Below are 113,024 nucleotides of genomic sequence, written 5' to 3' on the forward strand. Positions count from 1 at the left end.
CTGCTGGATGGCAACCGCACGCTGGACGAACTCGCGATCGTTCTCCGGAATGTGTTGACCGATGTGGGATATGAACAGACACCGGAAACCGTCCAGGCAATGACACACCGGATGGTATGGCTGTTTGCGCGCCAGGGCTTGCTGACGGAACCACCCGGGTCGCCCGGGCCGCAATAATTCAACGAGGCGCCTGCCAGCAGTTGTTGCCGACCTGGACGGTCATGGAGAGTTGTTCGCTGTTGGCGTACAGGACGTATTTGAGTCCCAGATAATCCGAGCCTTTGCGCCAGAACATCGCCAGCAGGTTCTTCTCTCCGCTGGCGACGACGCTGGTGTAGGGAATGACCTTGAGCGGGTTGCCGTACAGGTTGGAATAGTTTGATGCGATGGTGACGAAGTTGCGGAAATCCGGTTCGACTTCCTGGTCGAATTCCACCAGCCTGTCGTTGCAGAACGTGAACAGAAAACGGCGGCCGCCCGGATTATTGGGTAGGTCGTAGGCAAACAGCCCGTCGTTTCCGACCGGCACGGTCTTGTCGAAATTCCAGGTTTTCAGGGCCTGCTCGACCTCGCTGCGGCTCATGCCGTTTTTGAATTCGCCGACCTCCCAGGCCTGGACGGGCAGGGCGAGCAGCAATCCGGCAAACAGGCAGAACGTTTTCGTTTTGATGGTCATGGTATGCAAGGAGGCAGGCAGGGGCATAGCATACCGCAGCGCCGCGAAGTCACTTGCCGCTGACGGCGCCAAAGACCTTTTTCAGCAGGTCGCTGCCGGCCTGCATCGGGTTGGCGCGAATGGCCGCTTCTTTTTCCCCGATCAGGGTATAGAGCCGGTCGAGCGCCTGCTGCGTGACGTACTGCTCGACATTGGCCTGTTTCTTGTCGAGCAGATTGAATTGCGCCACCATGCCGGCATACTGGTTGTACTGCTGGGCCAGGCCGACTTTGTCGGTGTTCGCCTTGACGATGGGCTCGAAGCGTTCGGCGAGCTTGGCCTCCGTTTTCCTGCGGAAGAAATCAGTGGCCGAGGTCTGGCCGCCCGTGAGGATGCCCTTGGCGTCTTCCAATGTCATTTCCTTCACTGCCCCGACCAGCAGGGTCTTGGCTTCCGGTACGGCGGCTTCCGCTGCGCGGTTCATCGACAGCACCAGGTCGTCCGCCTGCTTGCCCATGCCGAACATGCGCATGGCTTTTTCGGCTTTCTGCAGACTGGGCGGCAGTGGGATTTTCAGGGCGGCGTTGCCGAAGAAGCCGTCTTTCTGGCCGAGCTGGGCGACGGCGGCGTCGGCGCCGCGGGTCAGCGCTTCCTTCAATCCGGCGTTGATGTCGGCATTGGAGAGCGCGTCGACGCTGCTGGTTGTGGCGGTCTCGCTGGCAGGTTGGCGGGTTATGCCCTTTAGAATTCCGCTCCAGTCGAAGGCATAGGCAGGCAGGCTCAGCGCAAGGCCGGCTGCCAGCATGATCCAGCGCTTTGAAATCAGTGCAGCCATGATGCGTCTCCTGGGGCGTGTCGGGTTACAGCACTTCTGCGGCATAGTCGGCCAGACGCGAACGCTCACCCCGCTGCAAGGTGACATGGCCGTTATGCGGCCAGCCCTTGAAATGGTCCACCACGTAGGTGAGGCCGGAACTGCCTTCGGTGAGGTAGGGTGTGTCGATCTGGGAGATATTGCCCAGGCACACCACCTTGGTGCCGGGGCCGGCGCGGGTGATCAGCGTCTTCATCTGCTTGGGCGTGAGGTTTTGCGCTTCGTCGATGATGAGGAACTTGTTAAGAAAGGTGCGGCCGCGCATGAAGTTCAGCGACTTGACCTTGATGCGCGAACGGATCAGGTCCTGCGTGGCAGCGCGTCCCCATTCGCCGGCATCGTCGTCGCTCTTGTTCAGTACGTCGAGGTTGTCTTCCAATGCGCCCATCCACGGCGTCATTTTCTCTTCCTCGGTCCCGGGCAGGAAACCGATGTCCTCGCCGACCGGGACGGTCACGCGAGTCATGATGATTTCGGTGTAGATCTTCTTGTCGAGCACCTGGGCCAGGCCGGCGGCCAGCGTGAGCAAGGTCTTGCCGGTGCCAGCCTGGCCGAGCAGGGTGACGAAGTCGATCTCGGGATCCATCAGTACGTTGAGTGCAAAGTTCTGCTCGCGGTTGCGCGAGGTAATACCCCAGACGTTGTTCTTGTGGTGGCTGAAGTCGCGCACCGTGACCATCTCGGCCTGCTTGCCCTCGACCTTCAGTACCTTCGCATAGAGCGGGTTGGGGCCTTCCTGGAAGACGAATTCGTTCGGCAGCAGGCTGGTGACCAGCGGTCCCTTGATGCGGTAGTAGGTTTGGCCGTTGGCTTGCCACGATTCCATGCCTTTGCCGTGCGTGTCCCAGAAGTTGGCGGGCAGCTCGCGCAGGCCGGCGTAGAGCAGGTCGGTGTCTTCCAGCACCTTGTCGTTGAAGTAATCCTCGGCAGGCAGACCCAGCGCACGCGCCTTGATGCGCATGTTGATGTCTTTCGACACCAGGATGACCTGCCGCTTGGGATAGTGGCGCGACAGGAATAGCACGACGCCGAGGATCTGGTTGTCGACCTTGCTGGTCGGCAGGCTCAGCGGGATGTCGCCGGTGATCGCCTGGGTCTGCAGGAACAGCCGGCCGGTGGCGGCGTTATGGCTATGCGGCGCGAGCGGCACGCCTTCCTCGATGCTGTCGAGCTTGCTGACGATCTCGTCGAGAAAACGGCTGGCCTGGCGGGCGTTGCGCGATACCTCGTTCATGCCCTTTTTGTGCTGGTCGAGTTCCTCCAAGGTTGCGATCGGCACATAGACGTCGTGTTCTTCGAAGCGATACAGGCTGGTGGGGTCGTGCATCAGCACGTTGGTATCCAATACGAACAACTTGGTCAGAGTGGCGGCTTTTCTCGGCATGTCGATTTCGTTGCTAAGTGAGGACAGGAATGCATTCATCCTACCTCAAGCCGGAGCCTGCTTGTCCAGTCAAAAATTAAACGCAGGCTCTGCCGGTCCGCGCGAATGGGATGCCGTAATTCTCAGTAGAATGTTCGGCTCTCCAGCTCGGAACCTCGAGAGGAACATGATGCGCGAACTTATCTGTGCAACGACGCCCATGCGATCCGGATGGACATCGGGCCGACCTGCCATCGCGCTTCTGCTGGTCTGGTTGTGGTCGCAGCCGCTTTGCGCCGAGGTCACAGCGCACATTTTGTTGCAGGATTCGCCCCTTGCGGGGTTCCAGTACCATGCAGGGAGGGCGCTGTGGTCGCAGATGCGGGTGGGCGATGCGCTAGCCCTGGTACGCGAACCGGACAATTCCCACGATGCCGGGGCGGTGCGGGTGGAATGGCAGGGCCACAAGATCGGCTATGTGCCGCGTCGCGAGAATTCCGATGTGGCGCGTCTGCTCGACCGGGGACAGGTACTGGAGGCACGCATTGTTCGTTTGTCCGATGTGCGCGACCCGTGGTCGCGGGTGCGCTTCGAAATCCTGATACCCGTTCAACCCGCTGCCGGGCAGGACTCGCCATGAAACGTCTGATTGTCTGCTGCAACCGGTAAAATCGCACGGATGAAATTGCTTGTCCTCGATACCTCCACCGAATGGTGTTCGGCTGCGCTGTGGCTGGACGGCCATGTCCAGGCGCGCCGGATACTGGCCGAACAGCGGCACAGCAGCTTGCTGCTGCCAATGGTGGACGACCTTCTGCGCGAATCGGCGATAGCCCTGCGCCAACTTGACGGCATCGCCTATGGCGCCGGCCCCGGCTCGTTTACGGGCCTCAGGATCGCCTGTGCGGTGACGCAGGGGCTGGCATTGGGCGCCGACCTGCCGGTGGTGGGCGTCTCCACGCTGGAATCGATCGCCGAACAGGCGGGCGCGGAGCAGGTGTTGACCGTACTTGACGCGCGCATGGCCGAGGTCTACTGGGCGGCCTACCGGAGAGATGGCGTCGACTGGCACACGGTGAGCGAGCCGCAGCTGGCGCTGCCCGAATCGGTGGCGGTGCCGGAAGGGGGCGACTGGGTCGGCGCCAGCAATGGCTTCGTCGCATTGGGCAACGTGTTGCGTCCGCGTCTGGCCGCGCGTCTGGCGCGCATCGACGACACGCTGATGCCCGATGCCGCCGCGATGGCGCCGCTCGCCGCCCGTGCATTCGAACGTGGCGAGCGGCAGGATGCGGCGCTGGCCGCGCCGATCTATCTGCGTGACAAAGTGGCGCTGACAGTGGACGAGCGTCGCGCGAGGTGCTCTGCATGAGTGCTGTCTTCGAAATTGCCCACCACCTGCGGCCGATGACCGAGGCCGACCTGCCACGCATCCACAGGATCGAACTCGCAAGCTACGAGTACCCGTGGAGCCCGGGCAATTTCGCCGACTCGCTGAGCGCCGGCTACAGCATGTGGGTGCGCGAGGCCGAGGGTGAAATCATCGGCTACTACGCATTGATGGTCGCAGCGGGCGAGGCGCATCTGCTCAACCTTACCATCGCCCCGATCTGGCGCCGGCATGGTCTCGGCCGCGACCTGCTCGAGCACTGTCTGGCGCGGGCCTGCGACCACAAGGCCGCAAGTCTGTTTCTCGAGGTGCGAACCTCCAATGCCGCCGCCATCGCGCTATACCATGGCAGCGGTTTCGTCGATCTGGCGGTGCGCCGGGGCTACTACCCGGCCCGCAACGGCCGCGAGGATGCACTCATCATGAAGAAGGATCTGGCATGCTGAGCCGTGACGACGTGTTCAGCGAACTGGGTATCGGCCCCGCCTGGCGGTTGCGTGAAACGCTTCCTGCTTCCCGCGCACCACTTGTTGCGCCTCAGTCGCCGTCCTACACCTGGGACCAGCTGGCCGACGCTGTCGCGCATTGCACCGCCTGCAAGCTCTCCGCCACGCGCACACAGGGCGTATTGGGCGTCGGCGACCGCAACGCGGACTGGCTCATCATCGGCGAAGCGCCCGGGGCGGATGAAGACCGGATAGGCGAGCCGTTCGTCGGCCAGGCGGGCAAGCTGCTCGACGCCATGCTGGCTTCGATCGGCCTTCGGCGCGGCGACAACGTCTACATCGCCAACGTGCTGAAATCGCGCCCGCCCGGCAACCGCAATCCCGAGCCGGACGAAGTGGCCGCGTGCCGGCCCTACCTGCTGGCGCAGATCGAACTCATCCGGCCGAAGCTCATCCTCGCGCTGGGGCGTTTTGCCGCGCAAAGCCTGCTCGACACCGACGAGGCGATCAGCCGCCTGCGCGGCCGCGTGCACCAGTTCCAGAATGTGCCGCTGGTGGTGACCTATCATCCGGCCTACCTGCTGCGCAACCTGCCCGACAAGGCGCGCGCCTGGGAAGATCTGTGCCTGGCCCGACGCACGATGCAGGCCCTCGTCACAGCTTAACCGCTCACCGCTCACGACTTACTACTCACCCACAATGAAACTTCTGCATTCCGCGCTGCGTTTTCGCGTCAATTATTTTTCCGACCTTGGCCGCCATCAGGTGGTGATATGGATGCCCGGCGACACGCCGCCCGTCGATGCCCAGGTCGATGTCGGGCCGAAGATCGAGCACGAGGTGCCGAACGAGGTGTTCCGCAGCGACATCGCGCCGCTGAAACTGGGGCGTTTCTACCCATCGCAGCTGCTGCATGCCGACGACGCGCCCGCCCCGATGTTCCGGGTGACGAAGCTGAGCGAATCCAGCTTCGTCGCCAACTTCAGCCATCCGCTGCAAGGCCGCATCTTCAGCATCGACAGCGGCAAGAGCGACGTCTCGACCGAGCCGGTCGGCAAGGTGGAGCAACTGCTCGAATGGAGCGGCATGGAAACGCAGGTGCAGACACCGACCGATTTCGAGGGGCCGGATGCATTCAGCCGCGAGGACGAATTCCCCGATACCGAGTTTTACGCACTCGCCCGCAAGGTCACCCACGTCGACGCCGTCTGCGCGCGCCGCATCCAGGCGCTGTACCGCACCGTACTGCCAGAGAACGGGCGGGTGCTCGACCTGATGGCAGGCTGGCGCTCGCATCTGCCGGACACCGTGCAGTCGGCAGCCGGCCTGGGCCTCAATGCCGAGGAGCTCGACGACAACCCACAGCTCGCCGAGCGTATCGTGAAGGACATCAACGCCGATCCCGTACTGCCTTTCCCCGACGCCAGTTTTGACGCCGTGGTGTGCACGGTGTCGTTCGAATACCTGACGCAACCGCATAAGATCGTTGCCGAAGCCAGACGGGTCTTGAAGCCGGGCGGCATGTTCGTGGTGACGTTGTCGCACCGCTATTTTCCACCCAAGGTGATCCGGTTGTGGACGCAGCTGCATCCGATGGAGCGCATGGCCTGGGTCGGCACGCTGATCAAGCAGGCCGGCTTCAAGAAGGTGGAAACCTATGTCGAGCGCGGACTCAGGCGTCCCAAGGACGACCGCTATGCCGACAAGCTGACGGAATCCGACCCTTTGTTTGCCACGTGGGGCGTGGCGTAGACTGCATCATTGAAACAATCCTTCAACCTGGGAGACGACGATGTTCAAATGGCTCAATGCGTTCAAATGGATGCTTGCAGGATGCATGGCGCTGGCCTTGTCCGGCTGCGGCTACAACACGCTGCAAAGTTCCGATGAAGAGATCAAGGCCACCTGGGCCGAGGTGCTGAACCAATACCAGCGCCGCGCCGATCTGGTGCCGAACCTGGTCAATGTGGTGAAAGGTTATGCGGCGCACGAGAAGGATGTGTTCATCAGCGTCACCGAGGCCCGCGCCCGCGTGGGATCGATCCAGGCAACCCCCGATCTGATCAACGACGAAGCCGCGTTCCAGAAGTTCATCGCTGCACAGGGCGAACTCACCGGCGCGCTCTCGCGCCTGCTGCTCGTTGCCGAGAACTATCCCCAGCTCAAGGCAGATGGCCTGTTCCGTGATCTGCAGGCACAGCTCGAAGGCACCGAGAACCGCATCACGGTCGCGCGCAATCGCTACATCGCCGCCGTGAAGACCTATAACGTCACGGTGCGCTCCTTCCCGTCCAATTTGACGGCGATGATGTTCGGCTACAAAACCAAGCCGACCTTCACGGTGGAAAACGAAAAGGCCATCGCCATACCGCCCAAGGTCGATTTTGGTACGTCCGCTCCGGCCCCCTCGGCTACACCTGCGCCCGCTGCGCCTGCGCCCGCTGCGCCTGCGCCCGCTGCGCCTGCGGGTGCTTACTGATCCCCGGATGACCCGGCTGCTCCGGACGCATGCGATCTTTCACGGGCTTCAGTCCGTAGAAAGTCGGAGTTCCCTTGTGAGGCGCCTCGCGTTCGGTCTTCTGCTTGCGCTTGTCGCGCTGACCACGTGGGCGCAGGTGGCAGTGCCCGAGCTGTCGCGCCGCGTGACGGACCTGACTGCCACGCTCAGCGCCGGACAAGTCGCCGCGCTTGAAAACAAGCTGGCCGCCTTCGAAGCCCAGAAGGGCAGCCAGATCGCGGTGCTGATCGTGCCCACGACGCAGCCGGAAGATATTGCCCAGTTTGGCATCCGCGTGGCCGATCAATGGAAGGTTGGCCGCAAGAAAGTTGACGACGGGGTGATCCTGATTGTTGCCAAGGACGACCGCACATTGCGACTGGAAGTCGGCTATGGGCTCGAAGGTGCGATCCCCGACGCGATTGCCAAGCGCGTGATTGCCGAAACCATCACCCCCTATTTCAAGGCGGGCGATTTCAATGGTGGCATCGATGCTGGCGTGCAGCAGGTGATGCAACTGATCGAAGGCGAACCCTTGCCGCCGCCCAGCGCATCCGGCCAAAGCGAGGGAGACGGCGTATTCGTCATGCTGATCGTCGGCGGTATGGTCGCGGGCTGGTTGCTCGCCACCTTGATGAGCCGCCCGGCAGCGGGTGGCATCGCCGCACTGGGCAGTGGCGTGGCCGGTGCCTTCCTGCTGGGATTGACCCCCTTGCTGCTGTTCATCGTCGTGTTCGTGTTTGCCGGCGTGGCCACGGGATTCCGCCACGGTGGCGGCTGGTCGAGCGGCGGTGGTGGATGGGGCGGCGGCGGGTTCGGCGGCGGCTCGTGGGGCGGCGGAGGTGGTGGGTTTGGCGGAGGAGGCGCATCAGGCTCATGGTGAATGTCAAACGCTGGCTCAAGCATCTGTTCATGCCGCCTTGGGCATGGCGACGCGCATTCCCGCGCACCACGCTCGATGCGATCGAGTCGGCGATCCGGGAATCGGAAACGCGCCATGGCGGTGAAATCCGTTTCGCCATCGAGAACAGTCTGCCGGCTTTCTGGGTCTGGCGCGGCATGACGGGACGCAAGCGCGCGCTCGAGGCGTTTTCCTTCCTGCGCGTGTGGGATACCGAACACAACAGCGGCGTGCTGGTGTATCTGCTGCTGGCTGACCGCGACATCGAAATCATTGCGGACCGCGGCATAGCCGCGCGAGTGGATCCGGCAGCCTGGGGCGTGGTGGCCGAGGCCATGGAAGCGGATTTCAGACGGGGCGAATTCGAGCATGGCGTGCTGGAAGGCGTCCGGCAGATCAGCACGCTGCTGGCTGCGCATTTCCCGCCCGGGAAGCGTAATCCGGACGAACTGCCGGACCGGCCCGTGATTGTGCCCAGTGGATACAAGTGAGGAGACGAGATGCAGGCGCGATGAGCGTGGTGAAATCGCAGGCTCCGGAGCGTACCGGCCAGGCCTGATCCGGCCGTCAGTGGACGACGTCGTGGCGATGGCGTAGCCAGACCGTCGCCATCACTGCGCTGATGAACAGGCCGAATACCAGGACGATGGTGTGGATGTGCCAGTCGGCACGCACCATCAGGGCGTAGGCGCCGGTCAGTAGCAGAATGCTGATGTTCTCGTTGAAATTCTGCTGGGCGATGGAATGGCCTGCCCCCATCAACAGATGTCCGCGGTGTTGCAGCAGGGCATTCATCGGCACCACGAAATAGCCTGCCAGCACGCCCGCCAGGGTGAGCAGGAACACGGCGGGGATCAGGCTTTCCACCCAGATCAGGGCGATCGGCACGAAGCCGAGGAGGATGCCGGCCGGGAGCACGCTGATGGCACGCTGCAGGCGGACGAATTTTCCTGCCAGGATCGAGCCGATGGCAATACCGAACGCTGACGCGGCGGTGAGCTGGGTGGCCTGGTCGAGGCCGTATTTCAGATTGAGCGCGGCCCAGGCGATGATGAGCAGACGCAGCGTGGCGCCGACGCCCCAGAACAGGGTGGTGACGGCGAGCGACACCTGGCCGAGGGGGTCGCGCCACAGGAGAAGAAAGCTGTGTCCGAAGTCATGCAGGATATACAACGGCGAACGATTGGGCAGTTTGTGGTCGATCGGCAGACGCGGGATGAACAGATTGATGAACGCGGCGCCGAGGTAGAGCCCGGTGATGACGACGATGGCAAATTTGGGCGCGATGACGGCTGCAGAGAGCCCGGCGGTCGCCAGGATGCGCTCGGCAAAATGCGGGTTGATGAGCGCGCCGCCAATGATGGCGCCGAGCACGATGGCGGCGACCGTGGTGCCTTCCATCCAGCTGTTGGCGACAATGAGTTTCTCGCTAGGCAACAACTCGGTGAGGATGCCGTACTTGGCAGGCGAATACATGGCGGCACCGATGCCGACAATGGCATAGGCCAGCAAGGGATGCAGCCCGGCCAGCATGGTCAGGCAGCCCGCGAATTTGAGCGTGTTGGCGATGAGCATGACGCGCCCCTTGGGGAGCGCATCCGCGAACGGGCCCACCAACGGGGCCAGCACGATATAGGCAATGACGAAAACTGTCTGCAGCAGCGGCGAATACCATTCGGGCGCCGAGGAGAAAACCAGCAGGCCGATCGCAGAGAACAGCAGGGCATTGTCGGCCAAAGCGGACAGGAACTGCGCAAGCAGGATGGTGTAAAACGCGCGATTCAACTGGGGCGGCCTGGACTACGATCGGCGCAATGCCCTGCCGGCCCGGAGGGGAGGGGCGCAGGAAAGTTCAACTGTTACAACAGCTTGATTATGGGATGGTTTCAACACGGACGGGTTTGTGGTTGAATAAAAATCTTTTCTGACCCAAGGACGGGATTTAATGGCCGACCGCAGACTACAAGTATTCTACACCGTCGCCAAGCAGCTCAGCTTTACCAAGGCCGCCGATATTCTGTACATGACGCAGCCCGCGGTGACCTTCCAGGTCAAGCAGTTGGAAGAACATTTCAACACCCGCTTGTTCGAGCGCAGCCATGGAAAGATTTCGCTGACCCCGGCGGGCGATCTGGTACTGGGCTATGCCGAGCGCATTTTGGCTTTGACCGGCGAGATGGAAGCGCGCGTGGGCGAGTTGACCGGACAGGTGACGGGCCCCCTGATGATCGGTGCATCCACCACCATTGCCGAATACCAGCTGCCACGCATTCTGGGCGAATTCAAGGAACGTTTCCCGCAGGTCCAGGCGCGTCTCACAGTGGCCAATTCGGAAACGGTGGCGGCGAAAGTGGCCGATCATTCGCTCGACGTCGGACTGATCGAGGCGCCTTCTCACAATCCCAACCTGACCACGCTGGCCTGCTGCGAAGACGAACTGGTGATGATTTGTTCGCCGAATCATGCGCTGGCTTCGCGTTCGAGCGTGAACGCGCACGACATCTCCGCGCAGCCTTACGTGTCCCGCGAACACGGTTCGGGCACGCGGGAAGTGGTGGATGACTTCTTCAAAGACAATGGCGTCAATCCGGACGATCTGCATATTGAAATGGAATTGGGCAGCCGCGAGGCGATCAAGGGGGCAGTTGAGGCCAATCTCGGCGTGGCCATCATGTCGGCATCCACCGTCACCAAGGAGATCCAGCTCGGCACGCTCGCTGCGATTCCCTTGAAGCCCAGGCTGACGCGCGAACTTTCCATGGTGTATGCACCGGAAAAATTCCGCAGCAAGCTGCTCGACGCCTTCATCAGCTTCGTCGAAAACAAGTTTCAGCAGTGCAATGTCGATGTCGTTCCGATGAAACGGCCGGTCAAGGGGCGCAACCGCTGATGCGCGACAGCAAGCGTCTCGTGTCGCTATTCCGCTTGCTGTCGGAATCGCGGCAGCAGGCCTTGCTGGATTACGCGGAGTTCCTGGCTGACAAGGAAGGTGCCGAAACCGCCAGCGCACCCCCAGCAGAGCCGCTTCCGATTCCGCGGCCCGAGCAGGAAAATGTGGTCAAGGCAATCCAGCGCCTGATGCAGACTTACCCGATGCTGGAACGCAATCAGATATTTCATGAAGCCTCAGCGCAGATGACGCGTCATCTGGTGCACGGCGTAGCAGCCGTCGAGGCGATTGATGAACTGGAACGGATTTTTGCGCGCCAGTATCAACAGCATCTCGACGCCTTGAAGAAGGACCCGCAGCCGTCCTGACGTTGCGCAGGCTTTAGCCGGGCAGCAGGCTTCCGCATTGCCAGCAACTCAGGAAATTGCCGGGATTGCGCTCGCCGCAGTGCGGGCAAATCTTTTCCGCACCGGGCTTCACGTTCAGAAAATCCGCCAATACCTCGCGCGCCTGGCATTCCCGGGTGTCGTCCTCGACCCACACTTCGGGTTGGGCCTGGAGGAAGGGAACCTCGCCCAGCGCGCCCGCGGCGTTGGCATTGAAGATGTGGCTGGCGATGCCGAGGCTGGACAGGGCGTCGACGACCAGTTGGGCATCGAGCAGGGTGGGGGCGATGTGGACCCGTTTCATCGACGGGCGAATACAGGTGTTACGCCTTGCGGCGGATGCGCACGATCAGATCGATGCCTTCGGTCACCATGCCGGGTGGCAGCGGCGGCAGGCCGGAAATCTGTATATGCTCGGCGTCGATGTCGGACAGCTTGCCGCTGTCGACCTCATAGAGATGATGGTGCGGGTCGGTGTTGGGGTCGAAGAACACCTTGCTGGGATCGACGATGACTTCGCGCACCAGGCCTTTTTCCAGGAACAGCTTGAGCGTGTTGTAGACCGTGGCCTTGGAGGTTTCGGAGTGGCGGGTGTTGACGATCGCCATCACCTGATCGGCCGAGAGGTGCTCCTGACGCGAAAACAGCGCGTGCGCAATCTCGATCCGCTGGTGGGTCGGATTGATGTCGTGGCTGCGCAAAAGGCCGGCCATATTGTCGCGCGTGTAATGCATGCGCCTTATGATAAACACCAATCTGGACTTTGTCTAATTCCCGGAATGGGTATGACCAGCATCTGGAAAGGCCCGCCCGCGCGCGGCGCGGCGCCAAAACCGGTACAATCCCAACCAGTCTTCCACCCTTATTTTGTGAAGCAGGAATCCTGTGGTTACCCTCACCCGCCTCGACAGCACCGAGCCTGATTTCCAGGCACGCCTTGCCCGTCTGTTGCAATTCGACGATGCGGCCGACGCCGCCATCGAGCAGACGGTTGCCGCCATACTGCACGACGTGAAAACGCGGGGCGATGCGGCCGTGCTCGAATATACCGAACGCTTCGACCGCCTGCCGGCGGCCTCGGTCGTCAGCCTGGAGCTGAATGCTGCGCAATTGCGGACCGCACTCGAAGCCCTGCCGGCCGACACGTGCCAGGCGTTGGAGGCCGCAGCGGATCGCGTACGCCGCTATCACGAGAAGCAGCTCCAGGGTTCGTGGACTTATACCGAGGATGACGGCACCGTACTGGGGCAGAAAGTGACGCCGCTCGATCGCGTCGGACTGTATGTGCCGGGCGGCAAAGCCGCCTATCCGTCGTCAGTGCTGATGAACGCGATTCCGGCCAAGGTGGCAGGCGTCGGCGAACTCATCATGGTGGTACCGACCCCGGGCGGTGAGCACAACCAGCTGGTACTGGCCGCTGCCGCGATCGCAGGGGTTGATCGTGTGTTCACCATCGGTGGCGCGCAGGCCGTGGCGGCGCTGGCCTACGGCACCCAAACCGTGCCGCAGGTCGACAAGATCGTCGGCCCGGGCAACGCCTACGTGGCAGCGGCCAAGCGCCGCGTGTTCGGTACGGTGGGCATCGACATGATCGCCGGCCCGTCCGAAATCCTCGTCATTGCTGACGGCAACACGCCGCCGGAATGGGTGGCGATGGACTTATTTTCCCAAGCCGAACACGACGAGATGGCGCAGTCGATCCTGCTGTCGCCGGATGCGGCCTACCTCGATGCGGTGGCGGCGGCAATCAACCAATTGATTGGAGAAATGCCGCGTAGCGAAGTGATCCGCACTTCGCTCACCAATCGCGGGGCGCTGATCAAGACGCGCGACCTCGACGACGCGGTGGCGATTTCGAATACGATCGCGCCAGAACACTTGGAACTGTCGGTGGCGGATCCCGATGCGCTGCTGCCCACGCTGCGCCACGCCGGCGCGATCTTCATGGGAAAAAATACCTGCGAGGCGCTGGGCGATTACTGCGCCGGACCGAACCACGTACTGCCAACCTCGCGCACCGCGCGCTTCTCGTCCCCGCTGGGCGTGTACGATTTCCAGAAGCGCAGCAGCCTGATCCATGTGTCGCAGGCCGGCGCGCAGACACTCGGGCGGATCGCCGCCACGCTTGCCTATGGCGAAGGCCTGCAGGCGCACGCGCGCTCGGCCGAGTATCGTCTGGTCCATAAATGAGCCCGCTGCTTCCATGAGTCGTTATTGGAGCGCCGTGGTGCACGGCCTGACGCCCTATGTGCCGGGCGAGCAGCCGAAGCTGGCCAATCTGGTCAAGCTCAACACCAACGAGAATCCCTACGGCCCCAGCCCGAAGGTGCTCGACGCCGTGCGCGCGGAAGCGGCCGACACGCTGCGTCTCTATCCCGACCCTGGCTCGGACCGGCTTCGAGCCGGCATCGCGGCGTATCATGGCGTGGCGGCCGACCAGGTGTTCGTCGGCAACGGTTCCGACGAGGTGCTGGCGCATGCGTTCATGGCGCTGCTGAAGCACGGCCAGCCGATCCTGTTTCCCGACATCAGCTATAGCTTCTACCCCGTGTATTGCGGGCTGTACGAGATCGCCTACCGGCAGATTCCGCTGACGGACACATTCGAGATCAGGATCGACGATTATCTCGCGCCCAACGGCGGAGTGATTTTCCCCAATCCCAATGCTCCGACCGGACGTTTGCTGCCGCTGAGCGAGATCGAGCGTCTGCTGGCAGGCAATCCGGACTCGGTGGTGGTGATCGACGAAGCCTACATCGATTTCGGCGGCGAGTCGGCAGTGAGACTGGTGGCCCGTTATCCGCAGTTGCTGGTCGTCCGCACACTGTCCAAATCGCATGCCCTGGCCGGCCTGCGTGTCGGCTATGCCATCGGCCAGACACATCTGATCGAGGCGCTCAACCGGGTGAAAGACAGCTTCAACTCCTATCCGCTCGATCGCTTCGCCCAGGCAGGGGCTTTGGCTTCGATGGAAGACCATGCCTATTTCGAGTCCATTTGCGCCAAAGTGGTGGCGACGCGCACCCGGCTGGTGGCCGGTATGGAAGCCCTGGGTTTCCAGGTGCTGCCCTCGGCCGCCAACTTCATCTTCGCTCGCCATCCTGCCCAGGACGGCGCTGCATTGGCTGCCGCACTGCGCGAGCGCAGCATCATCGTGCGGCATTTCCGGAATCCGACCCGTATTGCGCCGTTTTTACGCATCACGATCGGCACCGATTCGCAATGCGACGCACTGCTTGTCGCGTTGAAAGCCATTGTGAACTGCTAGAATTCTTCTACAGCCTTATTTTCCGACGCCATGCGCACCGCACAAGTCACTCGCAATACCCTCGAAACCCAGATCGCGGTCAGTCTCAATCTCGACGGTACGGGCGTATCCAACCTCGATACCGGCGTGCCGTTTCTCGATCACATGCTCGACCAGATCGCGCGTCATGGCCTGATCGACCTGGATGTCCAGGCCAAGGGTGATCTGCATATCGATGCCCACCACACGGTGGAAGATACGGGCATCACCCTGGGACAAGCCTTCGCCCAGGCGCTCGGCGACAAGAAAGGCATCCGCCGCTATGGCCATGCCTACGTGCCGCTGGATGAAGCACTCTCGCGTGTGGTGATCGACCTGTCCGGTCGGCCAGGGCTGGAATACCACGTCGACTACACGCGTGCGCGCATCGGCGAATTCGACGTCGACCTGTTCCTCGAGTTCTTCCGCGGCTTCATCAACCACGCGGGTGTCACGCTGCACATCGACAACCTGCGCGGGATCAACGCACACCATCAGGCCGAGACGATCTTCAAGGCCTTCGGCCGTGCGCTGCGGATGGCGATGGAAGCCGACGCACGCATGGGCGACATACTGCCCTCGACAAAAGGCGCACTATGATCGCAACGCGAATCCTGGAGGTTGGGCAGTGAGCGTCGATATCGCCGTCATCGACTATGGCATGGGCAACCTGCGTTCGGTCTCCAAGGCCATCGAGCACGTCGCGCCGTCGGCCAGCGTGGCGGTGACGTCCGATCCGGCGGTGATCGCGGCAGCCGGACGCGTGGTGTTTCCCGGACAGGGCGCGGCGCCCGACTGCATGCGCGAAATCGATGCGCGCGGCCTGCGTCAGGTGATCATCGACGCCGCCCGCGGCAAGCCCTTCCTGGGGATATGCATGGGCATGCAGGTGCTGTTCGAGCACAGCGAGGAAGGCGATACCGCCTGCCTTGGCATCCTGCCCGGCACGGTGCAGCGATTCCCGCACGAGGCGATGCATGACGATGCCGGTAACAAGCTCAAGGTCCCACACATGGGCTGGAACAATGTCCATCAGGCGATGCCGCATCCCTTGTGGACGGGGATCGAGGAGGGCGCGCGTTTCTATTTCGTCCACAGCTATTTTGTGCAGCCGACCGCGCCCGATGTGATCGCGGGGTTTTCGCACTACCCGTTTCCGTTTACCTGCGCGGTGGCGTCGGAGAACATCTTTGCAGTCCAGTTTCATCCGGAAAAGAGTCAGAATGATGGCTTGACGCTACTGGGCAATTTTGTAACCTGGAATCCGGGCGAGCGCGATACCGCCTGCGATATGTCCGGCGCAGCCTGCGCCTAATTTTCTCCCGTACGACCCTGCTGATCAGCCATGTTAATTATTCCTGCGATCGACCTTAAAGACGGCCACTGCGTGCGCCTGGAACAAGGCGAAATGGACAAGGCCACTGTGTTTTCCGAAGACCCGGCCGCCACGGCACGCCACTGGAAGGAGCAGGGCGCGCGGCGCCTGCATCTGGTCGACCTGAACGGCGCATTTGCCGGCAAGCCGGTCAACGATGCGGCGATTCGTTCGATCGTCGCTGCGGTGGGGGATGAAATGCCGGTGCAACTCGGCGGCGGCATTCGTGACCTCGCCACCATCGAGCGCTATCTCGACGATGGTGTGCGCTACGTTATCATCGGTACGGCCGCGGTGAAAAATCCCGGCTTCCTGCACGAGGCCTGCGATGCTTTCCCCGGGCACGTGATGGTCGGGCTGGATGCCAAGGATGGCAAGATCGCCGTCGAAGGCTGGTCCAAGATCACCGGCCACGATGTGATCGATCTGGCCAAGCGTTTCGAGGGCTACGGCGTCGAGGCCGTCATCTATACCGACATTGGGCGCGACGGCATGCTCACTGGGGTGAACGTGGACGCCACCCAGCGGCTGGCGCAGGCGCTGTCGATTCCGGTCATCGCCAGCGGCGGCGTGACCAACCTCGACGACGTCCGGGCACTCTCCGCCGTGGCCAAGGACGGCATCATCGGCGCGATCACCGGACGTGCAATCTATCAGGGTACGCTCGACTTCGCCGAGGCGCAGAAGCTTGCCGATGAACTGGCTGGCGGCGTGTTCGGAGTCTGACCTGAGGACTGACCATGCTGGCAAAGCGCATCATTCCCTGTCTCGACGTCACCAACGGCCGCGTAGTCAAGGGCGTCAATTTCGTCGAGTTGAAGGATGCCGGCGACCCGGTCGAAATCGCCCGCCGTTATAACGAGGCGGGCGCCGACGAACTGACCTTTCTCGACATCACTGCATCGTCCGACAACCGGGACCTGATCCTGCACATCATCGAGGCGGTCGCTTCGGAAGTGTTTATTCCGCTGACGGTGGGCGGCGGAGTGCGCGCAGTCGGGGACGTGCAGCGTCTGCTCAACGCTGGTGCCGACAAGGTCAGCATCAATACTTCCGCGGTCACCAACCCACAACTGGTGAAGGATGCGGCCGACCGTTACGGCAGCCAGTGCATTGTGGTGGCGATCGACGCCAAGCGCGCCGGCGATCACTGGGAAATCTTCACCCACGGCGGTCGCACGGCCACCGGGCTGGACGCGGTCGAGTGGGCAAAGAAAATGGAAAGCCTGGGTGCGGGCGAACTGCTGCTTACCTCGATGGATCGCGACGGAACAAAAAGCGGCTTCGACTTGGAACTCACGCGCGCGATTTCCGAGGCGGTCGACATCCCCATCATCGCGAGCGGCGGCGTCGGCACGCTGCAGCATCTGGTCGATGGTGTGAAGGAAGGCCGGGCCGATGCGGTGCTGGCGGCCAGCATCTTCCACTTCGGCGAATATGGAGTGGATGAGGCGAAGCGCTACATGAAACAGCACGGTATCGAGGTGCGCCTGTGAACGACTGGCTCGATGCCGTCAAATGGGATGCGCAAGGGCTCGTTCCGGCGATCGCGCAGGACACCGCCAGCGGGGAAATCCTCATGGTGGCGTGGATGAACCGCGAGGCCCTGGAAGAAACGGCACGCACGCTGCGCGGAGTGTACTGGTCGCGTTCGCGCAACAAACTGTGGCGCAAGGGCGAAGAATCCGGCCATGTGCAGAACGTCAGTGAAATCCGCCTTGATTGCGATAACGATGTGGTGTTGCTCAAAATTGAACAGCTGGGCGGCATTGCCTGTCATACCGGGCGCCGCTCGTGCTTTTTCCAGAAGCTGGACAATGGCCACTGGGTGACGACTGCCCCGGTGCTGAAGAATCCCGACGAGATCTACCGCAAATGAGCGATATCCTCGACCGCCTGGCCGATACGCTGGAAGCGCGCAAGCAGGCGTCGCCCGACAGCTCCTACGTTGCCAAGCTCTACGCCAAGGGCACGGATGCCATCCTGAAAAAAATCGGCGAAGAAGCGACTGAGACCGTGATGGCGGCGAAGGACGGCCAGGCCGAAAAGATCATCTACGAAGTCGCCGATTTGTGGTTTCATACCCTGGTGTTGCTGGCGTACAAGGGATTGAAGCCGGCGGATGTGCTGAACGAACTGGCGCGTCGCGAAGGCTTGTCAGGACTGACCGAAAAAGCGAATCGACATGAGTGACTGCATTTTCTGCAAAATCGCGGCCGGACAATTGCCGAGCGGAAAGGTCTATGAAGACGACGATGTGCTGGCTTTTCACGACATCCATCCGTTCGCGCGGGTGCATTTCCTGATCATTCCGAAGGCGCACATCGCGGCCCTGTCCGATTGCTTGCCCGAGCATCAGGCGCTCCTGGGCAAGATGTTGTTGCTGGCGCCGCGTCTGGCCAAGGAACAGGGGCTAGACACGGGCTTCAAGACCTTGATCAACACCGGACGCGGCGGTGGCCAGGAAGTGTTCCATATCCATGTTCACGTATTTGGCGGGGGCGATCCCGCCAGGAAAAGTTAAATTTAAAGGAGACATTCCATGGGCAGCTTTAGCATTTGGCACTGGTTGATCGTTCTGGTAATCGTGCTACTGATTTTCGGTACCAAAAAACTGCGCAACATCGGCAGCGATCTGGGCGGTGCGGTCAAGGGGTTCAAGGACGGCATGAAGGAAGATGCACCCAAATTGAGCGACAAGGATGAGACCGGGCATACCATCGATGCCGAAGTGAAGGACAAGCACCATTCCTAAGTGTGTGGCCTGGAAGGATCGGGCAATCCACCGCATCGATACCTTTCCTGCCCCGGAATCCTGACCCACAACACTTTCTATGTTCGATATCGGATTCTCTGAGCTTGTCGTCATCGGTGTGGTTGCGCTGATCGTCATCGGCCCCGAGCGGTTGCCCAAGGTCGCGCGTACGGCAGGGCATCTGTACGGCCGCTTGCAGCGTTATGTGTCGTCGGTCAAGTCGGATATCGGCCGCGAGATCCAGTTGGACGAGCTTCGCCGGGCCGGCCAGAGTTTCAAGGACTCGGTCGAGTCGGCGGCATCGGGTGTCGAACAGCAGGCCACCGTGGTCGACGATTTCCTGCGCAAGGAAGCGAACAACGTCACACAGGCTGTGACGGAGAGCGTGGCCAGTGTGGGATCGGTTCCCGTTGCGGAGCCCGCGATACCACAACAACGCGAAACCGAACATGCGCTGCAGCAGAGCCTGCCGCTGGATGAGCCAGACCAGAATACCGGACGTGCGGTGCCGGCTTCTACAGGGACGGCATCCAGCGAAAGCCCGGGTAAATCTGCATGAGCGATACCGAAGACACCTTTATCTCGCATCTCATCGAAATGCGGGACCGCCTGCTGCGCGCGGTGCTAGCAGTCGTGATCATCTTCGTCTGTCTCTTCCCGTGGGCACAAGATATCTACGCGCTGCTCGCCCGCCCGCTTCTGGCGGCCTTGCCCAAAGGCGGGCAGATGATCGCCACCGAAATCACCACGCCGTTTTTTGTACCGATGAAGGTCACCATGATGGCCGCCTTCCTGCTGGCCTTGCCGTGGGTGTTCTACCAGGCCTGGGCGTTCGTGGCGCCCGGGCTGTACCAGCACGAAAAACGCCTTGGGGTGCCGTTGGTCATCGCCAGCGTCATCCTGTTCGTGACGGGGATGGCGTTCGCCTATTTTCTGGTGTTTCCGCTCGTGTTCCATTTCATCGTCAGCGTCACGCCTACTGGCGTGGCAGTGATGACCGACATTGGCAAGTATCTCGATTTCGTGCTGACCATGTTCATGGCATTCGGCATTACGTTCGAGGTTCCCATTGCAGTGGTGCTGCTGGTCAAGATGGGCATGGTCTCGGTCGCCAAGCTGCGCGAAATCCGGCCATATGTCATTGTCGGTGCGTTTGTCATCGGGGCGATCTTCACCCCGCCTGATGTCATTTCGCAATTCATGCTGGCGACACCCCTGTGGGTGCTTTATGAACTGGGAATCATCGTCGCTGCCATGCTCACCAAGCCAAAACCCGAATCCGAGCCGGATTATTCCCCTATGTCCGATTCCGATATGGATGACGAATTCGATCGCATCGAGGCGGGGCAGGTCGATCCGGGAACTCACAAGCCAGACTGACGCACCACAAAAGGGCGCAACATTCCAAAATGCACTATTAGTGTGCATATATATTGCGCTATCAGTGCACATATCCTTTTAAATCAAATGCTTGGTAGATAGGAACGCTGCTTGCTTGGATCAGCCGGCATTCAATCGGGAGCCGATGCATGGAAGCGTTGAAAACAGGCAGTGACGTATTGTTCGTATTGCTGGGCGGCATCATGGTACTGGCCATGCATGCTGGGTTTGCCTTTCTGGAACTGGGCACCGTGCGCAAGAAGAATCAGGTCAATGCGCTGGTCAAGATCCTCACCGACTTCTCGGTTTCCACGATTGCCTATTTCTTCATCGGCTACAGCATCGCCTACGGCATCAACTTCTTTTCCAGTGCGGAGGTGCTATCCGCCAAAAATGGCTACGACCTGGTCAAATTCTTTTTCCTGCTGACTTTTGCGGCAGCCATCCCCGCCATCGTATCGGGAGGCATAGCCGAACGCGCACGCTTCAGCCCCCAACTGGCGGCTACCTTCGCTCTGGTCGGGCTGGTCTACCCGTTTTATGAGGGCATTGTCTGGAATGGCAACTACGGCATCCAGGATTGGCTGATGGCGAGCGTCGGCGCCAAGTTCCATGATTTTGCCGGTTCGGTGGTGGTGCATGCCGTGGGGGGCTGGATCGCCTTGCCTGCCGTGTTGCTGCTGGGTGCGCGACGCGGGCGCTATACCAAGGATGGAATGGTCTCTGCGCATCCGCCGTCCAATATTCCGTTCCTGGCGCTCGGTGCATGGATTCTGACCGTAGGCTGGTTCGGTTTCAATGTGATGTCGGCACAGCTGATTGAGGCCGTGTCGGGCCTGGTGGCAGTGAACTCGCTGATGGCGATGGTGGGCGGCACGCTGACCGCCCTGGTGCTCGGCCGCAACGACCCGGGTTTTATCCATAACGGTCCGCTGGCTGGCCTGGTGGCCGTGTGTGCGGGCTCGGACCTGATGCATCCGCTTGGTGCCTTGGCCACTGGCGCGATCGCAGGTGCGTTGTTCGTGTGGATGTTCATGGTGACCCAGAACAAGTGGAAGATCGATGACGTGCTCGGCGTATGGCCTTTGCACGGATTGTGCGGCGCATGGGGTGGGATCGCGGCCGGCATTTTCGGTGCCAAGGCACTGGGCGGGCTGGGCGGCGTCAGCCTGGTAGCGCAGTTGATCGGCACGCTGGGCGGCGTGACCGTCGCCGCGTTTGGCAGCCTGGTGGTGTATGGCCTGCTGAAACGGTTCGTGGGCTTGAGGCTGGATCCGGAGGCCGAGTTCAATGGCGCCGACCTCAGCATCCATAAAGTGTCGGCCACAGCGGAACGCGAGACCAACTGGTAAACGGCCTAGTTCTTCTGCTGTCGTTTCAGATAACGGTCGCGTTCTGCGCGTAGCTGTTCGAGCTGACGATTGACCTGGACCACGTCAGGATGTTGGTTGGTGTACTTCAGCAGGAGCACGGTGCGTTTGATGCGCAGTTCAACCAGTTTCTTGTCGAGACCTGTGAGATAGGCATCGGATTTAGGGGGAGGCGTATTCGCCGCCTCATCGGATGCGGGTGGCGGCTGGGCTGCCGCGGTGTCGTCGACTGCGGGTGGGACCGCCTGCTGTAAGGGAAGTTGGGGCGCGTGCGGGGGCGTTGCCAGGAAGTGTTCGATTACGATGATCCCGAGCCCGATCAGCAGGAATACGCCGATAGGTACGCCAAATGCAAGTACCCGCAACAGACGCGACACCCGGTTGGTAGACGGTACCGGTATGGGCAAGGTCGCCGGAGTCGATGCCAATGTTAATGCCAATGCGTGGAAGGCGCTGACCAATGTGCGGGCATCCGGCCGGGCTTCCGGCTTTTTGTTCAACATATGGGCCAGCAAACTGGCTAGGCCGACCGATATTCTGGGACGCAGGGTGGTGGCAGGTTCCGGCGCTTCGTTGATGACCCGGTAGACGATCGTGGGCAGGCTGTCGCCATCGAAGGCATAGCGGCCCGTCAGCATCTCGTACAGGACAGCGCCCAGCGAAAAAATATCGGAACGCCCGTCTACTTCCCGTCCCATCGCCTGTTCCGGCGACATGTAGCGTGGCGAGCCAAGCATTTGTCCAGCTTGGGTGTGGTCGCTGTTGACGAGATGGGCAATGCCGAAATCGGTCAATTTGATCTGCCCGCGTTTTCCGGTTACGACGACATTGGCGGGCTTGATGTCGCGATGGATGACACCGTGCTCGTGTGCGAATGCCATGGCTTCGGCCATCTGCATGGCTGTGTCGAGCGCCAGATCAAGCGGCATCGGCCCCTTGTCCATGAGATCGCGCAGCGTCCTGCCGGGCAGGTATTCCATGGCGATATAGGCAAGCCCGTCGGCTTCGCCGACGTCGTAGATGGTCACGATATTGGGGTGGGACAGGCGGCCGGCACTCTGCGCTTCGCGCAAAAAACGCGATTCCGCGTCGGCGCCTTCCTGCTGCAACTGTGCAATAGGCACTGTCTTGATGGCCACAGTTCGCTCGATCAATGGATCGCGTGCCCGGTAGACCGTGCCCATCGCGCCCTGTCCGATTTCGTCGAGGATTTCGTAACGGCCGATTTTCATCACGACAGGAATGTCAGATCTGGCATTCCACAATCTGACCGCGGACCAGGCGACTATCCTCACCCATCAGGTACAGATACCAGGGCATCAGGTCGTCGACGCTGGGAAGGGTTTCGGGAGCAAGCCCGGGGTGGGTGCGTGCGCGCAAGGTCGTCGCCACCTGGCCGGGTATCAGGGTGTTGATGCGCAGGTTTTCGTCCGAGCTGAGCTCGTCGGACCAGATGCGGGTAAGCGTTTCCAGGCCCGATTTCGCGATGGCATAGCCGCCCCAGTAGGCGCGGGGATGGTGGCCGTGGGTTTCGCCGGTGAATATGACCGAGGCATCCGGCGCCTGGTGGAGCAGTGGCAGGCAGGCGCGGGTGAGCGCAAAGGGCGCGATCAGGTTGACCCGCATCAGGGTCTGCCACTGTTCCAGTGTTTGCAGGTGTAGCGGAGAGAGATTGTAGAACTGATGGGCGCTGTGGAGCAGGCCGTCGAGTCGCTGCAGATGGTGCGTGATGGTGCCGGCCAGGGTTTCCAGGCTGCGGTCGTCTGCAATCGCAAGATCATACGGAAACATGGCGGGCTCGGGTCCGCCGGCGGCGACGATTTCGTCGTATACGGCTTCGAGTTTGCTTTCATCGCGTGCGAGCAGCGCGACGGTGGCGCCATGGCGCGCAAACGTCAGGCTGGCGGCGCGGCCAAGGCCGGAACTTGCACCGGTAACGAGGATGACGCGGTCTGCAAGAAGATCGGGGCGAGGGAGATAGTCTTTCATAGCTGTTCGAGTAATGCGCGGGCCGATTGTACTCCGCTCTGTGTTGCGCTTTCGAGCGTGGCAGGATACGGCCCGGCAGTGTAATCGCCCGCCAGAAAAATGCGCGGGTGCAGGGTATGGACAGGCGGGCGTGCCAATTCCGGCACGCAACTATAGGTTGCCTGTTTTTCGATGATGCGTTTGCGCCAGCGCGTAGGTCCGGGCTGGACGATCCGGCGCAACTGCGCTTCCGCCTGATCCAGCCAGTCAGTGGGCAGATTCGTGGCAGCGCTAGCCACGAACGCCAGCAAACCGGCCTGACCGTGGCTCTGGCCACGATCGAACACAAACTGTGCCGGTCCGTCGATCAGGGCGAACAGCGGCTTGGACAGTCGAAAATCCGGATCGTATTGCATATAGGCTGTGGCAATGGGTTGATATTCGTACCCTGCCACGGCTTGGCCGAGCGGTCCAAGTACCGGCACTTGCTTCGCCAAGGCAGGGAGATGTTGCGGTGCGACGGCCAGGACAACGTGGCTGAAGACGGACATGTCATCCTGCGTGCCTAGGGCGATGGAGTTCGGTGTGGCGTCGAGCGTGGTCACGCGATAGCCCAGACGGATGTCGCCACCAAGCTCGACCACGCGTGCGGCGGCCGGTGCGGGCAGCAGTGCTGTCAAATCGCGGCGCGGCAGTATCAGGTCGCTATGGTGGGTGCGCCCGCCGAATGCGGCGCGGACCACCCTGCGGAAAGCCCTGGCGTCGGCCAGTTCGGGCGGGGTGTTGAGCGCTGACACGCACAAGGGGTGCCACAGCGCATTGCGTAATTTTTCCGGCTGCGTGCGGGTGAGTTGGCTGACAGTCAGTTGGCCTGGCGTTGCCGTGTCGCGCAGCATGAGGTGCGCCCAGTGCGCGGCGGCCAGTTTCTCGCGCCAATTCAACCCGCGGGCGCCGAGCAGTCCCGCCAGCAGGTGCAGCGGGGCGGGCAGGCGCGGGCAGGCAAGGCTGAATGCCGGCGGCTGTTCGAGGGTGAGCGGCAGACGCCACAGCGGTGTGACAGGATGCAGGCGTTCGATCAGCTGTAGCGTTTGTTCGTATGCGCCGAGTAGGATGTGCTGACCGTTGTCGAGTGGCTGGCCTTCGAGTTCGACTGCGCGTGCGCGGCCGCCCAGGGTCCGGCTGGCCTCGAACAGCGTGACGGCCACGCCGGCTTCGGCCAGTGTCAGGGCTGCAGAGCAGCCGGCCCAGCCGCCGCCCACGACCGCGACACGGGCTCGATCCAAGTCAGTTGTCACGGAAACAGCCAGGTTTTGCTGGCAAGCCACAGTTTGCGCAACGGCGTGAGCGAAACGCGCGCGCGCAAGACAGGGAATCCGGATTGCCGGATTTCGTTAAGCAGGGTGCGGTAGATTGCCGCCATGACCAGTCCGGGACGCTGCGCCCGCCGTGCGCCGGGAGGCAGCGCAGCGAACGCACGGCCGTAGTAGGCCAGGGCGCGTTCGTACTGGAACTGCATCAGGGCTTGAAATTCGGGCGTGTTGCGTCCGCTCATCAGATCGGCTTCGTGCACGCCGAAACGTACCAGTTCGTCCTGCGGCAGATAGATGCGTCCGCGCCGGGCGTCTTCGCCGACATCGCGGATGATGTTGGTGAGCTGGAACGCCAGCCCCAACTCGTGGGCGTAGCGGCGGATGTCGCGATCATGTTCGCCGCGCGTGCCGTCGAAGATCGATGCTGCGATTTCGCCGACCACACCGGCAACGCGATAACAGTAGAGGTTGAGCGACTTGAAATCGGGGTAGCGCGTGTGGTCGAGATCCATCGCCATGCCGTCCACGATTTCCAGCAGCAGGGCCGGCGGGATGGCGCGGCCCTGCGAGGTGTCGAAGAGCGCGCGGGTTGCCGGATGCTCCGGCTCGCCGCTGGCGAAATGGCCGATCTCGGCGCGCCACCAGTGAAGCTTGGCCTCGGCTACCTGGCGTTCGTGGCACTCATCCACCACATCGTCGAGTTCGCGGCACAGCGCATAGAACGCAGTGATCGCACGTCTTACCTCGGGTGGCAGAAAGACGAAACTGTAGTAGAAACTGGAGCCGCTCGCGGCGGCACGTTCCTGGCAATACTGGTGAACGTCCATGTTCAAAACAGTCCGCGGCCGAGCATGATGAGCCAGTCCTTTTTGGTCAGCACCGGGCGATGGTGGAACACGCAGCCGGGATCGGCGTGCAGTTTGCGCAGGATGGCTTCGCCGCCGCGGATGGTTACCCGCAGTTCCAGCCCGATGCGGCCCTTGAGTTGCCGGCCGAGCGGCGCGCCGGCCTGCAGCAATTTACGCGTACGCTCGATCTGCTTGTGCAGCATCATATGCCACAGCCCGTGCGTGTCGCCCTGTGCGATCTGTGCTTCGCTGACGTGGTGTGCGGCCAGTTCGTCCTGCGGCAGGTAGATACGATCCTTCGAGTAATCCACAGCGATATCCTGCAGAAAGTTGATCAGTTGCAGGCTGCTGCAGATGGCATCGGAATAGGCCAGGTGGCGCGGGTCGTGATCGCCATACAGATGCAGCATTAGGCGGCCCACCGGGTTGGCCGAACGGCGGCAGTAGTCCATGACTTCGCCGAAGTCGGCATAGCGCTTCTTTTCCACGTCCTGGGCGAAGGCGGACAGTAGTTCGCGAAAGGGAGCAAGCGGAATCGCATGGGTTCGGATCGCTACAGCAAGCGGACCGAATACCGGGTCGGTCGGCGTCTCGCCGCGTTCGATGCGATTCAGTTCGGCATGGTAGGCCGCGAGCTGATGCAGCCGTGCGGCTGGCGCGGCGTCACCTTCGTCGGCGATGTCGTCTGCGCTGCGGGCAAACCGATAGATGGCTTCCACCGGCCGACGCAGCCGTTTGGGCAGCAACCAGGAGGCAACAGGGAAGTTTTCGTAGTGATCGACCGGCACCGGCAATAAAAAACGGAATGGGAATAATGACTTAGGCAGGATGCCGGGCGGGCTTGGGTGACAGCATCGCTTTGATTATATTACACTTATCGGTTGATAGTTTTGCGGCCGAGCCGCGAGAGTGGCGGAATTGGTAGACGCACTGGATTTAGGTTCCAGCGCCGCAAGGCGTGGGGGTTCGAGTCCCCCCTTTCGCACCACAAGCTTTTTGCCCTTCACCCAACCTCAATTCAGCCAGGAAGTATTTTGATGCAAGCAAATCTTGAAGTTCTCGAAGGACTGGTCCGTCGCCTGGACATCAGCGTGCCTATGGGGCAGTTGGAAACTGAGGTACAAAATCGCCTCAAGCGTCTGGCGCGCAGCGTCAAGATGGACGGTTTCCGCCCGGGCAAAGCGCCGCTGAGCGCCGTGGCGCGTCAGCATGGCTCTGGCGTGCGTCAGGAAGTGCTGGGCGAGACCTTGCAGACGCGTTTCGGCGAGGCGGTACAGGCCCATCAGCTGAAAATTGCGGGTTATCCACATTTTGAACCGAAGACAGGGCAGACTGACGCAGCGGAAATGACCTTCAGTGCCAGTTTTGAGGTCTATCCTGAAGTGAAGATTGGTGATTTGAGCACTGGCAAGATGAGCAAGCCCGTGGTGAATCTGGCAGATGCCGATGTCGTCAAGACATTGGAGGTCCTGCAAAAACAGCGCCGTACGTTTGAGTCGGCGGATCGGGCTGCCGCGGAAGGCGATCTGGTCAAGTTCGATTATCAAGGTACGGTCGATGGCGCGTCATTCGAAGGTGGCAAGGGCGATGATTTTGCCGCAGTGATCGGCGAAGGCCGTTTGCTGAAGGATTTCGAACAGAGTCTGACCGGCCTCAAGGCGGGTGACAGCAAGGGCTTCGACGTGACCTTCCCGGCCGAGTATGCTGCCAAGGAGCTTGCGGGCAAGGTGGCGCATTTCGAGGTGCAGGTCAAGGACGTGCAGGCGCCGGCGTTGCCGGCGATTGATGCGGAATTCGCCAAGGCGCTGGGGGTCGAAGACGGTGACGTGGAGAAACTCAAGGCCGAAGTGAAGTCCAATCTGGAGCGTGAAGCGAAGCGCCGCGTACAGACCAAACTGAAAGAGCAGGCGATGGAGTTGCTGTTGCAGAAAAGTACGCTGGATCTGCCGCAGAGTCTGGTGGCGATGGAAACCGAGCGCCTGATGAAAATGACCGAGGCGGATATGCAGTCGCGCGGGGTTCAGACCATGAAGCTCTCTGCCGATATGTTTACTGGACAGGCGGAACGTCGCGTGCGTCTGGGCCTGATCCTGGCCGAGATCGTGCAGGCGCACAAGCTGGTGGCCCAGCCCGAGCAGATTCGCAACCTGATCCAGGAACAGGCCCAGAGCTACGAGGAACCGGAGCAGGTCGTGCAGTGGTATTACCAGAGCCCGGAACGGATGCAGGAGATCGAGTCCCTGGCACTGGAAGAGAATGTGGTAGCATGGGTCGCAGGTCAGGCCCAAGTGGAAGACGTGACAACCTCTTTTGAAGAATTGATGGGACGTGCCTGATGCGTATTGACTTTGAACGTGGTATTTCCAATTCGCAGCCCTTCGAACCGCAGGGTTTGGGGCTGGTGCCCATGGTCGTCGAGCAAAGCGGCCGTGGCGAACGTGCTTACGACATCTACTCGCGTCTGCTCAAGGAACGGGTGATTTTCCTGGTAGGCCCGGTGAATGACGCGACGGCCAACCTGGTGGTCGCGCAGATGCTGTTCCTGGAGTCGGAAAACCCCGACAAGGACGTCTATTTCTACATCAACTCGCCCGGCGGTTCGGTCTCGGCCGGATTGGCGATCTACGACACGATGCAGTTCATCAAGCCGGACGTGTCCACCCTGTGCATCGGTCAGGCTGCCAGCATGGGCGCCTTCCTGCTGACCGCCGGCGCCAAGGGCAAGCGTTACTGCTTGCCGAACTCTCGCGTGATGATTCATCAGCCGCTGGGCGGCTTCCAGGGACAGGCATCGGACATCGAAATCCACGCCAAGGAAATCCTCTATCTGAAGGCGCGCCTTAACGACATGCTCGCCAAACATACCGGCCGGAGCATTGAGGAAATCGATCGCGACACCGACCGCGACAACTTCATGAGCGCGGAAGATTCGGTGAAGTACGGGCTGGTCGACAAGGTGTTGACCAGCCGCATTGAGGCATCAGGCAATTAAGCAAGGAACTGGCATGGCGGACAAAGGCTCGGGCGACAAACTTCTCTACTGCTCCTTCTGCGGCAAAAGCCAGCATGAAGTACGCAAGCTGATTGCTGGGCCGTCGGTATTCATCTGCGATGAATGCGTCGAGCTGTGCAACGACATCATCCGCGAGGAAATCCAGCAGGCGGACAACCAAAAGGGCGGTGCGGGTTCCGATCTGCCTACGCCGCACGAGATCAGCGGCATCCTGGATCAGTATGTGATTGGCCAGAGCCAGGCGAAAAAAGCGCTGGCGGTGGCGGTTTATAATCACTACAAGCGCTTGCGCAGCAATTCGAGCACGGGCGAGGTGGAACTGGCCAAGAGCAACATCCTGCTGATCGGGCCGACCGGCTCAGGCAAAACTCTGCTCGCCCAAACACTGGCACGCCTGCTGAACGTGCCGTTCGTGATTGCCGATGCCACCACGCTGACCGAAGCCGGCTATGTAGGCGAGGATGTCGAAAACATCATCCAGAAGCTCTTGCAAAAGTGCGATTACGATGTCGACAAGGCCAAACAGGGCATTGTTTACATTGACGAAATCGACAAGATTTCGCGCAAGGCCGACAACCCTTCGATCACTCGCGACGTGTCGGGGGAAGGCGTGCAGCAGGCCTTGCTGAAGCTCATCGAAGGCACGACCGCGTCGGTTCCGCCGCAGGGCGGGCGCAAGCACCCGAACCAGGAGTTTGTGCAGGTCGATACGAGCAATATCCTGTTCATCTGCGGCGGCGCATTCAGCGGCCTGGAGAAAGTTATCCGCGGCCGCACCGAAAAAGGTGGCATCGGCTTCGGTGCGCAGGTCAAGAATGTCGATGAGACCAAGCGCGATGTCGAATTGCTGCATCAGGTCGAGCCAGAAGATCTCATCAAATATGGCCTGATCCCCGAATTTGTCGGACGTTTGCCGGTCGTCGCCACTCTGGACGAGCTGGATGAAGCTGCCTTGGTCCAGATTCTGACCGAGCCGAAGAATGCGTTGACCAAGCAATTCATCAAACTCTTCAAGATGGAAGGCGTCGAGCTGGAGTTCCGTGAGGATGCGCTGAATGCCATTGCCAAGCGGGCCCTGGCACGCCGAACCGGCGCGCGCGGCCTCCGCTCGATCATTGAGCATGCCCTGCTCGACACGATGTATGACCTGCCTTCTCTCAAGGGCGTCAGCAAGGTGGTGGTGGACAACGGGCTGGTCAGTGGCGACGGCAAGCCCTTATTGATCTATTCCGAGCAGGACGAGCAGCCGCTGGCTGCCGGAGCCTGAACCGAGATGGCTGATAGGGAACCTGTCAGCCATCTTGAATTCCAAACTATGCCCCCCAATTGTGGATGAGCGTGGTTGAGTGCCGCGCATCCTTTCCTTCACTCTTACCAGGAAATCATGATGAGCGACAACATATCCAAGGAACAGATCGACCTGCCGCTGTTGCCGCTTAGGGATGTGGTGGTATTCCCCCACATGGTCATCCCGCTGTTTGTCGGCCGTCCCAAGTCAATCAAGGCGCTGGAAACCTCGATGGAGTCCGGCAAGAGCATCCTGCTGGTCGCGCAAAAGACCGCCGCGCAGGATGACCCCACGCCCGAAGACCTCTACGACACCGGCAGTGTGGCCACCGTCCTGCAGATGCTGAAACTGCCCGATGGCACGGTCAAGGTGCTGGTCGAGGGCAATCAGCGCGCCCGGGTGCTGGAAGTGACCGACGTTGGCACCCATCTGGCTGCGCGTGCCGAAATCCTGCCTGCCGAAGGCGAGGAGCTGGTGGAAGTGGAGGCCATGCGTCGCGCGCTGCTGACGCAGTTCGACCAGTACGTCAAACTGAACAAGAAGATTCCGCCTGAAATCCTGACATCGCTGTCGGGCATCGACGAGGGCGGCCGTCTGGCCGATACCATCGTTGCGCACCTGCCGCTGAAACTGGAACAAAAGCAGGAAGTGCTGGAGATGATCGGCGTCAATAAACGCCTTGAGCATCTGCTTGGCCTGCTGGAAGGCGAGCTCGACATCCTCCAGGTGGAAAAGCGCATCCGCGGCCGTGTCAAACGGCAGATGGAGAAGAGCCAACGCGAGTACTACCTGAACGAGCAGGTCAAAGCCATCCAGAAGGAACTCGGCGACATCGAGGAAGGCGCCGAACTGGAAGAGTTGGAAAAGCGCATCAAGACGGCCAGTATGTCCAAAGAGGCCGAAGCCAAGGCCATGGGTGAGTTGAAGAAGCTGAAGATGATGTCGCCGATGTCGGCCGAAGCTACCGTCATTCGCAGCTATATCGAAGCGATGGTTGGCCTGCCCTGGAAGAAGAAGGCCAAAATCAGTAAAGATCTGGCGAAGGCCGAGAAAATCCTCGATCAGGATCATTACGGCCTCGACAAAGTCAAGGAACGCATTCTGGAATACCTCGCTGTGCAGCAGCGCGTGGACAAGGTGAAAGCACCGATCCTGTGCCTGGTGGGGCCGCCTGGCGTCGGCAAGACCTCGCTCGGCCAATCGATTGCGCGTGCGACCAACCGCAAGTTCGTACGTATGGCGCTGGGCGGCGTGCGCGACGAATCCGAGATTCGCGGCCATCGTCGCACCTACATCGGTTCGATGCCGGGCAAGATTCTGCAAAGCCTGACCAAGATCGGGGTGAAGAACCCGCTGTTCCTGCTCGACGAAGTCGACAAGATGGGACAGGACTTCCGCGGCGATCCGTCGTCGGCGCTGCTGGAAGTGCTCGATCCCGAGCAGAACCACACCTTCCAGGACCACTACATCGAAGTCGAGTACGACCTGTCGGATGTGATGTTCGTCGCAACGGCCAACTCGCTCAATCTGCCTGCGCCCTTGCTCGACCGCATGGAAGTGATCCGCCTGTCGGGGTATACCGAGGACGAGAAGATCAACATTGCCGAGCGCTACCTGGTGCCCAAGCAGTTGAAGGTCAACGGCATCAAGGAGGGCGAATTCGCCATTGCCGAATCGGCCATTCGCGACATCGTGCGTTACTACACGCGTGAAGCCGGCGTGCGGAGCCTGGAGCGTGAAATCTCCAAGGTCTGCCGCAAGGCCGTCAAGGCCCTGCTGCTGAAGAAGCAGAGCAGCAAGATCTCGGTCACTTCGCGTAATCTAGAGAAATACCTCGGCGTTCGGCGTTTCAGTTTCGGTATTGCGGAGATGAACAACCAGGTGGGACAGGTGACTGGGCTGGCCTGGACCGAGGTGGGAGGCGAATTGCTTACCATCGAAGCGGTTTCGCTGCCTGGCCGCGGCAAGATGACCACGACCGGCAAGCTTGGCGAAGTGATGCAGGAATCGATTCAGGCTGCGCTGTCCGTGGTGCGTTCGCGTGCCCGCAAACTGGGGATACAGGAAGACTTCTACCAGAAGCGCGACATCCACATCCACCTGCCGGAAGGTGCGACACCAAAGGACGGCCCGTCCGCCGGTATCGCAATCTGCACCTCGATGGTATCGATCCTCACCGGCATCCCTGTGCGGGCCGATGTCGCCATGACCGGAGAGATCACGCTGCGGGGCGAAGTGCTGCCGATCGGTGGCCTGAAGGAGAAGCTGCTGGCGGCGCATCGCGGCGGCATCAAGACGGTGCTGATCCCGCAGGAAAACGTCAAGGATCTGACCGAGATTCCGGACAATATCAAGAACAAGCTCGACATTCACCCGGTCAAGTGGATAGACCAGGTTCTTGAATTGGCACTGGAACATGTGCCCGAGCCCTTGCAGGATGAGCCTGAAGCCGACGCGCCGGCAATTGCCGTGCCGGAAGAAGACGGTACCGCCGCTGCGGCGCTCAAACACTAGGTATTTTCTGACCGCCCGTCCGAATCCCGCGCCAGTCGCGGGATTTTTTTGGTGATCGCCCGGGAAACCGCTTGACACAAGGTTTTGCGGGTTGCTATAAAAGCGGCCACAGGGTTTTCCTGTGCCACTTGAGTGAAGGGGATAACACGTGAACAAATCCGAATTGATTGACGCCATCGCTGACTCGGCTGACATTTCCAAAGCAGCTGCGGGTCGTGCGCTGGACGCAACGGTCGAGGCAGTCAAGAAAGCGCTGAAGAAGGGCGACATGGTGACGCTGGTGGGTTTTGGCAGCTTCTATGTGGGTAAGCGTGCCGCACGTACTGGCCGTAATCCGCGTACCGGCGTAAGCATCAAGATCAAAGCCGCGAAAGTGCCGAAGTTCCGCGCCGGCAAGGGCCTGAAAGACGCCATCAATTAATAATAAAGTCCGCGAGTGCTTGGCAGGGTCGAAAAAAATGTTGTAGAATTTTGGTCTTTGTCGGGTGCTTAGCTCAGCTGGTAGAGCGTCGCCCTTACAAGGCGAATGTCGGGGGTTCGAACCCCTCAGCACCCACCAGCCGGGTAAGAGAAAATAAGCGGTCGAGTACTAGGCAGTACAGTTTTTTAGCAGCACAAGGGAGTGGTAGTTCAGTTGGTTAGAATACCGGCCTGTCACGCCGGGGGTCGCGGGTTCGAGTCCCGTCCACTCCGCCAACATCAAAAAGGCGAACGCGAGTTCGCCTTTTTTCATTTGCATCATTTGCATTCCATATCTTGGGTTTTCTCGTGCCCCATTTCATGGCGACCATATTTAATCGCAACAGGGCGAGACGCGAAGCGTAAAGTGCGCGAAAATCCGCGCTGACGTTTTTTTCGGAGTAAAAGACCGTGCTCGAAGCAATCCGCAAGCATGCACAGGGTTGGCTGGCCAAAGCCATACTGGCCTTGATTGCAATCACCTTCGCCCTGTTCGGCGTGGACTCCTACATGAGAGGCGACAAAAGCGGCGGCATGGTCGCCGAGGTTGGCGATGTGGGAATTTCGCGTGAAGAGCTGACACGGGAAATCCAGGCGCAAACCGATCGCATGCGCGAGGCGCTTGGTGCTGCGTTCGACCCTGCTGTCCCGGAGCGCGCCGATTTCCGCAAACAGGTGCTCGACAGCCTGATCGAACGCAAGGCCTTGTTGCTGGATGCGCAAAAAAACAAATTTCTGGCGCCCGATGCGTACCTTGCCTCCGTGCTCGCACAGATTCCGGCGTTCCAGCAGGACGGCAAATTCTCCCAGCAGCGTTATGAAGCGGTCTTGCGCCAGAATGGCCGTACGCCAGCAGCCTTTGAAAACGAGTTACGCCAGGGATTCATGCTGGATGTCGTGGCCAGTCCGGTGACGCTCGCGGCCTTTCCGTCGAATACGTCGCTGACGCAGATTGCGCGCCTGGTCTCGCAACAGCGTGAAATTGCCTGGGCCGATCTGCCGGCCTCCACCGTGGCTTCAGACGTCAAGGTCACACAAGCCGACGTGGAACGTGATTACGCGGCCCACAAAGCCGAATTTACCGAGCCTGAACAGATCCGCGCCGAATATCTGGTGCTGGATAAGGCCAGCGTGGCGGGGGGTATCGCAGTGAGCGACAAGGAAGTGGCCGACTACTATGCGGCCAATGCGGCGAAGTTTGGGCGGCCTGAACAACGCAGTGCAAGCCATATCCTGATTGCGGTGAATAAGAATGCCGACGCCGCAACGCGGGCCAAGGCCAAGGCCAAGGCGACCGAGCTGGTTCAGATCCTGCAGAAATCGCCGGAACGCTTTGCCGAACTGGCACGCACCGAGTCGCAGGATCCGGGCTCGGCCGCACAGGATGGCAGCCTGGGGAGCTTTGCTCGCGGCATGATGGTCAAGCCTTTCGAGGATGCCGTATTCAGCATGAAGCCCCACGAAATCCGAGGGCCGGTCGAAAGCGATTTCGGTTATCACATCATCCGGCTGGATGGCATCCAGCCTGCCAAGCTGGCGCCACTGAACGAGGTACGTGCCGAGGTCGTCGATGAACTGCGCAAGCAGCAGGCGCAAAAGGCCTTTGCAGACCTGGCTGACAACTTCGGCAACCTGGTCTATGAAAACGCACAGTCCCTGCAACCTGCCGCTACAGCAGCCAAGCTCAGCATCAAGCAGAGCGACTGGATGAGCGCCAAGACGGCGCCGCCGCCATTCAACAATGCCACGTTGTCGGCCGCCCTGTTCAGTGCCGAGTCGATCAAGTCGAAGCAGAACACCGAAGCCATCGAGGTGCAGCCCGGCATGCTGGTGGCGGCGCGAGTGGTCGATCATCGAGCGGCCCGACTGCGTCCGCTGACAGAGGTATCCGCGGCGATCGAGACCAGGCTGCGTGCCGAGCAGAGCGCCAAGCTGTTGGCCCAGAAGGGCGAAGCGACCATCAAGACGCTGGAAAAAGGCGATGAAACGGGTTTGAACTGGTCGTCGTTCAAGGTAGTGGGGCGTCAGCCGTTTGCAGAACTGGATGCGGCTGGCATCCAAGCGGTATTCCGGGCGAATGCCGACAAGCTGCCGGCCTACACGGGTTTCGCACGACCTGACGGTTCGTATCGGATCGTGCGGATCAGCCGCGTGGTGGAGGCGGACACGCCGGATCCTGCGTTGCTGGCCTCGGTCGCCTCCGGCGTGACGCAGGCGCAGCAGCGCGCAGACATGAAGGCGATGCTGGCATTGATCACTGCAGGCCAGAAAGTAAAAATCCAGCCGAATGCGATCGAAGGTAGATGACGTGGCTGCATGACAATAAAAAACGCGCCTTCTGGGCGCGTTTTTTATTGGTGCGGCGGTCGGGGTTACTCTGCGCCTGCGGTCGAATTGAACCCGGCGTCGACATAGGTGATTTCGCCCGTAATCCCCGACGCCAGATCGGAGAGCAGGAAGGCTGCGGCATTGCCGACCTCTTCTATCGTCACGTTGCGGCGGAGCGGCGCATTCTGGGCGACGAGGTCGAGCTTCTCGCCGAAGTTGGCGATACCGCTGGCGGCCAGCGTCTTGATCGGGCCGGCCGATACTGCGTTGACGCGGATACCCTTGGGCCCAAGGCTTTGCGCCATGTAGTACACGTTGGATTCCAGACTGGCCTTGGCCAAGCCCATGACGTTGTAGTTGGGGACCGACCGGATCGCACCCAGATAGGACAGGGTCAGCAGCGCTGCCTTGCGGCCTTTCAGCATTGGCAGGGCCGCCTTGGCCAATGCGGCAAAGCTGTAGGAACTGATGTCGTGGGCGATGCGGAAGTTTTCCCGGGTGACAGCGGAAAGAAAGTCGCCGGCAAGGGCCTCCTTTGGCGCAAACGCGATCGAATGAACCAGACCGTCGAAGCCGTCCCAGTGTTTGCCGAGCTCGGCAAACAGCGCATCGATCTGCTCGTCGCTGCCGACGTCACACGGAAACACCAGGCTGGAGCCGAATTCCTTGGCAAACTCGGTCACGCGATCCTTGATGCGTTCGCCTTGATAGGTGAAGGCCAGTTCGGCGCCTTCGCGCTTGCATGCCGAGGCGATACCGTAGGCGATGGAACGGTTGGATATCACGCCGGTGATCAGCAAGCGTTTTCCTACAAGAAATCCCATGATGGTCTCGAAGAGTTGAGTTGCTCCGGATTATAACGGCTGACGTTAGCGGCGCGCTTGGGTACACTGGTGCCATGGTGCGTATTGGGGCAATTTTATTAAGGATGGGCTTGCTGGGGATGGGCGTGGGCCTGCTGGCAGGCTGCTCCGACAGCTGGAACAATCCCTACCCCGGCGCCGATGCGCACGCCAATGTGTTGTATAGCGCGTTTTCCGAACGCCCCAAGCATCTCGATCCGGCCCGCTCTTACAGCTCGAACGAAGCCGAATTCACCGGGCAGATTTACGAACCGCCCCTGCAGTACCATTTCCTCAAGCGCCCGTATACGCTGATCCCGCTGACGGCCGAAGCCGTACCCACACCGCACTATCTTGACGCAGCCGGCAAGCCGCTTGCCGACGATGCACCTGCCGACGCCATTGCTGAAAGCGTGTATGAAATCCGGATCCGTCCCGGCATCCGCTATCAGCCGCATCCGGCGTTTGCGCGCGATGCAGCAGGCCACTATCGTTACCATGCATTGGATGCGGCTGCCGTGGCGAGCAAAAGGCAGATCGGCGATTTCACGCATACGGGCACCCGCGAACTCGTCGCAGCCGACTATGTCTACCAGATCAAGCGGCTGGCGAATCCCCGCTTGAGTTCACCGATTTTTGGGCTGATGTCTGAGCACATCGTTGGCCTGAAGGCGCTCGGCGACACGCTGGAGAAGGTATCCATGGCCCATCCCGACGCAGAACTGGACCTGAACGACTTTCCGCTGGCGGGCGCGGAAGTGGTGGATCGATATACGTATCGAATTCACATCAAGGGGAAATATCCGCAGTTCATCTATTGGCTGGCGATGCCGTTTTTCGCGCCCGTCCCGTGGGAGGCCGACGCCTTCTATGCGCAGCCGGGTATGGCGGACAACAACCTGACCCTGGACTGGCAGCCGGTCGGGACCGGCCCCTACTACCTGTCCGAGAACGATCCCAACCGCCGCATGGTGCTGACGAAGAATCCCTACTACCACGGCGAAACCTATCCCGAGGACGGCGACGTAGCGGATCGCCAGGCGGGTCTACTGGCGGACGCCGGCAAGCCGCTGCCGTTCGTGGACAAGGCTGTGTTCAGTCTGGAAAAGGAAACCATCCCCTACTGGAGCAAGTTTCTGCAGGGCTATTACGACAGTTCCGGCATCAGCTCGGACAGCTTCGACCAGGCCGTGCAGTTCTCGGCGGGTGGCGATCCGCGGCTGACCGACAGCATGCGCGAGAAGGGCATCCATCTCGTTACTGCGGTGGCGGCTTCGATCTGGTACGTGGGGTTTAACATGCTCGATCCGGTGGTGGGCGGTCAGGGTGAGGATCGCCGCAAGCTGAGGCAGGCAATTTCCATCGCGTTCGACTACGACGAATTCATTTCCATTTTCCTGAACGGCCGCGGTATTCCGGCACAGGGACCGATCCCGCCCGGGCTGTTCGGATACGTCGATGGCGTGGCAGGGCTGAATCCGTATGTCTACGAGACGCATGACGGCAAGATCGTGAGACATTCCATCGAGATGGCGAAAAAGCTGCTGGCCGAAGCAGGTTATCCCAATGGCCGCAACGTCAAAACCGGCGAGCCGCTGGTGCTCTATTTCGACACCATGGCAAGCGGCCCCGATACCAAGTCGCGGCTCGACTGGATGAAGAAGCAACTCGACAAGCTCAATGTGCAGCTGGTCGTCCGCGGCACCGATTACAACCGCTTCCAGGACAAGATGCGCAAGGGCAACGCGCAGTTGTTCGAATGGGGCTGGAATGCCGATTATCCCGATCCGGAAAACTTCTTCTTCCTGCTGTATGGGCCGAACAAGAAAGTGGCCACCGGGGGCGAGAACGCAGCCAACTACGACAATCCTGAATTCAACCGCCTGTTCGAACGCATGAAGGATATGGACAACGGCCCCGAGCGCCAGCAGGTGATCACCGCCATGCTCGAGATCGTGCGCCGCGATGCCCCCTGGATTTTTGCCTACTATCCCAAATCCTTTGGCTTGCGCCATGACTGGGTCCATAACGTCAAGCCCAACCTGATGGCCAACAATACGCTCAAGTACCGGCGTATCGACCCGGATCTGCGTGCCGCCCGACGCGCAGAATGGAATCGTCCCGCGCTGTGGCCGATCATGCTGCTGGTTGGCGGCGTGGTTGCACTCATCGCGCCGGCAGTGGTCGCCTGGCGCCGGCGCGAGAGGACGACCGCCTGATGTTTGCCTACATCCTGCGCCGCCTGCTGTATGCCATTCCGATCTTGATCGGCGTCAACCTGCTGACCTTCGCACTGTTCTTCGTCGTCAATACGCCGGACGACATGGCGCGACTGCAGCTCGGCGCCAAACACGTGACGCCCGAGGCGATCGAGCGCTGGAAGGTCGAACACGGCTACGACAAACCGCTGCTGCTGAACACCCGGGTGACCGGGAGTGCGCAGCTTACCGACACGCTCTTTTTCAAACGTTCAGCCGCGATGTTCGCATTCGAATTCGGCAAGGGCGACGACGGCCGCGACATCGGCAACGAGATCCGTACCCGCATGGGGCCGAGTCTGGCGATCGCGCTGCCCGTGTTTGTCGTCGGCCTGCTGGTCAACATTACCTTCGCTTTGCTGATGGTGTTCTTCCGTGCAACGTATCTCGATGTGTGGGGGGTGGTGCTGTGCGTCGTACTGATGTCGATCTCAGGGCTGTTCTATATCATCGCCGGCCAGTATTTCATCGCCAAGTTGTGGAACCTGTTGCCGATCTCGGGCTATACGGGTGGCATCCATGGTCTCAAGTTCATCCTCCTGCCCGTGTTGGTGAGCGTGGTAGCGGGAATCGGTAGTGGATCGCGCTGGTACCGAACGATTTTTCTTGAGGAGATCGGCAAGGATTATGTGCGTACTGCACGTGCCAAAGGCTTGTCCGAGATTCGGGTATTGTTTCGTCACGTGTTGAAGAACGGCATGATCCCGATCCTGACCGGCGCGGTGGTGGTGTTGCCGCTCTTGTTCATGGGCAGCCTCATCACCGAATCCTTCTTCGGCATTCCGGGACTCGGCAGCTACACGATCGACGCGATCCAGGCGCAGGATTTCTCGGTGGTGCGCGCGATGGTGTTCCTGGGCTCCTTTCTCTATATCGTCGGCCTGATCCTTACCGACATTTCCTATTCGTGGGTGGATCCTCGGGTGCGGCTGCAATGAGCCTGGGCACATTCCATTTCGTCCCTGTCCTGTTGTGGACCGATGCGCTCATTTTCATGCTGCTGACCGTAGCGCTGGCAACAGTGTGGTGGATCCGCCGTCACGCGCACCTGCGCGCGCCGTGGGCAGCCGTGGCGAGACGCCCCATGGCGATGGGCGCGGCGCTGGTGCTGGCCGTGTTCGTGATCATCGGCCTGCTCGACTCGCTGCATTACCGCGAACGACTGGACGCCAGCCCGCCCGACAGACCGCAATATTCGGTCGAAGTGTTGTCGGTGTTCGACGCATTGGCCGGCAGATTGCGTACGCAGCAGGAAAAAACCTATTCCGCGCCGCTGGCGATGCACTTGTATGCCAAGGAGTTCACGGAGCGGGACGGCGCCACCGTTCGGGATTATCCGCGCCTGGAATATGGCGGTGCGCATCTGAAGCAGGCTGACGAGTACGTACCGGACATCGTCCGGCGCGTACTCGTCGGCCTGTTGCAGGGCCTGGCGAGCAGCCTGCTGCTGTTCGGCCTGCTTGCAGCATGGCAGGCACGCCATAGGCAGATGAGGGTCGGGAGCTGGTTGTCTGCCTGGGAAACGGGCCACCTCGGCTGGCCTGGGCGGACAGTCGTGATCGTGTTGGCGCTGATGCTGATGCTGGGGGCGGTGATCGCCCGCCTGGCCGCAGGCTATCACGTCTTCGGTACCGACAAGGTCGGACAGGATGTGCTCTACATTAGCCTCAAGAGCATCCGCACCGGCCTGGTCATCGGTACGCTCACGACACTGGTCACCCTGCCGCTTGCGATCGTGCTAGGGATTGCGGCAGGGTATTTCCGGGGCTGGGTGGACGACGTCATCCAGTATGTCTACACCGTGCTGAATTCAATTCCAGGCGTGCTGCTGATCGCAGCAGCGGTACTCATCGTACAGGTCGCCATCGAGGCCCATCCCGATCTGTTCGACACCTCGGCGGCACGTGCCGATGTTCGCCTGCTGGCCCTGTGCATCATCATGGGCGTGACCAGCTGGACCAGCCTGGCGCGCCTGCTGCGCGGCGAATCGCTCAAGCTCAGGACGCTCGATTATGTCGAGGCGGCACGGGCGTTCGGCGTTTCGCACGCACGCATCATCAGCCGCCACATTTTCCCCAACGTATTCCACCTCGTGCTGATTGCGATCGTACTGGACTTCTCGGGCCTGGTGCTGGCCGAGGCCGTGCTCTCCTATGTCGGGGTCGGTGTCGATCCCGCCATGTATAGCTGGGGCAACATGATCAATGGCGCGCGTCTCGAGCTGGCGCGCGAGCCTGTCGTCTGGTGGCAGTTGGGCGCGGCCTTCGCCTTCATGTTCACCTTGGTCCTGGCTGCCAACCTGTTTGCCGACGGCGTGCGCGATGCATTCGACCCGCGCCTGGAGGAACGGCAGTGAGCCCGCTACTGCGCGTCGACAGGCTGGTCACCGGTATCGGTGCCGCGCGCGTGGTCGATGGCGTGTCGTTCGACGTCGCGGCGGGCGAAACCTACGCTTTGCTGGGCGAGTCGGGCTGCGGCAAATCGATGACCGCCCTGTCACTGATGCGGCTGTTGCCGGATGGCGGGCGCATCCTGTCGGGTCACGTGCAACTGGGCGAAACCGATGTACTGGCACTGCCTGAACGCGACATGCGGCGTGTGCGCGGCGGGCAGATGGCGATGGTGTTTCAGGAGCCGATGCTGGCGCTGAATCCCGTCATCAAGGTGGGCGATCAGATCGGCGAGGCATTGTCCTTGCATCAGGGCCTCAACGGACAGGCTGCGCGCGACGCTGCGCGCGCACTGCTCGATTCGGTGGGCGTGCCGGATGCGGCGCGGCGGCTCGATAGCTATCCGTTCGAACTTTCGGGCGGGTTGCGCCAGCGAATGATGATCGCTATGGCCCTGGCGGGCGAGCCCAGCCTGCTCATCGCCGACGAGCCGACGACGGCACTGGACGTGACCATCCAGGCCCAGGTGCTCGACGTGTTGCGCAACTTGCGTGCGAAACGCCGGATGGGCATGCTGCTGATCACGCACGATCTCGGCGTGGTGGCCGAGAACGCCGACCGCGTGGGGGTGATGTATGCCGGCGAATTGCTGGAGGAGGGCGCACGCGACGCCTTCTTCGCGGCACCGCAACATCCCTACAGCCGCATGCTGTTCGAGGCCTTGCCGCGAACGGGCGATGCCGGGCGGTTGACCACGATTGCCGGCCAGGTGCCCCGACTCGACACGCAGTTGCGCGGATGCCGCTTCGCACCGCGCTGTCCGTTTGCCATCGCGCGCTGCCACGCGGAGTCGCCCGGCTGGCAGGAACTGGATGGGCAGCGGGTGCGCTGCCATCTGGCGGGCAGCTTGCCGGCGGGCAGCGTACGCGAACGCGTCACTCATCCCGTGGCGGCACATACCCCGCAACCGCTTCTGCAGGTGGAAGGGCTGAAAGTGCATTTCCCGATCCGGCGCGGCTTGATCCAGCGTACGGTGGGGCATGTGCGTGCCGTCGACGACGTGGACCTGACGATCCAGGCCGGCCGCACGCTGGCACTGGTTGGCGAATCGGGCTGCGGCAAGACGACGGTGGGGAAGGCATTGCTGCGGCTGATCGAGCCGACGGCGGGCACCATCATGCTGGGTGGCAAGGCGGTCCCCGCGAAGAATATGCCTACCCTGCGACGGCAGGCACAGATGGTATTTCAGGATCCGTTCAGTTCGCTCAATCCGCGCATGCGGGTGGCGGACATCCTGCTCGAAGGCATGGATGCGCTGGGTGTGGGCGCGCGCGGCGAACGACGCGGTGCCGTGGCTCGATTGTTGGATCAGGTCGGCTTGCCGGACGATGCGGGCGGCCGCTATCCCCATGCATTCTCAGGCGGACAGCGGCAGCGCATTGCGATCGCACGGGCGCTTGCCGTGTCGCCGCGGCTGGTGATCTGCGACGAACCAACCAGTGCGCTCGACGTGTCGGTGCAGGCGCAAATCCTGAATCTGCTGAAAGACCTGCAGGCCGATCTCGGTCTGGCCTATCTTTTCATCACGCACAATCTCGCCGTGGTGGAGTATCTGGCGCACGATGTGGCGGTGATGTACCTCGGGCGTATCGTCGAGCAAGGCCAGGCCGGTGCGGTATTGCGCACACCGCGCCATCCCTACACGCAGGCGCTGGTCAGTGCGGTGCCGCGCATCGAGCCGCCTGCCGGGCAGACGGTTATCCGCCTGGCGGGCGACCAGCCTTCGCCGCTCAATCCGCCGGTCGGCTGCCATTTTCATCCGCGTTGTCCGCACGCCAGCGCAGTGTGCCGGCAAACCTATCCGGAGCGAACCGATCTGGGCGGCGGACATTGGGTGCGGTGCCATTGGGTGGCAGCGCAGGGTTAAGGTTTCAGGAAACGGAGCATCAATTGAGCAGCGGCAAACACAGTCGAAATTTCTGGCTTGGCAACGGCGTCCTGGCCGTGGCGATGCTGACCCTGATGTTCATGGGGCCGCTCTCCAATGTGCTGGGCATCTGGGCCGCGGTGTTGTGGATGGTGCTGGCTGCGATTGGAGTGGCGCTGCTGATGTCGGGCAAGTCCGACGAACCGCCCGCATCGGACTGAGACGGTGGTTCTCAGGGCGCCCTGACGATTACTGTCTGACCCGCGCGGACCGTGCTGTGTTTCCTGAAAGCAGGATTCCACAGTCTGAAATCCGCCAGGCTGATGTCGAAATGTCGGGCGATGGCGCTCAGGGTGTCGCCAGGCTGTACGATATAACGGCTCGGTATGGCAGGTTTCGCGATGCGGGTGGCGGGGTAGGCGACGGGTTGGATGGACGCCGTCATCTGGCCCGGCGCGGGCGGCAGGCGCAGAGTCTGGCCAGCCGTGAGACGGCCATCGAGGCCGGGGTTGGCGTCGCCGAGTTCGGCGACCGTCAGACCGTAACGTCGGGCAATGCTGAACAGGGTGTCGCCGCGCTTCACTACGAACTGGGTCGGATTGGATGCGACAGGCAAGGGGCTGTCGGCGCTTGCGGTTGCCGTGCCCCGCTTCCTGACCGGCACCAGAATGACCTGCTCGCGCACCAGCTTGCCGCGTTTCAGATGGAACTGGTTGTGCTCTTCGAGGCTGGCAAGACTGATGCCGAAGCGTCCGGCAATGGTTTCGGGACGTTCGCCTTTTTGCGCAGGGTAGGGCTGCCAGGAATCCCAGTTTCCGGTTTCCAGATTGCGCTGGAAGGTGTCGGTCTTGGCGACCGGTACCAGCAGGTTGACCGGTCCGTCCGAGCGGATGAGCTTGCGTGGAAAGGCTGCGTTCAATGCGATGAATTCGTCGCTGCTCATGCCCGCCAGTCGCGCGGCGGAACGGATGTCCATGCTGGCGGAAGGAACGGTGACCTGCTTGAAATAGGGTTGGTTGGGGAGGGTGTCGATGGCGATGCCATAGCGCGCGGGATTGCTGATCAGGTTCCTGATGGCAAGAAGCTTGGGAACGTAGTTCCGGGTCTCGCTGGGCAGTGGCAGGCTGGCGTAATTGGTCGGCAGGCCTTGCTGGACATTCTTCTCGATGGCGCGGGCGACGCAACCTTCCCCGCAGTTGTACGCAGCGAGCGCCAGTTCCCAGTCGCCGAAATCAAGATAGAGCTTGCCCAGATAGTCTAGCGCGGCCTCGGTGGCGGCGGTGAAATCGCGGCGACCGTCGTACCAAGTATTCTGTCTGAGTCCATAGAGCCGGCCGGTGGAGGGGATGAACTGCCAGATGCCGGAAGCCGCGGAGGGCGATTCCGCCGTGGGGTTGAACGCGCTTTCAACCATCGGCAGCAAAGCGATTTCCATCGGCATCGCGCGGCGGTCAACTTCCTGGACGATATGGAAGAGGTAGCGGCGCGAGCGGTCGATCATGCGGCGCACATACTCCGGTCGTGCTGCGTACCAAGCTTCATGAAGGGCGACGAGCGGGTTTTTTGATGTATCGTCGTCGATCTTGAACCCGCTGCGGATACGTTGCCAGACGTCGTCTGCAGTGGCGGTTTCGGGCGTGGATTCGCTGGCGGACGTATCGCTGTCCGTGTTGGCCTCCCATTCCAGCGTCTGGATTCCGCCAGCGCTATCTGCCGCATGCACCGACGAAACGGAGAGCACCGCAAGGGTGGCCAGGTTGAGCAGATTTAATTTGATTCCGGGCAAAGACGGTCTCCCGTACTCAATAACCCCGCCATCCTAAGAGGCAGAAGGAGGTTGGTCAACCATCCCATGCATCCTTGGCGGCCCGGATCGCGCCAAATACCTCGGCGGGCGTAGGGCACGGACGATCCAGATAACGGCCAGCAAAGGCTGCCATGTCGGGATCGTGGAAGCGCAGGAAGGGATTGGTGGCTTTTTCCAGCCCCAGAGTCGAAGGCAGGGTGGGGCGATTCTCTGCGCGCAGGGCACGGTCGGATCGTTCGCGTTCGAGCAGCGCCGGATTGGCGCCATCGATGGTCTTGGCAAAGTCAATATTGCTCAGGGTGTATTCGTGTGCGCAGCAGACCCGGGTAGTATCAGGCAGCGCTAGAATGGCGTCTAGGCTGGCAGCCATGATCGCGGGGCTGCCTTCGAACAGCTTCCCGCATCCACATCCGAACACGGTATCGCCGCAAAACAGGCTGCCGTGGCCGACATAGCTGATGTGGTCGAGGGTGTGGCCCGGGGTGGCCAGCACGTCGAAATGTAAAAGCGGTTTGGCGATATCGACCGAATCGCCGCCGCGCAGGACGTGGGTCACCGCTGGAATGCGCGGATTGTCCGGCGCATAGATGGGGCAGTCGTAGCGTTGACGCAGCAGGACGTTGCCGCCAGTATGGTCGCGATGATGATGGGTGATCAAAATGGCGGTCAGAGTGAGGTGGTGGGCATCGAGGTAGGCGATCAACGGAACGGGATCGCCCGGATCCACCGCGACGGCATGATGGCCGTCGTGCCAGACCCAGATGTAATTGTCCTCGAATGCAGGCAGGGGAATGAGGGTCAACATGATGGGGCAGCCAGACAGGAGAAACGGCTATGTTATCCAAGCTGAATGCGGGATGGTTTGAAACGCCGCTCGGACAGCATCTGCTATTTCGGGAACAACGTTATTTCGACCAGGCAGTGTCGGATGTGTTCGGCTTCAACGCGGTGCAGGTGGGGTTGCCGGAGATCGATTTCCTGCGCAACAGCCGGATACCGCTGCGCGTGACCTGCGCGGTGGAGACGCCTGCCCAGGTGCAGGCCGATCCCATGTTTTTGCCGTTCGAGAGTCAGTCGCTCGACCTTTTGCTGTTGCCGCACGTGCTGGAATTCAGTTCCAACCCGCACCAGGTGCTGCGCGAGGCCGAACGGGTGCTGCGTCCGGAAGGCCGGCTGGTGCTGGCCGGATTCAACCCGCGCAGCCTGTGGGGGCTGGCACGCAAGCTGCAGGGCGGCGAACGTGGTTATCCGTGGAATGGCAGCTTCCTGAACATTTCGCGGGTGAAGGACTGGATGGTGCTGCTGGGACTCGAGGTGGCGGCGGGCAGCATGTGCTGCTACCGTCCGCCGGTCAACCGCGAGAACTGGCTGCGCCGTCTGCGTTTCATGGAGCCGGCCGGCGACCGCTGGTGGGCGATGGGGGGCGGCGTGTATTTCCTGCAGGCTGTGAAGCGGGTGCAGGGCATGAACATCATCCTGCCGCAGTGGACCACGCCGGTGGCGCAACGCCTGTTGTCGCCGGCAGCCAAAGTGATCAATCTCAAACAGTATCGGGTCCGTCGTGAACGCTGACACCATTTATATTTACAGTGATGGCGCCTGCAAGGGTAATCCTGGAGCCGGGGGCTGGGGCGCCCTGCTGGTGGCAGGGGGGCACCGCAAGGAAATCAGCGGCGGCGAGCCGAACACCACCAACAACCGCATGGAAATGACCGCGGTGATCCGCGCGCTGGAATCGCTGAAGCGCCCGTCCACGGTCGAGGTCCACACCGATTCCCAATACGTGCAGAAAGGCATCAGCGAATGGATGCCCGGCTGGAAGCGGCGCAACTGGCGCACCGCCGACGGCAAGCCGGTGAAGAACCAGGACCTGTGGCTGCAACTGGACGCATTGAGCCAGCTGCATCGCATCGAATGGAAATGGGTGCGCGGCCATGCGGGCCATCCCGAGAACGAACGCGCCGATGCGCTGGCCAATCTGGGCGTGCTGCAGGCACAACAACACTGAATACCGAAACCATGCGGCAAATCATTCTCGATACTGAAACCACCGGCCTCGACCCCAACCAGGGCCATCGCATCATCGAAGTAGCGGCCGTTGAAATGGTCAATCGCCGGCTCACCGGCAACCATCTGCACCGCTATGTGAACCCGGATCGCGACATCGACGCCGGCGCCATGCAGGTGCACGGCATCACGCCGGAATTCCTGCAGGACAAACCGCGCTTCGCCGATGTCGCGCAGGAGTTCGTCGATTTCATCCAGGGCGCTGAACTGATCATCCACAACGCGCCTTTCGACGTCGGCTTCCTCAACATGGAACTGCGCCTGCTGGAGATGCCGCTGCTGACCACCTGGTGCGACGGCGTGACCGACACGCTGGCGATGGCCAAGGCCCTGCATCCCGGTCAGCGCAACAATCTGGACGCCTTGTGCAAACGCTATGGCGTCGACAATACCGCGCGTACGCTGCACGGCGCCTTGCTCGACTGCGAGCTGCTGGCAGCGGTTTATCTGGCACTGACGCGCGGCCAGGAAAGCCTGTCGATCGGACTGGAAGTGCGCGGCGAACGGGCTGCCCAGGCTGCCGCACGGGTACGCCCCAAGCCCATCCTGTTGCAGGCGAGCAGCGAAGAGCTGGCCGCACACGCACGCCTGCTCGAAGCCATCGCCGGGGAAAGCAAAGGGGCATGCCTGTGGGCTGAAGGGCAGGAGGGGATTTGACGTTTCCCGGGCGGGCGACCAGGTGGCGTGCGCTCCAGCGCGTCGTGCGGCTGGGACTGGTCTGCGCGTGTCTGACCGTCGTGTCGGCCCAGGCTGTTGCAGCCCGGGTGGCGGTAGTACTGAGCGACGATACGACGCCTTACCAGGAGGTGTATCAGGTCATTCGCGCCTATCTGGACGACACCCCTCATGAGGCTGTCCGGGTATATGCCGATGGACTGACACCGGCTGCGCTGAACGACGCGCGCTTTGTCGTGGCTGTCGGCGTGGGCGCGGCGGAGGCGCTGGCCGCGCTGCCCGAGCGCGCCCCCGTGCTGGCGATTCTGGTTCCGCGGGCGTGGTATCTCAAGACGGGGCGTGCGCGACTGGCAAGCAGCCGTCGCGCCCTGTCGGCCATTTACCTCGATCAGCCCTTCGAGCGCCAGGCGCTCCTGATCCGACTGGCTTTGCCGGACGTGCGGCGTGTGGGCGTGCTGCTGAGCGCCGAGCAGAGCAGTGTGGTGAACGAACTGGACAGTGCTTTGCGCGCGCAGGGGCTCAGTCTGGTCTATGCCACGCTGACGCCGGATGAGCGCCTGATCACCCCGCTGGAAGCAGTCTTGACGGAAGCGGATTTGCTGCTGGCGCTGCCAGACCCGCTGGTGTTCAACCGCAACACGGCACAAAGCCTTTTCCTGACATCCTACCGCTACCGCGATCCGGTACTGGGCTATTCGCGTTCGCTGACGCGGGCAGGCGCGCTCCTGTCTCTGCATTCCAGCCCGGCGCAAATCGGCCGTCAGGCCGCCGAATGGATCAGCAGCGCCATGCAGGGAGGAACGGTTCGTCTGCCGCCGCCTGCCTATCCCAGTTATTTCAGCGTTTCGATCAATGATCAGGTGGCGCGTTCGCTCGGATTCATCCTGCCGCCCGAAGCCGATCTGGAAAAGCGTTTGGAGGGGAGAAACTGATGGCGCGGTCACTGGGAATACGAGGGCGTGTCATCGGGCTGGCCATTGTGCCGGTGGCCATCATCGGCGTCCTGCTGATGTTCCAGCTCATCACGGGAAAAATCGACGATCTCGACCAGTCCTTGCGTACCCGTGCCCTCGCCATTGCGCGCCAGCTGGCGCCGGCGGCCGAGTATGGCGTTGCCTCGGGCAATATCGAAGTGTTGCAGACGCTGCTCGAAAAGGCGGCGATCGAGCCGGACGTGCGCGGTGTGGCGGTGTTTTCGGAAAACGGCCGGTGGCTGGCTCAGTTCGGTCTGGGGATGTGGGCGAATCCGCTGGAAAAACACATGCCGGCCGACCATATCTACCAGATCGAATACAAGGACCGGCTGGTCTACTACGCGCCGATCACGCGTACCGAGGTGGCCGTCGACGATTTCAATCCGGACGGGCACACCGCAACGAAGCCGGGCCCCCAGACCCGACTGCTGGGCTGGGTGGGGCTGGACGTGTCGCGCAGCGCCACCATCCGAAGCCAGCGCGAGTCCATTCTGCGCAGCCTGGCGATCCTGCTGGTCGGCCTGGGCGTCAGCCTGTATCTTGCCTGGCGCATCGGGCGCCAGATTACCCGACCGATCCTGTCCTTGACCCACACAGTCAGCCGTATCGGCGAGGGGCATCTGGATGAACGTGTCGACACGAGCGGACAGGTCGAACTGGGGGTGTTGCAGCGCGGCGTCAATCATATGGCCGCCCACCTGCAGGCGATGCAGGACCAGATGCAGGAGAAGATCGATCGAGCCACGGCGCGCCTGATTTACCAGGCCAGCCACGATGCGCTGACCGGTCTGATCAACCGCCGCGAGTTCGAGCAGCGTCTCGAGCGCACGCTGTTGTCGGCCTTGCAGCAAGGCCGTGAACATGCGCTGTGCTACATGGATCTCGACCAGTTCAAGGTGATCAACGATTCCTGCGGCCATGCAGCGGGCGACGAACTGCTGCGTCAGCTGGCGCTATTGCTGAAAGGCAATCTGCGCGAACGCGATACGCTGGCCCGCCTGGGCGGCGACGAATTTGCGCTGCTGCTGGAAAACTGCAGTATTCCGGACGCACTGGAAGTGGCGGACACCTTCCGTGCCGAGGTGCAGCGTTTCCGCTTCAAATGGGGGGATCGCATTTTCTCGGTCGGCATGAGCGTGGGCATGGTGGCGATCAATGCCGACAGCGGTACTGCGGCAAGTCTGATGTCGGCGGCCGATGCGGCGTGCTATGTGGCCAAGGATCGCGGACGCAACCAGATTCACCTGTACGAGAGCCGTGACTCCGACCTGGTGCGCCACCGTGGAGAAATGCAATGGGTGACGCGTATCCAGCGGGCATTGGAAGAGCATCGCCTGCGTCTGTCGTGGCAGGAGATTCGCCGTGCCGACGGCGTCGTGGAACCCGTTCGCCATGTTGAATTGCTGCTGCGGATGATCGACGAGGATGGCAGCGAAATCCTGCCGATGGCGTTCATTCCGGCAGCGGAGCGCTATTCCATCATGCCGGCCATCGACAGTTGGGTGATCGAGGAGACGCTGCGACTGTGCCAGCGCTATCTGGAGAGCAAACGCGAGCGGAATTGCCTGTTTGCGGTCAACCTGTCGGGAGCGTCGTTGAAGGATCCGGCATTCCGCCGCATGCTGCTGGCAAGTCTTGACGAAAACCCGGCTTTCGGCCCGCATCTGTGCTTCGAAATCACCGAAACGGCCGCCATCGGCAACCTTGCCGTCGTCAACGAGTTTATCGAGGCCATGCGTGCGTTCGGCTGCAGCTTTGCGCTGGACGATTTCGGCAGCGGTCTGTCGTCCTTCACCTACCTGAAGAACCTGAACGTGGATTACCTCAAGATCGATGGCGCATTCGTGCGCGATATCGTCCACAACGCCATCGATCGCTCCATGGTCGAGGCGATTCACCGCATCGGTCACCAGATGAACCTGAGAACCGTGGCTGAATACGTCGAATCGGACCAGATCCTGGCCTTATTGCGGCAGATGGGCGTGGATTACGTGCAAGGCAACGGTATTCACCAGCCTGAGCCGCTGGAAAATCTGTGCGACCAGGCCTGAAGCGTGGCGGTCAGTTCAGTCGGTGACCCCGAAGCCGGCGTCGACGATGGCCTGCACCATGGCGGCGCGCGCTACGCGGGCGGGATCGTACGTCACCCGCGCCTGGCCTGGCGTCAATGTGACATCCGCGGTTTGCACACCCGGCAGGGCCGCCAATACCTTGGTGACGCTGTTGACGCAACCGCCGCAGGTCATGCCGGTCACGGATAAAACGATTTCGTTCATGCTGTACCCCGAAGGAAGTTTCAGGGCTCGATTTTATTCCAGCTGAAAAACAAAAGCCCGCGGATTGCGTCCGCGGGCTTGCGATTGGGGTGGAAATTACTTCTTGCGCGGGCGTTTGCGCAGGGTTTCCTTGGTATGGTCGATCAGGCGGTCGGCCACCACTTCGGCGTCGACCGCAAAGGTCCCGTTGGCCAGCGCGGCCTTGACCGATTCAACCTTGCCTGCATCGGTGACGTCGACCGATGCCAGCTGGGATTCGAGCGAGCGGATGCGGGTACTGGATTCGGTCAATGTCAGCGAATCGCTGCCGCCAGAGGCGGAGGCAGCGGCTTTGCCGGTACTTTTACCCTTGGCAGAAGACACTTTGCTGGCGGCGGGCGGGGTGATGCGCTTGTCGATTTTCACGGGGATTCCTGGTCGCGGGGGTCGATCTTATGACTGCTTGGGCACTCAATGGTTTATCGGCAGGCCGCAAATTTTCTTTAGCCCTTGCTTCCGTTTCCGCCCAGCAGCGGGATCAGGCCGTCCAGTCCCACCTGATTCAACGCGTAAGCGGCCTGTGCACGTACCACCGGTTTGGCGCGGTAGGCGATGCTGACCCCGGCTTCGGCCATCATTTTCAGATCGTTGGCGCCATCACCCATGGCAATGACCTGTCCGCGATCCAGGTTCAGTTCGGCGCGCACGCGGTTGAGCCAATCGGCCTTGCCCTGGGCGTCGACGATGTCGCCGAGGACGCGGCCGGTCAGCTTGCCGTCCGCCACCTCCAGCGTGTTGGCGGCGGTGTAGTCCAGCCCCAGCCTGGATTGCAGCCGTTCGGTAAAAAAAGTGAATCCCCCCGACACCAGCAGGGTCCGGATTCCGGCGTTGTGTATTGTCGCCAGCAGGGTTTCCGCGCCCGGCGACAACTGCAGCCGCTCGTCGTAGACGCGCTGCAGGGCAGACTGGTCCAGTCCGGCCAGCAACGACACGCGACGGCGCAGACTTTCGGCAAAGTCGATCTCGCCGCGCATGGCCGCTTCGGTGATGGCTGAGACCTGAGGTTTCAGGCCCTGCATGTCGGCAATCTCGTCAATGCACTCGATGGTGATCAGGGTCGAATCCATGTCCATCACCAGGAGGCCGAAGTCGCCGATGTGCCGTCCGTCCGGCACCCAGCCGCAATCGAGCGAGTTCGCCTCGCAGAACGCGGCGACTTCGGTACGCGGCCTGTCGTCGGCGGCCACCAGCCGGAACGCGGCGAGCGAAATGGCCTCGATGGCCGTGGCGTCGGTCAGTTTGGCGAGCTGTTTGAGGCTGGGGGTGGGGACGTCGCGTCCCTGAACGATCAGATTCATGCCGTGTGCTATTTCAATAGATTGAACAGGGTGATGACGTTGGCGGCGCGCGCTTCAGCGGGCGAATTGGCGGCCCAGCGCAGGCGATTCTCGCCCGCCAGCTTGATGTCGCGCCGGCTCTGGATGAGCTGGATAATGCGGGCCGGGTCGATCGGCGGCTGCGGCACGAACTGCAACAGGATGCTGTCCGCGTTGGCGTCCACCTTCATGATGCCGAGCGGCTTGGCGGCCAGCCGCAGGCGATGGGTGTCGAGCAGCGCGCGGGCGGGGTCGGGCAGCTTGCCGAAGCGGTCGACCAGTTCTTCCTGCAACTGGGTGAGCTCCTCCACGTCGTGCACGCTGGCCAGCCGTTTGTATAGCACCAGCCGCTCGTGAACGTCGGGGCAATAGTCCACTGGCAGCAGCGCGGGCATGTGCAGGTTGATTTCCGACACCACGCCGAGTGGCTGGTTCATGTCGGGCTCCTGGCCCGCTTTCAGGCTGGCCACTGCGCCGGCCAGCATATCGTTGTAGAGCGAGAAACCGACCTCAAGGATTTCGCCGCTCTGCTTCTCGCCCAGCACCTCGCCGGCACCGCGGATTTCCAGATCCTGCATGGCCAGGTGGAAGCCGGAGCCGAGTTCTTCCATCAATTGAATGGCCTCGAGGCGTTTCTTCGCCTGCGGTGTCAGGGTGCGGTCCTCCTCCACCAGCAGATAGGCGAAGGCCTGGTGATGGGAGCGGCCGACACGGCCCCTAAGTTGATGCAATTGGGCGAGTCCGAATTTGTCGGCGCGGTTGATGAGGATGGTGTTGGCAGTGGGAATGTCGATGCCGGTTTCGATGATGGTGGTGCACAGCAGAATGTCGTAGCGTTGCTGGTAGAAATCGCGGATCACCTGTTCCAGTTCGCGCTCGCCCATCTGCCCGTGGCCGACACGGATGCGCGCTTCCGGCAGCAGCTTTTCCAGCCGCTCGCGCATGGCTTCGATGGTGCTGACCTCGTTGTGCAGGAAATACACTTGGCCGCCGCGCTTCAGTTCGCGCAGCACCGCCTCGCGGATCAGGCCGGCGGAAAACGAATGCACGAAGGTCTTGATCGCCAGCCGCTTCTGCGGCGCGGTGGCGATCACCGAGAAGTCGCGGATGCCTTCGAGCGACATTGCCAGCGTGCGCGGGATCGGCGTCGCGGTCAAAGTCAATACATCCACCTCGGCGCGCAGCGCCTTCAGCTGTTCCTTCTGCCGCACGCCGAAGCGGTGCTCCTCGTCCATGATGACCAGCCCCAGACGGGCGAACTTGACGTCTTTCTGGATCAACCGGTGGGTGCCAATGACGATGTCGAGTTTACCGTCGGCGAGCGCCTGCAGCGCTTCGGCCTGCTCCTTGGGGCTGCGGAAGCGCGATAGCTCGGCAAGCTTCACGGGCCAGGCGGAAAACCGGTCGGAGAAATTGTTGAAGTGCTGCTCGGCGAGCAGGGTAGTCGGGACCAGCACTGCCACCTGGTAGCCACCCATCACCGCCATGAAAGCGGCGCGCAACGCGACCTCGGTCTTGCCGAAGCCGACATCGCCGCATACCAGCCGGTCCATCGGCTTGCCGGCCTGCATGTCGGCCATGACTGCAGCGATTGCCGCGGCCTGGTCGGGCGTCTCTTCGTAGCCGAAACCTTCGACAAAAGCCTCGTAGTCGTGCGGCGAAAACTTGAACGCGTGGCCTTCGCGGGCGGCGCGCAGCGCATAGAGGTTCAGTAACTCGGCGGCGGTGTCGCGCGCAGCCTGCATGGCACGGCGGCGCGCTTTTTCCCACTGGTCGGTTCCCAGCTTGTGCAGCGGCGCCGCGCCCTCCCCGGCACCGCTGTAGCGCGAAATCAGGTGCAGGTTGGCGACCGGCACATAGAGTTTGTCGCCCTTGGCGTATTCGAGCTGCAGGAACTCGGTGTCGCCGTCGCCGAGGTCCATGTTGATGAGGCCGAGGTACTGGCCGACGCCATATTGGGCATGCACCACCGGGTCGCCGGGCTTGAGCTCCGAGAGGTCGCGCAGCAGGTTGTCGATCTGCGTCGCGCGGGCCTCGCGCGCGCGACGGGTTTTCGGCGGGATGGCGTAGAGCTCGGTTTCGGTGATGACGGCGAGCGAGCCGTCCGCCGTGACGAAGCCCTCGGCCAGTGGGCCGTAGGTCAGCAGGATGCGGCCGGCCGGTTGCTGGCAGTCAGCCCAACCCGCGCACAGCGTGGCGTCGAGCCCGTGCTCGGCAAGGTATTCGTGCAGGGTCTCGCGACGTCCGGCCGAAGGCGCGACGATCAGGGCTGTACCCTTGAATCCATCGATGAATCCCTGCAGCTTGGCAACCGGGTGCACTTCGCGGCGATCGACCGAAATGGGCGGAACCGGGTGGGCCAGTCCCTCACCGGCCTGTTCCACATCGAGCCGCGTGTAGCCCTTGGCCAGGCTGAAAAAGGCGTCGGTCGGCAGGAACAGTTCGGTGGGCGGCAGCAGCGGGCGGTCCTTGTCACCCGACAGCAGGCGATGGCGGCTTTGCGCGTCGGTCCAGAATGCCTGGCCGGCGGGGTCGAGCGCGCCATGGCTGACGAAGCGGGTGTGCCTGGGCAGATAGTCGAACAGCGTTGCCGTTTCGTCGAAAAACAGCGGCAGGTAGTACTCGATGCCGGCGGGGGCCAGGCCGTTGCTGACATCCTTGTAGAGCTTGGATTTGGACGGGTCGCCCTCGAAACGTTCGCGGAAATTCTGGCGGAAGCGGGTGATGCCGGCTTCGTCGAGCGGAAACTCGCGCGCGGGCAGCAGGCGCACTTCGTTGACCGGATAGATGCTGCGCTGGGTGTCGACGTCGAACGCGCGCAGCGTCTCGATCTCGTTGTCGAACAGATCAATGCGGTAGGGCAGGGCGCTGCCCATGGGAAAGAGGTCGATCAGACCGCCGCGGATCGAGAATTCGCCTGGCGCGAACACCTGGTTGACGTGGGTGTAGCCGCCCAGCGCCATCTGCGCACGGAAGGCCGGCTCGTCGAGGATGTCTTTCTGCTTCAGGAAGAAGGTGTGGGCGGCGAGAAAGGCCGGCGGCGCCAGCCGGTACAGCGCGGTCGAGAGCGCGACCACGGCGACGTCGAATTCACCGCGCGAAATCTGGTACAGCGTCGCCAGCCGCTCGGAGATCAGGTCCGGGTGCGGCGAGAAGGTGTCGTAGGGCAGGGTTTCCCAGTCGGGAAAGGCGCATACCCGCAGCTCGGGGTCGAACCAGCGCAACTCTTCGGCCAGGCGGTTGGTATCCCACGCGCTGGCGCACACCACCGCCAGCGGCGCGGCATGGCGCACCTGCTCGGCCAGATACAACGCATCGGCTGCGCCAGCCAAGCCGGACTGGGTGCGAGACGAAAGTGCGGAGAGGGAAAACAGAAACGCCATGGAAAAAGTTTAGAATTATCCCGGAAATGGCAAGAGGATGCGCGCAAAGGAATGCGCGATGACTGCTGTGACCCCATAGGGAGAAGAGTGGAGGACCGGTGCCTTCACAAAACATCGTGCATGATTTTGGCATCGGTGTTCGACAGATAAGTGAATGTCCGTGTCATTACAACGACGGAATTTCGTGCTTGCGGCTGGCTATTCGGCCTAACTCGGCACAATCGGAAAATAAGACTACTGGTGGCCGGCATACCTCTCGGCAGATTGCCGGCTTTGCTTCGATACCAACGCAGCCAGGGGACTAGCGTATGAAATGTTTCGATTCCATGGCAAAGGGATTGTGCCAGTTGGTGGCGGCAGGCTTGATGATTTTTGCGTTGCCAGCAGCGGCGAGATTGATGGACGCCATACCTAGTTTGGATGCAAGTGTCGAAAGCGCGCTTCCAGCACCCGCACCCACCGGTGAGATTGAACAATGGTTGCAGCGTGCATCCATGGGCGATTCGTTTGCGCAATGGGTTGTAGCGCAGCGGCTTTTGGATGATGAGCCCAACAACAGGCAGGAAGCCTTGTCGATGCTCAAGCACTCTGCAGACGGTGGGTATTCGCAAGCCGAGTTGGATTGGGGGCGAATACTGCTTTATGGTTGGTTCGAGACGACCATTGATGTGTCGCAAGGGGTGAACTGGATCGAACGTGCCGAGCGAAGTGGCAAGGCGGAAGCTGCATATGTCTTGGCTGAGGCGTACTGGAACGGTTGGGCCGGTACCGCCGATCGAGCAAAAAGTGTTTATTGGCTGAAACGTGCGGCAGAGAAAGGCTGGGCACAGGCGCGCGAAGTGCTCGGACTCATGTTGCGTGATGGTATTGAAGTACATCAGGATGCACGCGAAGCGGCGCATTGGTTGCAACTTGCAGCGGTCCAAGGCCGGCCCGATGCGAAATTTGCGTTGGCTACAATGTTTAGCGAAGGTCAGGGAGTGGAGCATGACGATGGGCATGCGCTCCAGTTGTATCGTGAACTCGCGAAGGCCGGCTATCTGCCGGCCGAGCAAAGGCTCGCTTCGATGGTTGCCGAAGGGCGAGGTGCAGCAACCGATACCGCCCCTCTCCGAGCATTTCTTGAAAAAGCCGCACAAGCAGGGTATGCCGATGCCGCTTACGAGTTGGGCAATGGCCTGCTTGATGGACGCTTTGGCAATCCCGAACGTACAGCCGGGTTGCGTTGGCTGGAACGTGCCGCGGAACTCGATCATCCCCTCGCACAATATCAATTGGCCTGGCAGGGACTTGCCGCAGAGAAACGTGTGCAGTGGCTGGAACGGGCGGCGCGTCTGGGCTATACACCGGCGGAATTCGCTCTGGGCATGGCCTATGCCTATGGAGACGGTGTGGCGGCGGATGACAAGACTGCAGTGGATTGGTATCGGCTGGCCGCAGAAAAGGGCTATGTGGAGGCGCAATCAAGCCTGGCCTGGCGCTATTTCCAGGGGGTGACGCTGCCGCAGGATGAAACATTGGGGATAGTCTGGTCCCGCAAGGCGGCGGAACAGGGTGATGAGCTTTCGATGAAGAATCTGGCCGCTCGATTGTTGGTGCATCCGGATGGTGCCAGCCGAGACGAGACACTGACTTGGATGAAGCGGCTCGCCGAAGCGGGACACTCGCAATATCAATATTATTTGGGCAACGTATACAGCGGCCAGTTTCCTCAGTTCGGGACACGCCTTCTGAACTATGGCGAAGCGCTGAGTTGGTGGAGAAAAGCCGCTGCACAGGGCAATGGCGCCGCTGAGGTGAGCCTGGGAAATGCCTATATGCAAGGCTGGGGTGTGCCGGTGGATGTCTGGCAAGCGATTCCCTGGTATGAACGCGCCGCCGAACGCGGCGACGCCGCAGGCGATCTCAACCTTGCCCGTATTTACGAAACGGGGCGAGGCATGCTCCATGACCCTGAAAAAGCGCGCCAGTATCGTGAGCGTGCCACCCGGAGTGGTAACGCGTTGGCAAAACAGTTGGCGGCGCAACAGGAGAATCCCGCGTACCGATGGATGAGCGCACAAGGGCAATACGAATGGCCGAGGGTGCGCGCGGAGGCCAAGAATGGCAATCTGGAAGCGCAAAAACTTCTCGGGACCGCTTATTTGCAAGGCAATCTGGGTTTGCCGCAAAGCCTGCCCAACGCATACCACTGGTTTGTCAGAGCCGCAGAGCAGGGGGACGCTGACTCGATGAACAATGTGGGCTATACGCTTTACCGGGGCTATCTGGGCAAGTCCGATTTGGCCGGCGCGAAAAGCTGGTTTGAAAAGGCGGCCCGCGGCGGCAACAGCAATGCGATGCTCTCCCTGGCGCGGATGCATGAGGAGGGTGAAGTCGGGAAGCGCGATGCCAAAAAAGCGCTGGGCTGGCTGATGAAGGCGGCCGCAGCGAACAACCGCCAGGCGATCGAACGGTTGGTAAACGTGTATCGCAACGGTGAATTGGATCAGAAGGCCGATCCCAAGCGTGTCGCTTATTGGGAGGCGCGCGCGCTGTCTGCAACTCCGAAGGATAAACCATGAAACAGGTGTGCATTGCAGCCAGTTGGGCTGTTTTTCTGGCACCACTATCCGTGTTGGCCGACGTTGCACCGGTACATGCCGCCGCGCAGAAGGAGATGCTGCAATTTCGTCAAGCAGCCGAACAGGGCGCAAGTTTTTTACTTTATGACATTGGCTGGAATTATGAGTTGGGACGGGGTGTCAAGGCTGACCAGCAGGAAGCGCTGCGTTGGTATCAACGTGGTGCTGAGTTGGGTGAATCGCGTTCCCAATACAGGCTGGGGCGGTATTACCAGAATGGTGGCGATGTCCTGCCACGCGACCTTAAACAGGCATATGACTGGTACCTGCGCGCAGCGGAGCAGGGCCATCCTGGCGCGCAGTACGCCCTGTCCTTGATGCTGGCAGGCGGACAGGGCGTGCCTCAGGGCGATGCCGCCGCTTATCACTGGATCGAACGTGCCGCGGCAAGCGGTAGTCCCGAAGCACTGTATCGGCAGGGCTTCCACTTGCTTACGGGGCGTGGCGTGGCGAGAAATGCTGAGCATGCGCGGCAGGTTTGCAGGCAGGCAGCGGAAAAAGGCCTTGATAGTGCGCAGTTTGATCTTGCCCAGTTTTATTTGCGTGGTGACGGTGTGCCGCGTGACGTGTCGATCGCAATACCATGGCTGGAGCGCGCCGCCAACCAGGCGCATGTCGGGGCCGCGCTGGCGCTGGGGCTGATTTATTTGCAGGGGCAGGGTGTGGCACGGGATGATAAACAGGCTGCAGTCTGGATCGGTCGTGCTGCGCAACTATCGAATGCGGATGCGCAGTACTGGTTGGCCCGCATGTTTTACTCGGGGACTGGCGTCGAAAAGGATGAGACCAAGGCCGCCCGATGGATGACGCGGGCTGCCGAGCAAGGCCAGTTTGATGCCATGCTGGAACTGGCTTTGCGCCATGCGAGTGGAATCGGCATGCCCAAAAATGCGGCGCGTTCGCTTGAACTGTACGAGCGGGTGGCCGAGCGTGGGCATCTTGATACGCAAAAGCTGCTGGCCTACCGCTACCAAACCGGAGAGGGGGTGCCGCAGGATTCTGCGCGAGCGGCCTACTGGCTTGAAAAAGCAGCCCTGCAAGGCGATGCCTGGGCGAATTACCAGCTCGGCCTCGTCTACCTTGAAGGTGACGGCGCGCCGCGAAACACCTTGCTGGCAATGCAATATCTTCATGCCGCGGCTGAACAGGGTGTGGCGCTCGCGCAATGGCTTTATGGCAGTACGCTTGCCGACAATGCGGACTCCCTGGAGGAAACGCGTGATGCAGTTGCTTGGTTAAAGCGTTCTCTTGCGCAAGGTCTAAGCTATGCACAGGAAACAGTAGGGTCGGTTTGCGCCCGCACCCCCTTGGCGTGTCAGACACCATAGGCCAATCCCCGCTTGTGAAGCCTGCGGGCTCAGTTTGCAAAGGTCATGAAGGCTACTGCTACTGAAAAAACGGGCGTGTTGCTGTGGCAGAACCTCATGCAGCGGGATGATGCCGAGGGTGGCGGGTATAATGCGCCCCTTTCATTGTTTTTGTGAAACTGCTATGAGCCTCGATCGCGTCAGCTCCGGCCGCAACCTGCCGGACGATTTCAACGTCATCATCGAAATCCCCGCCCACGGCGAACCCATCAAATACGAAGTCGACAAGGAATCCGGCGCCATGTTCGTCGACCGCTTCATGTCGACCGCCATGCATTACCCCTGCAACTACGGCTACATCCCGCACACCCTGTCGGAAGACGGCGACCCGGTCGACGTGCTGGTGGTTACCCCGATCCCGCTGATCACCGGCGTGGTCGTGCGCTGCCGTCCCATCGGCATGCTGAAGATGACCGACGAGGCCGGCGTCGACGCCAAGCTGCTGGCGGTGCCGGTCGACAAGCTATGCGGCCTGTACAAGGGCGTCAACAAGCCCGAAGACCTGCAGCCGCTGCTGCTGAAGCAGATTTCCCACTTCTTCGAGCACTACAAGGACCTCGAAGACGGAAAATGGGTCAAGGTCGAGGGCTGGGTCGGCATCGACGACGCCCGCGCCGAGATCCTCGTCGGCGTGGAGCGCTATCGCAATGCCGCGGACAAACCCGCTTTCTGATGAAGGTCTGCATCCTCTCCGACTCGCATGACAACCGGCGTCTGCTGGGTGCGGCGGTCGAGCACGCCAAGGCGCACGGGGCGAAAGCGGTGCTGCACTGCGGCGACGTGGTCGCGCCGACCACGCTGCGCGTGCTGCAGAAATACGAACTGCCGGTGCACGTCATCCACGGCAACAACACCGGCGACCTCTACAACATGACGCGGCTCGCCGCCGAACCCAACAGCGTGGTGCGCTACCACGGCCAGGACGCCGCCTTCACCCTGGCCGACCGCAACCTGTTCCTGGTGCACTACCCGCACTACGCCCAAGCGCTCGCCTGTACCGGCGACTACGACCTGGTGTGCTGCGGGCACGACCACAAATCGAGCATCTCGCAGGTCGCCACCGTCAAGGGCGGGCATACCTGGCTGATCAATCCGGGCACCGTCGGCGGCGTCGGCGCGCCACCCACCTACATCATGGCCGACCTGGCCACCATGCAGTTCGAGATCGTCACGATCGAAGCCGCGCCGGCTTCAGTGCTGCCGCCCGTCACGCCGCATGTCTAGACAGCCCGCCTGAGGCCTTGCTGCCAGATTGCTGATGGGAGTCGGCTCTGGCTGCAAGTCTGATCAGGTTGCCCAGAGTTCGTCCAGATTCGTGATGCCCCACTTGGCCGCGTCTTCACGGCTGACAATCTTTTCCGTGGTGGATGGTCGGGACAGGTCGATCAACTCCGGCACGATGTGGGTTTGCGACTTGCTCGAGAAGAATGCCTTGACGCGCGGCGCCAGCAGCGACTTTTCCGATTGCTCGACCACGACCGCCAGACGGCCTGACGTGAGCCTGACCAGCGAGCCGACCGGATAGATGCCGATGCTCTTGATGAAAGCCTGAAAGACGTGTTCGTCGAAGTGTCCCTTGCTCCACTCGGTCATTTTCCGGATGGATTCAGCCGGATCCCAGCCCGCCTTGTAGGGGCGATTGGAGGTGATGGCGTCATAGACGTCGCACACGGCGCCCATCTTGGCGAAGAGGCTGATTTCGTCGCTTGCGAGCCGGTCGGGGTAGCCGCTGCCGTCGATTTTCTCGTGGTGGTGCAGGCACACATCGAGCACGATGTCGCTGGCGGTTTTGCCTTCGACCAGCAGGCGGTGTCCTTCGACCGGGTGGTTCTTGATGATGCGGAATTCGTCGTCGGTCAGCTTGCCTGGCTTGTTGAGTACTTCCATCGGCATCAGGGCCTTGCCCAGATCGTGCATCAGGCCGGCCATGCCGGCTTCACGCACGCTCGTTTCATTCAGATCCAGTTGACGCGCCAGCGATACCATCAGCGCGCACACCGCAACGGAGTGCATATAGGTGTAGTCGTCTGCGGTCTTGAGTCGCGCCAGGCTGATCAGAGCGCCCGGATTGCGTATCACGGACGAGGAAATTTCTTCGACCAGTTCGCCGGCATCCTCGGCACTGATGGCCTTACCCATGCGAACTTCCCGGAACATGGAGACAACCGCCTTCCTGGCTTTGGCGCAGATCATGGCCGCACGCTGGAGCTCCTCGCTCATCGAGGCCGGTTTGAGCGTCTCGATTCCGGGTGCAATCTCGGCGTTCATCAGCACTTGGGTAGCCGATGGTTCGGGATCTTCCTTGGTTTTGGGTATATCGAGGCCCTTGGCGACATCGATCCAGACCTCGGTGATGCCGCTATCGCAGATGCGACGGATGTCCTCGGTATCCGTCAGGGTGAACTTGCTACGCCAGAATGGATGTTCCATCCATGAGCCGCACAGCCCATGCAGATGCATGCCCAGTTGCAGGTCTCGAGCCTTGATTTTCTTGAGCACGGCGGTTGTTCGATCAATCTATTCAAAGGCCATTCTAGGTCAAAACGACGTTTTGTACCGGGCATGACTCCTGTGCATCTCCGTTTCGGCATGATTCGTCGGCGTTCGATCTTGTCGAGCCTGATTCGTGGCATTGCCATTGCCTGGCACTAGCGATGACGCGCCGAGTCCGATTGGCAATAGTCGGGCAGAGGGAGTTTTTGTGCTTCTGGTCTTTCAATCGGCCAATACCGGCCACCGGACACAGTAGGGCAGTCCCGGGCAAGGCCAGCCCGGATCACGGCAGCAGCAATATCCTGTCCGGCCACATAACAAATCCCGACTTCGTGCATTTGAAATTGAGTGCCATCAAGCGTGCAGTGCACCGGCTCGCCTTCCGCATAGTGTTCCAGGAAAGCTGTCGCCTCATTTCCACCGGACTGTTGGTTGTCTGGGGCCGCGATGCCCAGTAAGCGCACCTTGATCGTTCCATGATCGGTGACGACATGAATCGTACCGCCGTCGACGACATGGGCCATGCCAGATATTTCGGATTGTGCAAAGACCGGAAGTGAGACCAGAAGACAGAGCAGGCCAATTTTTTTCATCGTGAACTCCCTAGTATTCCGGGGATCATAATTCTACTGCCTCAGCACATGCGAAACAGGGCGCCGCATTGGAGCGGCTTTTCTGGTTTGAACGGCGAAAACAAGACTACTGTATCTTTATTTGATATATATTAAGCACGATCTGATTCAGGCGTAAGCCCAAGTCAGCATGAAGGCGATCCGGTCTCCATGTCGTCACACAGTGTGCCGGAGAGCTGTTTATTAACCGCCAGCAAAAGGAAGCCAGCAATGAAAGAAGAACTGAAGCCTTCACGTCGTCAATTCCTGAAGATCAGCGGCGCAGCACTCGCCATGATTCCAGTGGTCGCTGTATCGGGAAAGGCAATGGCCGCAACCAATGCCGCCATGCGCACTTCGATGAAATATCAGGACAAGCCAAACGGAGACAAGCACTGCGCAACCTGCATGCATTTCGTTCCGGGTAAAACACCGAAGGCGCTTGGCGGCTGCAAGATTTTCCCCGGAGACACCGAAATCTCTCCGCAGGGCTATTGCGTGGCTTGGGCTGCCGCCAAGTAGTTATCAGTAATCAATGAATGATTCGCGCATCTGAGCGAAAGCAGGCATGGATGTGCACGTGTGGCGATGACTCGTTCTATGGCTGGTCAGCTTTACGCCGAAAACACGATCTGCTGTTGAAATGAAAAAGGCCGATTCCATTTGGAATCGGCCTTTTTGTATGGTGGTGCGCCCGAAGAGATTCGAACTCCTGACCCCTTGGTTCGTAGGGGCTACTTGTAACTAACTGTTTTTATTTAAAAACAGCAACTTGCAGCGCTTGCCATTTATTTTGTGTATACACCACCAAGTCTTATCCAGTCTCATTCACTGTGAGCGAGGCACGACCAGAACCCCTCAGTCTGGCGTAGCCAGTCTGTGAGCGTATTTGCACAAGAGCAGCGCTGTTGTGCGGCTCTATTTGACGGGCTTCTAACCAATGTGTTCGTTGCATCACTGTGGACCTGCTGCGATGGCCAAATTGAATCAGTGGCTCATATGCGCCGTAACAATGGCGCGATTGACAAACTCAGAAACTCTCGAATAAAGTTCGGCCAACATCACGGCCCGCGCTACGCACGCGAGCCGACCCTGCGGAAGAACAAACAAAACAATTTAATGTAGTACGCGAAGGGGAGGGGGAGCCATGTCGAATGGGATGCGTTCGTGCGTGCAAGGCGTACGAGAGGTCAACCAATTATTAATCCTTCTGGCAAAGATTAAATGTTGTTTGAATCTGCTTGCAGTACGATTTAGACCATCAGTTTGGTATGCCTTTTTCATTGCTTGCGTTCTGTCGATTCCAGCGGTGCATGCTGATTATGTTTATATCCACTTTCCGCCAGGAGATCCCCACGTATTCTATGGGCCAGATGTTGTTTCGGCCGCAACTCAATGGGCCAACTATCAGAACACGCTAAATGCTCAAATAATCACATCTACGTTAGTGATAAATGGGAGTAAGTCGGAAGGTGGTGGCTCCTTCGGATTCTGGACAACTTATGGTGGATTTAATTCGGGTGATTATTATTGGGCTGCTGGGAGTTATTGCCCCGCGGGGCAGATACTGATCTCGTCAGGTAATTGTATTCCCGTGCCAATTTTAAAGAACTCGGGTATTCAAAACACTGATCAGTGTTCTGGCAGCCAGTCGTTCCCTAAGACCTTGATCGGCAACCCGGTAAGATTGACGACAGGCAATAAGTATCAGGAAGACTTGGACTACGCTTGGGAGGGCGCTTCCTCATTGCGATTCATACGTCGCTTTAACAGTATTCCTGGGCCGTTTCCGCTCTATTGGAGTTATAACTATGAGCAGCGCATAGAACCTATCTCCGCCACCAATCCCACCTCAATAAACGTGATTCGTCCCGATGGCAGGGTTTACACCTTCACTTTTGCGAACAACGTATGGACTTCCGACGCAGACGTCAATGATCGTCTGACGGAGCAGACGGATAGCTCTGGGAATTCCCTCGGCTGGCGCTACACTCTCGCTGCCGACGACTCTGTCGAAACCTACGATGCCATCGGCAAGCTTCTATCCATCACCGACCGTTTCGGTCGCACCCAGACCTTAGCTTATGATTCATTGGGTCGGCTCGCTAGAGTTACCGACGTTGCAGGGCGTCAACTCGATTTCACCTACGATGCTATAAATCGGATCCATGCCGTCACCGACCCTGCCGGTGGAGTCATTGCTTATGGCTACGACGCGTCCGGCAATCTTGCGTCCGTCACCTATCCTGACGGCAAGACCAAGACCTACCTGTACGAGAACACCACGTTCCCGCATGCCCTGACCGGCATCACCGACGAGAACGGCGTTCGCTACGCCACCTACCGCTACGACAGCCAGGGCCGCGCCGACGACGAAGACCATGGCGGTGCCGTTGACCACTACAACCTCGCCTACACCACCGACACCTCCGGCAACCCCGTCTCCACCACCGTCACCGACCCTTTGGGCACATCGCGTACGTACAACTTCCAGACCATCCTAGGCGTCGTCAAGTCCACCGGCGTCTCCCAGCCCGGCGGCTCCGGCTGCGGCGCCGCGTCCAGCTCCATCACCTACGACCCCAACGGCAACATCGCCAGCCGTGCCGACTTCAACGGCCACCAGACCTGCTACGCCTACGACCTCACCCGCAACCTCGAAACCGCCCGCGTCGAAGGCCTGGCCTCCAACTCAAGCTGCCCGAGCGATCCTGCCACCTACACCCCGGCTGCCAACAGCGCCGAACGCAAGATCCTCACCGAATGGAGCACCAGCTTCCGCCTGCCGACCAAGCTCACCGAAGCCGGCCGCGAAACCAGCACCGCCTACGATGGCCACGGCAACGTCACGAGTCTCAGCATCAAGGACACCACCCTCAACAAGACCCGCACCTGGACCACCACCTATACCTACCACGCCAGCGTCCCCGGCGTCCTCGTCCAGAAAGTCGAAGACGGCCCCCGCACCGACGTGGCGGATATCACCACCACCGACTACTATGCCCCCGACGAGACCTGTGTCGGCGACCCAATGGGCTGTCGCGGCCAGGTCAAGCAAGTCACCAATGCGCTCGGCCACATCACCACGGTTAACGAATACGACGCCAACGGCCACGTCCTCAAGACCACCGACCCCAACGGCCTCGTCACCACCTTCACCTACAGCCCGCGCGGCTGGCTTCTCTCCCGTACTGTCGGCACTGAAACCACCCGCTTCGACTACGACTACGTCGGCCAATTGACCAAGTTCACCCGTCCCGACGGCAGCTTCGTCAGCTTCGAATACGACTCCGCCCACCGCCTTACCGCCATCGTCGACCAGACCGGCAACCGCCTGACCTACACCCTCGACCCCATGGGCAACCGCATCCATGAAGCAATCACCATGCCCGGCAACAGCACCGTCTACTACGCCCACAGCCGCACCTTCGATGCGCTGGGCCGCCTGTGGCAGGACATCGGCGCCACCAACCAGACCATCACCTACCAGTACGACGCCCAGGGCAACCTGAAGCAGATGGACGGCGCCCGCACCGATGTGACCGATGTCACCAGCCACAGCTACGACGCCCTCGACCGCCTGACCCAGACCCTCAACGCCGACGGCGGCATCGAGCAAACCACTACCAACGCCCTCGACCAGACCACCCAGGTCATCGATCCCGCTAACCAGGCCACCAGCTACAGTGTCAACGCATTGGATAACGTCACCCAGACCCAGAGCGCCGACACCGGCACCACCACTCGCACCTTCGACGCAGCCGGCAACCTCAAGACCGAGACTGACGCCCGCGGCATCACCGTCAGCTATACCTACGATGCCCTGAACCGGCTTACCCAGAAGCAAAGCAGCCAGAGCGGCAGCCCTGTCTATGCATACGTCTACGACAGCTGCGGCGCCGGTCGCCTGTGTTTGACGCAACGCAACGGCACCCCGGACGAGCAGTTCACCTACGATGGACAAGGCCGCCTGGCTTCCCGGCTGACCGCGGGCACGAGCGGCGCCACCGGCTACGCTTACCGTCCCGGCGGCCAGATCGCCACGCTGACCTATCCCACCGGCCGCAGCGTCACCTACAGCTACGACGCCGAGGGGAGAATCATCCAGGTGTCCACCCAGCCCCAAAGCGGCACCCCCGTCACCGTATTGGCCAACAATTTCCTCTCTGGCTATCCCTTCGCCAGCACGTCCTATTACATGTTTTATTATGGCAACGGTACCTGGACATGGCAGTACCTGACGCTGGACTACCGTCCCTCGGGCAGAGTCGACGGCTCTTCCAACAGCGGCACTGGCGCCTACACCAAGAGTTGCAGTTACGATCCGAGCGGCAACATCACGGGGATGGGAGACAATAACGGCACCGGGATCAACTACGCTTACGACGCCACCGGCCGTCTCGTCTCCGCCGTCGACAGCGCCAGCAACGGCTTCGGCAGCCTCGGCTACAGCTACGACAAGAACGGCAACCGCACCGTCGAAACCCGCAACGCCAGCAACCTCAGCTACGTCTACAACCCACCCGGCAGCAACTGGCTCTACCAGCGCGGCAGCGATACCCGCATCAAGAGCCCGAACGGCAACACCCTCAGCAGCGCGGCCGGCAGCTTCGCCTACGACGGTTTCAACCGCCTCGTCACCAGCCAGACCGCAGCGGAGACCACCACCTACACCTACAACGCCCTCGGCGAGCGCATCAAGAAAATCAACCAGAACGGTCTGTCCACGGTCTTCCACTATGGTCCGGACGGCGAACTGCTCTACGAACAGGACCAGGCCGGCAACACCAAGGCCTACGTCTGGCTCGACGGACGGCCCTTGGCCAGGATCGACAACAACGCGCAGATTTACTACTACCACGTCGATCATCTGGGGACACCGTGGGCGATGACGGACCAGAGTGGAACAACAGTCTGGAAGGCGAACTATGAACCGTTCGGGAAGGCGACCGTGACAGTCAGCACCGTGACGAACAACCTGAGGTTGCCGGGGCAGTACTATGACCGGGAGACGGGGCTGCACTACAACTACGCAAGGGATTACGATCCGACCACAGGTAGGTACATCGAGGCTGACCCGATTGGACTCGACGGCGGCATGAACCTCTACGGATATGCCAATCAGAATCCGTTGTTGTTTACTGACCCTACGGGCACGATTGCAATTGCAGATGATGTAATTATCGGTGGTGTGATCATTGCGGGTGCAGCGATTAGCTCACCCGCAGGTCAGAAGGCGATCTCAGACACGATTACTGCCGTCAAGAAATTTTGCGAGCGGAGTGATGATTGTGAGAAGTTGTACGCGGATATCGACCGGCTCGTGAATCAATTGCAGCGACGCAATCGGCAACTTCGAGAAAATCGTGGTGACTTACCGATAACTGGCCCAAATTCAATTGAAGGACATCGCCAGAAATTCAGAGACCGGCAAGCAGAGCTACGTGACAAGCTGAACCAAGCGAATGCGAAAGGTTGTGTCAATTACAGACCGGACGCATGGAATTGGGCAACTGTCATTGCACCTTATCCAATTGGAATGTGAAAGAAGAATCATGGACGCAGCGGAACAGCAACGACTTGTTAACGACTGGATAGCTTTTCATCATGCGGAGGAAGACACTTCCGAATGCGATGAATTGCGCTGGGCTGAACAAAAGCTCTCGAATCTTAGTTTTGAAAACCCTATGCTTTGTCTCGATTTGGTGCTTGAAATCATCAAGCTGGATACATCTGATAAGGTTATTGCGGGCTTGGCAGCGGGGCCGGTCGAAGATATGCTGGTCGAGAAAGGTGATTTGGTTATTAGCCGCTTCGAAAAACTCGCGTCAGCCAATACTCTGTTTAAGAAAATACTGGGGGGGGTTTGGTTGGGCGATGAAGTTTCCGAGTCCATTGTTGATCGCTTTGAGGCGATACGCGGAGATCGCTGGTAACTGCCTGTACAGATCAAGTATTCACCAGACACCGGCCCCGAGCCGGTGTTGTTTTAAGCGGCCTCTGCCGCCGGCTGCCTCGTTTTTGCCATCGATAGCTCGACGAACGGTCACGGCAGCCTCGCCTGGATCTACGACAGGAATGTGATTATGAACGAAGTGAAGTGTGACTTGACAATCCGGCTTGACGAGTCTGGAAGGAAATTTCTGTTCTTCACAACAAGAAAAACAGTTGAAACCGGTGGATCAAAGCAAGGTCCACCAATGTTCTCTGTAGAGATTGACTTTGATGAGTTGAAAAACAGAGGGGGCTCTGGTGCTGAGCAGCTTATCGGGGAAAGCGTTCTCGGTTTCTTTGATCATCTGACCGATGGCCGTCTTGACCTACCGAAGCATTATCAAGACTGAGCGATCACAGGCAGGGCAGCAGAGGCGAGCCCACACCACCGGACGCCTGACCGGCGCCGCCGGCAGTTTCGGCAGCCTCGGCTACAGCTACGACAAGAACGGCAACCGCACCGTCGAAACCCGCAACGCCAGCACTCTCAGCTACGTCTACAGCCCGCCCAACTGGCTCTACCAGCGCGGCAGCGACACCCGCATCAAGAGCCCCAACGGCAATACCGTCAGCAGCGCCGCAGGCAGCTTCGCCTACGACGGCTACAACCGCCTTGTCACCAGCCAGACCGCAGCGGAGACCACGACCTACACCTACAACGCTCTCGGCGAGCGCATCAAGAAGATCAACCAGAACGGTCTGGCCACCAGCTTCCATTACGGACCCAACGGCGAACTGCTGTACGAACAGGACCAGGCCGGCAACACCAAGGCCTACGTCTGGCTGAACGGCCGCCCCCTGGCGCGGATCGACAACAGCACGACGATTTACTACTATCACGTCGACCATCTGGGGACGCCGCAGGCGATGACGAACGCGTCAGGGACGGTCGTATGGAAGGCGGACTACGAGCCGTTTGGCAAGGCGACCGTGACGGTCAACACCATCGAGAACAACCTGAGGCTGCCGGGGCAGTACTACGACCGCGAGACGGGGATGCAGTACAACTACTTCAGGGATTACGATCCAACGACGGGGCGATACGTGGAAGCCGACCCAATCGGTATTACTGGCGGCCTCAATGTTTACGAATATGCCCGCTCCAATCCGCTGGCCTATACCGATCCGCTGGGATTGTATGGACTTCCGTGGGAGACACCACCAAACTTCAATCCGCTGGCACCGAAATCAGGACCGACTGCTCCCCGTGGGAGTCTCGGGGCTTCAGCAACGATTGGCTCTACAACAGTGGGTCGCTCCACAAACTCCGATGGTGTGGTATGGGGACAAACCACGCAGATCAGTGTCGGAGCTTCTGTTGATATTTGCTTCAACACACCCCCTCCACAGGCATGTTCGGCAACTCCTTCGACGCCCCGAGCACCGGATTTTTATTCATACGGTGTTGGTAAGAACTTGGGGCTGACGGTTAATTCTGATTCTTCATTTTGCATAAATGTTGGGCCGTCGTTTGGCCTGCCCGGTGGTTTTGGTTGGAACTTGGCGCCTCGAGGGAAATGAAATGTCGACTTTTGAATGGGTTCTTTTGGCCTTGATGATCGTGGTCGTTCTCATGGGCGGCTATTACCAGTTTCAAATGCTTTCCAAGTCGAAGGAGGGTGCCCTATCAAGCGTTTGGAGGGGCGCCTGGATATTTCACCCCGAATTATTAAAAGAAGATGGTCTGCCGTACCGAAAGAAGCTGCTCTTATGCTTGGGAATTTTTTTCGCGCTGATGTTAATAATGCTAGCTTTGAACAAGCAATGAGTGATGGCAGAGAATCTCTCCGCCCTCGACAACGCCAGCAACGGCTTCGGCAGCCTCGCCTGGACCTACGACAAGAACGGCAACCGCCAGAGCGAGACCCGCAACGCCGGCACCATGTCCTACGCCTACAGCCCGCCCAACTGGTTGTACCAAGCCGGCAGCGATACGCGAACCCGGACCGCCTACGGCAACACCGCCTCGACCAGCACGGCCAGCTTCACCTACGACGGCTACAACCGCCTCGTCAGCAGCCAGACCGCAGCGGAGACCACCACCTATACCTACAATGCGCTGGGCCAGCGCATCAAGAAGATCAACCAGAACGGTCTGGCCACCAGCTTCCACTACGGGCCCAATGGCGAACTGCTGTACGAACAGGACCAAGCCGGCAACACCAAGGCCTACGTCTGGCTCGACGGACGGCTCTTGGCCAGGATCGACAACGACGCCCAGATCTACTACTACTACTACTACCACGTCGATCACCTGGGGACGCCGTGGGCGATGACGGATGCAAGCGGGACCGTCGTGTGGAAGGGCTACTACGATCCGTTCGGCGGTGCCACGCTAAGAGTCAGCACGATCGAGAACAACCTCAGGTTGCCGGGGCAGTACTTCGACCGGGAGACGGGGATGCCCTACGTCTACCAGCAACTCATCAGCCTGCTGCCTGTTGCGCCCATCAAAAATACCGCAAGCCTAAAGAATAATGAGTGCCTCGACCCCATTCGCTGAAGGGATCACCGCCGACGTTCTTCGCACCTTCCTCGCCCTCTGGCCGTTCATTTCCAAAGAAGCCGAAGACGCCCAGCAAATGCTAATCGAGGACCAAGACATACTCCTCGGCAAGGAAGTCGAGTTGTTCGCCTGGTGCCACTTATATGAACTTCCCTTCAAGCAGCACATAGCCGCGGTAAATGCCGGGGTTCTTGTGGGCTATGCAAAAATCCTTCAGGAAGAAGATCTCTCCGGCTGGCATAGACAACTTGCGGACACGCCGGGCCAGATCGCGGCACTGCCAGACGTTATTAGCCAAGTCGAGCATCACTTTGACGCGCAAGAACTCAGCAAGGCGGATGCGGAGGAAATGCGTCCCACGCTAGCAGCTTATCTAGGGCTAGCGTTATCCATGTATAACAGCCTGCGCTGCGTGCTGTATCACGGCTGTTTCTTGAATGAACTTATCGAGCGCGTCCGGGCGGACAATGACAAGGCATTATTCGATGCTATTCGTGTTGATCCAACCGTAATCGGATGCCCGTCTGTGAGCAACAGAATCAGCAAGGCAGCATTATTGAGGGACGACGACTTTTTTGACAAGCTCAAGGCCGCCATCAACGGCACGCTGGCAAAGCGCGATCAAGCGAACTTCCAAAAAATGCGCCTTGTGCTTGAGATTTTGCATGAAGCAGGGGCGACACGCTTAAGCGACGCCCAACTCCATGAACTCTTTGTTGAGGAGTTGAAGCTCTACTCCGGCCATGCTGAAGGTGGCGGCAGCGCCAAAGCCTTGCGCAAGTTTTGCGATACCTATATGAAGAAAAGCGCAATCACTCAAAAACCCGATTTTTGAGTGGAAGCCTTTTCCTGGGCTGAAGCAAATGATCTCTGGCGTCGCGATTGCATGGGTGCAGTCGCTCAACACGACCCAGGAGATTTTCATGTCAGTTCCAACATATCAGCCTTCGGATTTGTCCGATTGTGAGACCGGCTATCACGAACCGCCCAGTCAGCATACCGCAGCGGAGAACGCCCGCACGGATGCGCGCCGTGGCGCGCGCCAGGCGGGCGGTCGCAGCAGCGATCCAGCGGACGGAAAGGGTGTGCCGCCTACTAACAGAACACCCTGTACTTACAATCCAGAAACTTTCAAGGCTCTGCGCTATGGTGTGGACAGTCTGTACGTTTCCTATCCCGGCGTGTTGTCCGAAGAATGGGATCGCAAGCTAGCTGACCTGAAAGCACTGGCCCAATCAGAAAACGAGTTCGAGCAAGCAACTGCGCAAGTCGTGATTGGTGAACACCTTTTCGAAGTGCGCGACAAAGGCCGAGGCCGCTTTGCTTATGTGCTGGTGGATAACTGCTACCACCTCCAAGCCAGCAACAAGAACTCCAAGGTGCTGCCGCTCGCCTATGTGCAGATTTCCAGCGAGTATCTTGCGAACGTCGGGGTGGAGCAGGCGGAGCAATCCCTGCGGTACATCGTCAACACGCTCGGGTTGGTCAATGAACCGGCCAACATCAGCCGCGTCGATCTGTTCGTGGATTTCACTGCCGGCCTGAGAATGGATTCATTCGATCCGTTGCAGGATTGGGTGACACGCACGCAGAGCATTGACCTGCACTACCGCTACCAACAATTCTCCGGCTGGAGTTTTGGGATGGGTGGCGATATCGGCGCACGTCTTTACAACAAGTGCCTTGAAATCGAAAAGAAGTCGCGCAAGGTCTACCTCTACGAATTGTGGCAGGCCGCTGGCTGGGACAGGGCTGCAACGGTGTGGCGCATGGAGTTCGAGGCCAAGCGCAATGTGCTGAAAGAGCTGGGCATCTGCAAGCTGGATCACTTGTTACGGTTGCAATCCGCATTGTGGATTTACCTCACCCAGGATTGGCTACGCCTTGCCGTGCCGGCACCAAGCGATACGAACCGGACACGCTGGCCGACGCACCCATTATGGGATCAGATCGTCCGTGTTTTCGATCAGCAGGGCGAACAGCCCAAACTGAAACGGTTTAGCTCGATGCGCCTGCCAGCCGATGAACGGCTATTCGTGCATGGGCTGGGCGGACTGACTTCGTTCATGGCGGCGCGAGGCATCGAGGATATGAGCGAGGGGATCGGCGAATTCTTTCATCAGGCAACCGAGTTTCATAATTCGCGTTCCAGCCTCAAGCACTTGGGGCTGGAGTTATACCTTGACCGCAAAGTGAAGGGGAAAGGTCGTCGCTACAACTCCCTGAACAACCGCCGGAATCTGGCTGACGACCAGATCGAAGGAGCTGACAAGGCCGACGCCTACCAACAAGCCAGAGATGGCGAATGATGGAGACGCTCGATCTTGAACAAGCCGCCCGTTTCCTCAAGCTCCATCCAGAAGAACTGCGCCGGCGCGCTAGGGCGGGCGCGGTGCCTGCCGCCAAGGTGGGCAAGCGATGGGTATTTCTCGCCCCCGATCTTGCCGACTATCTGCGCTCGTTCTATGCTGTGCCTCGGCAAGCGTTGCAAGTGATGCTGGGAAAGGAAGGTAACCCATGTCACTTATCAAACGCGGCAAGGTCTGGTGGGTCGATGTTGTCTCCCCAAACGGGGAACGAATACGCCGATCTACTGGGACTGAAGAGGAAACCCTCGCGCAGGAGTATCACGACCGGCTAAAGGTGGAGCTGTGGCAGATCGCCCGTTTGGGTGTCCGGCCACGTCACACCTGGGACGAAGCCGTGGTGCGATGGCTGAAAGAGCAAAACCACAAGGCGACGATCCAGACAGACAAGACGCATTTGCGCTGGATGGATCGGTTTCTGAGTGGCAAGGTTCTGGACACCATCAATCGCGACCTGATCGATAAGATCATGGACGCGAAACTTGCCGAGGGGGTTACGCATGCAACGGTGAATCGCGTACTGGAAGTGCTGCGCGCCATCCTGCGTAAATGCGTCAATGAATGGGAATGGCTGGATCGGGCACCTTACGTCAAGATGCTCAAGGAACCGACCCGGCGTATCCGATACTTGACGCATAACGAGGCGCAACGGCTGCTGGACGCCTTGCCGGAGCATCTGGCAGACATGGCGGCGTTTTCACTTGCCACGGGATTGCGGCGAGCGAATGTCACTGGTTTGCAGTGGTCGCAAGTTGATTTGACGCGAAGACTGGCGTGGATACATCCCGATCAGGCCAAAGCGCGAAAGGCGATTGCGGTGCCGCTTAATGCGGAAGCCGTGCTGCTGATCCGCAAGTGGATAGGGAAGCATACCACGCACGTTTTCAGCTTCAACGGCAGGCCGATTACCCAGGTCAGCACCAAGGCCTGGTACAAAGGACTGTCGGCGGCGGGGATCGAAGATTTTCGCTGGCACGATTTGCGGCACACCTGGGCAAGTTGGCATGTGCAGAATGGCACGCCGTTATTTGCCTTGCAGGAATTGGGCGGTTGGGAAAGCCCGGAGATGGTGCGGCGGTATGCGCATCTATCAGCGGATCATCTCGCGCCCTATGCGGATCGCCTCTGCGCCTTGAGGGTTGTGGATGTGCCGGAACATGGCACGTTTATGGCACAAAGCCAAAAGTAAAAGGGGCTAGCTTTCGCTAACCCCTTGAATTTTGGTGCGCCCGAAGAGATTCGAACTCCTGACCCCTTGGTTCGTAGCCAAGTACTCTATCCAGCTGAGCTACGGGCGCTTTGAAGGTTGCGCATTATACGCAGTTTTGGTGATCTTGGACAGGTGTAACTTGTCTGCAATCTGAATTTGGCGGAGACGGAGGGATTCGAACCCTCGATGCAGGTTTAAGCCCGCATGCTCCCTTAGCAGGGGAGTACCTTCAACCTCTCGGCCACGTCTCCGAACCGCCGCGCATTGTAGCGGAATGCGCGGCGGAAAGCCACCTTACGCACTGGCTTTGTCGAGTTCGAAGGCCTGGTGCAGCGCGCGCACGGCGAGTTCCATGTATTTGTCCTCGACCACCACCGAGATCTTGATTTCCGAGGTGGAGATCATCTGCAGGTTGATGTTTTCCTTGGACAGGGTTTCGAACATCTTGCGCGCGATGCCGACGTGCGAACGCATGCCGACGCCGACGATGGAGACCTTGGCGATCTTGTCGTCGCCGGTGATTTCGCGTGCGCCGGTGGTTGCAGCATTGGCCTTGACGATGTCCATGGCCTTGGCGAAATCGTTGCGGTGCACGGTGAAGGTGAAGTCGGTGGTGTTCGCGTGGCCGACGTTCTGCACGATCATGTCGACGTCGATGTTGGCGTCGGCCACCGGGCCGAGGATCTGGTAGGCGATGCCGGGCTGGTCGGGCACGCCGACCACGGTGATTTTGGCTTCGTCGCGGTTGAACGCGATGCCGGAGATGATGGCCTGTTCCATGTTGTCGCTTTCCTCGAAGGTGATGAGCGTACCGTCGCCTTCATCCTGAAAGCTCGACAGCACGCGGAGTTTGACTTTGTATTTGCCGGCGAATTCGACCGAGCGGATCTGCAGTACCTTGGAACCGAGGCTCGCCATTTCGAGCATTTCCTCGAAGGTGACGGTCTTCAGTCGGCGTGCCTCGGGCACGATGCGCGGATCGGTGGTGTAGACGCCGTCGACGTCGGTGTAGATCTGGCACTCGTCGGCTTTGAGCGCAGCAGCCAGCGCGACGCCGGTGGTGTCGGAGCCGCCGCGGCCCAGCGTGGTGATGTTGCCCTGTTCGTCGACGCCCTGGAAGCCGGCGACCACGACCACGTGGCCGGAATCGAGGTCGCGTCGCATGTTGGCTTCGTCGATGCTGAGAATGCGTGCCTTGGTGAAGGCGTTGTCCGTGAGAATGCGCACCTGCGCGCCGGTATAGCTCTTGGCTTTCAGGCCGAGGTCTTTCAGCGCCATGGCGAGCAGGGCGATGGTGACCTGTTCGCCGGTGGACACCAGCATGTCGAGTTCGCGCGGGTCGGGCTGTGCCTGAATGCCTTTCGCCAGCGCGATCAGCCGGTTGGTCTCGCCCGACATGGCCGAGAGTACGACCACCACTTGGTGGCCGAGCATTTTGAATTTGGCGACGCGTTCCGCTACGGCGCGGATACGTTCGACGTTGGCGACCGAGGTGCCGCCGTATTTTTGTACGATGAGTGCCATGTTAGGGCCAGGGGTTGAGGGCTAGGTAAAGGCGGGATTTTAATGGATTACCGCGTAAACAGGGCAATCGACTCCACATGTGCGGTATGCGGGAACATGTTGGCGACGCCGGCAGCTTCGAGCCGATAACCCTTGACGTGCACCAGTACCTCGGCGTCCCGTGCCAGCGTGGCGGGGTCGCACGAGACATAGACGATACGCTGTGGCGCACCATCGTCGGGCAGCGATTTGACGACCTCGATGGCGCCGGAGCGCGGCGGATCGATCAGCAGCTTGTCGAAATGCCCGAGGGCGGCGAATTTCTCGGGCGCCATTTCGAACAGGTTGTCGACCACGAAGTGGGCGTTGGGCAGCGCGTTATGCAGGGCATTCGCGCGCGCGCGGGCGACGAGTTCCGTACTGCCTTCGATGCCGAGTACGTTGGCCCCGCTTCGGGCGATGGGCAGGGTGAAGTTGCCCAGGCCGCAGAACAGGTCGGCAATGCGCTCGCCCGGTTGCGGGTCGAGCAGGCGCAGTGCGCGGCTAACCAGCGCGCGGTTGATGGCGGTGTTGACCTGGGTGAAATCGGTGGGTCTGAACGGCATCGTCAGGCCGAATTCGGGCAGGCTGTAGCTGAGCTCGGGCGCGATGTCGGGCCAGAACGGGCGCACGGTGTCGGGGCCTTTGGCCTGCTCCCAGATCTGTACGCGATGCCGGTCGGCGAACGCCCTCACCTGGGCGGCATCCTCGTCGGTCCAGGGTTCGAGCAGTCGGAACACCAGCACGGTGACATGCTCACCGACCGCAACCTCGATCTGCGGGATACGGTCGGCGTTCGACAGCATCCCGATCAGTTCACGCAGCGGCTGGATCAGCGCCGAGACATCCGGGGTGAGCACTTCGCAGCTCGCCATGTCGGCGATGAAGCTGGAGCGCTTTTCGCGAAAGCCGACCAGCCCGCCGCCTTTCTTGTCGACCCAGCGCGCGGACAGGCGCGCACGGGTGCGATAGCCCCAGCTCGGTCCGTGCAGGGCGGACAACATTACATCGGGTTTGACCTTGCCGATGCGGGCCAGGTTGTCTTCCAGTACGCGCTGCTTGGCCGCCACTTGGGCGCTGGCTTCCAGATGCTGCATCGAGCAGCCGCCGCAGCGGCCGAAATACGGGCAGCGCGGCGCGGCACGCTGCGCGCTGGCCTTGAGAATGGCGATGGCGTTGGCCGAGTTGTATTTGGCATGTTTGCGGTAAATGGCGATTTCCGCGCGTTCGCCCGCCAGCGCGCCATCGACGAAAGTGACCTTGCCGTCGACGCGCGCGACGCCGTGGCCCTCATGGTCGAGGGAAAGAATGTCGACGATTGGATTCATGCCCACGCCGCCAGGAATTCCTGCCAGTGCGGGGCAGGGTGGGCTTGCACCGTGCTGCGCGCCAATTCGATCTCGGCGGTGTAGGCCGACTCGTTCAGCGTGCCACGCATTTTCTGGAAGCGCAGATAGACCAGCCACGTGTTCATGACATCGGTTTCACAGTAATTGCGGATGGCTTCGATCTCGCCGTTCTGGAAGGCGTCCAGCACTTTCGAGCCATCCATCCCCAGTTTGCCTGGAAAGCCGCATAGCTTGGCCATCTGATCGAGCGGCGCGTTGGCGCGCGGCTGGTACATCGCCAGCACGTCCATCAGGTCGAGGTGGCGGGTGTGGTAGCGCCCGAGATAGCTGTTCCACTTGAATTCCTTGTCGTCGTCGCCCCAGTCCCAGTAGCGCGCGGCCGCCACACCATGAATCAGCGCGCGGTAATGCAGTACCGGCAGGTCGAAACCACCGCCGTTCCATGACACCAGTTGGGGGGTATAGCGTTCGATGCCGTCATAGAAGCGCTGGATCAGTTCGTCCTCGCTGCTGTCGGGCTCGCCGAGCGACCACACCTTGAGCTGGTCGCCGCTTCTGAGGACGCAGGAAATGGCGACGATACGGTGCAGGTGGTGCGGCATGAAATCGCTGCCGGTTTTCTGGCGGCGGGCAAGCAGCGCCATTTCGGCGAGCTCGGCCTGCGGCAGCGCCGCTTCGTCTATACCGTTGACGGCGGCGAACCCGGCAAGGTCGGGGATCGTTTCAATGTCGAAAACCAGGGTGGGATGCATGGCGGGCGGCAAACAAAAACCGCCATTTTACGCTGTCAATGCAGGGCGGCGTCGAGTTCGGATGCGGCGATCAAGGCGTCCAGATAGGCCACGGAAATCTGGTGCAGCGGAATATCCAGTTGCTGCGCGTACGAAGCCAATGTCTCGACGTCGTTGTTCTCGCAGGCATAGGTCAATTGCAGCATGGCCCCTTCGGGCGAAGGGTGTGAGCTCAGTGCGCGCGCACTGGTTGCCGACAGGCCCAGCTTGCGGATGAGCGTTTCCACCGGCAGCGACAGCGCATGAGTGGCGGTCGACAGCAGGCCGATTTCGAATGCGGCGGCGGCACTCTCGGCCGGCGCACCCAGGCGGGTGATCTTCCCCATGAACAGCGCGCGTGTCAGCGCGGTGATGGCATAGTGACGCGAGGATTCAGTGGGCTGCCTGCCAGCCAGCGCCAGCAGGGCCGCCACGCGTCCGGCGCGCTGAGGGCCCAGCATGATGAGCGCATGCGCCGTCGATTCGGCAGGCCGGCTCAAGCCACCAGCCTGGGAGTTGGCAATGGCAAGCAGGCGCGGTGCCATGTCGGGGTTCAGGCGGAAGAACTGCACCAGGGTTTCAACCGATTCGCGCAGGGCGATGGCCAGCAGATCCAGTTGGACGGCCTGTTCATGGCTGATTTCGGCAGGCTGGGTATCGCCGGAGAAGAAGCTTCCCCGGAACCAGGTATTACCGGGCCAGCGAGCCTGGGCGTGGGCATGCCGCACACCATCCACGATCAGGCGCGCAGCAACGGCAGGCGGCGTGTCGTCGGCATTGCAGGCAAGGTAGCGCCAGGCGGATATGCTGTCCTGCACAACCGCATCCTTGGGGTTGAGTGTGGGGCAGAACGTCAACCCCGCATCCTGCAGAGCCAGGGCGCGCGCGAGATGCTGCTCGTTGTCGAGGCTCACGCACCAGATCAGCTGGCGGTGGTTGAGTTGTTGCGGAACTTCGCTGAACAGCATGCCCGTGCTGATTCGCACCAGCAGGGGCAGTTCGCCGGTCAGACCGTCCTGCGTCAGGGAATACAGGCCGGTCAGCAACATGTCCTCCTCCATTTGCCGGAGTTCAGCTGGTGCATCGGCGGCGGCGGCCCGGCCGCGCAGAACGAGCTGGTGCGCAACCAGATTGGAGGCGACATCGAACAGCGGATCGAACGACAGAAAGCGTGCCCGCAAGACTTCCTCGCGAACCGGGTCGCTGCTGGCTATGCCGAGCATCTGCGTCACCACCACGGGCTGTTCGGATTCGGTGGTATTGATGCCGCCGCCGACGATGCGCGATGGAGGGGAGTCGTCTGAGATCATGTCGCTCACTACGGGATTTGTGCGTTCATTCTAGCGCCGAGAAGCATTTTTCGCGTGCTTGCGTCATCATGGAATCTTGTGGAGAGACTTGGACGAGGACCCTATGGTGAAGGAAACACTGCGCAACACGATAGTCGCCGGCTTGATGCTCGCGTCACAGACCGGTTGGGCTGCGCCACGCGATGAGATTGTCAGCACCGTATCCGACCAGTCAGCCGTGGCGGTCACGATATACAACGACAACCTGGCGCTGGTGAAGGATACGCGGCGGGTCAGGCTGGGACGCGATTTCAATCAGCTGGCGTGGCGCGAAGTGTCGGCGCAGATGCGCCCGGAAACTGCGCAATTGCGCAATCTGTCGAATCCGGCCGGATTCCGGCTGCAGGAACAGAATTTCGATTTCGATCTGCTGACCCCGCAAAAGCTGCTCGAGAAATATGTCGGACGCGAGGTCAGTGTCATACGCATGCACGCGGGCACCGACGTGGAAACCCGCGAAACCGCCACCGTGCTTTCGACCAACGACGGCGTGGTACTCAAGTTTGCCGACGGCCGCATCGAAACCGGCGTGCCGGGACGACTGGCGTTTCCCGGCGTACCCGACACTCTGCGTGATACGCCCACCCTGGTCATTTCGCTGCTCAACCCGTCTGCGGGTCTGCAGAACCTGGAGTTGTCCTATCTGACCTCGGGTCTGGCGTGGCGCGCGGATTATGTGGCCGAACTGAATGCCGATGATGACCGGCTCGACCTGAACGGCTGGGTGACGCTGACCAACCAGAGCGGGGCGGCTTATCCGAATGCCAAGCTGCAACTGGTGGCGGGCGACCTCAACCGGGTGCGCGAGGCGCAGCCGATGTCACGTGCGACGATGGCAATGGCGGCGAAAGTGGCCGACGCTGCCGACATGCAGCAGGAATCGCTGTTTGAATACCATCTCTACACGCTGCAGCGCCCCACCACGCTGGCGGAGAACCAGACCAAGCAGGTTGCACTGATGGCGGCGAGCCGGGTGCCGGTGAGAAAGGAATTTCTGCTCGAGGGTGCGAATTACTACTACTCGGGGCAGGTCGGCGAAATCGGCCAGAAGATCAAGGTCGGCGTGTTCGTCGAATTCGACAACAAGGGCGAAGGCCTTGGCGTGCCCTTGCCCAAGGGCGTGATCCGCGTCTATAAGCGGGATGGACAGGGCAATGCGCAATTCGTCGGCGAGGATCGCATCGACCATACGCCGAAGAACGAGACCGTGCGCCTGAAGCTGGGCGAAGCGTTTGATATTACCGCGGACAGGAAACAGACCGCCTTCCAGAAATTGGCGGGTAGCGGCCGCTTCAACTATGTATTCGAGTCGGCCTATGAAATCGTATTGAAAAACGCCAAGCCGGAGGCAGTGACCGTCACCGTACGTGAGCCGATGCCGGGAGACTGGACGATGGTGAGCGAATCGCAGCCGCACACCAAGACGGCATCCGGGACTGCGGAGTGGAAAGTGAAGATTCCCGCGGAAGGCAAGACGACATTGACCTACCGCGTGCGAGTCAGGTACTGAGCCCGCGTCGCCGGCGGATGTCGGCGATCAGTCCCTGGGTGGAACCGTCGTGTTCGCCGACCGCGCGCACCGAACTCAGCGCGGCACGGATCGGTGGCGCCAGCTGCTTGCCGAGCTCGACGCCCCACTGGTCGAAGCTGTTGATCTGCCAGATCACGCCCTGCACGAAGACCTTGTGCTCGTAGAGGGCAATCAGCATGCCGAGAGTGTGAGGATCGAGCTTCTGGTACAGCAGGGTGTTGCTGGGGCGGTTGCCCGGGAAGACCTTGTGCGGTGCCAGTGCTTTCGCGTCTTCCCGGCTCATGCCCTGGGCGATCAGTTCGGCCTCGATCACCGCGCGCGACTTGCCTTTCAGCAGGGCCTCGGTCTGCGCCAGGCAATTGGCCAGTAGCCATTCGTGCTGGTCGGCCAGCGGCGTGGAATTGACCGCCGCCACCAGGAAATCGGTGGGAATGAGGCGGGTGCCCTGGTGGACCAGTTCGAAGAACGCATGCTGGCCGTTGGTGCCGGGTGCGCCCCACACGATGGGGCCGGTATTGTAGTTGACCAGCTTGTTGGTGCGGTTGACGTTCTTGCCGTTCGATTCCATGTCGAGCTGCTGCAGGAACGGCACCAGCAGGCGCAGGCGCTGGTCGTAGGGGAAGATGCCGTAGGTGTCTGTGCCCCAGAAGTTGGCGTACCAGATGCCGAGCATGCCGAGGATCACCGGCATGTTGGCCTCCAGCGGCGCCTCCTTGAAATGGATGTCCATTGCGTGGGCGCCCGCCAGCAGTGCCTGGAAGTTGCCCCAGCCGATCTGCAGCGCGATCGACAGGCCGATCGCCGACCACAGGGAATAGCGGCCGCCGACCCAGTCCCAGAAGATGAACATGTTGTCGGGGTCGATGCCGAAGGCCTCGACCGCCTGGGCGTTGGTCGACAGGGCCACGAAATGCCGTGCCACTGCAGCCGGCGCGCGCAAGGCGGCCAGCAGCCAGGCCTTGGCCGAATTGGCGTTGGCCAGGGTTTCCAGGGTGGTGAAGGTTTTCGAGGCGACGATGAACAGTGTTGTCTCGGGGTCGAGCTGCTTCAGCGTGCTGGCCAGGTGCGCAGGGTCGAGGTTGGAGACGAAATGCACCCGCACGCTTTCCACTGCGTAATGGTCAAGTGCGTGGCACACCATGGCAGGGCCGAGGTCGGAGCCGCCGATGCCGATGTTTACCACGTCGCGGATGGGCTTGCCGGTATGGCCGCGCCAGCTGCCGTTGTGGATCGATTCGACGAAGCGCTGCATGCGGTTGAGCACTTTGGCGACTTCGCGTTCGACGTCCACGCCTTCCACAACCAGCGGCGGACGAACCGGCGCACGCAGCGCCGTGTGCAGGACGGCGCGCTGCTCTGTGAAGTTGATGCGCTCGCCGCTGAACATGGCGGTGCGCATGGCCTCCAGATCGGACTCGCGTGCGAGCTGCATCAACAGGCTCAGGGTGTCGGGCGTGACGCGGTTTTTCGAATAGTCGAGCAGCAGATTCCCGCAGCGTAGCGAGAGCTGATCGAAGCGGCTGGCATCCTCGCGGAATGCGGCACGCATGTCGAACGTGCGCATGGCTTTGTAATGCTGTTCCAGGTCCTTCCAGGCGGGCAGGTGTTTGAGCGGTTTCATGGGCGTGCGATGTATGGGGCGAACTTCGAAGGTATCATATGCGGGCGACGCGTCAGCTCGTCAGACACCGGCGCGGCGCTTTATCGATGAAGATGGATGAGACAGCATGGTCACCGTGACACAAAACAAACTCGTATACATCACTTATTCCATCCTGGATTCGCGTGGCATGGTCGTCGAGCAACATGATATTCCGGTGGGTTATGTGCAGGGCGCCAACAGCGGCATCCTGCCGGCGATCGAGTCGGCGGTGGCGGGGCGCAAGATAGGCGACCGTGTCGAGATCGCCTTGTCGCCCGAAGAGGGGTACGGGCTGCGCGACGAGAGTCTGGTGTTCGTGGACGACATCGAGAACGTGCCGCCGGAATTCCGGCGCATCGGAGCGGAAGTCATGTTCGAGAACGAATCGGGCGAGACCAAGGTTTTTTACGTCACCGCGATCGAGGACGGCAAGCTTACGCTGGACGGCAATCCTTCGCTGGCCGGACAGAGCGTGACCTGCCTGGTGAACGTGACAGACATTCGCGAGGCCACGCCGGAGGAGATCCGCAATGGACGGCCGCTCGACGTGAAGACCGGAACGGTGCATTAGTCCGGGCCCAATGATTCGCCGACGTAAAAAAGCCGGGAAATCTCCCGGCTTTTTTGTTGCGGCTCACCCGTTTACTTGGCGGGGCAGGCCTTGTCACCCGGGATTTTGCCCGGCAGACGCAGGAAGGCCTCGAACGGTCCCATCACGCTCATCGCTTCCATTTTCGGGCCGGTGAACTTGAGACGGCCAAACATCATGGCTTTCATCGGACCGTATTCGCCCGCACCCATTTCATCCCAACGGTCAGTGGTGGCATGCATCGTGTAGTCGACTGCATAGTCCATCTGGTGGTTCTGGACTGCGCCGCCATAGACGCACATGGCCTTGCCATCCTTGGCGGCAATCTTCAGTTCGGTCTGTGTCGCTTCGCCGCAGTCCGTGCGATACAGGTGAATGATCTTATAGCCACGGCCTTTGTCGTTCTTGATCCATTTTTCGCCCAGGCCGCCCGTCAGGGTGGCATCCTTGTTCCAGGCGTCGCAAGCCTGAGCGGTCCATTCGACAGACATCATGGCGGGTGCGGCATGAGCTGCAGTGGCGAAAACGGCCAAGGCCGCCAGCGCGATCGTAGTGTATTTCATGGGGTAACTCCTCCTTTTAATTGAATATCCTAGTTGTAGCTTGGTTCTTATTTACGAAGAAAAGATCTTCGAGCGAGCACGGTAATCATCATGCGTAGGCTTGTCAATGCGGAAGCTGTTTTTTTACGAATTCGTACGCCCCGGCGCTGTGCAGGGTGGCCAGTGCACCGATGGAACCCAAGCTGGCCCGTGAGAAATTGAAGCCAGTGAACCTGTTCAGATCATTCTTGCGATGAGGAAACGGGTGAAGCCGGGAAGACCCTGAAAACATAGAAAGACATTTATATTCTTAAGTTTTTATATGTTTGTTTAATTGTCAAAAGAGGGTTGGGCCAGGCTCTCCTCGACCAGCCGGATGCGGCGGGCGAGTTGCGCCGACTCCGCGGTCTGGCCAAGTTTGTCAGCCTGTTGCTGCCGCAGTTTCAGATAAGTGAGCAGCGGTTGCCGCCAGCCCTGCTCCGATGCGGTTTCCGTCGCCGTCGCCAGGATGGCCGCGTCGGCTTCCTGCCGCATCACCAGCAGGCTGGCGTCGAGCAGGCGGGCAAGCGGGTCATCGATCCGGCCTAGTGCCGCACGCCGCTTGTCGGCGGGCACCTGCACGAGATCGCGGTGCTGGCTGGGTAGCAGGGCAAGGTCGAGGCCGTCCCAACGCAGGGTGAGGAAGCGGTAATAGGCCTGATCCGCCGGATTCGGTTCATTGCCGGCGAGCTCGGCATACTCGCTGCAGGCATCGTCGATCAGCATGGCGCGGCGGGTGGCGCAGTGCACCAGCCACAGACGCGCGGTCTCGCCGACACGGCCTGCCCCCCCGGTGGCGGCGACCGCCTGCCGGAAGTAGCGCTCCGCCAGCGTATTCTCGCCACGCAGCGCATGCTTCTGATAACGCGCGACCAGATCGGCCGAGTCGACTTTCCAGTCCGGCGGCGGCGGGCCGCCGCTGCCGCAGGCGGCGAGCATGAGCAGACTGGCGAGGGCGAGCCGTGTCTTCATGGCAGCTTCACCTCGGGTTCACGCGCGAACGGCCATTTCTTGTTGATCTCGTTGATCAGTCCATTGGCCTTGCGCACGGCATCGTCGATCTCGGCGCGCAGCTTGGCGATGTCCTGGGTACCGTCCTTGACGTTGGCGGAAATCTCCACGGCATTCGCCATCACGGCGTCGGCCTTCTTCAGGCTGGACTGCGCATCGTTCAGCATCAGCCGGACCTGCGCCAGCGAGGCCTTTGTCTGCTCGGCCATGCCGTCCTGGGCAAACAGCCACTGGTCGGTCTTGGCGGTCAAGGCATCGAGCTTGGTGATGAGGGCGCGGGTCTTGTCGAGCGAATCGGTCACTGCACGCGCCTTCTCCGGACTGCCGAGCACGCCTTCGAGCACACCGTATTCGCCGGTCATGCGTCCGGTCACGGTCTTCACGCTGGCCAGCGTGGCGTTGATCTCGCCATCCTTGCGGGTGAGGTATTCGACGTTGGCGAGGATTGCCTTGACCCGTTCGACCAGCGCCGGGATTTCCTTGCTGATGTCGGACGTGAGCAGCAGCATGGTGGCGTTGTCGGGCAGCGCAGGTGCCCTGAGATCAGGCGAGTCGACGCGGATCTTGGCTCCGCCGACGATGGGCTTGTCGAGGGTGAAGGTACTATTCTCCTTCAGCCATTTGGCGTTGCGGCCGAGGAATTCGGTATGGATGATGATGCCGCCGTTTTCATTCAGGCCGAGCGTGGTGACGCGGCCGATCTCGATGCCGGAGAACACCACCGGCACGCCGGGCGCCACGCCGTCGGCACTGGTGGCGGCCAGTTGCAGATGGAAGGTCTTTTCGAAGAAGCCGCGCGCGTGCAGCAGATAAGCGATGAAAACCGCGGCCAGCACCAGCGATGCGGCGGCAAACAACCCGACCTTGAAATGCAGTTTGTTCATTCTTTGTAAAGTGCCTGGTTCCAGCTGAAGTCGAATATTTCCCAGGTGCCCGCCATGTCAGCCTGTGCGGCCAGTTGCCGGATGAAGGCCGGATAGGGCACATCGTAAAGCATGGCACCAGGGCGGTCGATGACCAGTCTCGGGCGCTTGAGAATGAGCGCGCGTGCCAGCTTGGCGACGAAGCGCTGCGCAGGCGTCATGTCGGGGTCGCGCAACAAGGCAATGTCGGCGTATCCCAGTTGATCGAGCATGGCCTGCGCCAGCCGGGCCGATTCGGCTGCACCGTAATGGCGCTGGTAAAGCGGGATCAATGCGATGTTGTCGAGTGCCGACAGGTTCGCCCGCAGCGGCAGGTCGAGCGCGACGCGCGCCACATCGTCCGGGAGGGCTGAAACGGCCGCCATCAGGCTGGCGCGGTCGTCGAACGCAGTCAGATGTATTTGAGCGCTAATGACACCACCTCGATCGCCACGATGGCGAAGAACACGCGCATCATGCCGCGCAGCACGGAAACCGGCACCATGAAGAGCTTTTTCGGCGTCTCCAGCCCGGCGGTAACCGGGATCAGCGTGACCGCCAGTCCGAACAGGGCACATTTGGCGATCAGCCCCGCCATGATCCTGAAGTCGAAGATTTTTGCGATGGTCCGGGTATACGGCTCGAAGCCGGCCACGTTCATGCCATAAATGGCGAGATAGCCCATCAGGAGGGCGAGCAGGCCGGCCAGGCCGGCCAGGGTGACGACCGACACGACCCCGCCGATCAGCCGCGGCAGGAACTCGAACTGCATCGGTGGAACCTTGCAATGCGCCAGCGCGTCCAATTCGTTGTTGACCTGCATCAGTGCGACTTCGGTATTGATGGCGCTGCCCGAGCGCAAGGCGACGAACAGCGCCGTCAGGAAAGGCAGCAGTTCCAGAACCAGGACGCGGATGGTCATCTCGCTGGCGAATTCGGTGAGACCGAAGTCGCGTGCGGTGGAGAGGATGATGGTGATGATGAGCCATGAAATCACCAGTGCGTAGCCGAGGAATACATGCAGGATCTGTACCGCGGTGAAGTAGATCTGTTTCACCACGACATCGAAGGTGGCGCGGTTCCAGGTGGCGGGTTCCAGAAGCAGCAGGCCGGCCTGGGCCAGAAAGGCGAACATGCCATACCCGACGGTGAACCAGCCGACGACCTTGGCGCCGAGCGATTCGATGGAAGCCGCAAGAAAATTCATCGCGGCATCTTAACGCCATTGCCGGCGCTTGCACCATCGGATGGCAGGCCCTACAGTTTCGCTTCAGACGGAGAAGACACACGATGAAGAGATTCCTGATTCCGGCAAGTGCGCTGGTGTTGTGCGTGGCGGCCGCATCGGCGCTTGCCGCGCCCGGCACGGTCCTGCGCAACGACAAGCTCTATAGCCAACCGAACGCATCGTCCAAAGTGGCGGCCAGCGTGCCCAAGGGCGCCAGCGTCAACATCCTTTCCAAGCAGGGGGGCTGGCTGCGCGTCACCTCAGGCAAGTCGACCGGCTGGATCCGGCTGCTCTCGGTGCGGGCCGGGGCTGGCGGGCTGGGCGGCGCCGGGCTGGGTGACGTGGTGGGCGCGGCCACGACCCGGTCCGACCCCAGCCGCGTGGTGGCTGTGGCGGGCCTGCGCGGCCTGAACGACGAAGACCTGAAGCAGGCCAAGTTCAATGGCGAAGAACTGGCCCGACTGAACACCTGGCAGGCCACCCCTGCACAGGCCCGCAGTTTCGCAGCCGAGTCCGGGTTGACGACGGCCAATGTGGCGGCTCTGCCTGTGCCCCAGTCTGCCAAGACATCATCGCCGTGGGAGGCCAACTGATGAAATTCAAATTGATGGTTCTGGCCGTTGCCCTGGTGTCGTTCAGCGGCGTGGCATCGGCCTTGGATTTCGGCAAGCTGCTCGAAGAGCGAATCAATCAGGAGCTGAACAAGGACAAGAAAACGCAACCGGCGCAGACGTCGCCTGCACCTGATGCTTCGCAAAACACGGCCACGCCTTCGCCTCAGGCCAAACAAAAAATCGATGCCCAGCAACTGGGGTTTGCACTGTTCGGCGATTACTCGCCAGAAGAAGAAACGCGCATCGGCAAGCAGATCGCGGGCAACCTTCTTGGTGCCGTGCCGCTGGTGCGGGATGACAAGCTCCAGCGCTATGTCAATCTGGTTGGCAACTGGGTGGCATTGCAGAGCGGACGCAAGGACATCAGCTGGCATTTCGGCGTGCTCGATACCGAGGACATCAACGCATTCGCGTCGCCCGGCGGCTACATCTTCGTGACCAGGGGCCTCTACCAGCGCCTGAACAACGAAGCCGAACTGGCCGGCGTGCTGGCGCATGAAATCGCGCACGTCACCCTGAAGCATCATCTCAAGGTGCTCAAGCAGTCGAGCCTGATCGGTGCGCTGGGCCAGGCGGCCAGCAACAAGGTGAAGGACAGCGATCAGGTGGTGCAGAACCTGATCGGCAACGGCGCGGAAATCATGGCACGCGGGCTCGACAAGAATGCCGAATTCGAGGCCGATCGCGTCGGCATCGTGTTTGCTGCGCGCGCCGGCTACGACCCTTGGGGCCTGCCCGAGGTATTGCAGGATCTGGCCGGGTTGCCCGCCAAGGACAGCCGGACCAGCCTGCTGTACAAGACCCACCCGCATCCGGCCGATCGCCTGGCTGAACTGGGTGAGGCCGTCGGCAGCCGCCTCGATGCCGTGCATGGCAAGGATCTGCCCGGCCGCTTCTACCACCTTCGGTGAAGCGCATTTCGTCCCGGCTGGCGCAGGCAGGCCTGTCTGCGCTGTTTGTCCTGCTGGTCGCGGCGCATGTGGGCGGGCTGATCCATATCACCCCCATGCAGCGTGCTGAGGCCTGGCTGTATGACGTCTGGTTGACGCGCACCGCGCCCTCCGGCCAGGATGATCGCGTGGCCATCCTCGACATCGACGAAGCCAGCCTGAAAAGCATGGGACGCTGGCCGTGGAGCCGTGACACCCTGACCCGGCTGGTCGCGCAACTGTTCGATCATTATGGCGTGGCGGCAGTGGGATTCGACGTGGTCTTCGCAGAGCCGGACAAGAGTTCGGGACTCGATACCCTCAAATGGCTGGCACAGCGCGACCTGGCGGGCAGTCGCGATTTTCAGAACGCGCTCGAGCGCCTCGCGCCACGGCTCGATTACGACGCCCGCTTCGCCCAGGCGCTCGCCGAACGTCCGGTTTCACTTGGCTATTACTTCATTCCGGCGGGTTACGGCGACGCCCGCACCGGCATGCTGCCGCCGCCGTCCCTGCCTGCTACGGCATTCGATCCGCTGCGCCTGGGCATGCCGCCTACGGGCTATGGCGCGAATCTGGCTGCATTCCAGAAAGCTGCGCAGAGTGCCGGATTCTTCAACATGCGGGCTGATCCCGATGGCACGGCGCGCCAGATGAGCCTGGTCGCCCCGTTTGGCGAAGCGTATTACCTGGCGTTGTCGGCCTCCACCCTGCGGGCGGCTTTCGGCGGCGATCCGGTGACGGCAGGTGTCGAGCAAAGCAGCCTGCTCGGCAGGTCATACCGCACGCCCTGGATCGAGGTGGGCGGGATACGCGTACCGCTTAGCCGGGATGGCACGGTGTATGTGCCGTATCGTGCCGGTTCGCCGTTCCCGTATATCTCGGCGGCGCAGGTGCTGGCGGGCAAGGTGGCACCGGCTCAGCTGGAAAACCGCATCATGCTGGTAGGCTCCACCGCCCCGGGGCTGACCGACCTGCGTGTGACGCCATTCTCCAATACCTTCCCGGGCGTCGAGATTCACGCCCACCTGATTGCCGGCATGCTCGACGGCACGGCCCGCAGCATGCCGCCGTGGGCCGACGACGCGCGCCTGTTCGCCGTGCTGTTGCTGGGCGCGTTGCTGACGGGTGTACTGCTGCGCTTCGGCCCGGTGGCCGGCCTGCTGGCGAGCCTGGCGATGCTGGGATTGCTGCTGGCGGCCTACGCGGCCGCCTGGTCGCGTTTCTGGGTGGTACCAATGGCAGCGCCGATGCTGACGATCTTCGGCCTGTATGCACTCAATACCGCTTACGGTTTCTTTGCGGCGACCCGCAGCAAGCGCCAGATCACCAAGCTGTTCGGCCAGTATGTGCCGCCTGAACTCGCCGACGAGATGAGCCGGGATCCCGCGCACTACACGATGGAGGGGCAGTCGCGCGAGATGACGGTGCTGTTCTCAGACATCCGCGGCTTCACCAACTTCTCCGAGAAGCTGCCGCCGGCCGAACTGGCCGAAGTGCTGAACGCCTACCTGTCGACCATGACGCGCATCGTCCAGCAGCGCCGGGGCACCATCGACAAATACATCGGCGACGCCATCATGGCGTTCTGGAACGCACCGGTTGATCTGGCGGATCACGCCAGCCGCGCCGTGCAGACCGCGCTCGACATGCAGGCCGCACTGGCGCAACTGAACCAGGAATTCGCCGCGCGCGGCTGGCCCGAGGTCAAGATCGGAGTCGGCGTCAACACAGGCCGCATGAGTGTCGGCAACATGGGCTCGGAATTCCGCATGTCCTACACCGTGATGGGCGATGCGGTGAATCTCGGCTCGCGCCTCGAAGGCATCACCAAACAGTATGGCGTCGGCATCCTGGCCACACAGACGACGGTCGAGGCCGATCCGGATCATGTCTTCATGAAAGTCGACGACGTGCGCGTCAAGGGTAAGGAAACCCCGGTGGCGATATTCGAACCGCTGGGCGGGAAGGCCGGCCTTGACGAGTCGGTGCGTCAGGGCGCCGCCGATTTCGAGCTTGCCTTCGCGCGCTATCAGTCACAGGATTGGGATGCGGCCGAATCGGCACTGCGCGCGCTCAATGCCCGCATCCCGCGTACGCTGTACGATATCTATCTCGAACGCATCGCGCATTTCCGCGAAACGCCGCCGCCCGCCGACTGGGACGGCGTGTTCGTCTACACGACAAAGTGACCATGAAACTTACCGTATTGGGTTGCAGCGGCGGCATCGGCAGTGGGCGCCACACCACCAGCCTGCTGGTCGACGACGACGTGTTGATCGACGCCGGCAGCGGGCTCACCACGCTCGACTTCGAACAACTGGTAAAGATCGACCACGTGTTCCTCACCCATGCCCACCTCGATCACGTACTGGGCCTGCCGCTGCTGCTTGATAGTGTCGGCGACTTGCGCGGTACGCCGGTGACAGTGCATGCGCTACCCGAAGTGCTGGACGTGCTGTCTACCCACTTGTTCAATTGGCAGCTGTGGCCCGATTTTCGCAAGATACCGAGCGAGGAGGCGCCGTGGCTGCGCTTCGAGCCGCTCGGGCCGGGCGAAGCGTTCACCCTGAAAGGACGGAGGTTCCGGCCATTGCCGGCCAATCACGTGGTGCCGGCATGCGGCCTGCATGTGGCGACGACAGCGGGCAGCCTGGCATTCAGTGGCGACACGACCCATAGCGACGCCTTCGTCGCCGCGCTCAACGCCATCTCCGACTTGCGCCATCTCATCATCGAAACCTCATTCGAAAACGAACTGGTCGAGATCGCCAAGGCGTCGAAGCATCACTGGCCGGATTCGCTGGCAGCGGAGTTGAACGGGCTCAGCGTGCGGCCAGAGGTGTGGATCACGCATCTGAAACCCGGCAACGAGTCGGCGATCATGGATGAGCTGCGCATCGCTGCGCCCAATTGGGGGCTGCAGGCCTTGCAGCACGGGCAGGTCATTGTCTTATAGGGAGGATGCGCGTAGCTGGACTTTCCGCAGCGGCAACCATGCCAAGTGACATGATCGGTGCAAGGTTCTTTGCAGAGGCCGGCCCCGGGGCGCGAGTTTCGCAGGCCTAAGGGTAATCCTCAAATTGGCTACTTGTTCGAGCTACCTCTCGATAGATCGTTTGCGTTGCCTATCGAGTGGCTTTGGCTCGTTGCCCGGGAAGCCTACTTGTCTGCGGCGGGAAACACTATTTGCCCGCGGCCAGCGATTTGACGTCCTCAGTCGTCAATCCTTTTCCTCCGATACCCCAGTCACCGCTCTTTACTTCCTCGATTACCGTCCAGGTCACCCCCCGCATGTTCTCGCCTTCGATCGAGACCATGGTATCCGTCATTTTTTTGATGATTTCCTGTTTCTGTGCGTCGGTAAAAACCCCTTCGATAATCTTGATATTGATAAACGGCATGTCTAGTCTCCTTTGAGGGTTATCGCAAAAAAATACGCTGCGAGCGACTTTTATAATGCATCCGAGTGCGGGCTGTAATACGTACAAATACGCCAAGGATTGGTCGACACTGAATGTCCATGGCCAAGAGTCGTCAGGCCATTTGTACGTTTACATGACGAGGATTTCGCCGAACGTATGAGCTATCCGGTGTTCCCGAACGTTTTTACTGCACGCACGTGATCGCCCCCGCAGCTTGTGATGAGGGCGTAGTCAGCGGCGGGTGCAAGCGGACCGTCTGCGCCCGTAATGGGTGTGACCATTGCAGGAAGGGAGGCAAATGGACCATTGGCGCCTGCAATGCTGATGGTCGAGGCAGCCGAAGGGAAAGCCGCGCTCAGCGCGAGCATCAGCGTCAGGGCATGAATCCATTTGCACATGGCCGTTTCTCCTCACGTAGGGCCGGAGGAGCTTACAGGTGAGCTCTTGACACGGCGATGTGTGGGTTATGGTCCGTTTGGGCCAGGTGATACAAGGACACATCGCCCCCTTTCAGGGTGCAAAGTTCGCCAATTCCGCCTCAAATTCTGTCGCGCTCAAGCTTTCAAACGTCTCACGACTGAACAGGGTGACCGCGCCCGCCATTTCGCTCCAGCCGTAGTTGCGGCACGGGTCACCCAGCCTGTCGCTGTCTTGCGGCACGCGGGCGACGAGATGCAGGCAGTTCTTGCTGTAGATCAGGTTGTAGGGGATGTTGTGCTCATGCAGGCGATCGAGTTCGAGCCAGGCGTCGGCGGGTTCGGTGAAGCGTTGGCACGGGAGCGGATAGGGCTCGCTGCCGCCGTTATGGGCAAAGCACGGGTACTTCACCGGCAACGGACTCGGCTGCACGAAGCTCTGGAAGTGCAGCTGATTGACCGAGGCGCCGGCGCCGGTACTGTTGTAGGCAAGGGTCAGGCCGTGCGCGCCGGCATGGGCGCATAGGTGCCAGGCCCAGCCATGCAGTTCGGGCGTGAGATATTGCGGCATTTCGCGCAAGGGCTCGGGCACCAGCAGGCCATGCAGCCGGGCGAAGGGGAATTTGTTGTACAGGAGGCGTGCCGGCTTGGCAGCGAGTTCGCCTTCCCACAGGATTTCCTTGGCGAGAAACGGCTTGTTGAAATGGAAGCCCGCTGGGTCGAAGGGGCGCAGCAGACTGTCGAATGTCATTCCGCTGATACGGGGCGGGCGCAAGGCGCGGATGGGGTTGAAGAACAGATGCCACGGTCCGGCGCAGCGGCTTTCCATCGTTTTCAGATGATCGAAGCCGATGGCGAGGAATTTGAGGAAAACCAGAACGTCATCCTCCGGTTCAGCCAATTTCCTGCCATCGCGAAGGGTGTCGGTGAGGGCCGTTGCGAGTTCTGCATGACGTGTCGACAGGGCAGGTGAGAGTCGTGCCCACAGCTTCGGATCGTAGGCGGCATTGGCAAGCACGAGGATATAGACACCCAGGCCGCGGTGATTTTCCAGCATGGCGGCGAGTCCGTCGCCGAAATTCTGTTCCAGTGCGGGGAGCGAGATGAACGGTGAGGAAAGTGTAGGCATGCGGTTCGGGCACGATGGAAATGGATTTCATATGGTGCCATTTCGTCGCGGCAGCGGGCATTCAGGTTTTTTTGCAGGCAGTGCCCGGCGTTTATAGTGCGCCGTCGGCCCCGGCACGCATCACGCTATCCAGCTTCTCGCGAATGTCCATCGCGCCCTTGCGCAATTCCGGCGTGATGCCCGCCTGCTTGCCGGCCTGGTCGAGCCAGGTCACGTCCCAGTCCAGCGTCAGCACCCAGATGTTCTTGTCGGCATCTTCCATCACCGCGATGCGGCAGGGCAGGAACACGACGATTTCCGGAATGACCTTGAGCAGGTCGCGTCCGACGGCGATGTCGCAGAAGCTGAACACTTCGACGCGTGGCGCCTTGTCGTCGTGCAGCATGGCCCTGAATTCCTTCCAAATCAGGTTCTTGCCGACGAATTTGAGGTTCAGCTGATTGGCGCGCAGCATCATCGATTCGACCACCTGGTCGAACGACACGCCGGGCTTGGCCTTGTACTTGTGGGCGAAATAGTTCATCGCCTCGCGCGCGTCCATCTGCATCAGATGGGACATCATGGGCATGGCCATCTGCAGCCAGCGTGCCTTTTCCTCGGGCGTCAGGATGCGGTTCATCTGGTAATCGCGGTAGGGCGGCGGCGGCGCCTGCTGCATCAGCATTGGGCCATAGGGTGTCGGCGTGACGTCGATCCAGCTTTGTTCGGGCGCAGCGGGTGCGGCAGGCGCTACGGTCGGCGGGGGGAGGGCCGTAGGCGGTTCGGCGGCGATTGCAGGCAGGCTGCAAAGGCAGGCGAGTAGGAGGGGAAGCGGACGCATCATGACGTGTCTCCTGGACGGCTAGGTTTTTATCCTACGCGCCGCAGGGCGTGCGTCAATGTGCGGCGCCGCCATGGGTACGGAAGTGTGCTTCCAGCGCCGCCAGTTCGGCGGCAGCAGCGGCGAAATCGCCGTTTTGCACGCGGGTTTCGATGCGTGCGGCGCCTTCCCGGATGACGGTGGCCATCACGCTGGCGGCTGCGCCCTTGAGGGCGTGCGCTTCTTTGCGGCAAAGCTCGGTCTGGCCTTGCTCGATTCCGCGTTTCAGCGCACTCAGGCTGGTTTCGGTGGTGGAGACGAAGAGCGTTTCCAGATCGTGCACCAGTTGCGGATTGCCGGGATAGCGTGCATGCAGGGCAGACAGATCGAGCAGCGGGGTGGAGGTTGCAGCCGGCGCGGCCTGCGGCAGCCATTGCATCAGGAGCGCGGACAATGCGGCTTCGGTGTAGGGTTTGCTGAGGTAATCGTTCGCGCCTGCTGCCAGGCAGGCTTCGCGGAAACCTGCATTGGCATTGGCGGTCAATGCGATGATTGGAATGTGGCGGGTGTCGGTGTCCAGCCGGCGTATCCGCTGGGTGGCTTCCAGGCCGTCCATTTCCGGCATTTGCCAGTCCATCAGCACCAGATCGAAAGCCTCCGACGACAGGAGGTCCAGCGCCTGGGTGCCGCTGGTGGCCACGGCAAATTGCAGGTCCATTTCGCGCAACTGGTGCGACAGGACTTTCTGGTTGACCGGGTGGTCTTACACCATCAGGACGCGGCCCTGCAGCTTGAGGACGGGCTGCGTCGGAAGCTCGGCCAGCGGCAGGGTGGTCACGGGGAGCGTGAGATGCAGGGTGAAGCAGCTGCCCTTGCCCGGTTGACTCTCGACCGTGAGCCGCCCACCCATCAGACCGGCCAGCTGGCTGCTGACCGCAAGCCCCAGGCCGGTGCCGCCATAGCGACGCGTGGTCGACGAGTCCGCCTGCGAAAAAGCCTGGAACAGGCGTGTCTGGGTTTCTTCGTTCATGCCGATACCGCTGTCGCGCACGCTGAACTGGCATCCGATGGCGTCCTCGTCCGTCGCGAAGCGCGCGTGCAGTTCGACTTCACCCTGGTGGGTGAATTTGATGGCGTTGTCGACCAGGTTCAACAGGATCTGGCGGATGCGCGTGGGATCGCCCAGTAGCGCGGCGGGCGCGTGCTCGGGCAGCGACAGGGTGAGCTGCAGATTTTTCTCCAGTGCGCGCGCCTGGAATAGGGCTGTCACGCCCTGCACCAGTGCAATCGGCGAGAAGGCGACCTGTTCGATGGAGAGCTTGCCCGCCTCGATCTTGGAGAAGTCGAGAATGTCGTTGATGATCGTAAGCAGGCTTTCAGCCGAGCTTCTCAGAGTGGAGGCATATTCGCGCTGGCGGCCGTCGAGCGGGGTCTTCAGCAAGAGCCCGCTCATCCCCAGGATGCCGTGCATCGGGGTGCGGATTTCGTGGCTGACGTTGGCGACGAATTCCGATTTGGCACGCGCCATCTGGACAGCCGCCTCGCGGGCCGCTTCCTTGGCGGCCTCGGCGGCCCGGCGTTCGGACACGTCGCGCATGATCGCCTGGATCACCGGCTTGCCTTCCAGCGTCATGGCATGGAGGGCGATTTCGGCCGAGAACACCGAGCCGTCCTTGCGCACGCCCTGCCAGTCTATGGCGGCATGTCCCAGGCGGCGTGCCAGGTTGATGGCACGCATGGCGTTGTCGATGGCCATCCCGCCATTGGCCTGGATCGGCGTACCGAGTTTCTGTATCGGCGTGTGCAGGAATTCTTCGACCGTATCCATGCCGAACAGCGACAGCGTGGCCGGATTGCAATCGGTGAATCCTGAGTTGTCGAGGATGACGACGGCATCCGAGTTGGTTTCGAACAGGGTCTGGTACTTCTGTCTTTCCACTTCCAGCTGGCGCGTCTGCGTAAGCATGCGGCGGCCTACCAGTACGGCCACCAACGAGGCCAGCAAGGTCGCGAAGATGCCCAGCACCAGCATCAGGTTGCGCGTGGCCTGGTAGGCGGTGAAGGTTTTTCCCAGTGCGGTCTCGTTTTCCTTGCGCTGCAGGCTGGTCATGTTGTCGAGCGCCTCGACCAGCCGGTTCTGCAGGGGGATGGCCTGTTTCTGGAGCAGGGTCAGCGCGTTGTAATTGTTGTCGTCGAGCGCCGCTTCGACCACGTCGAACATGACCGGCTGATTGGCCAGCGTGATGGCATCGAGGTCGGCCATCAGCCTCTTTTCCTCGGGCGTGCTGAGCATCGCCACCAGCTGGCTGCGATCCTTGGAATAGCGTTCGCCATACTCCTGGAACTGCAGGAAGAGCGTGTCTTTTTCCCAGGGATCGATGGAGACCACGATGTTGTGCATCAGCATCGCGCGGTCGCGCAGCGTGTCGCGCATGTGCGAAGCCAGGCGCGTCTTGACGTTGTTGACGGACACAACCTTCGAGAGTTCGGCGTTGAGATAGGCCATCTGGGTGACGCCCAGACCGATCACGGCCAGCATCAGCAACAGGGCGGCGGTGAAGCCCAGCCCGACATTGAACAGCAAACCGCGGAGAGGGGCGGGCAGCATGGAATTATTCGCGGCGGAATGCCACGACATGATCGACGGCCAGCTTGATGCCGATCTTTTCGCCGATGGCGTGATTGTGATGCGATGGCACCAGCGACAGCGCGCGTTGGCCGCTCGGCAGCTTCAGCGTGTAGAGGAACTCGGCACCGCGGAAGGCCTTGTTCTCGACCTCCGCCAGCAACAGGCTGTCGTCGTCGTGGACGATGTCGTCGGGGCGCAGCAGCACGTCGACATGGCAGTTGCGCACGCATTCGTCGCAGCCGCGGGCGCCGCATTCGACCGGGATGTGACCGTTCAGCACGCCGAGTTCGATTTCGACCAGATGGTCGTTGATGACCTCCCCGGAGAGCAGCGCGCCCTGGCCGACAAAGTCGGCGACGAAGCGGTTGGCGGGTTCGTGATACAGGTTGTAGGGTGTGTCCCATTGCTGGATGCGGCCTTCGTGCATGACGCCGACCCAGTCGGCCAGCGCGAAGGCCTCGTGCTGGTCGTGGGTGACGATGAGCGCGGTGGTCGTTTCGCGCTTGAGGATGTCGCGTACTTCGAGCGACAGGCGTTCGCGCAGTTCGACGTCGAGATTGGAGAAAGGCTCGTCCATCAGGATCAGGCGCGGGCGCGGCGCCAGTGCGCGGGCAAGGGCCACGCGCTGCTGCTGGCCGCCGGACAGTTGATGCGGAAATTGTCCGGCATGGCCGGCCAGGCCGACCAGTGCCAGCAACTCGTCGATTCGTGCCAGACGCTCAGTCGAGGGTTGGCCGCGCAGGCCGAAACCGACGTTGTCCGCCACGCTCAGGTGCGGGAACAGGGCGTAGTCCTGGAACACCATGCCGACGCGTCGTTTTTCCGCAGGCAGCATCCAGCCGGGGCGGCTGACGACTTCGCCGCCGATGCGGATTTCGCCAGTCTGGATCGGCTCGAAGCCGGAGATACAGCGTAGCGCGGTGGTCTTGCCGCAGCCCGACGGGCCGAGCAGGCAGCCGATCGTTCCTTCGGGCAGGGTGAAGGAAAGGTCGGCGATGATCTGTCGTGCGGTATACGACTGCGAAACCGAGTCGAGGATCAGTTCAGCCATAGGCGGTCAGTCAAGCGGGCGCGCTCCGCGCCAGGTCAGGAGAATGATGGGGATGATACCGGCAACGACGATAGCGAGCGAAGGCAACGCGGCGCGCTCCCATTCGCCTTCCGAGGTCATCTCAAACACCCGTACGGCCAGCGTGTCCCAGCCGAACGGGCGGGTCATCAGGGTGATGGGCATTTCCTTCATGATGTCGACGAAAGTCAGCGTCGCGGCAGTCAGCAGGCTGGCACGCAGGATGGGGAGGTGCACCCGGGTAAGCAATGCGGTGGTTGAGCTGCCGAGGTTGCGCGCGGCTTCGTCGATGCTGCGGGTGATGCGATGCAGCCCGCTGTCGATGGGGCCGAAGCCGACCGCAAGAAAGCGCACCAGATAGGCCAGCAACATGACCAGCAGCGTGCCTTTGAGGATCTCGGTGCCGCCGAAGCCGAACCAGCTGCGGCCGCGATCGATCAGCCAGTTGTCCAGTGCTGCCACCGGGATGAACAACCCCACCGCCAGTACGGCGCCAGGGAAGGCGTAACCGAGCGTGGCGAGGCGCTGTGTCCATGTTATCGCGGTGCCGGGGCGCTGGCGTCCCGCGTAGGCGAGCAGCAGTGCAACGGCCACCACCATCAGCGCGCCGATGCCGGCCAGCAGCACCGAATGCCAGGCGAAGTCCCAGTAACGCGAGTCGAGATCGTCGGCGAGGACCGTGCGCGCCCACAGGGCAAGCTGCATCACCGGAATGAGGAAGGCGATGGCCAGCACCGCTCCGGCATACAGGAACGCCAATCCGGCCCGTACCGGAGACAGCCGGATGCGGCGCTGCGCGGCGCTGCGGCCCACGGCACCATAGCGCATCCGGGTGCGCGAGCGCTGCTCGAACACCACTGCAACCAGCACGAACAGGATCAGGATCGAGGCGAGTTGCGCCGCTGCCGGCAGGGAGAACAGGTTGTACCACGCCTTGTAGATGGCGGTGGTGAAGGTGTCGTAGTTGAAGATCGCCATGGTGCCGAAGTCGGCCAGGGTTTCCATCAGCGCCAGCATCAAGCCGGCGGCGATCCACGGCCGCGCCATCGGCAGCGCCACCCGGAAGAACCCTTGCCAGCGCGACAAGCCAAGCGATTGTGCGGCTTCCAGCGCGATCGCACCTTGCGTGGCAAAGGCGTTCTTCGCGATCAGATAGACATAGGGATAGAGCGCCAGCGACATCACCAGGATGACCCCGCCGCGCGAACGGATCTCGGGCAAGCCGGTGATGCCCCAGCCTGCGCGCAGCCAGGTCTGCAACGGGCCGGTGAAATCCAGCAGTCCGATCGCGACGAAGGCGGTGACGTAGGCGGGCAGGGCCAGCGGCAGCAGCAGTGCCCAGTCGAACAGGCGGCGGCCGGGAAAGTCGCACATCGCCGTGAGCCAGGCCAGCGATACGCCCAGCACGCTGACGCCGATCCCTACGCCGAGCACCAGCCACAGCGTATTGCCGACCAGTTCGGGCAGGACGAATTCGGTCAGGTGGGCAAGGATGTCGCCGTCGACCTGCGCAAACGACGAGAAAGTGACCACGACCGGCACCAGTACCAAGGCGGTGATCGCAAGGGCGAACAGCATCCAGCCGCTGGGGGGCGACCAAACAAAAACGCCCGCAGCGGGCGTTTTTGAGGGCGTTGCAAGCTTGTCAGGCAAGATAGGGCACTTCTTACTTGTAACCGGCGCGATCCATCAATTTTACGGCCTGGGCCTGCAGGCTGCCAGCCTCCTTCACGTTAATGAGGTTCTGCCTGAAGCTGCCCCAGGCGGCCACGGTCTTGTCAGGTGTCACGTTCGGGTTGACCGGGTATTCCAGATTGACGTCGGCGAACAGATTCTGCGCCTTGTCGGACGACAGCCATTCGATCAGTTTCTGCGCACCGGCCGGATTCCGGGCGTAGCGCGTGACGCCCGCCCCGGAGATGTTGACGTGCACGCCGGCAGCCTTGTTCTTCAGATTCTGGTTGGGCCAGAAAACCGCCAGCGGCAGGTTCGATTGCTTCGCCATCAGGCGACCAAAGTAATAAGTATTGACCAGCGTGACATCGCATTGGCCGGCTGCCACGGCTTCCATCGCCTTTGTGTCGTCGGGGAAGGGTGACGTGGCGAGGTTGGCGACCCAGCCGCGTACGATGTCCTCGGTTTTGCCTTCGCCGTATTCGGTGATCATCATGGCGACCAGGCTCTGGTTATAAACTTTCTTCGACGTACGCAGGCAGAGGCGATCTTTCCATTTCGGATTGGCCAGATCTTCGTAGGTCGACAGATCGGCGGGCTTGACCTTGCGGGTGTTGTATACCAGGGTGCGCGCACGTACCGACAGGCCGAACCATTCGTTGTCGGGGTCGCGCAGGTGGGCCGGCACGTTGGCCTGCAGGGTCTTCGACTGGATCGGGCGCAGCAGGCCTTCTTCCGACGCCTGCCACAGGTTGCCGGCGTCGACCGTCAGCAGCATGTCGGCGGGGGTGTTCCTGCCTTCGGCTTTCAGCCGTGCCATCAGCGGACCTTCCTTGTCCGTGATGAATTTGATTTGTACGCCGGTGTCGCGGGTATAGGCGTCGAACAGGGGTTTGATGAGCTGTTCATTGCGCGCGGAATACACCACGATCTCCTCGGCTGCCGCGGGCAGGGCCGCGGCGGTAAGGAGCAGCGCGGCGATCAGTCTGGGGAATGTCATGTTGCGGGCTTTCCTGCTGAATGTATGAAGGCCTGCATCGTACTAAAAATGAGAACGCTTATCAATTATGAATTGCGCGGACTGGAGTCTTGCGACGCTTACCCAAGCGGATATCCGGCAGGGGCCGTGTAGTAAAGGACTTTGGGCCGGCTTACTGGAACGATGCAACCGTCGCGGACGGGTCCGAGGGCAGGGCGACGCGGCGTGCGCCGTCGAACCGCTCGCGCCAGTAATGATCGCTGAGTCGGGACACCATGACCGAACCGGTCCGGCTGCTCGTGGCATGCACGAAGCGGTCATCGCCCAGATAGATTCCGACGTGAGAGAACGCGTGGTCGAGGGTGTTGAAGAAAACCAGATCGCCGGGCTGGAGATCGGTCCGATCGAGCGCTTGGGTGGATTCGCTGATCGCCTGGCTGTCGTGGGGCAGATTGACGCCGGCGATCTGGCGGAAGACATGGTCGACGAAGCCGCTGCAATCGAGCCCGGTCTCGGGCGACGTGCCGCCCAGACGATACGGGCTTCCCACCAGGCTGACCGCATAGATGGATATATCGTCGGGCGGCGCGGCCTGCGCAGGCTGTGTGAGCAGAACGACCAGCGTGGCTGACAGCAGGACGGACTTCATCGAATAACAATCTGCTCTATAGTTGAAACGAAACTACGGCCAAATGCGGCGAATCTTGATCCGGAGGACTGCACCATGAATGACGCGAATACGCCTGTCACAAGCGAAACGAGTATCCCCGAAAATACACAGCTTGTGCAATTGCACGACGAGGCGGCGGCGGCAGCGTCTGCGCCCGACCTGCACGAGCGCGTGCGTGAATTGACTGCGCGCGTGCTGCATGAACGGCGCATGGCGCTTAATGACATACGTGAACTGGTCGTTGCAATCTCTTCCGGCGTGGGCAGCGGCCTGACTGCGCGCGGCGGCGAAATGAAGGATGGGCTCAAACAGGCAATCGCCGGCCTGGACGAGGCCGTCGGCAGCGCGGCGCAGGCAGCGTCCTATACCTTGCGCGAAGCGGCCACCCAGGGCCAGGCCTTCAAGGACAATGAACTGAAGGCGAGCCTCGAACAGCTCCGTGACCTGGAGGCCCAGATTGTCGAGGCCTTGAAGCAGACCGCCAGCCAATCGGGCGGCAAGCTGAAGGAGGAACTCGGCTACCTGAGCGATCACCTGAAGATCAGCGGCACCCGCACTGGCGAACAGGTGCGCGAAGCGCTCCAGCAACTGGCGAACGGTGTGAAGGCCAGCGGCGCGGCAGGCCGGGCCGGCCTGAGTGAATCGGCCAGTACGGCGACCGAACGCCTGTCCCTGGTGGCGAGCGGCATCCTGGAGGCCCTGTCCGATTCGCTCAAACGGCAGAGCGAACGCCTGCGTTCCTGATCCCTCCGCAAGCAGTATGGCGGGGATTTCCCCGCCATACTGCTTGCGGCAACAGCGGGGTCGTTGCCGCTTGCAGGTACACTCTCGGCATTAACTGATTCCAAAAAACAACGATGCTCTGGGAAACCATTTCGGTCGTGCGCGACCTGCCGCGATTGCATGAAATCGCCTCGGTGATGATCCGCTATGGCTGGGGCGATCTGGTGCGTGTCCTGGGTATCAGCGGGGCGCTGGAGCGCGCTGGCCGGGTTCTGCACTGGCACAGCACCAGCGAGATCAGCCAGCTCGACGCGCCGGTGCGCGTGCGCCGCGCGCTGGAAGAGCTCGGTCCGACCTTCGTCAAGCTGGGGCAGGTGCTGGCGACGCGGGTCGACATGTTTCCGCCGCACTGGATCACTGAATTCGAAAAGCTGCACAGCCAGGTGCCGGCAGTGGCTTACGAGCGGTTGCACCGCGACCTGGTGGCGGCCATCAAAGGCGAGCCTGCCGAAGTATTTGCCGAGTTCGACCCGGTGCCGCTGGCGGCAGCCTCCATTGCGCAAGTCTATCGTGCCACTCTTAAAGATGGCACGCGCGTTGTCGTCAAGATGCGCCGACCCGGCATCGAAGGCGTGATTCAGGCTGATCTGCGCATCATGGAACACGCCGCCAAACTGCTGGAAAGCGAAGTGCCGGATTCGCGCCGCTACGACCCGGTACAAATCGTGTCGCAGTTCCGCCGTTCACTGAATCGCGAACTCGACCTGGCGAAAGAAGCACGCAACATCGACCAGTTCGCGCGCCATTTTGCCGACGAGCCGCTGGTGAAAATCCCCCGGGTGTACTGGGCGTTCACCAATGACCGCGTCAATGTGCAGGAAGAGATCGTCGGAATGGCCGGTGTCGCGCCCGACAAGCTGCGCGCGCAGGGGCTCGATCCAAAATTGCTGGCGGCTCGCGGGGCCGACGCTGTGCTGCGCATGGTGCTGGAGCACGGCTATTTCCATGCCGATCCCCATCCCGGGAATGTCCTGTTCCTGCCCGACAACCGCATTGGCATGATCGACTTCGGCATGGTGGGGATGCTGACCAACTCCCGCCGTAACCAGATCGTCGATCTGCTGCATGCCTTGACGCGCAAGGACGAACAGGCCCTGCTGCAGGTGCTGCTCGACTGGAGCGGCGAGTCGGTCAGCGACGAGGATCGCCTGGCCTACGACGTGGCGGAACTGCTGCAAAGCTACGACGACCTGCAACTCAAGGATGTGAAAATCGGCGGACTGCTGAACGACATCACGGCGGTCATGCGCGATAACAACCTGGTCCTGCCGGCCGACCTGACCCTGCTGTTCAAGACGCTGATCACGCTGGAGGGACTGGGCCAGCAGCTCGATCCGGAATTCCACATGATCGACCATGTGACGCCCTTTGTGGAACGCGTTATCCAGCAACGTTACACGCCGCAAGCCTTGCTTGCGCGCGGGCGCAAGAGCGTGCGCGAGACGCTGGAGGTGCTGGCCGACGTGCCGCGCGATTTGCGGCACCTATTGAGGGATATGCGTCGGGGCCGGGTCAAGGTCGATCTCGATCTGAAGCGGCTGGATCAGTTCGGCCATCAGCTGGACCGTGCCAGCAACCGGTTGACCATGGGCATCCTGACGGCTTCGCTGGTTATCGGATCGAGCATCATCATGACAGTGAAGGGTGGGCCTCAGCTATTCGGCCTGCCGCTATTCGGCCTGCTGGGATTCCTGATCGCCTTCTTCAACAGCCTGTGGATCATCTTTTCCATCTGGCGCTCGGGCAAGCACTGACATCCGGATCAGACGGCGCAGTCGACGCCGGCGTTCTGGTCGTCGAAGCGGGCGGCTACCTCCGCCAGCGGCATGGGGCGGCTCAGCAAGTAACCCTGCACGTGCGCAATGCCCAGGCTTTCGACTTTGCGCAGGATGGTGTCGGTTTCCACGCCCTCGGCCACCAGTGAATAGCCTGCATCGCTCATCATGCGGGCGAAGTCGGCCACCACCTGGCTTGCACGGTTGTCCTGTCCCAGCTTGTTCACCAGCGAGATGTCGAACTTGACTACGTCCACCGGCAGATCGACCAGATAGCGCAACGGCGAATAGCCGGTGCCGAAATCGTCCATGGCGATGCGGTAATTCACGGTACGCAAGAGGTCGAGATAGGTGCGCACCTCCGCCATTTGTGTGATGAGCGAGGTTTCCGTGATCTCCAGCATCAGCGGATGGCGGGCATTGTGGCGCGACAACTCCAGCAGCTGCGACACGATCTCTGGGTGCGAAATACTCTGTGCGGACAGGTTGATCGACACGCCGATGCCGGGCGGCAGCTGCTGCGACGACAGGTCGGCATCGACCTGGTTCAGCACCGCCAGATCGAATCCGGCCTCCAGGCGGCGGCTGCTGACAACCGGCAGGAATGCGTCCGGCATGATGAGGTCGTTGTGGTAGCGGATGCGCGCCAGTGCCTCGTAATAATCCACCTTGCGCCCGGGCAGCGCGTGAATGGACTGATAATGCATTTCGATCATGCCGGGGCTGGCCAGGGCCTGGAACAGGGCGCTGGTTTCGCGGCTGGCCACCAGCGTCTGCGAGGCGCGCTCGGTATCCTCGCCATACAGGGCGATGCGGGTACGGCCCGGCTGCTTCGCGGTATACATGGCGATGTCCGCCTGCTTGGGCAGGTCGTTGATATGCTCGAGCTGATCGGCCGCGCAGAACGCGATGCCGATGCTGATCCCGACCGGCTCGTTGATTCCCAGGTCGCTGAAGACCGACGCGTCGAGCAGGCTTTGGCAGCGTTGTGCGATCTGCTTGGCCTGGGCCGGCGTGGTGCGCGACAGGAAGGTGGCGAACTCGTCGCCGCCGAGGCGGTACAGGCGGTCGTTGGCGCGTAACGCCATCACCAGCGCATCCGAGATGATGGACAGCACGCGGTCGCCCTTGGCGTGGCCGTAGGTGTCGTTGATGGTCTTGAAGCGGTCGCAATCGAACAGCAGGAAGGCCACGCCTTGCGGCGCGTTTTTCAACTCGATACGGAATTTCTCCCAGTCTTCTTCATAGGCGCGTCGGTTGTGGCATCCGGTGAGCGCATCCTGGCGTGCCTGCGAGTGGAATTCGCGATTCTGGTGTTCCAGCGAGCCGTGCAGTTCACGCAATTGCAGCTGGTAGTCATACAGCGAGCGGCGGACATTCTCCAGTTCGCTGATGCGCATGGCCTGCGAACGCGAGGAATGGGGGCTGAACCGCCCGTGCTGCATGGCATCGATATCCTGCGAAAGTCGGCGTAGCGGGCCCACCAGCAGGCGGTTGTACACGACAAAACCGAGCAGGGACATGGCCATCAGGAGCACAAACAGCGCGAGCAGGGTGCGTGACAGGATGCTCTGAAAGCGGAGCCGGTCGGGGTCGGGCAGGGCATTGAACGCCAGCCTTGAAAGCAGCTTGGTGGCAGGCAGGTTTTCGCCCGGTTTTAGCGTCAGCTTGACGCTGGCTTTGTCCGCAAAATGGAGCGCTTCCTGCTGCAGCAGGGCTGGCATGAAGTCGAGGCGGATCATGCCGTAGCCAAGCAGGGTTTGGTGTCGTTCGTCGATGTAAACCGGGAAGGCGTGATACAAAACGGTGGTTCCCGCTTCGTCGACCAGCCAGCTGGATGGCAGCGAGATGCCAGCGGGCAATCTGGCCGGCAGGCTGTTTTTTGCCGGGCTCGGGGCCAGCAGCAAACCCGACGGGGCGTACAGCGCCACCCGGACAAAGCGACTGGGCAACATGCCGCTTTCGTAGACTCGTTGGTCGCGCCAGTATGAGTAATATTCGGGCAGCACCAGTTGCTGTCGGGTTTCGTCCCAGCCTGCCAGGTTGGCCGCCTGGTCATCCGTCTGGCGCAACAGGCGCTGGACGGCCGAGGTCAGTTCGGACGCTGCCGCATTCTGGTTGTGTTGTTCCAGGCTGCGGGTAACCTCACGCGTCTGGTAAGCGGCAAAACCGCCGATCAGGCTCATCAGTACCATGAGCCCGGTAATGAAGGCGAGCGCAATCTGCTTGATGGAAATGGCATCTGGCCATTTCATCGGGACGATCCCTGTTGATGCGCTTCAAGGAACTTGAGCGTGTGGTCCAGCAGATCGAATTCATGCTCGCCATCCATGAAATGGCTGCCTCCGTGCACGATCACCATGGGAATCTGGATATGCTGCAAAACCTTGAGCCAGCCTTGACCGAGCATACCGTCGGCATCGCCCATGATGAGTTGTACGCTGGTCGGCATCTGCTTCAACGTGGTCAGCAGGCGAGGCTGGTCCCAGCGTACATACGACAACAGACCTTCGGGCGTCGAGGTGTATTTCCGGCAGAATGACAGGCTCTGGGTGACCAGGGTCCGCTGTTTGTTCTGTATGTGGGCTTCCAACTGGGCAATCAGGGCCTGGCGCGATGTCGTGCCGATCTGCGCTTCGACCAGCGAGGCGCCGATGAAGGCCTTGATTGCCGGATCCGGATGGGTGCTCAGATATGCCAGCAACTGTAGGCTGCCGAAGCTGTGGCCGATCAGCACGATGGAGTGATGGCCGTGCGACTTCAACCAGTCCACCCAGCGCCCGATCTCGGCCACGTCGTCGTCCATGCTGTGTTTGTGCGCCGCTTCGCATGCCAGGCTCTGCATGCGGTTGGGAATATTGAGACTGAGCGTGGGCAGCAGGACCGTGTAGCCCGCATCCTGCAGGCCGCGGGCCAGCGTGGCGACGGTGGGGAACTCGCGCGTTTGCAAGAAGCCATGCAGCAGCAATACGGCGGGCTTGCTGCGCTGGCCGATCAGATATTCGGCATTGGCGGGGATTCCGGGGCGCATCTCTTGCTGGACGATGGCCGCGTGTGCTGCGACAGGAAATACCGACATCAGCAAGCAAAGCAGGTATAGGCGCATGGCGGGACTGGATAGGCGGAGTCTTAGGTTCTAACGGCAGAAGGGGGTGGAACTGAAGCATGTGCAAGCGATTCTGCCTGGGGCGAATGTTACACTTCGTCTTGAAATCCAGCCCAAAAATGTTTGATCTGAAACAGCTCTTTTCTCCCGATGGCGCGTGTGCCGCAGTCCTGCCGGGCTGGCGTGCGCGTCCGCAGCAACTGGCCATGGCCGAGGCGGTCGAGCGCGCAGTCGCCGACAACGGCATACTGCTGGCCGAAGCGGGAACCGGTACCGGAAAAACGCTGGCCTATCTGATTCCCGCCTTGCTGTCAGGCGGCAAGGTAGTGATCTCCACCGGTACCAAGGCCTTGCAGGATCAGCTGTTTCACCGCGATCTGCCGGCTGCGCGCCGTGCGCTGAAATCGCCGGTCAAGGTGGCGCTGCTGAAAGGCCGTGCCAACTATGTCTGCCACCATCATCTGCAACGCAATCTTGCCGATGGGCGCTTCGCCCACCGCGACGATCCCGTCTGGCTCGCCAAGATCGCCCGCTTTGCCGAAACCAGCCTGAGTGGCGACCGTGCCGAGGCCGAAGGCATCCCGGAAGACGCCACTGCCTGGCATTACGCGGTCTCCAGCCGCGACACCTGCCTCGGCAGCGAATGCAGCCATTTCAAGGGCTGTTTCGTGATGGCGGCGCGCAAGGCCGCGCTCGACGCCGAAGTCGTGGTGGTCAATCACCATCTCTTCTTTGCCGACCTGTGGTTGAAGGACGAAGGCGTCGCCGAACTGCTGCCGGCCTGCAACACCGTGATCCTTGACGAAGCCCACCAGCTTGCCGAAACCGCCGCCCAGTTCTTTGGCGAGACACTGTCCACCGCGCAACTGCTCGATCTGGCCGGCGACACCAAGCGCCTCGCGGCGGTGAAGGCCGGCGACTTCCCGGCGCTGCGCCGCGCCGCGGAAGAACTGACCAAGATCACGCGCGACCTGCGTCTGGTGTTTCCGCAGAATCCTGTCAAATCGACATTCGCGGAACTGACGCGCTACGATAAATGGCCGGCCGCCTTGAGCGCGCTGTCTGCCGGCCTGGAAGAGATGACGAAGCTGCTCGAGAGCCAGGCCGAACGCGACGCCGACCTGAAGAATTGCTTCGAGCGCGCGCAGGCGGTACAGGCTACTTTGGCCAGCTGGCAACGCGACGACGATCCCGAGAATCCACGCGTGCGCTGGCTCGAGACCACGCTGAGCTCGTTGCTGCTGCATGCGACCCCCTTGTCGGTGGGCGCAATGTTCGGCGCCAAGCTCACCGAGCGGGCACAGGCGTGGATACTCACCTCGGCCACGCTGTCCGTCGGCGGCGATTTCACCCACCTGAAAACGCGCCTGGGCATCGAAGCCGCCGAAACCCTGTGCGTCGACAGCCCCTTCGATTACCCGCGCCAGGGCGTGCTCTATGTGCCACAAAACCTACCCGCGCCCAATACGCCCGAGTTCACCGACGCCGTCGTCAAGGCGGCCTTGCCTGTGCTCGAAGTCAGCCGCGGCCGCGCGTTCATTTTGTTCACCAGCCTGCGTGCATTGGAACGGGCGCGCGGCCTGCTGATCGATGCGTTCAAATTCCGCGGCTGGGACTACCCGCTGCTGGTGCAGGGCGAGGCACCCAAGAACGAACTTCTCGCGCGTTTCCAGCAGGCCGGCAACGCCGTACTGCTGGGCAGTCAGAGCTTCTGGGAGGGCGTCGACATGCCCGGCGATGTGCTGTCCGTCGTCGTCATCGACAAGCTGCCGTTTCAGCCGCCCGACGACCCGGTGGTCGCGGCGCGCATCGCTCAGGCCGAGAAGAACGGCGGCAAGCCCTTCATGGATTACCAGTTGCCGCATGCGGCAATCAGCCTGAAGCAGGGCGCAGGGCGGTTGATTCGCACCGAGACCGATCGCGGCGTGCTGATGATTTGCGATACGCGGTTGGCGGACAAGCCGTATGGGCGCTTGTTGCTGAATGCGCTGCCGGCGATGACACGGACGAGGAAGCTGGAGGTGGTGGAGCGGTTTTTTGCGGCAGAGAGTAGGGGAAGTTTGGCTGCGCCGGTTGGGGTGGAGTAGGGCCACACGCTGTCGCTTACCTTGGCACCGTTCGCCCTGGGCCTGCGGAAGGGGCGTCGCACAGCGACGGGGTCCCCCGGCGTACCCCTTGCGGGTGCTGTCGAAGGGCTGTTTGCAGTAGTGAGGTATTTGCTTAACTACTGACTGTTGGCCGGGGGTTGCCCGGCGGCAAGTCACTTTTCTTGCTTGCCCAAGAAAAGTAACCAAAAGAAGGGCACCCCGACAGTCCCGAATTCCCGAAGATCAAGCGCGTCGGGTGGGCGGCAAAGAACTCGCCCCGCTTTTGTTATGCCTTTTTGATTTTTGTGAGCGGGGCTCAAACACCTTTGCCGCTGATCCACCCGACGCACTTGATCTTCGGCGGGCCTGTAAGGGGAAGAACGTCAAAACCAGCGTGGTGATGACTGGACAGTTGTTGTAATAGGCTGGGACGGCATACTGGTTAGAAATAAGTCACCGTTACTACGACAAGCACGATAACAATGAAAACGACAAAAAACATGTCGATCCTGTCGCGAAGCCAATGTGGATTTTTCCAACGGTTAGGTTTTCTGAGCCAGTTTTTCAGACGGCTATGTGGAGGAAGTCTTCTCTCAAGCGCATCCAATGTACTGATCAGAATCACCGCGATCAGAAATAATATAAGCGGTAGTAAAACGAAGTTGATCGGAATCAACCAAAGATCGCGGAACATAATATCTATAGTGTCGAAGGTGCGGAGCCAAAATGGTAACCGTAAACGTCCAGTCATCACTGCCCTGGTTTTGATGTTCCTCCCCTTACAGCCACGCCGAGAATCGATCCTGCCGGACGGATCAGCGGCGAAGGTGTTTGAGCCCCGCCCACAAAAGACAAATTAAAAACAGCAAGGCGGGGCGAGTTCTTCGCCGCCCGTCCGGCAGGCTCGATTTTCGGGAATTCGTGGCTGTTGGGGTCGCCTTCTTTTGGTTCCTTTTCTTGGCGAGACAAGAAAAGGAACTAGCTGCCGGGCTACCCCCGGCCAGCGGTCAGTAGTCCTGCGAGGACTTCAACTACAGCGATCAAGCCCTTCGACAGGCTCAGGGCGAACGGGTGCAACGTGCGCCCCTCACTTACAGCGTCTGCACGAAGGCCAACACCTCCGCCGCATGCCCCGGCGCTTTCAACCCGCGCCAGCTCTTTACCAGCTTCCCATCCACATCGAACACAAACGTGCTGCGCTCGACCCCGCGCACCTGCTTGCCGTACATGTTCTTCAACTTCATCACGCCGAACAGTTCGCAGACGATCTCGTCCTTGTCGGACAACAGTTCGAACGGAAAGCCGAATTCGGCCTTGAAGCCTTCGTGCGACTTGATGCTGTCGCGCGAAATGCCGACGACGATCGTGTTGGCCTTGCCGAAGTCGGCATACAAGTCGCGAAATTCCTGACCTTCGAGGGTACAGCCTGACGTGTTGTCCTTGGGATAGAAATAGACGACGACGTTCTTGCCGCGATGGTCGGACAGCTTGAAGGGGGTATTGCCGGTGGAGGGCAGTTCGAAATCGGTGATGACGGGGTCGCTCATGGTGGGCCTTTCTGTAATTAACGTGAGGAGGATTTGAGTAGCACGATGACGGCGCCAGCGCCGCCGTCGACGGTGCGGGCCTGGCAGAAGGCGAGCACGTCCTCGCGCTGCATCAACCAGTGGCGCACCTTGTTTTTCAGTACCGGCAGGCGGTTCTTCGAGCCATGGCCCTTGCCGTGGATGATACGTACGCAGCGCCGGTCTTCGAGCATGCAACGGTTGAGAAAGGCAGCCACCGCGATACGGGCTTCGTCGCCGGTATGGCCGTGCAGGTCGAGTTCGCCGCGGATGACCCAGCCGCCGCGCCGCAGTTTTCTGAGTGCGGCCGTGGGGACGCCTGGGCGCGAATACAGCAGTTCCTCGCCGGTGGAAACGGCCGTCTCCCAGTCCCATGGATCGGACAGGGCATCGACCAGTACCTGGCGCTCGTCGGCCTGTCTTTGATGGGCGACAGGTTTGGGACGCGGACGTGCGATATCGGCCCGACCGGACGGCGGCAGCGGAACGGCATCGGCGACAGCGCGGCGGAACAGCACGGCGCCGTCCGGCTGGGGTTTCGGTTTATGCGGCGCCTGGTGAAGCGTGGCGGGCGAAGCGGTCTGTTCGCGCAGCATGCGACGCGCTCGCGCCAGCGCCTCGAATGAGGCGGGTGCGAGCGCACTGCCGCGGGCGCGCTTCATGATGCATGGCTCCGTTACGGTTTGCCGAGGGCGTCCAGGTAACGTTCGGCATCGAGCGCGGCCATGCAGCCGGTGCCGGCGCTGGTGACGGCCTGGCGGTAGATGTGGTCCTGCACGTCGCCGGCGGCGAACACCCCCTCGATATTGGTGGCGGTGGCGTTGCCCTTGTTGCCACCCTTGGTGACGATGTAGCCGCCTTCCAGCGTAAGCTGGCCTTCGAAGATGGCGGTGTTGGGCTTGTGGCCGATGGCGATGAAGATGCCGGTCAGCGCGACGTCTTTGGCGGCGCCGTCCTTCGTGCTCTTGATGCGCATGCCGGTGACGCCGGTCTTGTCGCCCAGCACTTCATCCAGCGTGTGGTCGAGTTCGAGGCTGATCTTGCCTTCCTTGACCTTCTCCATCAGGTGGTCGACCAGGATCTTCTCCGACTTGAAGGTGTCGCGGCGGTGCACCACGGTGACGTGTTTCGCGATGTTGGCGAGATACAGCGCTTCTTCAACGGCGGTGTTGCCGCCGCCGATCACGGCGACGTCCTGGTTCTTGTAGAAAAAGCCGTCGCAAGTGGCGCAGCCCGACACGCCCTTGCCCATGAACGCCTGTTCCGACGGCAGGCCGAGATACATGGCCGAGGCGCCGGTGGCGATGATCAGCGCATCGCAGGTATAGGTGCCGGAATCGCCGATCAGGGTGAACGGCTTCTCGGTCAGCTTGGCGGTATGGATCTGGTCGAAGATGATTTCGGTCTTGAAGCGCTCGGCGTGGCGCTGGAAGCGGTCCATCAGTTCGGGGCCCTGCACGCCGTCGACATCGGCCGGCCAGTTGTCGACGTCGGTGGTGGTCATCAACTGCCCGCCCTGCTGCATGCCGGTGATGACGACTGGAGAGAGATTGGCGCGCGCGGCATACACGGCAGCCGAATAGCCGGCGGGGCCGGAACCGAGAATGATGAGTTTGTGGTGTGCGGTGCTCATGTCTGTATCAGCCGTGGGGGAAAGGGCACTATTCTAACCAATCTTGGCGACGGCATTTCCATGCTGTCAGCCCGGTATAATCAGGTCCACTTTTGGTCTTTAAGTTCCCATGGCGCGCCCTGCTTCCCGTTCTTCGACTCCCTTGTCGCCGCGCATGCAAAGGCTGCTGCGCGAAGCCCGTGCCTTGCTGGTGGGGTGTGCGGCGCTACTGCTGGCGGCAATCCTGCTTACCCACAACTCGGCCGACCTGGGCTTCAGCACCACTGGCGACGGCGGTCCGCTGCGCAATCTGGGCGGGCGCGTTGGCGCGTGGCTGTCGGATCTGCTGTTGATGCTGTTTGGCATGTCGGCCTGGTGGTGGGTGGTGTTGGCGGCGGCCTATGTCACTCATACCTTTCGTCATCTCGATGAAACCCCGCTGACAGGCGGGCGTCAGCGCTGGTTCAGGCTGGGCGGGTTCGGTTTGCTGTTGCTGGGCAGCACCGGCATCGAATGGCTGCGCACCTGGCATTGGGCGGTGGCGCTGCCGGATGCGCATGGCGGCGTGCTGGGCGCGGGCCTGGGCGCGACTGCGGGTGCGCTGCTCGGATTCACCGGCGGTTCGCTGGTCCTGCTGCTGCTGATGGCCGTGGGGTTCAGCCTGTTCACCGGCGTGTCGTGGCTGACCATGGCCGAGCGAACCGGCGCGGGGGTCGAATGGGCCTGGTGGACATCGATCCGGACCTGGCAAGCCTACCGCGACCGCAAGCTGGGCGAGGCGGCGCAGCTGAAACGCGAAGCGAAAGTGTCGGTGGAAAAGAAGAAGCGCGTCGAAGCGCCGCCCATCCGCA

At 61.1% G+C, this 113,024-nt stretch carries 110 protein-coding genes, 5 tRNA genes and 1 pseudogene (2 of these 116 cut by a window edge); 68 read left to right on the forward strand and 48 right to left on the reverse strand.

Annotated features, from left to right (window positions below):
- On the forward strand, positions 1-177 hold the 3' end of the coding sequence (locus B058_RS0111960; protein WP_018508728.1) for a class I SAM-dependent methyltransferase. 1,353 nt of this gene lie to the left of the window's left edge; only the last 177 of its 1,530 coding nucleotides appear in the window; its start codon lies off the left edge, out of view; the stop codon is at positions 175-177.
- 1 nt (position 178) lies between these two features.
- On the opposite strand, the gene B058_RS0111965 is transcribed toward B058_RS0111960, so the two are convergent.
- From B058_RS0111965 to B058_RS0111975, 3 genes are read right to left on the reverse strand one after another with little or no spacing between them, the layout of a single operon-like run.
- Entirely contained in the window at positions 179-676 is a 498-nt protein-coding gene (locus B058_RS0111965) for a hypothetical protein (RefSeq protein WP_157265832.1), read from the reverse strand.
- Between the two features lie 49 nt (positions 677-725).
- Positions 726-1,490, reverse strand: a complete 765-nt coding sequence (locus B058_RS0111970) for a DUF4197 domain-containing protein (protein ID WP_018508730.1) — start codon at positions 1,488-1,490, stop codon at positions 726-728.
- Positions 1,491-1,515: 25 nt separating this feature from the next.
- A complete protein-coding gene (locus tag B058_RS0111975; RefSeq protein ID WP_040724430.1) occupies positions 1,516-2,913 on the reverse strand; it encodes a PhoH family protein in 1,398 nt (465 codons plus the stop codon).
- Between the two features lie 199 nt (positions 2,914-3,112).
- Here B058_RS0111975 and B058_RS0111980 point away from each other — a divergent pair, with 199 nt between their 5' ends.
- The 8 genes from B058_RS0111980 (at position 3,113) to B058_RS0112015 (ending at position 8,614) form a co-directional block, all read left to right on the forward strand.
- The gene (locus B058_RS0111980) at positions 3,113-3,532 is read left to right on the forward strand and encodes an HIRAN domain-containing protein (RefSeq protein WP_018508732.1); all 420 of its coding nucleotides are present in this window, start codon (positions 3,113-3,115) and stop codon (positions 3,530-3,532) included.
- 39 nt (positions 3,533-3,571) lie between these two features.
- Positions 3,572-4,261, forward strand: a complete 690-nt coding sequence (tsaB, locus tag B058_RS0111985) for a tRNA (adenosine(37)-N6)-threonylcarbamoyltransferase complex dimerization subunit type 1 TsaB (protein ID WP_018508733.1) — start codon at positions 3,572-3,574, stop codon at positions 4,259-4,261.
- Entirely contained in the window at positions 4,258-4,725 is a 468-nt protein-coding gene (gene rimI, locus B058_RS0111990) for a ribosomal protein S18-alanine N-acetyltransferase (protein WP_018508734.1), read from the forward strand. The genes tsaB and rimI overlap by 4 nt, the downstream gene beginning before the upstream one ends.
- A complete protein-coding gene (locus B058_RS0111995) occupies positions 4,719-5,390 on the forward strand; it encodes a uracil-DNA glycosylase (protein WP_018508735.1) in 672 nt (223 codons plus the stop codon). Before rimI ends, B058_RS0111995 begins: the two co-directional genes overlap by 7 nt.
- Positions 5,391-5,424: 34 nt before the next feature.
- On the forward strand, positions 5,425-6,477 hold the full coding sequence (locus tag B058_RS0112000) for a class I SAM-dependent methyltransferase (protein WP_018508736.1): 1,053 nt from the start codon (positions 5,425-5,427) through the stop codon (positions 6,475-6,477).
- 40 nt (positions 6,478-6,517) lie between these two features.
- Positions 6,518-7,204 (forward strand): LemA family protein, encoded by a 687-nt coding sequence (locus tag B058_RS16915; protein WP_018508737.1) that lies wholly within the window; start codon positions 6,518-6,520, stop codon positions 7,202-7,204.
- 76 nt (positions 7,205-7,280) lie between these two features.
- Positions 7,281-8,105 carry a TPM domain-containing protein gene (locus tag B058_RS0112010; RefSeq protein WP_018508738.1) on the forward strand — a complete coding sequence of 275 codons (825 nt, stop codon included), beginning with the start codon at positions 7,281-7,283 and terminating at the stop codon, positions 8,103-8,105.
- Complete coding sequence (locus B058_RS0112015; protein ID WP_018508739.1) at positions 8,099-8,614, forward strand: TPM domain-containing protein; 516 nt, start codon at positions 8,099-8,101, stop codon at positions 8,612-8,614. The genes B058_RS0112010 and B058_RS0112015 overlap by 7 nt, the downstream gene beginning before the upstream one ends.
- A gap of 76 nt (positions 8,615-8,690) precedes the next feature.
- Here B058_RS0112015 and lplT read toward each other — a convergent pair whose 3' ends face one another.
- Positions 8,691-9,908, reverse strand: coding sequence for a lysophospholipid transporter LplT (gene lplT / locus B058_RS0112020; protein WP_018508740.1), 1,218 nt, complete (start codon positions 9,906-9,908; stop codon positions 8,691-8,693).
- Between the two features lie 160 nt (positions 9,909-10,068).
- On the opposite strand from lplT, the gene B058_RS0112025 reads away from it, so the two are divergent.
- Both B058_RS0112025 and B058_RS0112030 read left to right on the forward strand, forming a co-directional pair.
- Positions 10,069-11,013, forward strand: coding sequence for a LysR family transcriptional regulator (locus B058_RS0112025; protein WP_018508741.1), 945 nt, complete (start codon positions 10,069-10,071; stop codon positions 11,011-11,013).
- Positions 11,013-11,381 carry a hypothetical protein gene (locus tag B058_RS0112030; RefSeq protein ID WP_018508742.1) on the forward strand — a complete coding sequence of 123 codons (369 nt, stop codon included), beginning with the start codon at positions 11,013-11,015 and terminating at the stop codon, positions 11,379-11,381. Before B058_RS0112025 ends, B058_RS0112030 begins: the two co-directional genes overlap by 1 nt.
- A 13-nt stretch (positions 11,382-11,394) precedes the next feature.
- Here B058_RS0112030 and B058_RS0112035 read toward each other — a convergent pair whose 3' ends face one another.
- Both B058_RS0112035 and B058_RS0112040 read right to left on the reverse strand, forming a co-directional pair.
- A complete protein-coding gene (locus B058_RS0112035; RefSeq protein WP_018508743.1) occupies positions 11,395-11,703 on the reverse strand; it encodes a putative signal transducing protein in 309 nt (102 codons plus the stop codon).
- A 19-nt stretch (positions 11,704-11,722) separates the two neighbouring features.
- Complete coding sequence (locus B058_RS0112040) at positions 11,723-12,133, reverse strand: Fur family transcriptional regulator (RefSeq protein WP_018508744.1); 411 nt, start codon at positions 12,131-12,133, stop codon at positions 11,723-11,725.
- Positions 12,134-12,284: 151 nt separating this feature from the next.
- On the opposite strand from B058_RS0112040, the gene hisD reads away from it, so the two are divergent.
- From hisD to B058_RS0112105, 13 genes are all read left to right on the forward strand, one after another.
- Positions 12,285-13,589: a histidinol dehydrogenase gene (gene hisD, locus B058_RS0112045; RefSeq protein WP_018508745.1), complete on the forward strand. Its 1,305-nt coding sequence runs from the start codon at positions 12,285-12,287 to the stop codon at positions 13,587-13,589.
- A 13-nt stretch (positions 13,590-13,602) separates the two neighbouring features.
- Positions 13,603-14,667: a histidinol-phosphate transaminase gene (gene hisC, locus B058_RS0112050; protein WP_018508746.1), complete on the forward strand. Its 1,065-nt coding sequence runs from the start codon at positions 13,603-13,605 to the stop codon at positions 14,665-14,667.
- A gap of 30 nt (positions 14,668-14,697) precedes the next feature.
- Positions 14,698-15,285 carry an imidazoleglycerol-phosphate dehydratase HisB gene (hisB, locus tag B058_RS0112055; RefSeq protein ID WP_018508747.1) on the forward strand — a complete coding sequence of 196 codons (588 nt, stop codon included), beginning with the start codon at positions 14,698-14,700 and terminating at the stop codon, positions 15,283-15,285.
- A gap of 28 nt (positions 15,286-15,313) precedes the next feature.
- Positions 15,314-16,000 (forward strand): imidazole glycerol phosphate synthase subunit HisH, encoded by a 687-nt coding sequence (gene hisH / locus B058_RS0112060; protein ID WP_018508748.1) that lies wholly within the window; start codon positions 15,314-15,316, stop codon positions 15,998-16,000.
- A gap of 30 nt (positions 16,001-16,030) precedes the next feature.
- Entirely contained in the window at positions 16,031-16,786 is a 756-nt protein-coding gene (gene hisA / locus B058_RS0112065; RefSeq protein ID WP_026240877.1) for a 1-(5-phosphoribosyl)-5-[(5-phosphoribosylamino)methylideneamino]imidazole-4-carboxamide isomerase, read from the forward strand.
- A 14-nt stretch (positions 16,787-16,800) separates the two neighbouring features.
- Positions 16,801-17,556: an imidazole glycerol phosphate synthase subunit HisF gene (gene hisF / locus B058_RS0112070; RefSeq protein ID WP_018508750.1), complete on the forward strand. Its 756-nt coding sequence runs from the start codon at positions 16,801-16,803 to the stop codon at positions 17,554-17,556.
- Complete coding sequence (gene hisI / locus B058_RS0112075; protein ID WP_018508751.1) at positions 17,553-17,939, forward strand: phosphoribosyl-AMP cyclohydrolase; 387 nt, start codon at positions 17,553-17,555, stop codon at positions 17,937-17,939. The genes hisF and hisI overlap by 4 nt, the downstream gene beginning before the upstream one ends.
- Positions 17,936-18,253: a phosphoribosyl-ATP diphosphatase gene (locus B058_RS0112080; protein ID WP_018508752.1), complete on the forward strand. Its 318-nt coding sequence runs from the start codon at positions 17,936-17,938 to the stop codon at positions 18,251-18,253. Before hisI ends, B058_RS0112080 begins: the two co-directional genes overlap by 4 nt.
- Positions 18,246-18,584, forward strand: a complete 339-nt coding sequence (locus tag B058_RS0112085; protein WP_018508753.1) for a histidine triad nucleotide-binding protein — start codon at positions 18,246-18,248, stop codon at positions 18,582-18,584. Before B058_RS0112080 ends, B058_RS0112085 begins: the two co-directional genes overlap by 8 nt.
- Positions 18,585-18,602: 18 nt before the next feature.
- Complete coding sequence (gene tatA / locus B058_RS0112090; protein WP_018508754.1) at positions 18,603-18,815, forward strand: Sec-independent protein translocase subunit TatA; 213 nt, start codon at positions 18,603-18,605, stop codon at positions 18,813-18,815.
- A 79-nt stretch (positions 18,816-18,894) separates the two neighbouring features.
- Positions 18,895-19,374 carry a Sec-independent protein translocase protein TatB gene (gene tatB / locus B058_RS0112095; protein ID WP_018508755.1) on the forward strand — a complete coding sequence of 160 codons (480 nt, stop codon included), beginning with the start codon at positions 18,895-18,897 and terminating at the stop codon, positions 19,372-19,374.
- On the forward strand, positions 19,371-20,195 hold the full coding sequence (tatC, locus tag B058_RS0112100; RefSeq protein ID WP_018508756.1) for a twin-arginine translocase subunit TatC: 825 nt from the start codon (positions 19,371-19,373) through the stop codon (positions 20,193-20,195). The genes tatB and tatC overlap by 4 nt, the downstream gene beginning before the upstream one ends.
- A gap of 149 nt (positions 20,196-20,344) precedes the next feature.
- A complete protein-coding gene (locus tag B058_RS0112105; protein WP_018508757.1) occupies positions 20,345-21,547 on the forward strand; it encodes an ammonium transporter in 1,203 nt (400 codons plus the stop codon).
- Between the two features lie 5 nt (positions 21,548-21,552).
- Here B058_RS0112105 and B058_RS0112110 read toward each other — a convergent pair whose 3' ends face one another.
- The 5 genes from B058_RS0112110 to hpnC are packed head-to-tail and all read right to left on the reverse strand — an operon-like array spanning position 21,553 to position 26,485.
- Positions 21,553-22,797 carry a serine/threonine-protein kinase gene (locus B058_RS0112110; protein ID WP_018508758.1) on the reverse strand — a complete coding sequence of 415 codons (1,245 nt, stop codon included), beginning with the start codon at positions 22,795-22,797 and terminating at the stop codon, positions 21,553-21,555.
- 13 nt (positions 22,798-22,810) lie between these two features.
- On the reverse strand, positions 22,811-23,554 hold the full coding sequence (locus B058_RS0112115; protein ID WP_018508759.1) for an SDR family NAD(P)-dependent oxidoreductase: 744 nt from the start codon (positions 23,552-23,554) through the stop codon (positions 22,811-22,813).
- Entirely contained in the window at positions 23,551-24,828 is a 1,278-nt protein-coding gene (gene hpnE, locus B058_RS0112120; RefSeq protein WP_245539302.1) for a hydroxysqualene dehydroxylase HpnE, read from the reverse strand. Before hpnE ends, B058_RS0112115 begins: the two co-directional genes overlap by 4 nt.
- The gene (gene hpnD, locus B058_RS0112125) at positions 24,825-25,670 is read right to left on the reverse strand and encodes a presqualene diphosphate synthase HpnD (protein ID WP_018508761.1); all 846 of its coding nucleotides are present in this window, start codon (positions 25,668-25,670) and stop codon (positions 24,825-24,827) included. The genes hpnE and hpnD overlap by 4 nt, the downstream gene beginning before the upstream one ends.
- Before the next feature lie 2 nt (positions 25,671-25,672).
- Positions 25,673-26,485, reverse strand: a complete 813-nt coding sequence (gene hpnC / locus B058_RS0112130) for a squalene synthase HpnC (RefSeq protein ID WP_018508762.1) — start codon at positions 26,483-26,485, stop codon at positions 25,673-25,675.
- Positions 26,486-26,594: 109 nt separating this feature from the next.
- Between hpnC and B058_RS0112135 the strand changes: the two genes are divergently transcribed.
- The 9 genes from B058_RS0112135 to B058_RS0112175 all read left to right on the forward strand — a co-directional run bounded on the left by B058_RS0112135 (position 26,595) and on the right by B058_RS0112175 (position 35,272).
- Positions 26,595-26,679: transfer RNA gene (locus B058_RS0112135), tRNA-Leu, on the forward strand.
- 49 nt (positions 26,680-26,728) lie between these two features.
- The gene (gene tig, locus B058_RS0112140; protein WP_018508763.1) at positions 26,729-28,027 is read left to right on the forward strand and encodes a trigger factor; all 1,299 of its coding nucleotides are present in this window, start codon (positions 26,729-26,731) and stop codon (positions 28,025-28,027) included.
- Entirely contained in the window at positions 28,027-28,683 is a 657-nt protein-coding gene (clpP, locus tag B058_RS0112145) for an ATP-dependent Clp endopeptidase proteolytic subunit ClpP (RefSeq protein ID WP_018508764.1), read from the forward strand. The genes tig and clpP overlap by 1 nt, the downstream gene beginning before the upstream one ends.
- A 13-nt stretch (positions 28,684-28,696) precedes the next feature.
- Positions 28,697-29,971, forward strand: coding sequence for an ATP-dependent Clp protease ATP-binding subunit ClpX (gene clpX, locus B058_RS0112150; RefSeq protein WP_018508765.1), 1,275 nt, complete (start codon positions 28,697-28,699; stop codon positions 29,969-29,971).
- Positions 29,972-30,088: 117 nt separating this feature from the next.
- The gene (lon, locus tag B058_RS0112155; protein ID WP_026240880.1) at positions 30,089-32,506 is read left to right on the forward strand and encodes an endopeptidase La; all 2,418 of its coding nucleotides are present in this window, start codon (positions 30,089-30,091) and stop codon (positions 32,504-32,506) included.
- A gap of 148 nt (positions 32,507-32,654) precedes the next feature.
- Complete coding sequence (locus B058_RS0112160) at positions 32,655-32,927, forward strand: HU family DNA-binding protein (protein ID WP_018508767.1); 273 nt, start codon at positions 32,655-32,657, stop codon at positions 32,925-32,927.
- Between the two features lie 62 nt (positions 32,928-32,989).
- Positions 32,990-33,065, forward strand: a tRNA-Val gene (locus B058_RS0112165).
- 60 nt (positions 33,066-33,125) lie between these two features.
- Positions 33,126-33,202 (forward strand) — tRNA-Asp (locus tag B058_RS0112170).
- A gap of 174 nt (positions 33,203-33,376) precedes the next feature.
- Complete coding sequence (locus B058_RS0112175; RefSeq protein WP_018508768.1) at positions 33,377-35,272, forward strand: SurA N-terminal domain-containing protein; 1,896 nt, start codon at positions 33,377-33,379, stop codon at positions 35,270-35,272.
- Between the two features lie 65 nt (positions 35,273-35,337).
- Here B058_RS0112175 and fabI read toward each other — a convergent pair whose 3' ends face one another.
- Complete coding sequence (gene fabI / locus B058_RS0112180) at positions 35,338-36,117, reverse strand: enoyl-ACP reductase FabI (RefSeq protein WP_026240881.1); 780 nt, start codon at positions 36,115-36,117, stop codon at positions 35,338-35,340.
- Positions 36,118-36,191: 74 nt separating this feature from the next.
- On the opposite strand from fabI, the gene B058_RS0112185 reads away from it, so the two are divergent.
- From B058_RS0112185 to B058_RS0112205, 5 genes are read left to right on the forward strand one after another with little or no spacing between them, the layout of a single operon-like run.
- Positions 36,192-38,354, forward strand: a complete 2,163-nt coding sequence (locus B058_RS0112185) for an ABC transporter substrate-binding protein (protein WP_026240882.1) — start codon at positions 36,192-36,194, stop codon at positions 38,352-38,354.
- Positions 38,354-39,331, forward strand: coding sequence for an ABC transporter permease (locus B058_RS0112190; RefSeq protein WP_018508771.1), 978 nt, complete (start codon positions 38,354-38,356; stop codon positions 39,329-39,331). The genes B058_RS0112185 and B058_RS0112190 overlap by 1 nt, the downstream gene beginning before the upstream one ends.
- A complete protein-coding gene (locus B058_RS0112195; RefSeq protein ID WP_018508772.1) occupies positions 39,328-40,749 on the forward strand; it encodes an ABC transporter permease in 1,422 nt (473 codons plus the stop codon). Before B058_RS0112190 ends, B058_RS0112195 begins: the two co-directional genes overlap by 4 nt.
- Entirely contained in the window at positions 40,746-42,710 is a 1,965-nt protein-coding gene (locus tag B058_RS0112200; RefSeq protein ID WP_018508773.1) for an ABC transporter ATP-binding protein, read from the forward strand. Before B058_RS0112195 ends, B058_RS0112200 begins: the two co-directional genes overlap by 4 nt.
- Before the next feature lie 23 nt (positions 42,711-42,733).
- Positions 42,734-42,931, forward strand: a complete 198-nt coding sequence (locus B058_RS0112205) for a hypothetical protein (protein WP_018508774.1) — start codon at positions 42,734-42,736, stop codon at positions 42,929-42,931.
- A gap of 11 nt (positions 42,932-42,942) precedes the next feature.
- On the opposite strand, the gene B058_RS0112210 is transcribed toward B058_RS0112205, so the two are convergent.
- Together B058_RS0112210 and gloB are read right to left on the reverse strand one after the other, a co-directional pair.
- The gene (locus B058_RS0112210; RefSeq protein ID WP_018508775.1) at positions 42,943-44,496 is read right to left on the reverse strand and encodes a lytic transglycosylase; all 1,554 of its coding nucleotides are present in this window, start codon (positions 44,494-44,496) and stop codon (positions 42,943-42,945) included.
- Between the two features lie 55 nt (positions 44,497-44,551).
- Positions 44,552-45,322 carry a hydroxyacylglutathione hydrolase gene (gloB, locus tag B058_RS0112215; protein WP_018508776.1) on the reverse strand — a complete coding sequence of 257 codons (771 nt, stop codon included), beginning with the start codon at positions 45,320-45,322 and terminating at the stop codon, positions 44,552-44,554.
- 29 nt (positions 45,323-45,351) lie between these two features.
- Here gloB and B058_RS0112220 point away from each other — a divergent pair, with 29 nt between their 5' ends.
- From B058_RS0112220 to B058_RS0112240, 5 genes are read left to right on the forward strand one after another with little or no spacing between them, the layout of a single operon-like run.
- A complete protein-coding gene (locus B058_RS0112220) occupies positions 45,352-46,089 on the forward strand; it encodes a class I SAM-dependent methyltransferase (protein WP_018508777.1) in 738 nt (245 codons plus the stop codon).
- Positions 46,079-46,525 carry a ribonuclease HI gene (rnhA, locus tag B058_RS0112225; protein ID WP_018508778.1) on the forward strand — a complete coding sequence of 149 codons (447 nt, stop codon included), beginning with the start codon at positions 46,079-46,081 and terminating at the stop codon, positions 46,523-46,525. Before B058_RS0112220 ends, rnhA begins: the two co-directional genes overlap by 11 nt.
- Positions 46,526-46,536: 11 nt before the next feature.
- Positions 46,537-47,241, forward strand: coding sequence for a DNA polymerase III subunit epsilon (gene dnaQ / locus B058_RS0112230; RefSeq protein WP_018508779.1), 705 nt, complete (start codon positions 46,537-46,539; stop codon positions 47,239-47,241).
- On the forward strand, positions 47,238-48,191 hold the full coding sequence (locus B058_RS0112235; protein ID WP_018508780.1) for an ABC transporter substrate-binding protein: 954 nt from the start codon (positions 47,238-47,240) through the stop codon (positions 48,189-48,191). Before dnaQ ends, B058_RS0112235 begins: the two co-directional genes overlap by 4 nt.
- Complete coding sequence (locus B058_RS0112240) at positions 48,191-50,284, forward strand: EAL domain-containing protein (protein WP_018508781.1); 2,094 nt, start codon at positions 48,191-48,193, stop codon at positions 50,282-50,284. The genes B058_RS0112235 and B058_RS0112240 overlap by 1 nt, the downstream gene beginning before the upstream one ends.
- A 15-nt stretch (positions 50,285-50,299) precedes the next feature.
- Here the strand turns inward: B058_RS0112240 and B058_RS0112245 are convergent, their stop codons facing one another.
- The 4 genes from B058_RS0112245 to mfd form a co-directional block, all read right to left on the reverse strand.
- On the reverse strand, positions 50,300-50,509 hold the full coding sequence (locus B058_RS0112245; protein WP_018508782.1) for a heavy-metal-associated domain-containing protein: 210 nt from the start codon (positions 50,507-50,509) through the stop codon (positions 50,300-50,302).
- A 96-nt stretch (positions 50,510-50,605) separates the two neighbouring features.
- Entirely contained in the window at positions 50,606-50,914 is a 309-nt protein-coding gene (gene flgM, locus B058_RS0112250) for a flagellar biosynthesis anti-sigma factor FlgM (RefSeq protein WP_018508783.1), read from the reverse strand.
- A 77-nt stretch (positions 50,915-50,991) separates the two neighbouring features.
- Entirely contained in the window at positions 50,992-51,846 is an 855-nt protein-coding gene (gene serB / locus B058_RS0112255; RefSeq protein ID WP_018508784.1) for a phosphoserine phosphatase SerB, read from the reverse strand.
- Positions 51,847-51,854: 8 nt separating this feature from the next.
- Positions 51,855-55,247, reverse strand: a complete 3,393-nt coding sequence (gene mfd / locus B058_RS0112260) for a transcription-repair coupling factor (protein WP_018508785.1) — start codon at positions 55,245-55,247, stop codon at positions 51,855-51,857.
- Between the two features lie 308 nt (positions 55,248-55,555).
- Here mfd and B058_RS0112270 point away from each other — a divergent pair, with 308 nt between their 5' ends.
- The 4 genes from B058_RS0112270 (at position 55,556) to B058_RS0112290 (ending at position 60,462) form a co-directional block, all read left to right on the forward strand.
- Positions 55,556-57,811: a tetratricopeptide repeat protein gene (locus B058_RS0112270; protein ID WP_081616792.1), complete on the forward strand. Its 2,256-nt coding sequence runs from the start codon at positions 55,556-55,558 to the stop codon at positions 57,809-57,811.
- On the forward strand, positions 57,808-59,199 hold the full coding sequence (locus B058_RS0112275; RefSeq protein WP_026240884.1) for a tetratricopeptide repeat protein: 1,392 nt from the start codon (positions 57,808-57,810) through the stop codon (positions 59,197-59,199). The genes B058_RS0112270 and B058_RS0112275 overlap by 4 nt, the downstream gene beginning before the upstream one ends.
- Positions 59,200-59,362: 163 nt before the next feature.
- The gene (gene ppa, locus B058_RS0112285; protein ID WP_018508787.1) at positions 59,363-59,911 is read left to right on the forward strand and encodes an inorganic diphosphatase; all 549 of its coding nucleotides are present in this window, start codon (positions 59,363-59,365) and stop codon (positions 59,909-59,911) included.
- A complete protein-coding gene (locus tag B058_RS0112290; RefSeq protein WP_018508788.1) occupies positions 59,911-60,462 on the forward strand; it encodes a metallophosphoesterase family protein in 552 nt (183 codons plus the stop codon). Before ppa ends, B058_RS0112290 begins: the two co-directional genes overlap by 1 nt.
- Positions 60,463-60,525: 63 nt before the next feature.
- Here B058_RS0112290 and B058_RS0112295 read toward each other — a convergent pair whose 3' ends face one another.
- Positions 60,526-61,737: a cyclic di-GMP phosphodiesterase gene (locus B058_RS0112295; RefSeq protein ID WP_018508789.1), complete on the reverse strand. Its 1,212-nt coding sequence runs from the start codon at positions 61,735-61,737 to the stop codon at positions 60,526-60,528.
- Between the two features lie 149 nt (positions 61,738-61,886).
- Positions 61,887-62,324: a thermonuclease family protein gene (locus B058_RS17905; protein WP_157265835.1), complete on the reverse strand. Its 438-nt coding sequence runs from the start codon at positions 62,322-62,324 to the stop codon at positions 61,887-61,889.
- A 249-nt stretch (positions 62,325-62,573) separates the two neighbouring features.
- Here B058_RS17905 and B058_RS0112305 point away from each other — a divergent pair, with 249 nt between their 5' ends.
- From B058_RS0112305 to B058_RS0112355, 11 genes are all read left to right on the forward strand, one after another.
- Positions 62,574-62,864 carry a high-potential iron-sulfur protein gene (locus B058_RS0112305; protein ID WP_018508791.1) on the forward strand — a complete coding sequence of 97 codons (291 nt, stop codon included), beginning with the start codon at positions 62,574-62,576 and terminating at the stop codon, positions 62,862-62,864.
- Between the two features lie 637 nt (positions 62,865-63,501).
- Positions 63,502-67,887, forward strand: a complete 4,386-nt coding sequence (locus tag B058_RS0112310; protein WP_157265855.1) for an RHS repeat-associated core domain-containing protein — start codon at positions 63,502-63,504, stop codon at positions 67,885-67,887.
- A gap of 10 nt (positions 67,888-67,897) precedes the next feature.
- Positions 67,898-68,278, forward strand: a complete 381-nt coding sequence (locus B058_RS0112315; protein ID WP_018508793.1) for a DUF6869 domain-containing protein — start codon at positions 67,898-67,900, stop codon at positions 68,276-68,278.
- 150 nt (positions 68,279-68,428) lie between these two features.
- Positions 68,429-68,686, forward strand: coding sequence for a hypothetical protein (locus B058_RS17910; protein ID WP_157265838.1), 258 nt, complete (start codon positions 68,429-68,431; stop codon positions 68,684-68,686).
- Positions 68,649-69,857 carry an RHS repeat-associated core domain-containing protein gene (locus tag B058_RS18350; RefSeq protein ID WP_018508794.1) on the forward strand — a complete coding sequence of 403 codons (1,209 nt, stop codon included), beginning with the start codon at positions 68,649-68,651 and terminating at the stop codon, positions 69,855-69,857. The genes B058_RS17910 and B058_RS18350 overlap by 38 nt, the downstream gene beginning before the upstream one ends.
- A gap of 1 nt (position 69,858) precedes the next feature.
- A complete protein-coding gene (locus B058_RS18060; RefSeq protein WP_018508795.1) occupies positions 69,859-70,104 on the forward strand; it encodes a hypothetical protein in 246 nt (81 codons plus the stop codon).
- A gap of 3 nt (positions 70,105-70,107) precedes the next feature.
- Positions 70,108-70,839, forward strand: coding sequence for an RHS repeat domain-containing protein (locus B058_RS0112335; protein WP_018508796.1), 732 nt, complete (start codon positions 70,108-70,110; stop codon positions 70,837-70,839).
- Positions 70,814-71,677 (forward strand): hypothetical protein, encoded by an 864-nt coding sequence (locus tag B058_RS0112340; RefSeq protein WP_018508797.1) that lies wholly within the window; start codon positions 70,814-70,816, stop codon positions 71,675-71,677. The genes B058_RS0112335 and B058_RS0112340 overlap by 26 nt, the downstream gene beginning before the upstream one ends.
- 28 nt (positions 71,678-71,705) lie before the next feature.
- The gene (locus B058_RS0112345; protein ID WP_018508798.1) at positions 71,706-73,151 is read left to right on the forward strand and encodes a hypothetical protein; all 1,446 of its coding nucleotides are present in this window, start codon (positions 71,706-71,708) and stop codon (positions 73,149-73,151) included.
- Positions 73,151-73,483 carry a helix-turn-helix domain-containing protein gene (locus B058_RS17585; RefSeq protein WP_245539305.1) on the forward strand — a complete coding sequence of 111 codons (333 nt, stop codon included), beginning with the start codon at positions 73,151-73,153 and terminating at the stop codon, positions 73,481-73,483. Before B058_RS0112345 ends, B058_RS17585 begins: the two co-directional genes overlap by 1 nt.
- On the forward strand, positions 73,369-74,397 hold the full coding sequence (locus B058_RS0112355; protein WP_245539306.1) for a tyrosine-type recombinase/integrase: 1,029 nt from the start codon (positions 73,369-73,371) through the stop codon (positions 74,395-74,397). The genes B058_RS17585 and B058_RS0112355 overlap by 115 nt, the downstream gene beginning before the upstream one ends.
- A 32-nt stretch (positions 74,398-74,429) precedes the next feature.
- Here B058_RS0112355 and B058_RS0112360 read toward each other — a convergent pair.
- The 6 genes from B058_RS0112360 to B058_RS0112385 form a co-directional block, all read right to left on the reverse strand.
- Positions 74,430-74,506: transfer RNA gene (locus B058_RS0112360), tRNA-Arg, on the reverse strand.
- 69 nt (positions 74,507-74,575) lie between these two features.
- Positions 74,576-74,669: transfer RNA gene (locus B058_RS0112365), tRNA-Ser, on the reverse strand.
- A 43-nt stretch (positions 74,670-74,712) separates the two neighbouring features.
- Complete coding sequence (locus B058_RS0112370) at positions 74,713-75,942, reverse strand: aspartate kinase (protein WP_018508800.1); 1,230 nt, start codon at positions 75,940-75,942, stop codon at positions 74,713-74,715.
- Positions 75,943-75,989: 47 nt separating this feature from the next.
- Entirely contained in the window at positions 75,990-77,288 is a 1,299-nt protein-coding gene (rlmD, locus tag B058_RS0112375; protein ID WP_018508801.1) for a 23S rRNA (uracil(1939)-C(5))-methyltransferase RlmD, read from the reverse strand.
- The gene (locus B058_RS0112380; protein ID WP_018508802.1) at positions 77,285-78,061 is read right to left on the reverse strand and encodes a 3'-5' exonuclease; all 777 of its coding nucleotides are present in this window, start codon (positions 78,059-78,061) and stop codon (positions 77,285-77,287) included. The genes rlmD and B058_RS0112380 overlap by 4 nt, the downstream gene beginning before the upstream one ends.
- A gap of 35 nt (positions 78,062-78,096) precedes the next feature.
- Complete coding sequence (locus B058_RS0112385; protein ID WP_018508803.1) at positions 78,097-79,389, reverse strand: EAL and HDOD domain-containing protein; 1,293 nt, start codon at positions 79,387-79,389, stop codon at positions 78,097-78,099.
- A 103-nt stretch (positions 79,390-79,492) separates the two neighbouring features.
- Here B058_RS0112385 and B058_RS0112390 point away from each other — a divergent pair, with 103 nt between their 5' ends.
- Positions 79,493-80,938, forward strand: coding sequence for a DUF4139 domain-containing protein (locus B058_RS0112390; RefSeq protein ID WP_018508804.1), 1,446 nt, complete (start codon positions 79,493-79,495; stop codon positions 80,936-80,938).
- Here the strand turns inward: B058_RS0112390 and pgi are convergent.
- Positions 80,928-82,580 (reverse strand): glucose-6-phosphate isomerase, encoded by a 1,653-nt coding sequence (gene pgi / locus B058_RS0112395; protein WP_018508805.1) that lies wholly within the window; start codon positions 82,578-82,580, stop codon positions 80,928-80,930. The two genes, B058_RS0112390 and pgi, sit on opposite strands and share 11 nt — an antisense overlap.
- 106 nt (positions 82,581-82,686) lie before the next feature.
- On the opposite strand from pgi, the gene B058_RS0112400 reads away from it, so the two are divergent.
- The gene (locus B058_RS0112400; RefSeq protein ID WP_018508806.1) at positions 82,687-83,172 is read left to right on the forward strand and encodes an FKBP-type peptidyl-prolyl cis-trans isomerase; all 486 of its coding nucleotides are present in this window, start codon (positions 82,687-82,689) and stop codon (positions 83,170-83,172) included.
- A 71-nt stretch (positions 83,173-83,243) separates the two neighbouring features.
- Here the strand turns inward: B058_RS0112400 and B058_RS0112405 are convergent, their stop codons facing one another.
- From B058_RS0112405 to B058_RS0112425, 5 genes are all read right to left on the reverse strand, one after another.
- Positions 83,244-83,753, reverse strand: a complete 510-nt coding sequence (locus B058_RS0112405; RefSeq protein WP_018508807.1) for an SCP2 sterol-binding domain-containing protein — start codon at positions 83,751-83,753, stop codon at positions 83,244-83,246.
- Positions 83,754-84,062: 309 nt separating this feature from the next.
- Complete coding sequence (locus B058_RS0112410) at positions 84,063-84,743, reverse strand: hypothetical protein (protein ID WP_018508808.1); 681 nt, start codon at positions 84,741-84,743, stop codon at positions 84,063-84,065.
- The gene (locus B058_RS0112415) at positions 84,740-85,666 is read right to left on the reverse strand and encodes an MlaD family protein (RefSeq protein ID WP_018508809.1); all 927 of its coding nucleotides are present in this window, start codon (positions 85,664-85,666) and stop codon (positions 84,740-84,742) included. The genes B058_RS0112410 and B058_RS0112415 overlap by 4 nt, the downstream gene beginning before the upstream one ends.
- Positions 85,663-86,070, reverse strand: a complete 408-nt coding sequence (locus B058_RS0112420; RefSeq protein WP_018508810.1) for a hypothetical protein — start codon at positions 86,068-86,070, stop codon at positions 85,663-85,665. Before B058_RS0112420 ends, B058_RS0112415 begins: the two co-directional genes overlap by 4 nt.
- A gap of 26 nt (positions 86,071-86,096) precedes the next feature.
- Positions 86,097-86,891, reverse strand: a complete 795-nt coding sequence (locus tag B058_RS0112425; RefSeq protein ID WP_018508811.1) for an MlaE family ABC transporter permease — start codon at positions 86,889-86,891, stop codon at positions 86,097-86,099.
- Positions 86,892-86,974: 83 nt separating this feature from the next.
- Here B058_RS0112425 and B058_RS0112430 point away from each other — a divergent pair, with 83 nt between their 5' ends.
- The 4 genes from B058_RS0112430 to B058_RS0112445 are packed head-to-tail and all read left to right on the forward strand — an operon-like array spanning position 86,975 to position 91,414.
- Positions 86,975-87,505, forward strand: a complete 531-nt coding sequence (locus B058_RS0112430; protein ID WP_018508812.1) for an SH3 domain-containing protein — start codon at positions 86,975-86,977, stop codon at positions 87,503-87,505.
- Positions 87,505-88,437 (forward strand): M48 family metalloprotease, encoded by a 933-nt coding sequence (locus B058_RS0112435; RefSeq protein WP_018508813.1) that lies wholly within the window; start codon positions 87,505-87,507, stop codon positions 88,435-88,437. The genes B058_RS0112430 and B058_RS0112435 overlap by 1 nt, the downstream gene beginning before the upstream one ends.
- Positions 88,434-90,647, forward strand: coding sequence for a CHASE2 domain-containing protein (locus tag B058_RS0112440; RefSeq protein ID WP_018508814.1), 2,214 nt, complete (start codon positions 88,434-88,436; stop codon positions 90,645-90,647). Before B058_RS0112435 ends, B058_RS0112440 begins: the two co-directional genes overlap by 4 nt.
- 2 nt (positions 90,648-90,649) lie before the next feature.
- On the forward strand, positions 90,650-91,414 hold the full coding sequence (locus B058_RS0112445) for an MBL fold metallo-hydrolase (RefSeq protein WP_026240885.1): 765 nt from the start codon (positions 90,650-90,652) through the stop codon (positions 91,412-91,414).
- Positions 91,415-91,640: 226 nt separating this feature from the next.
- On the opposite strand, the gene B058_RS0112450 is transcribed toward B058_RS0112445, so the two are convergent.
- The 11 genes and pseudogenes from B058_RS0112450 to B058_RS16940 form a co-directional block, all read right to left on the reverse strand.
- The gene (locus B058_RS0112450) at positions 91,641-91,859 is read right to left on the reverse strand and encodes a tautomerase family protein (protein WP_018508816.1); all 219 of its coding nucleotides are present in this window, start codon (positions 91,857-91,859) and stop codon (positions 91,641-91,643) included.
- A gap of 182 nt (positions 91,860-92,041) precedes the next feature.
- Positions 92,042-92,278, reverse strand: a complete 237-nt coding sequence (locus B058_RS0112455; RefSeq protein WP_018508817.1) for a hypothetical protein — start codon at positions 92,276-92,278, stop codon at positions 92,042-92,044.
- A 112-nt stretch (positions 92,279-92,390) separates the two neighbouring features.
- Positions 92,391-93,425 (reverse strand): GDP-D-glucose phosphorylase 1 family protein, encoded by a 1,035-nt coding sequence (locus B058_RS0112460; RefSeq protein ID WP_018508818.1) that lies wholly within the window; start codon positions 93,423-93,425, stop codon positions 92,391-92,393.
- A gap of 91 nt (positions 93,426-93,516) precedes the next feature.
- Positions 93,517-94,248, reverse strand: a complete 732-nt coding sequence (locus B058_RS0112465; protein WP_026240886.1) for a DUF302 domain-containing protein — start codon at positions 94,246-94,248, stop codon at positions 93,517-93,519.
- Between the two features lie 52 nt (positions 94,249-94,300).
- Complete coding sequence (locus B058_RS18420; RefSeq protein ID WP_281166678.1) at positions 94,301-94,663, reverse strand: Hpt domain-containing protein; 363 nt, start codon at positions 94,661-94,663, stop codon at positions 94,301-94,303.
- Positions 94,664-94,681: 18 nt separating this feature from the next.
- Positions 94,682-94,975 (reverse strand): annotated as a pseudogene (locus tag B058_RS18425) (response regulator); the annotation flags it as partial.
- A gap of 12 nt (positions 94,976-94,987) precedes the next feature.
- Positions 94,988-96,832: an ATP-binding protein gene (locus tag B058_RS16935; RefSeq protein WP_018508821.1), complete on the reverse strand. Its 1,845-nt coding sequence runs from the start codon at positions 96,830-96,832 to the stop codon at positions 94,988-94,990.
- 4 nt (positions 96,833-96,836) lie between these two features.
- Positions 96,837-97,904, reverse strand: a complete 1,068-nt coding sequence (locus B058_RS0112475; RefSeq protein WP_018508822.1) for an ABC transporter ATP-binding protein — start codon at positions 97,902-97,904, stop codon at positions 96,837-96,839.
- Positions 97,905-97,910: 6 nt separating this feature from the next.
- On the reverse strand, positions 97,911-99,500 hold the full coding sequence (locus tag B058_RS0112480; RefSeq protein WP_018508823.1) for an ABC transporter permease: 1,590 nt from the start codon (positions 99,498-99,500) through the stop codon (positions 97,911-97,913).
- Positions 99,501-99,588: 88 nt separating this feature from the next.
- On the reverse strand, positions 99,589-100,596 hold the full coding sequence (locus B058_RS0112485) for a Fe(3+) ABC transporter substrate-binding protein (protein ID WP_018508824.1): 1,008 nt from the start codon (positions 100,594-100,596) through the stop codon (positions 99,589-99,591).
- A 151-nt stretch (positions 100,597-100,747) separates the two neighbouring features.
- Positions 100,748-101,224 (reverse strand): C40 family peptidase, encoded by a 477-nt coding sequence (locus B058_RS16940; RefSeq protein ID WP_018508825.1) that lies wholly within the window; start codon positions 101,222-101,224, stop codon positions 100,748-100,750.
- A gap of 75 nt (positions 101,225-101,299) precedes the next feature.
- Here B058_RS16940 and B058_RS0112495 point away from each other — a divergent pair, with 75 nt between their 5' ends.
- Together B058_RS0112495 and B058_RS0112500 are read left to right on the forward strand one after the other, a co-directional pair.
- On the forward strand, positions 101,300-101,989 hold the full coding sequence (locus B058_RS0112495) for a DUF6781 family protein (protein WP_018508826.1): 690 nt from the start codon (positions 101,300-101,302) through the stop codon (positions 101,987-101,989).
- Positions 101,990-102,102: 113 nt separating this feature from the next.
- Entirely contained in the window at positions 102,103-103,782 is a 1,680-nt protein-coding gene (locus B058_RS0112500) for an ABC1 kinase family protein (protein ID WP_018508827.1), read from the forward strand.
- Between the two features lie 8 nt (positions 103,783-103,790).
- Here B058_RS0112500 and B058_RS0112505 read toward each other — a convergent pair whose 3' ends face one another.
- Both B058_RS0112505 and B058_RS0112510 read right to left on the reverse strand, forming a co-directional pair.
- Positions 103,791-106,058: a putative bifunctional diguanylate cyclase/phosphodiesterase gene (locus B058_RS0112505; RefSeq protein WP_018508828.1), complete on the reverse strand. Its 2,268-nt coding sequence runs from the start codon at positions 106,056-106,058 to the stop codon at positions 103,791-103,793.
- A complete protein-coding gene (locus B058_RS0112510) occupies positions 106,055-106,909 on the reverse strand; it encodes an alpha/beta hydrolase (protein WP_026240887.1) in 855 nt (284 codons plus the stop codon). Before B058_RS0112510 ends, B058_RS0112505 begins: the two co-directional genes overlap by 4 nt.
- A 119-nt stretch (positions 106,910-107,028) precedes the next feature.
- Here B058_RS0112510 and yoaA point away from each other — a divergent pair, with 119 nt between their 5' ends.
- Positions 107,029-108,996 (forward strand): DNA repair helicase YoaA, encoded by a 1,968-nt coding sequence (yoaA, locus tag B058_RS0112515; protein WP_018508830.1) that lies wholly within the window; start codon positions 107,029-107,031, stop codon positions 108,994-108,996.
- A gap of 1,091 nt (positions 108,997-110,087) precedes the next feature.
- On the opposite strand, the gene B058_RS0112525 is transcribed toward yoaA, so the two are convergent.
- From B058_RS0112525 to trxB, 3 genes are read right to left on the reverse strand one after another with little or no spacing between them, the layout of a single operon-like run.
- The gene (locus B058_RS0112525) at positions 110,088-110,543 is read right to left on the reverse strand and encodes a peroxiredoxin (RefSeq protein WP_018508832.1); all 456 of its coding nucleotides are present in this window, start codon (positions 110,541-110,543) and stop codon (positions 110,088-110,090) included.
- A 17-nt stretch (positions 110,544-110,560) separates the two neighbouring features.
- Positions 110,561-111,223, reverse strand: a complete 663-nt coding sequence (locus B058_RS16945; RefSeq protein WP_018508833.1) for a Smr/MutS family protein — start codon at positions 111,221-111,223, stop codon at positions 110,561-110,563.
- Between the two features lie 14 nt (positions 111,224-111,237).
- Complete coding sequence (gene trxB, locus B058_RS0112535) at positions 111,238-112,194, reverse strand: thioredoxin-disulfide reductase (RefSeq protein WP_018508834.1); 957 nt, start codon at positions 112,192-112,194, stop codon at positions 111,238-111,240.
- Positions 112,195-112,303: 109 nt separating this feature from the next.
- On the opposite strand from trxB, the gene B058_RS0112540 reads away from it, so the two are divergent.
- A protein-coding gene (locus tag B058_RS0112540) for a DNA translocase FtsK (protein ID WP_026240888.1) crosses the window boundary here: on the forward strand, positions 112,304-113,024 show its start. It continues 1,556 nt past the right edge of the window; 721 of the gene's 2,277 nt are visible here — the first part of the coding sequence; it begins with the start codon at positions 112,304-112,306; the stop codon falls past the right edge of the window.

The sequence above is a fragment of the Thiobacillus thioparus DSM 505 genome (genome assembly GCF_000373385.1).
GTDB classification, from domain to species: domain Bacteria; phylum Pseudomonadota; class Gammaproteobacteria; order Burkholderiales; family Thiobacillaceae; genus Thiobacillus; species Thiobacillus thioparus.

Bases quoted from the DNA above. Each gene is read 5' to 3' on its own strand.
- B058_RS0111965 (WP_157265832.1), bottom strand. From the start codon at position 676: ATGACCATCAAAACGAAAACGTTCTGCCTGTTTGCCGGATTGCTGCTC.
- B058_RS0111970 (WP_018508730.1), bottom strand. From the start codon at position 1,490: ATGGCTGCACTGATTTCAAAGCGCTGGATCATGCTGGCAGCCGGCCTT.
- B058_RS0111975 (WP_040724430.1), bottom strand. From the start codon at position 2,913: ATGCCGAGAAAAGCCGCCACTCTGACCAAGTTGTTCGTATTGGATACC.
- B058_RS0111980 (WP_018508732.1), top strand. From the start codon at position 3,113: ATGCGATCCGGATGGACATCGGGCCGACCTGCCATCGCGCTTCTGCTG.
- tsaB (WP_018508733.1), top strand. From the start codon at position 3,572: ATGAAATTGCTTGTCCTCGATACCTCCACCGAATGGTGTTCGGCTGCG.
- rimI (WP_018508734.1), top strand. From the start codon at position 4,258: ATGAGTGCTGTCTTCGAAATTGCCCACCACCTGCGGCCGATGACCGAG.
- B058_RS0111995 (WP_018508735.1), top strand. From the start codon at position 4,719: ATGCTGAGCCGTGACGACGTGTTCAGCGAACTGGGTATCGGCCCCGCC.
- B058_RS0112000 (WP_018508736.1), top strand. From the start codon at position 5,425: ATGAAACTTCTGCATTCCGCGCTGCGTTTTCGCGTCAATTATTTTTCC.
- B058_RS16915 (WP_018508737.1), top strand. From the start codon at position 6,518: ATGTTCAAATGGCTCAATGCGTTCAAATGGATGCTTGCAGGATGCATG.
- B058_RS0112015 (WP_018508739.1), top strand. From the start codon at position 8,099: ATGGTGAATGTCAAACGCTGGCTCAAGCATCTGTTCATGCCGCCTTGG.
- B058_RS0112025 (WP_018508741.1), top strand. From the start codon at position 10,069: ATGGCCGACCGCAGACTACAAGTATTCTACACCGTCGCCAAGCAGCTC.
- B058_RS0112030 (WP_018508742.1), top strand. From the start codon at position 11,013: ATGCGCGACAGCAAGCGTCTCGTGTCGCTATTCCGCTTGCTGTCGGAA.
- B058_RS0112035 (WP_018508743.1), bottom strand. From the start codon at position 11,703: ATGAAACGGGTCCACATCGCCCCCACCCTGCTCGATGCCCAACTGGTC.
- B058_RS0112040 (WP_018508744.1), bottom strand. From the start codon at position 12,133: ATGCATTACACGCGCGACAATATGGCCGGCCTTTTGCGCAGCCACGAC.
- hisC (WP_018508746.1), top strand. From the start codon at position 13,603: ATGAGTCGTTATTGGAGCGCCGTGGTGCACGGCCTGACGCCCTATGTG.
- hisB (WP_018508747.1), top strand. From the start codon at position 14,698: ATGCGCACCGCACAAGTCACTCGCAATACCCTCGAAACCCAGATCGCG.
- hisA (WP_026240877.1), top strand. From the start codon at position 16,031: ATGTTAATTATTCCTGCGATCGACCTTAAAGACGGCCACTGCGTGCGC.
- hisF (WP_018508750.1), top strand. From the start codon at position 16,801: ATGCTGGCAAAGCGCATCATTCCCTGTCTCGACGTCACCAACGGCCGC.
- B058_RS0112080 (WP_018508752.1), top strand. From the start codon at position 17,936: ATGAGCGATATCCTCGACCGCCTGGCCGATACGCTGGAAGCGCGCAAG.
- B058_RS0112085 (WP_018508753.1), top strand. From the start codon at position 18,246: ATGAGTGACTGCATTTTCTGCAAAATCGCGGCCGGACAATTGCCGAGC.
- tatA (WP_018508754.1), top strand. From the start codon at position 18,603: ATGGGCAGCTTTAGCATTTGGCACTGGTTGATCGTTCTGGTAATCGTG.
- tatB (WP_018508755.1), top strand. From the start codon at position 18,895: ATGTTCGATATCGGATTCTCTGAGCTTGTCGTCATCGGTGTGGTTGCG.
- tatC (WP_018508756.1), top strand. From the start codon at position 19,371: ATGAGCGATACCGAAGACACCTTTATCTCGCATCTCATCGAAATGCGG.
- B058_RS0112105 (WP_018508757.1), top strand. From the start codon at position 20,345: ATGGAAGCGTTGAAAACAGGCAGTGACGTATTGTTCGTATTGCTGGGC.
- B058_RS0112110 (WP_018508758.1), bottom strand. From the start codon at position 22,797: ATGAAAATCGGCCGTTACGAAATCCTCGACGAAATCGGACAGGGCGCG.
- B058_RS0112115 (WP_018508759.1), bottom strand. From the start codon at position 23,554: ATGAAAGACTATCTCCCTCGCCCCGATCTTCTTGCAGACCGCGTCATC.
- hpnD (WP_018508761.1), bottom strand. From the start codon at position 25,670: ATGGACGTTCACCAGTATTGCCAGGAACGTGCCGCCGCGAGCGGCTCC.
- tig (WP_018508763.1), top strand. From the start codon at position 26,729: ATGCAAGCAAATCTTGAAGTTCTCGAAGGACTGGTCCGTCGCCTGGAC.
- clpP (WP_018508764.1), top strand. From the start codon at position 28,027: ATGCGTATTGACTTTGAACGTGGTATTTCCAATTCGCAGCCCTTCGAA.
- clpX (WP_018508765.1), top strand. From the start codon at position 28,697: ATGGCGGACAAAGGCTCGGGCGACAAACTTCTCTACTGCTCCTTCTGC.
- lon (WP_026240880.1), top strand. From the start codon at position 30,089: ATGATGAGCGACAACATATCCAAGGAACAGATCGACCTGCCGCTGTTG.
- fabI (WP_026240881.1), bottom strand. From the start codon at position 36,117: ATGGGATTTCTTGTAGGAAAACGCTTGCTGATCACCGGCGTGATATCC.
- B058_RS0112185 (WP_026240882.1), top strand. From the start codon at position 36,192: ATGGTGCGTATTGGGGCAATTTTATTAAGGATGGGCTTGCTGGGGATG.
- B058_RS0112190 (WP_018508771.1), top strand. From the start codon at position 38,354: ATGTTTGCCTACATCCTGCGCCGCCTGCTGTATGCCATTCCGATCTTG.
- B058_RS0112195 (WP_018508772.1), top strand. From the start codon at position 39,328: ATGAGCCTGGGCACATTCCATTTCGTCCCTGTCCTGTTGTGGACCGAT.
- gloB (WP_018508776.1), bottom strand. From the start codon at position 45,322: ATGTTGACCCTCATTCCCCTGCCTGCATTCGAGGACAATTACATCTGG.
- B058_RS0112220 (WP_018508777.1), top strand. From the start codon at position 45,352: ATGTTATCCAAGCTGAATGCGGGATGGTTTGAAACGCCGCTCGGACAG.
- dnaQ (WP_018508779.1), top strand. From the start codon at position 46,537: ATGCGGCAAATCATTCTCGATACTGAAACCACCGGCCTCGACCCCAAC.
- B058_RS0112240 (WP_018508781.1), top strand. From the start codon at position 48,191: ATGGCGCGGTCACTGGGAATACGAGGGCGTGTCATCGGGCTGGCCATT.
- B058_RS0112245 (WP_018508782.1), bottom strand. From the start codon at position 50,509: ATGAACGAAATCGTTTTATCCGTGACCGGCATGACCTGCGGCGGTTGC.
- serB (WP_018508784.1), bottom strand. From the start codon at position 51,846: ATGAATCTGATCGTTCAGGGACGCGACGTCCCCACCCCCAGCCTCAAA.
- mfd (WP_018508785.1), bottom strand. From the start codon at position 55,247: ATGGCGTTTCTGTTTTCCCTCTCCGCACTTTCGTCTCGCACCCAGTCC.
- B058_RS0112270 (WP_081616792.1), top strand. From the start codon at position 55,556: ATGAAATGTTTCGATTCCATGGCAAAGGGATTGTGCCAGTTGGTGGCG.
- B058_RS0112275 (WP_026240884.1), top strand. From the start codon at position 57,808: ATGAAACAGGTGTGCATTGCAGCCAGTTGGGCTGTTTTTCTGGCACCA.
- ppa (WP_018508787.1), top strand. From the start codon at position 59,363: ATGAGCCTCGATCGCGTCAGCTCCGGCCGCAACCTGCCGGACGATTTC.
- B058_RS0112290 (WP_018508788.1), top strand. From the start codon at position 59,911: ATGAAGGTCTGCATCCTCTCCGACTCGCATGACAACCGGCGTCTGCTG.
- B058_RS17905 (WP_157265835.1), bottom strand. From the start codon at position 62,324: ATGAAAAAAATTGGCCTGCTCTGTCTTCTGGTCTCACTTCCGGTCTTT.
- B058_RS0112305 (WP_018508791.1), top strand. From the start codon at position 62,574: ATGAAAGAAGAACTGAAGCCTTCACGTCGTCAATTCCTGAAGATCAGC.
- B058_RS0112310 (WP_157265855.1), top strand. From the start codon at position 63,502: ATGCGTTCGTGCGTGCAAGGCGTACGAGAGGTCAACCAATTATTAATC.
- B058_RS0112315 (WP_018508793.1), top strand. From the start codon at position 67,898: ATGGACGCAGCGGAACAGCAACGACTTGTTAACGACTGGATAGCTTTT.
- B058_RS17910 (WP_157265838.1), top strand. From the start codon at position 68,429: ATGAACGAAGTGAAGTGTGACTTGACAATCCGGCTTGACGAGTCTGGA.
- B058_RS18350 (WP_018508794.1), top strand. From the start codon at position 68,649: ATGGCCGTCTTGACCTACCGAAGCATTATCAAGACTGAGCGATCACAG.
- B058_RS18060 (WP_018508795.1), top strand. From the start codon at position 69,859: ATGTCGACTTTTGAATGGGTTCTTTTGGCCTTGATGATCGTGGTCGTT.
- B058_RS0112335 (WP_018508796.1), top strand. From the start codon at position 70,108: ATGGCAGAGAATCTCTCCGCCCTCGACAACGCCAGCAACGGCTTCGGC.
- B058_RS0112340 (WP_018508797.1), top strand. From the start codon at position 70,814: ATGAGTGCCTCGACCCCATTCGCTGAAGGGATCACCGCCGACGTTCTT.
- B058_RS0112345 (WP_018508798.1), top strand. From the start codon at position 71,706: ATGATCTCTGGCGTCGCGATTGCATGGGTGCAGTCGCTCAACACGACC.
- B058_RS17585 (WP_245539305.1), top strand. From the start codon at position 73,151: ATGGAGACGCTCGATCTTGAACAAGCCGCCCGTTTCCTCAAGCTCCAT.
- B058_RS0112370 (WP_018508800.1), bottom strand. From the start codon at position 75,942: ATGGCACTCATCGTACAAAAATACGGCGGCACCTCGGTCGCCAACGTC.
- rlmD (WP_018508801.1), bottom strand. From the start codon at position 77,288: ATGAATCCAATCGTCGACATTCTTTCCCTCGACCATGAGGGCCACGGC.
- B058_RS0112380 (WP_018508802.1), bottom strand. From the start codon at position 78,061: ATGCATCCCACCCTGGTTTTCGACATTGAAACGATCCCCGACCTTGCC.
- B058_RS0112385 (WP_018508803.1), bottom strand. From the start codon at position 79,389: ATGATCTCAGACGACTCCCCTCCATCGCGCATCGTCGGCGGCGGCATC.
- B058_RS0112390 (WP_018508804.1), top strand. From the start codon at position 79,493: ATGGTGAAGGAAACACTGCGCAACACGATAGTCGCCGGCTTGATGCTC.
- pgi (WP_018508805.1), bottom strand. From the start codon at position 82,580: ATGAAACCGCTCAAACACCTGCCCGCCTGGAAGGACCTGGAACAGCAT.
- B058_RS0112400 (WP_018508806.1), top strand. From the start codon at position 82,687: ATGGTCACCGTGACACAAAACAAACTCGTATACATCACTTATTCCATC.
- B058_RS0112405 (WP_018508807.1), bottom strand. From the start codon at position 83,753: ATGAAATACACTACGATCGCGCTGGCGGCCTTGGCCGTTTTCGCCACT.
- B058_RS0112410 (WP_018508808.1), bottom strand. From the start codon at position 84,743: ATGAAGACACGGCTCGCCCTCGCCAGTCTGCTCATGCTCGCCGCCTGC.
- B058_RS0112415 (WP_018508809.1), bottom strand. From the start codon at position 85,666: ATGAACAAACTGCATTTCAAGGTCGGGTTGTTTGCCGCCGCATCGCTG.
- B058_RS0112420 (WP_018508810.1), bottom strand. From the start codon at position 86,070: ATGGCGGCCGTTTCAGCCCTCCCGGACGATGTGGCGCGCGTCGCGCTC.
- B058_RS0112425 (WP_018508811.1), bottom strand. From the start codon at position 86,891: ATGAATTTTCTTGCGGCTTCCATCGAATCGCTCGGCGCCAAGGTCGTC.
- B058_RS0112430 (WP_018508812.1), top strand. From the start codon at position 86,975: ATGAAGAGATTCCTGATTCCGGCAAGTGCGCTGGTGTTGTGCGTGGCG.
- B058_RS0112435 (WP_018508813.1), top strand. From the start codon at position 87,505: ATGAAATTCAAATTGATGGTTCTGGCCGTTGCCCTGGTGTCGTTCAGC.
- B058_RS0112445 (WP_026240885.1), top strand. From the start codon at position 90,650: ATGAAACTTACCGTATTGGGTTGCAGCGGCGGCATCGGCAGTGGGCGC.
- B058_RS0112450 (WP_018508816.1), bottom strand. From the start codon at position 91,859: ATGCCGTTTATCAATATCAAGATTATCGAAGGGGTTTTTACCGACGCA.
- B058_RS0112455 (WP_018508817.1), bottom strand. From the start codon at position 92,278: ATGTGCAAATGGATTCATGCCCTGACGCTGATGCTCGCGCTGAGCGCG.
- B058_RS0112460 (WP_018508818.1), bottom strand. From the start codon at position 93,425: ATGCCTACACTTTCCTCACCGTTCATCTCGCTCCCCGCACTGGAACAG.
- B058_RS0112465 (WP_026240886.1), bottom strand. From the start codon at position 94,248: ATGATGCGTCCGCTTCCCCTCCTACTCGCCTGCCTTTGCAGCCTGCCT.
- B058_RS18420 (WP_281166678.1), bottom strand. From the start codon at position 94,663: ATGCAATGGCTGCCGCAGGCCGCGCCGGCTGCAACCTCCACCCCGCTG.
- B058_RS16935 (WP_018508821.1), bottom strand. From the start codon at position 96,832: ATGCTGCCCGCCCCTCTCCGCGGTTTGCTGTTCAATGTCGGGCTGGGC.
- B058_RS0112475 (WP_018508822.1), bottom strand. From the start codon at position 97,904: ATGGCTGAACTGATCCTCGACTCGGTTTCGCAGTCGTATACCGCACGA.
- B058_RS0112480 (WP_018508823.1), bottom strand. From the start codon at position 99,500: ATGCTGTTCGCCCTTGCGATCACCGCCTTGGTACTGGTGCCGGTCGTG.
- B058_RS0112485 (WP_018508824.1), bottom strand. From the start codon at position 100,596: ATGACATTCCCCAGACTGATCGCCGCGCTGCTCCTTACCGCCGCGGCC.
- B058_RS16940 (WP_018508825.1), bottom strand. From the start codon at position 101,224: ATGAAGTCCGTCCTGCTGTCAGCCACGCTGGTCGTTCTGCTCACACAG.
- B058_RS0112495 (WP_018508826.1), top strand. From the start codon at position 101,300: ATGAATGACGCGAATACGCCTGTCACAAGCGAAACGAGTATCCCCGAA.
- B058_RS0112500 (WP_018508827.1), top strand. From the start codon at position 102,103: ATGCTCTGGGAAACCATTTCGGTCGTGCGCGACCTGCCGCGATTGCAT.
- B058_RS0112505 (WP_018508828.1), bottom strand. From the start codon at position 106,058: ATGAAATGGCCAGATGCCATTTCCATCAAGCAGATTGCGCTCGCCTTC.
- B058_RS0112510 (WP_026240887.1), bottom strand. From the start codon at position 106,909: ATGCGCCTATACCTGCTTTGCTTGCTGATGTCGGTATTTCCTGTCGCA.
- yoaA (WP_018508830.1), top strand. From the start codon at position 107,029: ATGTTTGATCTGAAACAGCTCTTTTCTCCCGATGGCGCGTGTGCCGCA.
- B058_RS0112525 (WP_018508832.1), bottom strand. From the start codon at position 110,543: ATGAGCGACCCCGTCATCACCGATTTCGAACTGCCCTCCACCGGCAAT.
- B058_RS16945 (WP_018508833.1), bottom strand. From the start codon at position 111,223: ATGAAGCGCGCCCGCGGCAGTGCGCTCGCACCCGCCTCATTCGAGGCG.
- trxB (WP_018508834.1), bottom strand. From the start codon at position 112,194: ATGAGCACCGCACACCACAAACTCATCATTCTCGGTTCCGGCCCCGCC.